The organism is Klenkia marina, assembly GCF_900101025.1.
Classification (GTDB): Bacteria; Actinomycetota; Actinomycetes; order Mycobacteriales; family Geodermatophilaceae; genus Klenkia; species Klenkia marina.
Genome location: NZ_FMUH01000003.1, coordinates 455388 through 570730 on the forward strand (window position 1 = coordinate 455388; position 115343 = coordinate 570730).

The 115343-nt window shown below is 75.1% G+C and carries 113 protein-coding genes and 1 riboswitch (2 of these 114 cut by a window edge); of the genes, 79 read left to right on the forward strand and 34 right to left on the reverse strand.

The features are described from left to right. The 5 genes in view from BLP29_RS11845 to BLP29_RS11865 are tightly spaced (at most 44 nt apart) and all read left to right on the forward strand, a layout consistent with a single transcriptional unit that may run on beyond the window. On the forward strand, positions 1–300 hold the 3' end of the coding sequence (locus tag BLP29_RS11845) for an MBL fold metallo-hydrolase (protein ID WP_092804434.1). 402 nt of this gene lie to the left of the window's left edge; only the last 300 of its 702 coding nucleotides appear in the window; its start codon lies off the left edge, out of view; the stop codon is at positions 298–300. Beyond that, positions 297–1556 (forward strand): histidine--tRNA ligase, encoded by a 1260-nt coding sequence (gene hisS / locus BLP29_RS11850; protein WP_092804437.1) that lies wholly within the window; start codon positions 297–299, stop codon positions 1554–1556. The genes BLP29_RS11845 and hisS overlap by 4 nt, the downstream gene beginning before the upstream one ends. Positions 1557–1558: 2 nt before the next feature. Continuing rightward, positions 1559–2542 (forward strand): aldo/keto reductase, encoded by a 984-nt coding sequence (locus BLP29_RS11855; RefSeq protein ID WP_092804440.1) that lies wholly within the window; start codon positions 1559–1561, stop codon positions 2540–2542. Positions 2543–2586: 44 nt separating this feature from the next. Next, complete coding sequence (gene aspS, locus BLP29_RS11860) at positions 2587–4335, forward strand: aspartate--tRNA ligase (protein WP_092804443.1); 1749 nt, start codon at positions 2587–2589, stop codon at positions 4333–4335. A gap of 38 nt (positions 4336–4373) precedes the next feature. Continuing rightward, positions 4374–5459, forward strand: coding sequence for a pyridoxal-phosphate-dependent aminotransferase family protein (locus BLP29_RS11865; RefSeq protein ID WP_092804447.1), 1086 nt, complete (start codon positions 4374–4376; stop codon positions 5457–5459). Between the two features lie 130 nt (positions 5460–5589). Here BLP29_RS11865 and BLP29_RS11870 read toward each other — a convergent pair whose 3' ends face one another. Next, positions 5590–6465 carry an aldo/keto reductase gene (locus tag BLP29_RS11870; protein ID WP_165839366.1) on the reverse strand — a complete coding sequence of 292 codons (876 nt, stop codon included), beginning with the start codon at positions 6463–6465 and terminating at the stop codon, positions 5590–5592. A gap of 65 nt (positions 6466–6530) precedes the next feature. On the opposite strand from BLP29_RS11870, the gene BLP29_RS11875 reads away from it, so the two are divergent. From BLP29_RS11875 to nusB, 15 genes are all read left to right on the forward strand, one after another. Beyond that, the gene (locus tag BLP29_RS11875) at positions 6531–7865 is read left to right on the forward strand and encodes a replication-associated recombination protein A (protein WP_207798444.1); all 1335 of its coding nucleotides are present in this window, start codon (positions 6531–6533) and stop codon (positions 7863–7865) included. 93 nt (positions 7866–7958) lie between these two features. Beyond that, a complete protein-coding gene (locus tag BLP29_RS11880; RefSeq protein ID WP_092804450.1) occupies positions 7959–8384 on the forward strand; it encodes a DUF948 domain-containing protein in 426 nt (141 codons plus the stop codon). Beyond that, the gene (locus BLP29_RS11885) at positions 8384–8689 is read left to right on the forward strand and encodes a hypothetical protein (protein ID WP_092804453.1); all 306 of its coding nucleotides are present in this window, start codon (positions 8384–8386) and stop codon (positions 8687–8689) included. Before BLP29_RS11880 ends, BLP29_RS11885 begins: the two co-directional genes overlap by 1 nt. A 65-nt stretch (positions 8690–8754) precedes the next feature. Beyond that, positions 8755–11424 carry an alanine--tRNA ligase gene (gene alaS, locus BLP29_RS11890; RefSeq protein ID WP_092804456.1) on the forward strand — a complete coding sequence of 890 codons (2670 nt, stop codon included), beginning with the start codon at positions 8755–8757 and terminating at the stop codon, positions 11422–11424. Next, complete coding sequence (ruvX, locus tag BLP29_RS11895; protein ID WP_092804459.1) at positions 11421–11882, forward strand: Holliday junction resolvase RuvX; 462 nt, start codon at positions 11421–11423, stop codon at positions 11880–11882. Before alaS ends, ruvX begins: the two co-directional genes overlap by 4 nt. Positions 11883–11886: 4 nt before the next feature. Continuing rightward, entirely contained in the window at positions 11887–13629 is a 1743-nt protein-coding gene (gene mltG, locus BLP29_RS11900) for an endolytic transglycosylase MltG (RefSeq protein WP_207798445.1), read from the forward strand. Beyond that, a complete protein-coding gene (locus BLP29_RS11905) occupies positions 13622–14431 on the forward strand; it encodes a shikimate dehydrogenase (protein ID WP_092804462.1) in 810 nt (269 codons plus the stop codon). The genes mltG and BLP29_RS11905 overlap by 8 nt, the downstream gene beginning before the upstream one ends. A gap of 2 nt (positions 14432–14433) precedes the next feature. Continuing rightward, positions 14434–15117 carry a prepilin peptidase gene (locus BLP29_RS11910; RefSeq protein ID WP_243469892.1) on the forward strand — a complete coding sequence of 228 codons (684 nt, stop codon included), beginning with the start codon at positions 14434–14436 and terminating at the stop codon, positions 15115–15117. Positions 15118–15153: 36 nt separating this feature from the next. Beyond that, positions 15154–16335, forward strand: a complete 1182-nt coding sequence (gene aroC / locus BLP29_RS11915) for a chorismate synthase (RefSeq protein ID WP_092804465.1) — start codon at positions 15154–15156, stop codon at positions 16333–16335. Further along, positions 16332–16874, forward strand: coding sequence for a shikimate kinase (locus BLP29_RS11920; protein ID WP_092804468.1), 543 nt, complete (start codon positions 16332–16334; stop codon positions 16872–16874). The genes aroC and BLP29_RS11920 overlap by 4 nt, the downstream gene beginning before the upstream one ends. Then, positions 16871–17941, forward strand: a complete 1071-nt coding sequence (gene aroB, locus BLP29_RS11925) for a 3-dehydroquinate synthase (protein ID WP_092804471.1) — start codon at positions 16871–16873, stop codon at positions 17939–17941. The genes BLP29_RS11920 and aroB overlap by 4 nt, the downstream gene beginning before the upstream one ends. Next, on the forward strand, positions 17938–18372 hold the full coding sequence (gene aroQ / locus BLP29_RS11930; protein ID WP_207798446.1) for a type II 3-dehydroquinate dehydratase: 435 nt from the start codon (positions 17938–17940) through the stop codon (positions 18370–18372). Before aroB ends, aroQ begins: the two co-directional genes overlap by 4 nt. Beyond that, entirely contained in the window at positions 18369–19454 is a 1086-nt protein-coding gene (locus tag BLP29_RS11935; protein WP_243469893.1) for a M24 family metallopeptidase, read from the forward strand. Before aroQ ends, BLP29_RS11935 begins: the two co-directional genes overlap by 4 nt. Next, positions 19455–20015, forward strand: a complete 561-nt coding sequence (gene efp, locus BLP29_RS11940) for an elongation factor P (RefSeq protein WP_092804477.1) — start codon at positions 19455–19457, stop codon at positions 20013–20015. Between the two features lie 3 nt (positions 20016–20018). Next, a complete protein-coding gene (gene nusB, locus BLP29_RS11945) occupies positions 20019–20426 on the forward strand; it encodes a transcription antitermination factor NusB (protein ID WP_092804480.1) in 408 nt (135 codons plus the stop codon). Positions 20427–20485: 59 nt separating this feature from the next. On the opposite strand, the gene bldD is transcribed toward nusB, so the two are convergent. After that, a complete protein-coding gene (bldD, locus tag BLP29_RS11950) occupies positions 20486–21025 on the reverse strand; it encodes a transcriptional regulator BldD (protein WP_092804483.1) in 540 nt (179 codons plus the stop codon). 208 nt (positions 21026–21233) lie between these two features. On the opposite strand from bldD, the gene pyrR reads away from it, so the two are divergent. From pyrR to BLP29_RS12020, 14 genes are all read left to right on the forward strand, one after another. After that, positions 21234–21791 carry a bifunctional pyr operon transcriptional regulator/uracil phosphoribosyltransferase PyrR gene (pyrR, locus tag BLP29_RS11955; protein WP_092804486.1) on the forward strand — a complete coding sequence of 186 codons (558 nt, stop codon included), beginning with the start codon at positions 21234–21236 and terminating at the stop codon, positions 21789–21791. After that, positions 21784–22716, forward strand: a complete 933-nt coding sequence (locus tag BLP29_RS11960; RefSeq protein ID WP_092804489.1) for an aspartate carbamoyltransferase catalytic subunit — start codon at positions 21784–21786, stop codon at positions 22714–22716. Before pyrR ends, BLP29_RS11960 begins: the two co-directional genes overlap by 8 nt. After that, positions 22713–23999 (forward strand): dihydroorotase, encoded by a 1287-nt coding sequence (locus tag BLP29_RS11965; protein ID WP_092804492.1) that lies wholly within the window; start codon positions 22713–22715, stop codon positions 23997–23999. Before BLP29_RS11960 ends, BLP29_RS11965 begins: the two co-directional genes overlap by 4 nt. Further along, positions 23996–25108 carry a glutamine-hydrolyzing carbamoyl-phosphate synthase small subunit gene (carA, locus tag BLP29_RS11970; protein ID WP_092804495.1) on the forward strand — a complete coding sequence of 371 codons (1113 nt, stop codon included), beginning with the start codon at positions 23996–23998 and terminating at the stop codon, positions 25106–25108. The genes BLP29_RS11965 and carA overlap by 4 nt, the downstream gene beginning before the upstream one ends. Further along, on the forward strand, positions 25095–28400 hold the full coding sequence (gene carB, locus BLP29_RS11975) for a carbamoyl-phosphate synthase large subunit (protein ID WP_092804498.1): 3306 nt from the start codon (positions 25095–25097) through the stop codon (positions 28398–28400). The genes carA and carB overlap by 14 nt, the downstream gene beginning before the upstream one ends. Continuing rightward, positions 28397–29380: a dihydroorotate dehydrogenase electron transfer subunit gene (locus BLP29_RS11980; RefSeq protein ID WP_243469894.1), complete on the forward strand. Its 984-nt coding sequence runs from the start codon at positions 28397–28399 to the stop codon at positions 29378–29380. The genes carB and BLP29_RS11980 overlap by 4 nt, the downstream gene beginning before the upstream one ends. A gap of 2 nt (positions 29381–29382) precedes the next feature. Continuing rightward, positions 29383–30360 carry a dihydroorotate dehydrogenase gene (locus BLP29_RS11985; protein ID WP_207798468.1) on the forward strand — a complete coding sequence of 326 codons (978 nt, stop codon included), beginning with the start codon at positions 29383–29385 and terminating at the stop codon, positions 30358–30360. Then, positions 30357–31271, forward strand: a complete 915-nt coding sequence (gene pyrF / locus BLP29_RS11990) for an orotidine-5'-phosphate decarboxylase (RefSeq protein ID WP_092804501.1) — start codon at positions 30357–30359, stop codon at positions 31269–31271. The genes BLP29_RS11985 and pyrF overlap by 4 nt, the downstream gene beginning before the upstream one ends. Positions 31272–31485: 214 nt before the next feature. Continuing rightward, entirely contained in the window at positions 31486–31812 is a 327-nt protein-coding gene (gene mihF, locus BLP29_RS11995; RefSeq protein WP_207798447.1) for an integration host factor, actinobacterial type, read from the forward strand. 46 nt (positions 31813–31858) lie between these two features. Beyond that, positions 31859–32428 (forward strand): guanylate kinase, encoded by a 570-nt coding sequence (gene gmk, locus BLP29_RS12000; RefSeq protein ID WP_243469895.1) that lies wholly within the window; start codon positions 31859–31861, stop codon positions 32426–32428. Between the two features lie 46 nt (positions 32429–32474). Beyond that, entirely contained in the window at positions 32475–32738 is a 264-nt protein-coding gene (rpoZ, locus tag BLP29_RS12005; RefSeq protein ID WP_014741310.1) for a DNA-directed RNA polymerase subunit omega, read from the forward strand. 68 nt (positions 32739–32806) lie between these two features. Continuing rightward, a complete protein-coding gene (coaBC, locus tag BLP29_RS12010; protein WP_092804507.1) occupies positions 32807–34021 on the forward strand; it encodes a bifunctional phosphopantothenoylcysteine decarboxylase/phosphopantothenate--cysteine ligase CoaBC in 1215 nt (404 codons plus the stop codon). Positions 34022–34121: 100 nt separating this feature from the next. After that, complete coding sequence (metK, locus tag BLP29_RS12015) at positions 34122–35327, forward strand: methionine adenosyltransferase (protein ID WP_092804510.1); 1206 nt, start codon at positions 34122–34124, stop codon at positions 35325–35327. A 31-nt stretch (positions 35328–35358) separates the two neighbouring features. Next, entirely contained in the window at positions 35359–37311 is a 1953-nt protein-coding gene (locus BLP29_RS12020) for a primosomal protein N' (RefSeq protein ID WP_092804513.1), read from the forward strand. Between the two features lie 5 nt (positions 37312–37316). On the opposite strand, the gene BLP29_RS12025 is transcribed toward BLP29_RS12020, so the two are convergent. Then, the gene (locus BLP29_RS12025; RefSeq protein ID WP_133379140.1) at positions 37317–37793 is read right to left on the reverse strand and encodes a hypothetical protein; all 477 of its coding nucleotides are present in this window, start codon (positions 37791–37793) and stop codon (positions 37317–37319) included. A gap of 118 nt (positions 37794–37911) precedes the next feature. On the opposite strand from BLP29_RS12025, the gene BLP29_RS12030 reads away from it, so the two are divergent. The 4 genes from BLP29_RS12030 (at position 37912) to BLP29_RS12045 (ending at position 41652) form a co-directional block, all read left to right on the forward strand. After that, on the forward strand, positions 37912–38613 hold the full coding sequence (locus BLP29_RS12030; protein WP_092804519.1) for an aspartate/glutamate racemase family protein: 702 nt from the start codon (positions 37912–37914) through the stop codon (positions 38611–38613). A 62-nt stretch (positions 38614–38675) separates the two neighbouring features. Then, positions 38676–39233: a peptide deformylase gene (gene def / locus BLP29_RS12035; protein WP_092804522.1), complete on the forward strand. Its 558-nt coding sequence runs from the start codon at positions 38676–38678 to the stop codon at positions 39231–39233. 2 nt (positions 39234–39235) lie between these two features. Next, the gene (gene fmt / locus BLP29_RS12040; RefSeq protein ID WP_279385449.1) at positions 39236–40159 is read left to right on the forward strand and encodes a methionyl-tRNA formyltransferase; all 924 of its coding nucleotides are present in this window, start codon (positions 39236–39238) and stop codon (positions 40157–40159) included. Between the two features lie 128 nt (positions 40160–40287). After that, positions 40288–41652, forward strand: coding sequence for an RsmB/NOP family class I SAM-dependent RNA methyltransferase (locus tag BLP29_RS12045; RefSeq protein WP_207798448.1), 1365 nt, complete (start codon positions 40288–40290; stop codon positions 41650–41652). Between the two features lie 74 nt (positions 41653–41726). Here the strand turns inward: BLP29_RS12045 and BLP29_RS12050 are convergent, their stop codons facing one another. Together BLP29_RS12050 and BLP29_RS12055 are read right to left on the reverse strand one after the other, a co-directional pair. Further along, positions 41727–42359 (reverse strand): hypothetical protein, encoded by a 633-nt coding sequence (locus BLP29_RS12050; protein WP_092804531.1) that lies wholly within the window; start codon positions 42357–42359, stop codon positions 41727–41729. 82 nt (positions 42360–42441) lie between these two features. Next, a complete protein-coding gene (locus BLP29_RS12055) occupies positions 42442–45099 on the reverse strand; it encodes an EAL domain-containing protein (RefSeq protein WP_092804534.1) in 2658 nt (885 codons plus the stop codon). 104 nt (positions 45100–45203) lie between these two features. Between BLP29_RS12055 and BLP29_RS12060 the strand changes: the two genes are divergently transcribed. The 10 genes from BLP29_RS12060 to BLP29_RS12105 are packed head-to-tail and all read left to right on the forward strand — an operon-like array spanning position 45204 to position 54548. After that, positions 45204–46901 (forward strand): alpha/beta hydrolase, encoded by a 1698-nt coding sequence (locus tag BLP29_RS12060; protein WP_243469896.1) that lies wholly within the window; start codon positions 45204–45206, stop codon positions 46899–46901. Between the two features lie 26 nt (positions 46902–46927). Further along, on the forward strand, positions 46928–48865 hold the full coding sequence (gene acs / locus BLP29_RS12065; protein ID WP_207798449.1) for an acetate--CoA ligase: 1938 nt from the start codon (positions 46928–46930) through the stop codon (positions 48863–48865). Between the two features lie 26 nt (positions 48866–48891). Beyond that, the gene (gene rpe / locus BLP29_RS12070; protein ID WP_243469897.1) at positions 48892–49566 is read left to right on the forward strand and encodes a ribulose-phosphate 3-epimerase; all 675 of its coding nucleotides are present in this window, start codon (positions 48892–48894) and stop codon (positions 49564–49566) included. Beyond that, positions 49563–50678, forward strand: coding sequence for a bifunctional diaminohydroxyphosphoribosylaminopyrimidine deaminase/5-amino-6-(5-phosphoribosylamino)uracil reductase RibD (ribD, locus tag BLP29_RS12075; protein WP_243469898.1), 1116 nt, complete (start codon positions 49563–49565; stop codon positions 50676–50678). Before rpe ends, ribD begins: the two co-directional genes overlap by 4 nt. Further along, positions 50678–51286, forward strand: a complete 609-nt coding sequence (locus BLP29_RS12080; protein WP_092804543.1) for a riboflavin synthase — start codon at positions 50678–50680, stop codon at positions 51284–51286. Before ribD ends, BLP29_RS12080 begins: the two co-directional genes overlap by 1 nt. Beyond that, on the forward strand, positions 51283–52569 hold the full coding sequence (locus tag BLP29_RS12085; RefSeq protein ID WP_243469899.1) for a bifunctional 3,4-dihydroxy-2-butanone-4-phosphate synthase/GTP cyclohydrolase II: 1287 nt from the start codon (positions 51283–51285) through the stop codon (positions 52567–52569). Before BLP29_RS12080 ends, BLP29_RS12085 begins: the two co-directional genes overlap by 4 nt. Before the next feature lie 25 nt (positions 52570–52594). Beyond that, positions 52595–53104, forward strand: coding sequence for a 6,7-dimethyl-8-ribityllumazine synthase (ribH, locus tag BLP29_RS12090; RefSeq protein ID WP_092804546.1), 510 nt, complete (start codon positions 52595–52597; stop codon positions 53102–53104). Beyond that, positions 53101–53367: a phosphoribosyl-ATP diphosphatase gene (locus BLP29_RS12095; protein WP_092804549.1), complete on the forward strand. Its 267-nt coding sequence runs from the start codon at positions 53101–53103 to the stop codon at positions 53365–53367. Before ribH ends, BLP29_RS12095 begins: the two co-directional genes overlap by 4 nt. Then, positions 53364–54245, forward strand: coding sequence for an ATP phosphoribosyltransferase (gene hisG, locus BLP29_RS12100; RefSeq protein WP_243469900.1), 882 nt, complete (start codon positions 53364–53366; stop codon positions 54243–54245). Before BLP29_RS12095 ends, hisG begins: the two co-directional genes overlap by 4 nt. Before the next feature lie 15 nt (positions 54246–54260). Further along, positions 54261–54548: a hypothetical protein gene (locus BLP29_RS12105; RefSeq protein WP_092804555.1), complete on the forward strand. Its 288-nt coding sequence runs from the start codon at positions 54261–54263 to the stop codon at positions 54546–54548. Between the two features lie 91 nt (positions 54549–54639). Here the strand turns inward: BLP29_RS12105 and BLP29_RS12110 are convergent, their stop codons facing one another. Next, the gene (locus BLP29_RS12110) at positions 54640–55869 is read right to left on the reverse strand and encodes an MFS transporter (protein WP_243469901.1); all 1230 of its coding nucleotides are present in this window, start codon (positions 55867–55869) and stop codon (positions 54640–54642) included. A 124-nt stretch (positions 55870–55993) separates the two neighbouring features. Continuing rightward, positions 55994–56914: a LysR family transcriptional regulator gene (locus tag BLP29_RS12115; protein ID WP_092804925.1), complete on the reverse strand. Its 921-nt coding sequence runs from the start codon at positions 56912–56914 to the stop codon at positions 55994–55996. 105 nt (positions 56915–57019) lie between these two features. Between BLP29_RS12115 and BLP29_RS12120 the strand changes: the two genes are divergently transcribed. Genes BLP29_RS12120 through BLP29_RS12140 form a run of 5 tightly spaced genes read left to right on the forward strand, consistent with a single transcriptional unit; the run spans position 57020 to position 62234 of the window. Next, positions 57020–57997: a cyclase family protein gene (locus BLP29_RS12120; protein ID WP_243469902.1), complete on the forward strand. Its 978-nt coding sequence runs from the start codon at positions 57020–57022 to the stop codon at positions 57995–57997. A 12-nt stretch (positions 57998–58009) separates the two neighbouring features. Then, positions 58010–59140, forward strand: a complete 1131-nt coding sequence (locus BLP29_RS12125; protein WP_092804564.1) for an FAD-dependent monooxygenase — start codon at positions 58010–58012, stop codon at positions 59138–59140. Positions 59141–59152: 12 nt separating this feature from the next. After that, positions 59153–60091: a VOC family protein gene (locus BLP29_RS12130; protein WP_092804567.1), complete on the forward strand. Its 939-nt coding sequence runs from the start codon at positions 59153–59155 to the stop codon at positions 60089–60091. Continuing rightward, positions 60091–61053 (forward strand): fumarylacetoacetate hydrolase family protein, encoded by a 963-nt coding sequence (locus tag BLP29_RS12135; RefSeq protein ID WP_092804570.1) that lies wholly within the window; start codon positions 60091–60093, stop codon positions 61051–61053. The genes BLP29_RS12130 and BLP29_RS12135 overlap by 1 nt, the downstream gene beginning before the upstream one ends. An 11-nt stretch (positions 61054–61064) precedes the next feature. Further along, positions 61065–62234, forward strand: coding sequence for an alpha/beta hydrolase family protein (locus BLP29_RS12140; protein WP_092804573.1), 1170 nt, complete (start codon positions 61065–61067; stop codon positions 62232–62234). A gap of 33 nt (positions 62235–62267) precedes the next feature. Here the strand turns inward: BLP29_RS12140 and BLP29_RS12145 are convergent, their stop codons facing one another. Further along, positions 62268–63248 (reverse strand): oxamate carbamoyltransferase subunit AllH family protein, encoded by a 981-nt coding sequence (locus tag BLP29_RS12145; RefSeq protein ID WP_092804576.1) that lies wholly within the window; start codon positions 63246–63248, stop codon positions 62268–62270. A gap of 208 nt (positions 63249–63456) precedes the next feature. On the opposite strand from BLP29_RS12145, the gene BLP29_RS12150 reads away from it, so the two are divergent. Further along, the gene (locus BLP29_RS12150) at positions 63457–65343 is read left to right on the forward strand and encodes a helix-turn-helix domain-containing protein (protein WP_243469903.1); all 1887 of its coding nucleotides are present in this window, start codon (positions 63457–63459) and stop codon (positions 65341–65343) included. A 17-nt stretch (positions 65344–65360) separates the two neighbouring features. On the opposite strand, the gene BLP29_RS12155 is transcribed toward BLP29_RS12150, so the two are convergent. From BLP29_RS12155 to BLP29_RS12170, 4 genes are all read right to left on the reverse strand, one after another. Beyond that, positions 65361–66110, reverse strand: a complete 750-nt coding sequence (locus BLP29_RS12155) for a CbtA family protein (RefSeq protein WP_092804582.1) — start codon at positions 66108–66110, stop codon at positions 65361–65363. Further along, entirely contained in the window at positions 66110–66310 is a 201-nt protein-coding gene (locus tag BLP29_RS12160) for a CbtB-domain containing protein (protein WP_092804585.1), read from the reverse strand. Before BLP29_RS12160 ends, BLP29_RS12155 begins: the two co-directional genes overlap by 1 nt. 21 nt (positions 66311–66331) lie before the next feature. Further along, positions 66332–66446: riboswitch (cobalamin riboswitch) on the reverse strand. Between the two features lie 62 nt (positions 66447–66508). After that, a complete protein-coding gene (locus BLP29_RS12165) occupies positions 66509–67192 on the reverse strand; it encodes a (2Fe-2S)-binding protein (protein ID WP_133379142.1) in 684 nt (227 codons plus the stop codon). Between the two features lie 35 nt (positions 67193–67227). After that, the gene (locus BLP29_RS12170; protein WP_243469904.1) at positions 67228–68067 is read right to left on the reverse strand and encodes a DUF998 domain-containing protein; all 840 of its coding nucleotides are present in this window, start codon (positions 68065–68067) and stop codon (positions 67228–67230) included. Positions 68068–68105: 38 nt separating this feature from the next. Here BLP29_RS12170 and BLP29_RS12175 point away from each other — a divergent pair, with 38 nt between their 5' ends. Further along, positions 68106–68501 carry a GntR family transcriptional regulator gene (locus BLP29_RS12175; RefSeq protein ID WP_092804592.1) on the forward strand — a complete coding sequence of 132 codons (396 nt, stop codon included), beginning with the start codon at positions 68106–68108 and terminating at the stop codon, positions 68499–68501. A 7-nt stretch (positions 68502–68508) separates the two neighbouring features. Beyond that, positions 68509–68841, forward strand: a complete 333-nt coding sequence (locus BLP29_RS12180; protein ID WP_092804595.1) for a YnfA family protein — start codon at positions 68509–68511, stop codon at positions 68839–68841. Here BLP29_RS12180 and BLP29_RS12185 read toward each other — a convergent pair. Then, entirely contained in the window at positions 68816–69229 is a 414-nt protein-coding gene (locus BLP29_RS12185; RefSeq protein ID WP_092804598.1) for a hypothetical protein, read from the reverse strand. The two genes, BLP29_RS12180 and BLP29_RS12185, sit on opposite strands and share 26 nt — an antisense overlap. Next, on the reverse strand, positions 69223–70176 hold the full coding sequence (locus tag BLP29_RS12190) for a WcbI family polysaccharide biosynthesis putative acetyltransferase (protein WP_092804601.1): 954 nt from the start codon (positions 70174–70176) through the stop codon (positions 69223–69225). The genes BLP29_RS12185 and BLP29_RS12190 overlap by 7 nt, the downstream gene beginning before the upstream one ends. A 93-nt stretch (positions 70177–70269) precedes the next feature. Here BLP29_RS12190 and BLP29_RS12195 point away from each other — a divergent pair, with 93 nt between their 5' ends. Further along, entirely contained in the window at positions 70270–71496 is a 1227-nt protein-coding gene (locus BLP29_RS12195; protein WP_243469905.1) for an MFS transporter, read from the forward strand. Between the two features lie 3 nt (positions 71497–71499). On the opposite strand, the gene BLP29_RS21035 is transcribed toward BLP29_RS12195, so the two are convergent. Genes BLP29_RS21035 through BLP29_RS12215 form a run of 5 tightly spaced genes read right to left on the reverse strand, consistent with a single transcriptional unit; the run spans position 71500 to position 77416 of the window. Next, entirely contained in the window at positions 71500–71670 is a 171-nt protein-coding gene (locus BLP29_RS21035) for a hypothetical protein (RefSeq protein WP_165839367.1), read from the reverse strand. Continuing rightward, positions 71670–73517, reverse strand: coding sequence for a 4-alpha-glucanotransferase (malQ, locus tag BLP29_RS12200; RefSeq protein WP_092804604.1), 1848 nt, complete (start codon positions 73515–73517; stop codon positions 71670–71672). Before malQ ends, BLP29_RS21035 begins: the two co-directional genes overlap by 1 nt. Positions 73518–73560: 43 nt before the next feature. After that, positions 73561–74385, reverse strand: a complete 825-nt coding sequence (locus BLP29_RS12205; protein ID WP_243469906.1) for an HpcH/HpaI aldolase/citrate lyase family protein — start codon at positions 74383–74385, stop codon at positions 73561–73563. A 48-nt stretch (positions 74386–74433) separates the two neighbouring features. Next, complete coding sequence (gene hrpB / locus BLP29_RS12210) at positions 74434–76878, reverse strand: ATP-dependent helicase HrpB (RefSeq protein WP_207798450.1); 2445 nt, start codon at positions 76876–76878, stop codon at positions 74434–74436. Between the two features lie 25 nt (positions 76879–76903). Next, positions 76904–77416 carry a hypothetical protein gene (locus tag BLP29_RS12215; protein WP_092804609.1) on the reverse strand — a complete coding sequence of 171 codons (513 nt, stop codon included), beginning with the start codon at positions 77414–77416 and terminating at the stop codon, positions 76904–76906. Between the two features lie 22 nt (positions 77417–77438). Between BLP29_RS12215 and BLP29_RS12220 the strand changes: the two genes are divergently transcribed. Genes BLP29_RS12220 through BLP29_RS12230 form a run of 3 tightly spaced genes read left to right on the forward strand, consistent with a single transcriptional unit; the run spans position 77439 to position 80772 of the window. Then, the gene (locus BLP29_RS12220) at positions 77439–78488 is read left to right on the forward strand and encodes a TIGR03885 family FMN-dependent LLM class oxidoreductase (RefSeq protein ID WP_092804612.1); all 1050 of its coding nucleotides are present in this window, start codon (positions 77439–77441) and stop codon (positions 78486–78488) included. Continuing rightward, positions 78485–80155, forward strand: coding sequence for an alpha-amylase family protein (locus tag BLP29_RS12225; RefSeq protein WP_092804615.1), 1671 nt, complete (start codon positions 78485–78487; stop codon positions 80153–80155). The genes BLP29_RS12220 and BLP29_RS12225 overlap by 4 nt, the downstream gene beginning before the upstream one ends. Positions 80156–80187: 32 nt before the next feature. Continuing rightward, complete coding sequence (locus tag BLP29_RS12230; protein ID WP_092804618.1) at positions 80188–80772, forward strand: helix-turn-helix domain-containing protein; 585 nt, start codon at positions 80188–80190, stop codon at positions 80770–80772. Positions 80773–80954: 182 nt separating this feature from the next. Here the strand turns inward: BLP29_RS12230 and BLP29_RS21275 are convergent, their stop codons facing one another. The 5 genes from BLP29_RS21275 to mmuM all read right to left on the reverse strand — a co-directional run bounded on the left by BLP29_RS21275 (position 80955) and on the right by mmuM (position 88402). Continuing rightward, positions 80955–83036, reverse strand: coding sequence for an HNH endonuclease signature motif containing protein (locus tag BLP29_RS21275; RefSeq protein ID WP_243469921.1), 2082 nt, complete (start codon positions 83034–83036; stop codon positions 80955–80957). 331 nt (positions 83037–83367) lie between these two features. Beyond that, positions 83368–84126, reverse strand: coding sequence for a sulfite exporter TauE/SafE family protein (locus BLP29_RS12240; protein ID WP_092804623.1), 759 nt, complete (start codon positions 84124–84126; stop codon positions 83368–83370). Further along, positions 84123–84905, reverse strand: coding sequence for a sulfite exporter TauE/SafE family protein (locus BLP29_RS12245; protein ID WP_092804627.1), 783 nt, complete (start codon positions 84903–84905; stop codon positions 84123–84125). The genes BLP29_RS12240 and BLP29_RS12245 overlap by 4 nt, the downstream gene beginning before the upstream one ends. Positions 84906–84992: 87 nt before the next feature. After that, positions 84993–87497, reverse strand: a complete 2505-nt coding sequence (locus BLP29_RS12250) for a DEAD/DEAH box helicase (protein WP_092804630.1) — start codon at positions 87495–87497, stop codon at positions 84993–84995. Then, on the reverse strand, positions 87494–88402 hold the full coding sequence (gene mmuM / locus BLP29_RS12255; protein ID WP_092804633.1) for a homocysteine S-methyltransferase: 909 nt from the start codon (positions 88400–88402) through the stop codon (positions 87494–87496). The genes BLP29_RS12250 and mmuM overlap by 4 nt, the downstream gene beginning before the upstream one ends. A 63-nt stretch (positions 88403–88465) precedes the next feature. Here mmuM and arfB point away from each other — a divergent pair, with 63 nt between their 5' ends. Next, positions 88466–88903, forward strand: a complete 438-nt coding sequence (gene arfB, locus BLP29_RS12260; RefSeq protein WP_092804636.1) for an alternative ribosome rescue aminoacyl-tRNA hydrolase ArfB — start codon at positions 88466–88468, stop codon at positions 88901–88903. On the opposite strand, the gene BLP29_RS12265 is transcribed toward arfB, so the two are convergent. After that, on the reverse strand, positions 88875–89429 hold the full coding sequence (locus tag BLP29_RS12265; protein WP_243469907.1) for a beta-class carbonic anhydrase: 555 nt from the start codon (positions 89427–89429) through the stop codon (positions 88875–88877). The genes arfB and BLP29_RS12265 overlap by 29 nt on opposite strands. 178 nt (positions 89430–89607) lie before the next feature. Here BLP29_RS12265 and BLP29_RS12270 point away from each other — a divergent pair, with 178 nt between their 5' ends. The 3 genes from BLP29_RS12270 to BLP29_RS12280 are packed head-to-tail and all read left to right on the forward strand — an operon-like array spanning position 89608 to position 94978. After that, positions 89608–92157 carry a molybdopterin oxidoreductase family protein gene (locus BLP29_RS12270; RefSeq protein WP_092804639.1) on the forward strand — a complete coding sequence of 850 codons (2550 nt, stop codon included), beginning with the start codon at positions 89608–89610 and terminating at the stop codon, positions 92155–92157. Then, positions 92154–94673, forward strand: coding sequence for a nitrite reductase large subunit NirB (nirB, locus tag BLP29_RS12275; RefSeq protein ID WP_092804642.1), 2520 nt, complete (start codon positions 92154–92156; stop codon positions 94671–94673). Before BLP29_RS12270 ends, nirB begins: the two co-directional genes overlap by 4 nt. Further along, on the forward strand, positions 94670–94978 hold the full coding sequence (locus tag BLP29_RS12280) for a Rieske (2Fe-2S) protein (protein WP_092804645.1): 309 nt from the start codon (positions 94670–94672) through the stop codon (positions 94976–94978). Before nirB ends, BLP29_RS12280 begins: the two co-directional genes overlap by 4 nt. Positions 94979–95001: 23 nt before the next feature. On the opposite strand, the gene BLP29_RS21045 is transcribed toward BLP29_RS12280, so the two are convergent. Beyond that, positions 95002–95775 carry a hypothetical protein gene (locus BLP29_RS21045; RefSeq protein ID WP_243469908.1) on the reverse strand — a complete coding sequence of 258 codons (774 nt, stop codon included), beginning with the start codon at positions 95773–95775 and terminating at the stop codon, positions 95002–95004. Between the two features lie 135 nt (positions 95776–95910). Here BLP29_RS21045 and BLP29_RS12290 point away from each other — a divergent pair, with 135 nt between their 5' ends. Beyond that, positions 95911–97305, forward strand: coding sequence for an MFS transporter (locus tag BLP29_RS12290; protein WP_092804648.1), 1395 nt, complete (start codon positions 95911–95913; stop codon positions 97303–97305). A 1-nt stretch (position 97306) separates the two neighbouring features. On the opposite strand, the gene BLP29_RS12295 is transcribed toward BLP29_RS12290, so the two are convergent. Further along, a complete protein-coding gene (locus BLP29_RS12295; RefSeq protein WP_092804651.1) occupies positions 97307–98425 on the reverse strand; it encodes a uroporphyrinogen-III synthase in 1119 nt (372 codons plus the stop codon). A 36-nt stretch (positions 98426–98461) separates the two neighbouring features. Next, positions 98462–99343, reverse strand: a complete 882-nt coding sequence (locus tag BLP29_RS12300) for a polysaccharide deacetylase family protein (RefSeq protein ID WP_092804654.1) — start codon at positions 99341–99343, stop codon at positions 98462–98464. A gap of 123 nt (positions 99344–99466) precedes the next feature. On the opposite strand from BLP29_RS12300, the gene BLP29_RS12305 reads away from it, so the two are divergent. Further along, positions 99467–100036, forward strand: a complete 570-nt coding sequence (locus tag BLP29_RS12305; RefSeq protein WP_165839368.1) for a TetR/AcrR family transcriptional regulator — start codon at positions 99467–99469, stop codon at positions 100034–100036. 50 nt (positions 100037–100086) lie between these two features. Continuing rightward, positions 100087–100281, forward strand: a complete 195-nt coding sequence (locus tag BLP29_RS12310) for a hypothetical protein (protein ID WP_092804661.1) — start codon at positions 100087–100089, stop codon at positions 100279–100281. On the opposite strand, the gene BLP29_RS12315 is transcribed toward BLP29_RS12310, so the two are convergent. Both BLP29_RS12315 and BLP29_RS12320 read right to left on the reverse strand, forming a co-directional pair. Next, positions 100282–100869 carry a uridine kinase family protein gene (locus BLP29_RS12315; protein ID WP_207798452.1) on the reverse strand — a complete coding sequence of 196 codons (588 nt, stop codon included), beginning with the start codon at positions 100867–100869 and terminating at the stop codon, positions 100282–100284. It abuts the gene before it with no gap. A gap of 10 nt (positions 100870–100879) precedes the next feature. Then, complete coding sequence (locus tag BLP29_RS12320; RefSeq protein ID WP_207798453.1) at positions 100880–101935, reverse strand: MBL fold metallo-hydrolase; 1056 nt, start codon at positions 101933–101935, stop codon at positions 100880–100882. 33 nt (positions 101936–101968) lie between these two features. Here BLP29_RS12320 and BLP29_RS12325 point away from each other — a divergent pair, with 33 nt between their 5' ends. From BLP29_RS12325 to BLP29_RS12370, 10 genes are all read left to right on the forward strand, one after another. Then, complete coding sequence (locus BLP29_RS12325) at positions 101969–102418, forward strand: PH domain-containing protein (protein WP_243469909.1); 450 nt, start codon at positions 101969–101971, stop codon at positions 102416–102418. 249 nt (positions 102419–102667) lie between these two features. Further along, entirely contained in the window at positions 102668–103300 is a 633-nt protein-coding gene (gene infC, locus BLP29_RS12330) for a translation initiation factor IF-3 (RefSeq protein ID WP_243469922.1), read from the forward strand. Between the two features lie 45 nt (positions 103301–103345). Further along, entirely contained in the window at positions 103346–103540 is a 195-nt protein-coding gene (rpmI, locus tag BLP29_RS12335) for a 50S ribosomal protein L35 (protein WP_091249756.1), read from the forward strand. A gap of 38 nt (positions 103541–103578) precedes the next feature. Beyond that, on the forward strand, positions 103579–103968 hold the full coding sequence (gene rplT, locus BLP29_RS12340) for a 50S ribosomal protein L20 (RefSeq protein ID WP_055757838.1): 390 nt from the start codon (positions 103579–103581) through the stop codon (positions 103966–103968). A 69-nt stretch (positions 103969–104037) separates the two neighbouring features. After that, the gene (locus BLP29_RS12345; protein WP_092804668.1) at positions 104038–104826 is read left to right on the forward strand and encodes a TrmH family RNA methyltransferase; all 789 of its coding nucleotides are present in this window, start codon (positions 104038–104040) and stop codon (positions 104824–104826) included. A gap of 99 nt (positions 104827–104925) precedes the next feature. Next, positions 104926–105669, forward strand: a complete 744-nt coding sequence (locus BLP29_RS12350) for an ATP-binding cassette domain-containing protein (RefSeq protein WP_207798454.1) — start codon at positions 104926–104928, stop codon at positions 105667–105669. Continuing rightward, positions 105666–106427, forward strand: coding sequence for an ABC transporter ATP-binding protein (locus BLP29_RS12355; protein ID WP_092804675.1), 762 nt, complete (start codon positions 105666–105668; stop codon positions 106425–106427). The genes BLP29_RS12350 and BLP29_RS12355 overlap by 4 nt, the downstream gene beginning before the upstream one ends. Continuing rightward, positions 106424–107716, forward strand: coding sequence for an MFS transporter (locus BLP29_RS12360; protein ID WP_207798455.1), 1293 nt, complete (start codon positions 106424–106426; stop codon positions 107714–107716). Before BLP29_RS12355 ends, BLP29_RS12360 begins: the two co-directional genes overlap by 4 nt. Continuing rightward, the gene (locus tag BLP29_RS12365; protein WP_092804678.1) at positions 107713–109194 is read left to right on the forward strand and encodes an ABC transporter substrate-binding protein; all 1482 of its coding nucleotides are present in this window, start codon (positions 107713–107715) and stop codon (positions 109192–109194) included. Before BLP29_RS12360 ends, BLP29_RS12365 begins: the two co-directional genes overlap by 4 nt. Next, positions 109191–110942 (forward strand): ABC transporter permease subunit, encoded by a 1752-nt coding sequence (locus BLP29_RS12370; RefSeq protein ID WP_207798456.1) that lies wholly within the window; start codon positions 109191–109193, stop codon positions 110940–110942. The genes BLP29_RS12365 and BLP29_RS12370 overlap by 4 nt, the downstream gene beginning before the upstream one ends. A gap of 12 nt (positions 110943–110954) precedes the next feature. On the opposite strand, the gene BLP29_RS12375 is transcribed toward BLP29_RS12370, so the two are convergent. Genes BLP29_RS12375 through BLP29_RS12390 form a run of 4 tightly spaced genes read right to left on the reverse strand, consistent with a single transcriptional unit; the run spans position 110955 to position 113865 of the window. Next, entirely contained in the window at positions 110955–112142 is a 1188-nt protein-coding gene (locus BLP29_RS12375; RefSeq protein WP_092804681.1) for an MFS transporter, read from the reverse strand. Further along, positions 112139–112696, reverse strand: a complete 558-nt coding sequence (locus BLP29_RS12380) for a TetR/AcrR family transcriptional regulator (RefSeq protein WP_092804684.1) — start codon at positions 112694–112696, stop codon at positions 112139–112141. The genes BLP29_RS12375 and BLP29_RS12380 overlap by 4 nt, the downstream gene beginning before the upstream one ends. Beyond that, positions 112693–113262: a sugar O-acetyltransferase gene (locus BLP29_RS12385; protein WP_092804687.1), complete on the reverse strand. Its 570-nt coding sequence runs from the start codon at positions 113260–113262 to the stop codon at positions 112693–112695. Before BLP29_RS12385 ends, BLP29_RS12380 begins: the two co-directional genes overlap by 4 nt. 45 nt (positions 113263–113307) lie before the next feature. Next, entirely contained in the window at positions 113308–113865 is a 558-nt protein-coding gene (locus tag BLP29_RS12390; RefSeq protein WP_243469910.1) for a DUF3105 domain-containing protein, read from the reverse strand. 48 nt (positions 113866–113913) lie between these two features. Between BLP29_RS12390 and BLP29_RS12395 the strand changes: the two genes are divergently transcribed. Beyond that, entirely contained in the window at positions 113914–114552 is a 639-nt protein-coding gene (locus BLP29_RS12395; protein WP_092804690.1) for a TetR/AcrR family transcriptional regulator, read from the forward strand. Positions 114553–114580: 28 nt separating this feature from the next. After that, positions 114581–115343, forward strand: the 5' portion of a protein-coding gene (gene pheS, locus BLP29_RS12400) for a phenylalanine--tRNA ligase subunit alpha (protein ID WP_092804693.1). The gene runs 305 nt beyond the window's last position; 763 of the gene's 1068 nt are visible here — the first part of the coding sequence; it begins with the start codon at positions 114581–114583; its stop codon lies beyond the right edge, outside the window.

Consider the following 115343-nt stretch of genomic DNA (forward strand, 5'->3'; position numbering starts at 1 on the left):
CCCGGGCACACCCAGGGCTCGGTCATGTTCTCCCTCGACCTCGACGACGCGCCCGGTCTGCTGGCCGGCGACGTGCTGTTCGCCGGCTCGGTGGGCCGGGTCGACCTGCCCGGCGGGTCCTGGGACTCCATGCTCGGCTCGCTGCGCGACGTCGTCCTGCCCCTGGACGACGCCACCGTCGTGCTGCCCGGGCACGGCCCGGCCACCACCGTCGGCCGGGAGCGAGCCACGAACCCCTACCTGGCCGAGGCAGCTGCGGCGCACCCCGGCACGGCGCCGACCCGGGGTCGCGGGCTGTGAGCGACATCCAGCGGGCACCCAAGGGCACCTTCGACCGGCTGCCCCCCGAGTCCGCCGCCTACCTGGCCGCCCGCGACACCCTCGTGGCCCCGCTGCTCACGGCCGGCTACGGCTACGTCGAGACCCCGGTCTTCGAGGAGACCGCGGTCTTCTCCCGGGGCGTGGGGGAGTCCACCGACGTCGTGTCGAAGGAGATGTACACGTTCGCCGACCGCGGCGGCCGCTCCCTCACCCTCCGGCCGGAGTTCACCGCGGGCGTCATGCGCGCCTTCATCGAGCACCGGCTGTACGCCGGGGCGCTCCCGGCCAAGCTGTGGACCGTCGGCTCCGCGTTCCGCTACGAGCGGCCCCAGGCCGGGCGCTACCGGCACTTCACCCAGGTCAGCGTCGAGGCCCTCGGGGTCGACGACCCGGCCCTGGACGCCGAGCTCGTGGCGCTGGCCGACGCCGGCTTCCGGGGCCTGGGCCTCGCCGACTACGACCTCCAGCTGACCTCGCTCGGCGACGCCACGTGCCGGCCGCAGTACCGCGAGCTGCTCACCTCGTTCCTGGCCGGCCTGGACCTCGACGAGGAGACCCGCCGCCGCGCCGGGATCAACCCGCTGCGGGTGCTCGACGACAAGCGACCCGAGGTGCAGGCCCAGCTGGTCGACGCCCCCCTGCTGGTCGACCACCTCTCCGACAGCACGAAGGCGCACTACGACGCCGTCCGCCAGCACCTCTCCGACCTCGGTGTCACCTGGGTCGAGGCACCGCGGCTGGTGCGCGGCCTCGACTACTACACGAAGACGACCTTCGAGTTCGTGCACCGCGGGCTGGGCGCCCAGGCCAGCATCGGGGGCGGCGGTCGCTACGACGGCCTGTCCGCCGCGCTGGGCGGGCCCGACGTGTCGGGCATCGGCTACGCCGTCGGCGTCGACCGCACGATCCTGGCCGCCCAGGCCGAAGGCCTCGACATCGCCGTCACCTCGGGCATCGACGTCTTCGTCGTGCACCTCGGGGAGGAGGCCAAGCGGTTCGCCGTCGGCCTCGTCGGGCAGCTGCGGGCCGCCGGGGTCGCCGCGGACACCGTCTACGGCGGCCGCGGGCTCAAGGGCGCCATGAAGGCCGCCGACCGGTCCGGGGCCGCCCGCGTGGTCGTCGTGGGCGACCGCGACCTCGCCGAGGGCGTCGCCCAGGTGAAGACGATGGCCACCGGCGAGCAGGTCGCCGTCCCCCTGACCGAGCTGGCCGACTCGTTGCGTGCGAGCGTGTGAGCATGGAACAGCGACCTCTCGGCCGTACCGGCGCATCCGTCTCCGTCGTCGGGCTGGGCACCTGGCAGCTCGGCGCCGACTGGGGCGACGTGGACGACACCACCGCCCGGCAGGTGCTCGACACCGCGCTCGACGCGGGCGTCACGCTGCTGGACACCGCCGACGTCTACGGCGACGGCCGCTCCGAGCAGCGCATCGCCGCCGCCCTCGCCGACCGGGGCGGCGACCGCCCCTTCGTGGCCACCAAGGCCGGCCGCCGGGCCGACCCGTTCGTCGCCGAGACCTACACGCCCGACAACCTCCGGGCCTGGGTCGACCGCTCGCGCCGCAACCTCGCGGTGGACACCCTCGACCTGGTGCAGCTGCACTGCCCGCCCCCGGCCGTGTACTCCGACCAGCGGGTGTACGACACCCTCGACGGGTTCGTCGCCGACGGCTCGATCGCCGCCTACGGCGTCTCGGTGGAGACGGTGCAGGAGGGGCTGACCGCGCTCGAGCACGAGGGCGTGCAGTCCATCCAGGTGATCCTCAACGTCTTCCGCCGCAAGCCACTGGAGGAGCTGCTGCCCGCCGCGGCCGCCGCGCAGGTGGGCATCCTGGCCCGCGTGCCGCTGGCCTCGGGCCTGCTCACCGGCCGGTTCGGCGAGGACACCACCTTCGCCGCCACCGACCACCGCAACTTCAACCGCAACGGCGAGGCCTTCGACGTCGGCGAGACGTTCGCCGGCGTGCCCTACGAGGTCGGCGTGGCCGCTGCCCGCGAGTTCGTCGAGCTCTGCGGTGACCGCACACCCGCCCAGGTCGCCCTGCGCTGGGTCGTGCAGCAGGCCGGCGTCACCTCCGTGATCCCCGGTGCGAGCAGCGTGCGCCAGGCCCGGGGCAACGCCGACGCCGCCGACCTGCCGCCGCTCACCGACGGCGAGCTCGCCGACCTCGAGCGGCTCTACGACGAGCGCATCCGCACCCACGTCCACTCCCGCTGGTAGTCCCTGCCCCGCCCAGCCACCCCGCCCTCTCGAAAGGCAGCACCGTGCTCCGCACCCACGACGCCGGCACCCTCCGGGCCGCCGACGCCGGCACCACCGTCACCCTCGCCGGCTGGATCGCCCGCCGCCGTGACCACGGCGGGGTGGTCTTCCTCGACATCCGCGACGGGTCGGGCTACGCCCAGGTCGTCGTCCGCGAGGAGGAGGCGCACGCGCTGCGCAACGAGTTCTGCGTCCTCGTCACCGGCGACGTGCAGCGGCGTCCCGAGGGCAACGAGAACCCCGAGCTGCCCTCGGGCGAGATCGAGGTCGTCGCCTCGACGCTCGAGGTGCTCTCGACCTCGGCGCCGCTGCCCTTCCCGATCGAGACCGCGCAGGCCGCCGGGGACGACGTCCGGTACGCCCACCGTTACCTCGACCTGCGCCGTCAGGGGCCGGCCACGGTCATGAAGCTGCGCAGCGAGGTCAACCGGGTGGCCCGCGGGGTCATGGCCGGCCTCGGGTTCACCGAGGTCGAGACGCCCTCGCTGACCCGTTCCACCCCCGAGGGGGCGCGTGACTTCGTCGTCCCCGTCCGGTTGCAGCCCGGCTCCTGGTACGCCCTGCCGCAGTCCCCGCAGCTGTTCAAGCAGCTGCTGATGATCGGCGGGCTCGAGCGCTACTACCAGATCGCGCGCTGCTTCCGCGACGAGGACTTCCGCGCCGACCGCCAGCCCGAGTTCACCCAGCTGGACTTCGAGATGAGCTTCGTCGACCGCGACGACGTCCTCGACGTCGCCTCGGCCGTGGTCACCGAGCTGTGGCGCGAGCTGGCCGACCACGAGGTCGGCGAGATCCCGCGGATGACCTACCGCGAGGCCATGGACCGCTTCGGGTCCGACAAGCCCGACACCCGCTTCGGCGTCGAGCTCACCGAGCTGACGTCGTTCTTCGCCGACACCCCGTTCCGCGTCTTCCAGTCGCCGTACGTCGGTGCCGTCGTGATGCCCGGGGGTGGGTCGCAGCCGCGGCGCACCTTCGACGCCTGGCAGGACTGGGCCCGCTCGCGCGGGGCCAAGGGCCTGGCCTACGTCACGGTCGCCGAGGACGGCACGCTCGGGGGGCCGGTCACCAAGAACATCTCCGACACCGAGCGCGAGGGCCTGGTCGCCGCGGTCGGCGCGCAGCCCGGGGATTGCATCTTCTTCGCCGCCGGGCCCCGCCGTCCGGCCCAGGAGCTGCTGGGCGCCGCCCGCAACGAGATCGCCAAGCGCCTCGAGCTGGTGCCCGAGGGCTCGTGGTCGTTCCTGTTCGTCGTCGACTTCCCGATGTTCGAGGAGACCGAGGACGGCGGCTGGACCTTCATGCACCACCCGTTCACCTCGCCCACCCCCGAGTGGCGCGAGCGGTTCGCCGAGGACAAGGGTGCGGCGCTGTCCGACGCCTACGACCTGGTGATCAACGGCAACGAGTGCATGTCCGGCTCGGTCCGCATCCACGACGCCGCGCTGCAGGAGCGGGTGTTCGAGACCCTCGGCATGTCCCGCGAGGAGGCCCGCGAGCGGTTCGGCTTCTTCCTCGAGGCCTTCGCCTACGGCCCGCCGCCGCACGCCGGTGCGGCGCTGGGCTGGGACCGCCTGACGGCTCTGCTGGCCGGGGTCGACTCGATCCGCGAGGTCATCGCCTTCCCGAAGACCGGCGCCGGCTACGACCCGCTGACCGGTGCCCCGACGCCGATCAGCGACGCCCAGCGCAAGGAGGCCGGCATCGACGCCGACCGCGCCCCGGCGAAGGCTGCCGCGCAGGAGTCCTGACCGGCCGGCCGTGGTCCGGGCTGGGTAACGTGCGCCACATGCTGCGCGCTCGCACCCTGCTCGGACCCGGCCCCTGCAACCCCTACCCGGAGGCCACGGTCGCCCTCGGGCAGCCGCTGCTGGGTCACCTCGACCCGATGTTCCTCGAGGTGCTCGACGAGACCTCCGACCGCCTGCGCACGGTCTTCGGCACCGGGAACCGCCGCACCCTGCCGCTGTCGGCCACGGGCTCGGCCGGCATGGAGGCCGCGTTCGTCAACACCCTCGGCCCCGGCGACGTGGCGGTCGTGGCGGTCAACGGGCTGTTCGGCCAGCGCATGGTCGACGTCGCCTCGCGCACCGGCGCCGAGGTGGTGGCCGTCGAGCACGAGTGGGGGCAGCCGGTCGACGCCGACCGCGTGCTCTCGGCGCACCCTGCGCCCAAGGTCATCGCGGCGGTGCACGCCGAGACCTCGACCGGCGTCGAGTCCGACATGGCCGCGCTCGGCGCCGGCAAGGGCGACGCGCTGCTGGTCGCCGACTGCGTGACGTCGCTGGGCGGCATCCCGGTGGCTCTCGACGAGTGGGGCGTGGACATCGCCTACTCGGGCTCGCAGAAGTGCCTGGGCGTCGCTCCCGGGCTCGCCCCGTTCACCATCTCCGACCGGGCCTGGGAGCGGCGCATCGAGAAGCCGCAGTCCTGGTACCTCGACCTGGGCATGCTCGGTGGCTACGCGGGCGAGGCCGCGGGCTCCGGTGGGCGCACGTACCACCACACCGCCCCGACGGGCATGGTCGTCTCGCTGCACGCCGGCCTGGGCCGGGTGCTGGAGGAGGGGTTGCCCGCCGTCCACGCCCGGCACGCCGCCGCCGGTGGCGCGCTGCAGGCCGGTCTGGTCGAGCGCGGGATGCGTCTGTTCGCCGCCGAGGGCCACCGGCTGCCCGAGCTCACCACGGTCTGGGTGCCCGAGGGCGTCGACTCGGCCGCGGTGCGCAAGCGTCTGCTCGACGAGTTCTCGATCGAGATCGGCGGCGGGGTCGGCCAGTACGCCGCGACCGTCTGGCGCATCGGGATGATGGGCCACAACGCCCGACCCGACACGGTGGCCACGGTGCTCGCCGCGCTGGACGCCGTCCTCGCCTGAGGGGCCCCGGCTTCCCTCGCCCGGGCCCAGTCGCCCCGGCCCACTGTGCAGTTGCGGTCGCCGACACCCGTCGGCGCGCTGAGGCAGGCAACCGCAACTGCACGCTCGCGCCCCGGACGGGGCGGGAGGGTCAGGGGGTCGTGTTCAGCCTCGCGAGCTGTTCGTCGCTCAGCCGGACGTGGGTGGCGGCGGCGGAGTCGATGATCGAGCGCGGCTTGCTGGCACCCGGGATCGGGATGACGACGTCGGCCTGGGCCAGGTGCCAGGCCAGTGTGACCTGGTAGACCGACACGTCCAGTTCCTCGGCCACGGCGGCGAACTCGGCCGCCGTCTCGGCCAGCGACCCCGCACCGCCCATGCCGCCGAAGGGGCTCCACGGGAACCAGGCGATGCCGTGCGCGGCGCAGTGCGCGAGCTCGTCGGCCGAGGAGCGGAAGCCGGGGGAGAACTCGTTCTGCACGCTGACGAACGCGTCGCCGCAGATCGCCCGGGCCTCGTCGATCTGCGCGACGGTCGCGTTGGAGACGCCCACCATGCGCACCTTCCCCGCGTCGTACAGGTCCTTCAGCGCGCCCATCGACTCCGCCCACGGGGTCTGCGGGTCGGGCCGGTGGAACTGGTAGAGCCCGATGGCGTCGACCCCCAGGGCCTGCAGCGAGGCGTCGCAGGCGCGTCGCAGGTACGCAGGGCTGCCGTCGAGGCCCCACTCCTTCCCTTCGCGGGTGTGCCCGCCCTTGGTGGCGATGAGCACGTCGTCCGAGCCGCCCCACGACCGGACGGCGGCGGCGACCGTGCGCTCGTTGTGGCCCATCTCGGTGGCGTCGAGGCAGTAGGCGTCGGCGGTGTCGACGAGCCGGACGCCGGCGTCGAGCGCAGCGTGCACCACGGCCTCGGCCGCCTCGGGGGAGGGGCGCTGCGGGGTGATGGACAGGGGCATGGCGCCCAGGCCGATGGCCGAGGTGGTCACGCGGCCGACGACGTCGTTGCCGATGGTGCGGTGCTGCACAGGAGGTCCTCTCGACGGGTTCGGGTCTGCCGGGACTGTCTGCCCCCGGCGGTAGCGTCGCAAGCGTGAGCACCCTGTTCGACCCGGACCCCGACGAGCGCGCCGCCGCGGTCGACCCGGGCGCGCCGCTGGCCGTGCGCATGCGGCCGCGCGGGCTGGACGAGGTGGTCGGCCAGAAGCACCTGCTCGGCCCCCGCGCACCGCTCCGGCGGCTGGTCGAGGCCGACGAGCCCATGTCGCTGGTGCTCTACGGCCCGCCCGGCACCGGCAAGACCACGCTGGCGCACGTCATCTCGCTGGCCACCAAGCGCAAGTTCGTGCAGCTCTCGGCCCTCGACGCGGGGGTCAAGGAGGTGCGGGCGGTCATCGCGGCGGCCAAGAACGAGCTGGTGCACGGCAACCGGCGCACCGTGCTGTTCATCGACGAGGTGCACCGCTTCTCCAAGACCCAGCAGGACTCCCTGCTGTCCGCGGTGGAGGACCGCATCGTCAGCCTCATCGCGGCCACCACCGAGAACCCGTTCTTCTCCGTGGTGAGCCCGCTGCTGTCCCGCTCGCTGGTGCTCGCGCTGCAGTCGCTCTCCGACGACGACGTCCGCGAGGTGCTGCACCGGGCGATCGCCTCCGACCGCGGTCTCGACGGCGCCGTCGCGCTGGCCGCCGACGCCGAGGAGCACCTGCTGCGGGTGGCCGGCGGCGACGCGCGCAAGGCCCTGACGGCGCTGGAGTCCGGTGCCGGCGCCGCGCGGGCCGCGGGGGTCGACGTCCTCGACCTGGCCACGCTCGAGACCGCCGTCGCCCAGGCGGCGGTCCGCTACGACCGCGCCGGCGACCAGCACTACGACGTCGCCAGTGCGCTCATCAAGTCCATCCGGGGCTCGGACGTCGACGCGGCCATGCACTACCTGGCCCGCATGGTCGAGGCGGGGGAGGACCCCCGGTTCATCGCCCGCCGGCTGGTCATCAGCGCCAGCGAGGACATCGGCATGGCCGACCCCACCGCGCTGCAGGTCGCCGTGGCCGCGGCCGACGCGGTCGCCTTCATCGGCATGCCCGAGGGCCACTTCGCCCTCGCCCAGGCCGTCGCCCACCTGGCCACGGCGCCGAAGTCCAACGCGCTCACGGTGGCCATCTCCGAGTCGGTGGCCGACGTCCGTGCCGGGTTGGCCGGGCCGGTGCCGCCGGGCCTGCGCGACGCGCACTACGCCGGGGCGAAGAAGCTCGGGCACGGCGCCACCTACGCCTACCCGCACGACCACCCCGACGGCGTGCTGGCCCAGCAGTACCCGCCCGACGCCCTGGTCGGTCGCGACTACTACCGGCCCACCGGCCGCGGTGCCGAGGCCGCGATCGGTGCCCGACTGGCCAAGCTCCGGGCGATCGTGCGGCGGCGCCGTTGAGCCTCGGACCCCGCGGATAGGGTGACCCCGACCTGGAGACAGCCGGGGCCGCCGTTCCACCAGTCGAAGTTCCACGAGCAGGGGAGTCACCACGTGTCCGCAGGAGAGATCGCCGGCCTCATCGCCGCCGGCGCACTGGTGCTGTTGGTGGTGCTGCTGGCCGTACCGCTGGTCAAGCTCGGCCGCACGCTCGACGAGACCACGCTCACCATCCGCCAGGTCCGCGAGCAGAGCCAGCCGATCCTGAGCCAGGCCTCCACCACGGTCACCCACGTCAACGCCAACCTCGAGCGCGTCGACGACATCACCGGCAACGCCGCGAACGTCTCCAGCAACGTCGCCGCGCTCACCAGCGTCTTCGCCGCCACCCTGGGCAGCCCGCTCATCAAGGCCGCGGCGTTCAGCTACGGCGTGCGCAGCGCGGTCGGCAAGAAGCGCGAGGGCCAGGCCCTGGCATCCGCCCAGCGCGACCAGAAGGCCGAGCGCCGCGCGCGCCGGGCCGCCCGGCGGGCCGGCTGATGCGCCGCGTGTTCTGGCTGGCGATGGGCGTCACCATCGGGGTCCTCGTCGTCCGCAAGATGTCCGCTGCCGCCGAGCGGCTCACCCCGCAGTCGGTGGCCGGCCAGCTGGCCGACGGCCTGCGCGACCTCGGCGACGCGATCGCCGACTTCGGCGCCGACGTCCGCGCCGCCGCCGCCTCCCGCGAGGACGAGCTGCGCGCCGGCACGGGTCTCGACGCCCCGCTGCCCACCCGCGACGAGGCCACTGCCGGCGGCCAGGCCGCCCTGCAGGCCCGCCGCGGTGCGCACGCCGCCGACTCCTGACCTGCACCACCCCGAGCAGTCACCACCCCGGGCGCCCCACCGGGCCCGATCGAGAACGAGCTGAGATGCAGACCGCCGAGATCCGTCGCCGTTTCCTGGAGCACTTCGAGAAGCGCGGGCACACCGTGGTGCCCAGCGCCTCGCTGGTCTCGCCCGACCCGTCGCTGCTGTTCACCGTGGCCGGCATGGTGCCGTTCATCCCGTACCTGACCGGTCGCGAGCCCGCGCCCTACCCGCGGGCCACCAGCGTGCAGAAGTGCGTGCGCACCCTCGACATCGAGGAGGTCGGCAAGACCACGCGGCACGGCACGTTCTTCCAGATGAACGGCAACTTCTCCTTCGGCGACTACTTCAAGGAGGGCGCCATCGAGGCGGCGTGGTCGCTGATCACCACGCCCGTCGACGAGGGCGGCCTGGGCATCCCGACCGAGAAGATCTGGGTGACGGTCTACCTCGACGACGACGAGGCGGCCGAGGCGTGGGCCCGCATCTCGGGCCTGCCCGAGGAGCGCATCCAGCGGCTGGGCAAGGACAGCAACTACTGGTCCACCGGCGCCGCCGGACCGGCCGGGCCGTGCTCGGAGATCTTCTACGACCGCGGGCCCGAGTACGGCCCCGACGGCGGCCCGCTGGTCGACGAGGCCGGCGACCGGTTCCTGGAGTTCTGGAACCTCGTCTTCATGCAGTACGAGCGCGGCGACGGCGAGGGCAAGGAGTTCCCGATCCTCGGCGAGCTGCCGAAGAAGAACATCGACACCGGCATGGGCATGGAGCGCGTCGCGTTCCTGCTCCAGGGCGTCGACAACATGTACGAGATCGACGAGGTGGCGCCGGTCCTGCACCGGGCCGCCGAGCTCGCCGGCATCCGCTACGGCGCCGACCACGACGCCGACGTGCGGCTGCGGGTGGTGGCCGACCACGTCCGCTCGGCGCTGATGATCATCGGCGACGGCGTCACCCCGGGCAACGAGGGCCGCGGCTACATCCTGCGGCGGCTGCTGCGCCGCGCGGTGCGCTCCATGCGCCTGCTGGGCGTCGACGGCGCCGTGCTGCCCACGCTGCTGCCGGTCAGCCGCGACGCGATGAGCCCCAGCTACCCCGACCTGGCCACCGACTTCGAGCGCATCTCCTCGGTCGCCTACGCCGAGGAGGAGGCGTTCGCCCGCACCCTCACCGCCGGCACCGCGCTGCTGGACACCGCGGTCACCCAGCTCAAGCAGGCCGGCACCCCGCAGCTGCCCGGCGCGCAGGCCTTCCAGCTGCACGACACCTACGGCTTCCCGATCGACCTGACGCTGGAGATGGCGGCCGAGCAGGGCGTCAGCGTCGACGAGGCCGGGTTCCGCGCGCTCATGACCGAGCAGCGCGACCGCGCCCGGGCCGACGCCCGCGCCAAGCGCAGCGGCGGCGTCGACGTCAGCCGGTTCTCCGAGCTGCTCGCCCAGCACGGCCCCACCGACTGGCGGGCCTACGAGACGCTGCGCACCGAGTCCCGCGTGCTGGGCGTCGTCGGCGACGCCGAGGTCGCCGGCCCCGGCGAGCTGACCCGCGTCGTCCTCGACGCCACGCCCTTCTACGCCGAGTCCGGCGGCCAGGTCGCCGACGCCGGCCACCTGGTCTGGGACGGCGGCCGCGCCGAGGTCGTCGACGTCCAGCGGCCGGTCAAGGGCCTGGTGTCCCACCAGGTGCGCATCCTCGAGGGCGAGCTGCGCGAGGGCGCCGAGCTCGCCGCCGAGGTCGACCTCGAGTGGCGCCGCTCGGCCTGCCAGGCGCACTCGGGCACCCACGTGGTGCACGCCGCACTGCGCCGGGTGCTCGGCCCGCAGGCGCTGCAGGCCGGTTCCTACAACCGGCCGGGCTACCTGCGGCTGGACTTCGCCTGGCAGGGCGCGCTGACCACCCAGCAGCGCGCCGACATCGAGGACGTCGCCAACGCCGCGGTCCGCGAGGACCAGGCCGTCCGCGCGCTGTGGATGACCTTGCCCGAGGCCCGCGAGTTCGGGGCCCTGGCGCTGTTCGGCGAGACGTACGGCGAGCAGGTGCGCGTCGTGGAGATCGGCGGCGAGTGGTCCCGCGAGCTCTGCGGTGGCACCCACGTGCGCGGCAGCGCCCAGATCGGCACCCTGGCCCTCACCGGCGAGAGCTCGGTCGGTTCCGGTTCGCGCCGCGTCGAGGCCGTCGTCGGTCTCGAGGGCTTCCGCTACCTCGCCCGCGAGCGCGACCTGGTGCGACAGCTGTCCGACCTGCTCAAGACGCCGCAGGACGGTCTGGTCGAGCGGGTCAGCGGCATGCTGTCCCGCCAGCGCGACGCCGAGCGCGAGCTGGCCGAGCTGCGCGGCGCCCAGACGCTGGCGGCAGCCGGCGACCTGGCGGCGTCGGCCCGCGCGGTCGGCGACGTGCAGCTGGTCACCGGGGCACCGGGCGGGCTGTCCGGCGGGGACCTGCGCACGCTCGCCCTCGACGTCCGGGGCCGGTTGGGCACCGAGCAGCCCGTCGCCGTCGTCCTCGCCTCGGCCGCCGACGGCAAGGTCGCGCTGCTCGCGGCGCTGAACCCGGCCGCCCAGGAGCGCGGGCTCAGCGCGAACGACCTGCTGCGTGCCGCGGCCGGGCCGGTGGCCGGGCGCGGGGGCGGCAAGGCCGACGTCGCCCAGGGCGGTGGCACCGACCCGGCCGGCATCCCCGCCGCGCTCGCCGCCGTGGAGCAGGCCCTGACCGGGGCGGTCGGCGCCGCGTGACGTCGCCGCAGGCGCCGGCCTGGGTCCCGGGCCGACGCCTGGGGATCGACGTCGGCACGGTGCGGGTGGGCGTGGCGATGTCCGACCCGACCGGGTTCCTGGCCTCGCCGCTGGAGACGCTGCGTCGTGCCAAGGACGAGTCCGATCTCGACCGGTTGGCCGCTCTCGTCGTGGAACACGAGGTGGTGGAGGTGGTGGTGGGGGACCCGAGGCACCTGTCGGGTGCGTCCGGGGCTTCCGCCGCCGATGCAGGCGCCTACGCTGGTTCACTGGCCACGCGGATCGGGGACGTCCCGGTGCGCCTCGTCGACGAAAGGCTGTCCACCGTGACCGCAGCCAGTCACCTCCGGGCCCGCGGGATCGACGCCCGCCGGCAGCGCGCGGTGATCGACCAGGCAGCGGCCGTGGTCATCCTGCAGAGCCATCTGGACCGCGGGCGTGCCGCGGGCGGCCGGTGAGCGCATGAGCGACGACGACCGCGACACCGGCCGCCGGCGGCGCCGCCACGACGGCGAGGGTCGGGCCGCCTCGGACTTCCTCGCCGAGTGGCACACCGGCGAGTTCCCCGCGATCCAGGACGAGCCCACCGGCCCGCTCACCGGGGGGCGCCGGGCCCGCCGCATCGCCGCCGAGCAGGAGGCCGCCCGCGGGCGTGCCGTCCCCCCGCCGGCGCCCGCGACCGACGCGACCGTCCGCACCCCCCTGGTCCCCGGCGCCCAGCCGCGCGGCCGCACGCCCCAGGTCCCGGGCACGCCGCCGCGGCCCCCGCGTCCTCCGGTGTCCGCGCTGTCCGGTCTGGTGCTCGGCACCACGGGCGAGACCCCGGCCCAGCGGGCCACGCCGGCGTGGGACACCGAGTCCACCGACGAGCACCCCCGCTACGCCGGGGACCCCCAGCACGACGCGCCCCACGACCCCGAGCACGACGGGCACCACGACGACGTCGAGCAGGTCGACGACCGCCTCGACCGCTACCCGGCCAGCGACGAGCTGCCCGCGCAGCGCCGGGCCGCCGGCGCGCGAGCGGCCTCCGGTGACCACCCGGCCTCCGGGGAGCACCCGGTCTGGGACCAGACCGGTGGGCTCGAGGTCATCGGCGCCGACGTCGAGGAGGAGCGGGGGCGTCGTGGCCGCCGCCGTGGTGGGTCCGGCGAGCGACCCCGCCGGCGCAAGCGCCGGCCGGTCACCGTCGTCCTCTCGCTGCTGGTCCTGGCCGGTCTCGTGGTCGGCATCGTGCTCGGTGGGCAGTGGCTGATCGACAAGGTCAACCCCACCGCTGCCGACTACACCGGCTCCGGCAGCGGTGAGGTGCAGGTGCGGGTGGAGGACGGCGACTCCCTGACCGCGATCGCCAACACCCTCGTGGGCAACGACGTCATCGCCTCCACCGGGCCGTTCGTCGACGCGGCGTCGGCGAACCCCGCCGCTGCCGGCATCCAGCCCGGCGTCTACTCGATGTCCCTGCAGATGAGCGGACAGGCCGCGCTGGACCGGCTGCTGGACCCCGCGTCCCGGCTCTTCGCCCGGGTGACCCTGCCCGAGGGCCTGCGGGTCGAGGCCGCCCTGCAGCGCATCGCCGACAACTCCGAGATCCCGCTCGCCGACCTGCAGGCCGCGGCGGCCGACCCGGCGCAGCTGGGCCTGCCCGCCTGGGCCAACGGCCAGCTCGAGGGTCACCTGTTCCCGGCCACCTACGACGTCCAGCCCGGCGAGACCGCCGCCCAGGTGCTGAGCGCGATGGTCGCCCGGGCCGAGCAGACCTTGGACTCGCTCCAGATCCCCGAGGCCGACCGGCTGCGGGTGCTCACCGAGGCGAGCCTGGTGCAGGCCGAGGCGGCCACCACCGAGGACATGGCCAAGGTCGCCACCGTCATCGACAACCGGGTCGCGATCGGCCAACCGCTGCAGTTCGACACCACGGTCAACTACGCCACCGGCAAGAGCGGCATCACCACCACCAGCGACGACCGGCAGATCGACTCGCCGTACAACACCTACCGGTACGCAGGGCTGCCGCCGGGGGCCATCGACAGCCCGGGCGAGGAGGCGCTGCAGGCGGTCCTGAACCCGACGCCGGGCGACTGGCTGTACTTCGTGGTGGTCAACCCCGACACCGGCGACACCCGCTTCGCCGCGACGCTCGAGGAGCACAACGCCAACGTGGCGCTGTTCCAGCAGTGGCTGCGCGAGAACCCGAGTGACTAACCGGGCCGCCGTCCTGGGGCGACCCGTCACGCACTCGCTGTCGCCGGTGCTGCACCGGGCCGCCTACGCCGCGCTGGGTCTGCACGACTGGACCTACGAGGCCCTCGACCTCGGCGCCGAGGACCTGCCGGTGCTGCTCGCCGGGCTGGACGACGAGTGGCGCGGCTTCTCGGTGACCATGCCGTGCAAGCAGGCCGCGGCGGCGTTCGCCACCGAGTCCGACCCGCTGCCCCGGCTGCTGGGGGCGGCGAACACCCTGGTGCGGGTGCCGGGCGGGTGGCGGGCGGAGAACACCGACGTCACCGGGGTCGGCCTGGCCCTGCAGGTGGCCGGCGTGCAGCAGGTGGGGCACGCGGCGATCCTCGGGGCGGGGGGCACGGCGAGCGCCGCAGCCGTCGCGCTGGCCAGCCTCGGCGCCCAGACCGTCGACGTCGTGGTGCGCGAGCCGAGCCGCGCGGCCGGGGTGCTCGCCGTCCTCGACGCCCTCGAGGTGACCGCGCGGGTGGCCCGCTTCGAGACCACCCCCGAGGTGTCCGCCCCCGTGGTGGTGAGCACCGTCCCCGTCGACGGCCAGACCACGGTCGCCGGGTTGCACTGGTCGGCCGGGCAGACCGTGCTCGACGTCCTCTACGACGGCTGGCCGACCCCGCTGGCTGCCGCCGTCGCCGCCGTGGGCGGCACGCCCGTGCACGGGGCAGAGGTGCTGTTCTGGCAGGCCACCGTGCAGGTCGAGCTGATGACCGGGCACCCCGCGCCGATCGAGGCGATGCGCACCGCCCTGGACGCTGCCCTCGCCCGCTGACCGTGCTGCCGCTGGCTGCGCTGCCCACCGCTGTGCTCCCGCTGGCCGCGGGTCTGCTGGGCGCAGCGCTCGGCCCGTGGCTGGCACGGGCCACCGTGCGGTTGGCCACCCGCGACCGGACCGCCGGCGCGGGCCGGGTGCGCACGCTGGTCACGACCGTCCTGACGGCCGCACTGCTGGCCGGGGGCGCGGCACTGGTCGGCCCGCGACCGGCGCTCGGGGGCGTGCTGTGGCTGGCCGCCGCGGGCGTCGTGCTGGCCGGCGTCGACCTCGCCACCCACCGGCTGCCCGACGTGGTGACCCTGCCCGCCCTCGCGGTGCTGGTCGCCGCGACGGCGGTCGACGCGCTGGTCACCGGCGACGGGGCGCGGGCGCTGCACGGCGTGCTGCTCGGGGCGGCCGCCTTCGGGGTGGCCGCGGCCCTCCGGCTGGCCGCCCCGGCCGGGCTCGGGTTCGGCGACGTCAAGCTGCTGGCCCCGCTCGGCGTGCTGCTGGGCTGGGTGGGCGGCGGCACCCTGGTCGTCGTCGGGGTGTTCCTGGGGTTGGTCGTCGGCGCGGTGGCCAGCCTCGTCCTGCTGGCCACCGGGCGGGCCGGGTGGCGGTCGGCGGTGCCGTTCGGACCGCCTCTGCTGGCGGGTGCGGCCCTGGCCTGCGCGCTGGCCCCGGGCCTGACCGGACCGCTCTGAGCAGACCTGTCGGACCCGGCTGGCACACTCAGGCCCATGTTGCGCTGGCTGACTGCCGGTGAGTCGCACGGTCCGCAGCTCACCGCCATCCTCGAAGGTCTCCCCGCCGGCGTGGAGGTGCAGACCACCGACATCGACGCCCAGCTCGCCCGCCGTCGCCTCGGGCACGGTCGTGGTGCCCGCATGGCGTTCGAGCAGGACGTCGTCACCCTGACCGGTGGCGTGCGGCACGGCCGCACCCAGGGCGGGCCCATCGCGGTCCAGGTGGGCAACACCGAGTGGCCCAAGTGGACGACGGTCATGGCCAGCGACCCGGTCGACCCCGAGCTGATCGCGAACCGGGCCCGCAACGCGCCGCTCACGCGTCCGCGCCCCGGCCACGCCGACCTCGCGGGCATGCAGAAGTACGGGTTCGACGACGCCCGGCCGGTGCTCGAGCGCGCCAGTGCCCGCGAGACGGCGGCCCGGGTGGCCCTGGGCGCCATCGCCGGGCAGTTCCTGCACCAGGTGCTCGGTGTGCGCGTGGTCAGCCACGTCGTCGGCATCGGGGCGGTGACGGCCCCCGACGGCCTGGTCCCCGGGCCCGACGACAACGACGCCCTCGACGCCGACCCGGTGCGCTGCGCCGACCCGGCCACCAGCGAGCGCATGCAGGCCGAGATCGACGACGCCCATGACTCCGGCGACACCCTGGGCGGGGTCATCGAGGTGGTCGTGCACGGCCTCCCGCCGGGCCTGGGCAGCCACGTGCACTGGGACCGGCGGCTGGACAGCCGGCTGGCCGGTGCGCTCATGGGCGTGCAGTCGGTGAAGGCGGTCGAGGTCGGCGACGGCCTCGAGACCGCCCGCCGGCGCGGCTCCGTCGCCCACGACGAGATCGACGTCACCGGCCCCGGCACCGTCGCCCGGCGCACCGACCGCGCCGGCGGCATCGAGGGCGGCATGACCAACGGCGAGGTGCTGCGCGTGCGGGCGGCCATGAAGCCGATCAGCACCGTGCCCCGTGCGCTGGCCACGCTCGACACCACCACCGGCGAGGCCGCCGTGGCCATCCACCAGCGCAGCGACGCCTGCGCGGTGCCCCGCGGGTCGGTCGTGATGGAGGCGATGGTGGCCCTCGTGCTGGCCGACGCGGTGCTGGAGAAGTTCGGCGGCGACTCGGTGCCCGAGACCCGCCGCAACGTCGCGGGCTACCTCGACGGGCTGGTCTGGCGGTGAGCTCGGCCGGCCTGCCGGTGGTGCTCGTCGGGCCGCCGGCGTCGGGGAAGACGACCGTCGGCAGGCAGCTGTCCGCCGCGCTGGGGCTGCCGTTCCGGGACACCGACCACGACGTCGAGGCCGAGACCGGCACCTCGGTCGCCGACCTGTTCGTGACCCGCGGCGAGCCGCACTTCCGGGCCCTCGAGGAGCGGGCCGTCGCCCGCGCCCTGGCCGAGCACGAGGGCGTGCTCGCCCTCGGTGGCGGGGCCCCCACGAGCGCGGCCACGCGGGCGCTGCTCGTCGCGCACGGCCGGGCCGGCGGCACGGTCGTCTGGCTCGACGTCGACCTGGCCAGCGCCGCGAAGCGGGTGGGGCTCTCCCGCGACCGGCCGATCCTGGGCGTGAACCCGCGGCAGATGCTGCGGCAGATGCTCGACACCCGCGCACCCCTGTACCGCGAGGTCGCCACGCTGCACCTGACCACCGATGACCGCTCCGTCGACGAGGTCGTCGCCGCGGTTGTCGCGGCCCGCCCGGCCGTGGGCAGCACGTCGTGACCGCACGCATCACGGTCGCCGGTGACCGGCCCTACGAGGTCGTCATCGGTGCGGGTGTGCGCGCCGAGCTGGCGCTGCTGCCGGGCACCGCCCTGGCGGGCGCCACCCGGGCCGCGGTCGTGCACACCGCCTCGGTCGCCGCGCTGGCCGGTGAGGCGGTCGCCGCGCTGCAGACCGCGGGCCTGGCCGCCGAGGCCCTCGTCGTCCCCGACGGGGAGGCCGGCAAGACCGCCGAGGTCGCCGCCGGGCTGTGGGCCGAGCTGGGCCGGCTGGGCCACACCCGCACCGACGCGGTCGTGGGCGTCGGCGGGGGAGCGGTCACCGACCTCGCCGGTTTCGTCGCGGCGACGTGGCTGCGGGGGGTGCGCGTGGTGCACGTGCCCACCAGCCTGCTGGGCATGGTCGACGCCGCGGTCGGGGGCAAGACCGGGATCAACACCGCGGCCGGCAAGAACCTGGTCGGCGCGTTCCACCCGCCCGCCGCCGTGCTCGTCGACACCGAGGTCCTCGACGGGCTGCCGCCCGCGGACTTCCGCGCCGGGCTGGCCGAGGTGGTCAAGTGCGGGTTCATCGCCGACGGCGCGATCCTCGACCTCCTCGCCGCCGACCCCACCGGCCGCTCGGCGACGCCCGAGCTCATCGGCCGTGCCGTCCAGGTCAAGGCCGACGCCGTCGGCGAGGACCTCCACGACACCGGCCGTCGCGAGTTCCTGAACTACGGGCACACGCTGGGCCACGCCATCGAGAAGGCCGAGGACTTCGGCTGGCGGCACGGCGACGCCGTCGCGGTCGGCCTGGTGTTCGCCGCCGAACTGGGGGTGGCCGCCGGTCGGCTGTCCCGCGCGGAGGCCGACCGGCACCGCGAGCTGCTGGTCGCCATGGGGCTGCCCGTGCGCTACGCCGGCGACTTCGCCACCCTGCGGTCGGCGATGGCCGTGGACAAGAAGGCCCGCGGCTCGTCGCTGCGGTTCGTCGTCCTCGACGGCCTGGGCTCGCCCGGCATCCTGACCGACCCCGACGAGGCCTGGCTGCGTGCTGCCTGGGCCGCTGTGGAGGAGACCTCGTGAGCATCCTCGTGCTGAACGGCGCCAACCTGGGCCGGTTGGGCACCCGTGAACCGGCCACCTACGGCACCACCACCTACGCCGACCTGGTCGCCCGCATCGAGGCCGTCGCCGCCGAGCTCGGTCAGCAGGTCTCGGTCCGGCAGACCGACAGCGAGGCCGAGCTGCTGGGCTGGGTGCACGAGGCCGCCGACACCGGGGCCGCCGTGGTGGTCAACCCGGCGGGCTGGACGCACACCTCGGTGGTGCTGCGCGACGCGCTGGCCCAGGTCGACGGGCCGGTGGTCGAGGTGCACATCAGCAACGTGCACACCCGCGAGGCCTTCCGTCACCACTCCTTCGTCTCGGCGGTGGCCACCGGGGTCGTCGCCGGGCTGGGCGTCTTCGGGTACGAGGCCGCGCTGCGCTTCCTCGCCGACCAGGGGGTCCGGTGACGTCCCGCATGGACCACGCCGGCCGGCGCGAGCGCCTGCGTGCGGTGGCCGCCGAGCGCGGGCTCGACGCCGTGCTGGTCACCGACCTGCTCAACGTGCGCTACCTGACCGGGTTCACCGGCTCGAACGGGGCCTTCCTGCTGCGCACCGACGGCACCGACCTCTTCGGCACCGACGGCCGCTACACCACCCAGGCCGGCACGCAGGTGCCCGACGTCGAGCTGGTCGTCGACCGCTCCACCGTGGCGGCGCTGGCCGGGGCCGCGGCCGGCGTCGGTCGGCTGGGCTACGAGTCGCACGTGGTGACGGTCGACGGGCTGCGGGCGCTCGAGCAGGCGGCCGAGGGCGTCGAGCTGGTCAGCGTCCGGCGGGCGGTCGAGGCGCTGCGCGCGGTCAAGGACCCCGACGAGGTCGAGGCACTGCGCCGGGCCTGCACGGTGGCCGACCAGGCCCTGGCCGAGCTGGCCGCCGAGGGTGCGCTGCGCCCCGGGCGCACCGAGCTCGCCGTCGGCCGTGAGCTCGACGCCCGCATGCTGGCGCTGGGCGCCGAGGCCCCGTCGTTCGAGACGATCGTGGCCGCCGGGGCGAACTCCGCCATCCCGCACCACCGGCCCGACGGCACCGAGCTGCGCGGCGGCGACTTCCTCAAGCTCGACTTCGGCGCGACCGTCGACGGCTACCACTCCGACATGACCCGCACCGTCGTCCTGGGCCACCCCGCCGCCTGGCAGACCGAGGTCTACGCGCTGGTCCGGGAGTCCCAGGCCGCCGGCCGGGCGGCCCTGGCGGTGGGTGCCGACGTGACCGCGGTCGACGCCGCCTCGCGCGACGTCATCGCCGCCGCCGGGCACGCCGAGCACTTCACGCACGGCCTCGGGCACGGGGTGGGGCTGGAGATCCACGAGGCTCCGGGAATCTCCGCCCTGGGCGCAGGTACCCTGGCCGCTGGCATGGCCGTCACCGTGGAACCCGGGGTCTACCTCCCGGGGCACGGCGGTGTCCGGATCGAGGACACGTTGATCGTGACCGATGGCGAGCCCGAGTTGTTGACCCTCACGAGCAAGGAACTGCTGGTCCTCTAGATGGCTACCACCAACGACCTCAAGAACGGCATCGTCCTCAAGCTGGACGGTCAGCTGTGGACCGTCACCGACTTCCAGCACGTGAAGCCGGGCAAGGGCGGCGCCTTCGTGCGCACGACCCTGAAGAACGTGCTCAGCGGCAAGGTGGTCGACAAGACCTTCAACGCCGGGCTCAAGGTCGAGACGGCCACCGTGGACAAGCGGAACATGACATACCTGTACAAGGACGGCGCCGACTTCGTCTTCATGGACGGCGACACCTTCGACCAGATCCCCGTGTCCGAGGCGACCGTGGGCGACGCGGCGAACTACCTGCTGGAGAACACCGAGGCCATGGTCGCGGTGCACGACGGCGTGCCGCTGTTCATCGAGCTGCCGGTCTCCATGGAGCTCGTGGTGGCCCACACCGACCCGGGCCTGCAGGGCGACCGCTCCACCGGTGGCACCAAGCCCGCGACGCTGGAGACCGGCGCCGAGATCCAGGTGCCGCTGTTCATCACCACCGGCGAGAAGCTCAAGGTCGACACCCGCGACGGTCGGTACCTGGGCCGGGTCAGCTGACCCGTGGCCGCCCGATCCAAGGCGCGCAAGCGTGCGGTCGACGTCCTCTACGAGGCCGACCTGCGCGGCGGCGACGTGCTGCCGTTGCTGCGCGAGCGCATCGCCGACGGCCACCCGCCGATCGGTGAGCACACGGTGCGGCTGGTCGAGGGAGCGGTCGAGCACTCCGCCGACATCGACCGGCTGATCTCCGAGCACGCGCAGGGCTGGACGCTCGACCGGTTGCCCGACGTCGACCGCGCGATCCTGCGCATGGCGGTGTTCGAGCTGCTGTGGGTCGACGACGTCCCCGACGCGGTGGTCATCGACGAGGCCGTCGAGCTGGCCAAGACGTTGTCCACCGACGACTCGGCGTCCTACGTCAACGGCGTGCTGTCCGGCATCCTCAAGGCCCAGATCCCCACCGTCTGAGGCTCGAACGCGAACGGCCCACTCCGATCACCGGAGTGAGCCGTTCGCGTTCACAGCTCTTACCGCGGGGTGCGGCGGCGGTCGCCCCAGCCGGCGTCGTCGTCGACGTCGGCGTAGATGCTGCCGTCGGCGCCGGGGGAGAGCACCCCCCACTCGATGAGCCGGGTGGTGAGCTCGTCGGGGCTCATGTCGTAGATGATCGCCAGGGACTTGAGGTCCTCGGTGCGGATCGAGAGCACCTTGCCGTTGTAGTCGTGGCGCTGCGCCTGGATGGTGGAGGCGTAGCGGGCCAGCGGCCCGGCCTCGTCGGCGGGCAGCGAGCCCAGCGACTCGAGGTTGAGCACGATCTTGGTGGACTTGGTGATGGCCGAGCTCGGGCGGGGGTCGGGCAGCAGCTCGGCGACCGGCACGCCGTAGAAGACGGCCAGCTCGGACAGGCGCTGCACGGTCACCGCGCGGTCGCCGCGCTCGTAGGACCCGACGACGACGGCCTTCCAGCGGCCGTGCGACTTGTCCTCCACCCCCTGCAGCGAGAGACCCTGCTGGTTGCGGATCGCCCGCAGGCGGGCGCCCAGCGCGCGGGAGTAGTCGGTGCTCATCGTGTCTGCTCACTCAGGGTCGTCGGATGGGGCGGCTTCTGGTCACGCAGAGTACGCGGTGCTGGTGGGCCGCAGCATGTCGAGCACCCCGGTCGGGTGAGATCGGCACGGTGCAGGTCACACCGGGCCGTGCGCTAGCGTCTGCGCCGGAACGAACCACTTCCTTTAACGACCCGTCCCGTGAGGCGGGGAAGGAGGCTTGATCGTCATGCCGGAACCACAGCGGTTGCTGACCGCCGACGACGTCACCCGCGTCGTCGACCGCATGGCCCACCAGCTCATCGAGCGGGCCGCGAGCTCCACCACCGAGGGCGACGGCCTGTCCGACCTCGTGCTCGTCGGCATCCCCACCCGCGGCGCCCCGCTGGCCCGCCGGCTGGCCGCCCGCATCGAGGCCTTCACCGGCACCCCGGTCGACGTCGGCACCGTGGACATCACCCTCTACCGCGACGACCTGCGCACCCGCGGCGTCCGCGCGCTGGAGGAGACCCGGCTGCCCGACTCCGGGGTCGACGGCCGCCTGGTGGTACTGGTCGACGACGTCCTCTTCTCCGGCCGCTCGGTGCGGGCCGCCCTCGACGGCCTGCGCGACGTCGGCCGCCCCCGCGCCGTCCAGCTCGCCGTCCTGGTCGACCGCGGCCACCGCGAGCTGCCGATCAAGGCCGACTTCGTCGGCAAGAACGTGCCCACCGCCCGCACGCAGCAGGTGAAGGTGCGGCTGGCCGAGGTCGACGGCGAGGACGGGGTGACCATCACCGATGCCTGACGCCCTGAGGCACAAGCACCTGCTCGAGGCCGCCGACCTCGACCTCGACGACGCCACCCTGGTGCTGGACACCGCCGCGCAGATCGAGTCCGCGCTGGCCGGCCGCGAGGTCAAGAAGCTGCCCACCCTGCGTGGGCGCACGGTGGTCAACCTCTTCTTCGAGGACTCCACCCGCACCCGGATCAGCTTCGAGCTGGCCGCCAAGCGGTTGAGCGCCGACGTCATCAACTTCTCCGCCAAGGGGTCCAGCGTCTCGAAGGGCGAGAGCCTCAAGGACACCGCGCTGACCCTGGAGGCCATGGGCGCCGACGGCATCGTCGTCCGGCACTCGGCGTCGGGGGCGCCGCACCGGCTGGCCACCTGGGTGGCCGGCAGCGTGGTCAACGCCGGCGACGGCACCCACGAGCACCCCACCCAGGCGCTGCTGGACGCCTTCACGATCCGCAAGCGGTTGGGCCGGCTCGAGGGCGTGCGGGTGGTGATCACCGGCGACGTGCTGCACAGCCGGGTGGCCCGCTCGAACGTGCGGTTGCTGCACACCCTGGGCGCCGAGGTCACCCTGGTCGCCCCGCCCACCCTGCTCCCGGTGGGCATCGGGTCGTGGCCGGTCACGGTGTCCTACGACCTCGACGCCGTGCTGCCCACCGCCGACGTGGTGATGATGCTGCGCGTGCAGGCCGAGCGCATGAACGCCTCGTTCTTCCCCTCGGCCCGGGAGTACAGCCGCCGCTACGGCCTGGACGCCGACCGCATGGCCCGGCTGGCCGACGACGCGATCGTCATGCACCCGGGTCCGATGGTCCGCGGCATGGAGATCGCCGCCGACGTCGCCGACTCGGCCCGCTCCACCATCGTCGAGCAGGTCGGCAACGGCGTCAGCGTGCGCATGGCCGTCCTGTACCTGCTGCTCGGAGGCAACGCATGACCACCCTGCTCATCCGGGGCGCCCGCCCCTACGGCGAGGACGCCGTCGACGTCCTGGTGAAGGACGGCGTGGTCGCCGCGATCGGCACCGACCTGTCCAGCACCGCCGAGACGATCGACGCGACCGGGCTGGTGCTGCTGCCCGGCCTGGTCGACCTGCACACCCACCTGCGGGAACCCGGCCGCGAGGACACCGAGACGGTGCTCACCGGGTCGCGGGCCGCGGCGCTGGGCGGCTACACGGCCGTCCACGCCATGGCCAACACCGACCCGGTGGCCGACACCGCCGGCGTCGTCGAGCAGGTGTGGCGGCTGGGCCGCGACGCCGGGCTGGTCGACGTCGTCCCGGTCGGTGCGGTGACCGTCGGTCTGGCCGGCGAGCGGTTGGCCGAGCTCGGCGCGATGGCCGACAGCGCCGCCCGGGTGCGGGTGTTCTCCGACGACGGGAAGTGCGTCGCCGACCCCGCGCTCATGCGCCGGGCGCTGGAGTACACCAAGGCCCTCGACGGGGTGGTCGCCCAGCACGCCGAGGAGCCCCGGCTGACCGTCGGTGCCCAGATGCACGAGGGCGACCGCTCGGCCCGGCTGGGTCTGACCGGTTGGCCCGCGGTCGCCGAGGAGGCGATCATCGCCCGCGACGTGCTGCTGGCCGAGCACGTCGGCGCCCGGCTGCACGTATGCCACGTGTCCACCGCCGGGTCGGTGGAGCTCATCCGGTGGGCGAAGTCGCGCGGGGTGCAGGTCACCGCCGAGGTGACCCCGCACCACCTGCTGCTCACCGACGCGTGCGCCGAGGGCTACGACGCCACGTTCAAGGTGAACCCGCCGCTGCGCACCGCCGAGGACGTCGCGGCCCTGCGGGCCGGGCTGGCCGACGGCACGATCGACGCCGTCGCCACCGACCACGCCCCGCACGCCGCGGAGGACAAGGAGGTCGAGTGGGCGCAGGCCCGCCCCGGCATGCTCGGCCTCGAGCAGGCGCTGTCGGTGGTCGTCGGGACGATGGTCGAGACCGGCCTGCTCACCTGGCGGGAGGTCGCCGACCGCATGTCGGTCCGCCCGGCCGCCATCGGCCGGCTCGCCGGCCACGGCCGCCCGGTCGCGGTGGGGGAGCCGGCGAACCTCGTGCTCGTCGACCCCGGGGCCCGATCGGTCGTCGACCCGGCGGCGCTGGCCAGCAAGAGCCGCAACAGCCCCTACGCCGGCCGTGAGCTGCCGGCGCGTGTCGTGCACACGTTGCTGCGCGGAGAACTGTCGGTGCGCGACGGGAAGGTCCAGGAATGAGTGAGGCGCTGCTCGTGCTCGAGGACGGCCGCACGTTCCGCGGCGAGTCCTACGGGGCCACCGGGACGACGGTCGGCGAGGCCGTCTTCTCCACCGGCATGACCGGTTACCAGGAGACGTTGACCGACCCCAGCTACCACCGCCAGGTGGTGGTGATGACCGCGCCGCACATCGGCAACACCGGGGTCAACGACGAGGACGACGAGTCCCGCCGCATCTGGGTCGCCGGCTTCGTGGTGCGCGACCCCGCCCGGCGTCCGGCGAACTGGCGGTCCACCGGCACCCTCGACGACGAGCTGGTCGAGCACGGGGTGGTGGGCATCAGCGGCATCGACACCCGGGCGCTGACCCGGCACCTGCGCGACCGGGGCGCCATGCGGGTGGGCATCTCCACCGAGCTCGACGCCGACGCCCTGCTGGCCCGGGTGCAGGCCGCGCCGTCGATGGCCGGGGCCGACCTCGCACCCGAGGTCACCACCGAGCAGGCCTACACCGTCTCGGCGGTGGGCGAGACCAGGTACCGCATCTCGGCCCTCGACCTGGGCATCAAGGCGGCCACGCCGCGGCACCTGGCCGAGCTGGGGGTCGAGACCCGGGTGCTCCCGGCCACCGCCACGGCGGCCGAGCTGCTCGAGGCCGGGCCCGACGGGGTGTTCCTGTCCAACGGCCCGGGCGACCCGGCCGCCTCGGACTACGCCGTCGAGGCCGTCCAGGGCGTGCTCGACGCCCGCCGGCCGCTGTTCGGCATCTGCTTCGGCAACCAGATCCTGGGCCGGGCGCTGGGCCTGGGCACCTACAAGCTGCCCTTCGGCCACCGTGGGCTCAACCAGCCGGTGCTCGACCGCGTCACCGACTCGGTGCGCGTCACCAGCCAGAACCACGGCTTCGCCGTCGACGCCCCGCTCGACCGGGCCACCGACACCCCCTACGGGCGGGTCGAGGTCAGCCACGTCGGGCTCAACGACCAGGTCGTCGAGGGGCTGCGCTGCCTCGACGTCCCTGCGTTCAGCGTGCAGTTCCACCCCGAGGCCGCCGCCGGCCCGCACGACGCCGCCCCGCTCTTCCAGCGCTTCGTCGACCTCATGGAGGACTCCCGTGCCGAAGCGTGACGACATCTCCCACGTGATGGTGATCGGCTCCGGGCCGATCGTCATCGGGCAGGCCTGCGAGTTCGACTACTCGGGCACCCAGGCGTGCCGGGTGCTCAAGGCCGAGGGCCTGCGGGTCAGCCTGGTCAACAGCAACCCGGCCACGATCATGACCGACCCCGAGGTCGCCGACGCCACGTACGTGGAACCGCTCACCCCCGAGTTCGTCGAGCGGGTGATCGCCGCCGAGCGGCCCGACGCGCTGCTGGCCACCCTGGGCGGGCAGACCGCGCTGAACCTGGGCCTGGCGCTGCAGGCCAACGGGGTGCTGGAGAAGTACGGCGTCCGGCTCATCGGCGCCGACGCCGACGCGATCAACCGCGGCGAGGACCGGCAGCTGTTCAAGGACATCGTGCGCTCGATCGGCGCCGACGCCCCGCGCTCCACGGTCTGCGGCTCGGTCGAGGAGGCCCTGGCCACCGCCGACGAGGTCGGCTACCCGGTGGTCATCCGGCCCAGCTTCACCATGGGCGGGCTGGGTTCGGGCTTCGCCACCGACGAGGCGATGCTGCGGCGCATGGCCGGCCACGGCCTGGCCGACTCACCCGTGCACACCGTGCTGATCGAGGAGTCGGTGCTGGGCTGGAAGGAGTACGAGCTCGAGCTCATGCGCGACCGCACCGACAACGTCGTGGTCGTCTGCTCCATCGAGAACATCGACGCCATGGGCGTGCACACCGGCGACTCGGTGACCGTCGCGCCGGCGATGACGCTGACCGACCGCGAGTACCAGAAGATGCGCGACGTCGGCATCGCGGTGCTGCGCGAGGTCGGCGTCGACACCGGCGGGTGCAACATCCAGTTCGCGGTCAACCCGGCCGACGGCCGGCTCGTCGTGATCGAGATGAACCCCCGGGTCTCGCGGTCGTCGGCGCTGGCGTCGAAGGCCACCGGCTTCCCGATCGCCAAGATCGCCGCGAAGCTGGCCATCGGCTACACCCTCGACGAGATCACCAACGACATCACCAAGGTCACCCCGGCGGCGTTCGAGCCGACGCTCGACTACGTGGTCGTGAAGATCCCGCGTTTCGCCTTCGAGAAGTTCCCCGGCGCCGACCCGCGGCTGACCACGACGATGAAGAGCGTCGGCGAGGTCATGAGCATGGGCCGCAACTTCACCGAGGCCCTGGGCAAGGCGATGCGCTCCACCGAGACGTCGCAGGTCGGGTTCTGGACCGGCCCCGCCCAGCCGGAGGAGAGCGCCGAGGAGCTGCTCGAGCGGCTGCGCACGCCGGTCGACGGCCGGCTCTACACCGCCGAGCGGGCGCTGGCCGCCGGTGCGACCGTCGAGCAGGTCGCCGAGGCCAGCGGCTTCGACCCGTGGTTCGTCGACCAGGTGCTGCAGGTGCACGAGATCGGCACCGAGGTGCGCGACGCGCCGTCGCTGACGCCCGAGCTGCTGCGCCGGGCCAAGCGGCACGGCCTCTCCGACCGCCAGGTCGCAGCGCTGCGGCCCGAGCTGGCCGGCGAGGACGGCGTCCGCACGCTGCGCTGGCGGCTGGGCATCCGGCCGGTCTACAAGACCGTCGACACCTGCGCCGCCGAGTTCGCCGCCACCACGCCCTACCACTACTCGACCTACGACGAGGAGACCGAGGTCGCCCCGCGCGAGAAGCCCGCGGTGCTCATCCTCGGGTCGGGGCCCAACCGCATCGGGCAGGGCATCGAGTTCGACTACTCCTGCGTCCACGCGGTGCTGGCCCTGCAGGACGCCGGCTACGAGGCGGTGATGGTCAACTGCAACCCCGAGACCGTCTCCACCGACTACGACACCGCCGACCGGCTGTACTTCGAACCGCTCACCTTCGAGGACGTGCTCGAGGTCGTCGAGGCCGAGCGGGCGGCCGGCCCGGTGGCCGGGGTCATCTGCACCCTGGGCGGGCAGACCCCGCTGGCCCTGGCCCAGCGCCTCAAGGACGCCGGGGTCCCGGTGCTGGGCACCGCGCCCGAGGCCATCGACGCCGCCGAGGACCGCGGCGAGTTCTCCCGCGTGCTCGCCGACACCGGGCTGCCCGCGCCCCAGCACGGCACGGCGGTGCGCTTCGACGAGGCCCGCGGGATCGCGGCGTCGATCGGCTACCCCGTGCTGGTGCGGCCCTCCTACGTGCTCGGCGGGCGCGGCATGGAGATCGTCTACGAGGACGCGACGCTCGAGGCGTACCTGGCCAAGGCCACCGACGTGAGCCCCGACCACCCGGTGCTCATCGACCGCTTCCTCGAGGACGCCGTCGAGATCGACGTCGACGCCCTCTTCGACGGCACCGACCTCTACCTGGGCGGCGTGATGGAGCACATCGAGGAGGCCGGCATCCACTCCGGTGACTCCGCGTGCGCGCTGCCGCCGATCACCCTGGGCGCCACCGACCTCCGGTCCATCCGGTCGGCCACCGAGAAGCTGGCGCGGCGCATCGGGGTGCGCGGGCTGATGAACGTCCAGTACGCGCTCAAGGACGACGTCCTGTACGTGCTGGAGGCCAACCCGCGGGCCAGCCGCACCGTGCCCTTCGTCTCGAAGGCCACCGCGGTGCCGCTGGCGAAGGCCGCTGCCCGCATCGCGGTGGGGGAGACCATCGCCGGCCTGCGCGCCGCCGGCGTGCTGCCGGCCGACGGCGACGGCGCCGACACCCCGGTCGACGCGCCCATCGCGGTCAAGGAGGCGGTGCTGCCGTTCAACCGGTTCCGCAACGCCGAGGGCCAGGGCGTCGACACCGTGCTGAGCCCGGAGATGAAGTCCACCGGCGAGGTCATGGGTCTGGACGCCGAGTTCGGCACCGCCTACGCCAAGTCCCAGGCCGCCGCCTACGGCTCGCTGCCCACCGAGGGCACCGTGTTCGTCTCGCTGGCCAACCGGGACAAGCGCCTGGCCGTCTTCCCGGTCAAGCGGTTGGCCGACCTCGGGTTCACCGTGCTGGCCACCGCCGGCACCGCCCAGGTGCTGCGCCGCAACGGGGTGACCTGCACGGTGGTCGGCAAGTTCTCCGACGGGCCGGGCAACGTCGTGGAGGCCATCCTGGCCGGGGAGGTCGACATGGTGGTCAACACACCGTTCGGGGCCCCGGGGAACTCCGGGCCGCGCCTGGACGGCTACGAGATCCGCGCCGCCGCGGTGACAGCGGGCATCCCGTGCATCACCACCGTGCAGGGCATGGCGGCCGCGGTGCAGGGGGTCGAGGCGCTGCGCCGCGGTGACATCGGCGTGCGCAGCCTGCAGGACCTGCACGCCTCCCTCGCCCTGGCCCGGGCACAGCGGTGAGCCAGGACGACGGCGCGACCCGCATGGTCTCCCTGCCCACGGGTGAGCGCGTGCTGCCCCCTGTGCCGGGCTCGGGCACCGGGTTGCTGGGCCAGCCGGCCCCGCCGGCCGAGCACCCGCCGGTGCAGGGCCTGGCGGTGGTGGTGGGCTCCCGCCCGGTCAGCGCCTACACCGAGCTGACCCTCGAGGCCCCCGACATCGCCGAGGCCGCCCGGCCCGGGCAGTTCGTCGCCTTCGCCGTCGGCGGGCCCACCTCGGCCATGCTGCTGCGCCGGTCGATCGCCATCGCCGGGGTCGGCGGCGGCCGCTTCTCCGTGGTGGTCAGCGCGAAGGCCGCCGGGTCCACCTGGCTGGCCGGCCTGCGCCCCGGCGACGAGGTCGACGTCGTCGGCCCGTTGGGCAGGCCCTTCCCGCTGCCGCCGCCCGGCACCCCGGCGCTGCTGGTCGGCGGGGGCTACGGCGCCGCAGCCCTCGTCGGGCTGGGCGGGCTGCTGCGCTCGCGCGGGCACGAGGTGGCCGCCGTGGTCGGCGCCGGCGACGAGGACCGGTTGTGCTCGGTCGAGGACCTCTCGGCGGTCGCGGCGCCCTTCGTGGTCACCACCGACGACGGCAGCGCCGGGCGGGCGGGCCGGGTCACCGGACCGGTCGCCGAGCTGGTCAGCGGCGCCGGGGTGGTCTACGCCTGCGGCCCGATGCCCATGCTGGCCGCCGTCGCCCAGCTCGCCACCGACCGCGGCGTGCCCTCGTGGGTGGCCGTCGAGGAGTCGATGGCCTGCGGGGTGGGCGTCTGCATGACGTGCGTGCTGCCGGTCGTCGGTGCCGACGGCCGGTCCCGGTTCGCCCGCTCGTGCACCGACGGCCCGGTGTTCGCCGGCGACCGGGTGCGCTTCGCCGACGTCGGCACGCTGCCGCCGGACCTGCTGGGCGCCGACGCGATGACCCTGGCCCACACCCCCGCCGGAGAGGGCGAGACGCCGTGACCATGCTGCCCGAGGTCGAGCTGCCCAGCGTCGACATGCAGGCCTCCCTCGGCGGGGTGCCGATGGTCAGCCCGGTGCTCACCGCGTCGGGCTGCGCGTCCTTCGGCCGCGAGCTCGACCCGTTCTTCGACCTCACCTCCATCGGCGCGGTGGTCACCAAGTCGGTGCAGCTGCGCCCGCGCTCGGGCCGGGCCACCCCGCGCATGGCCGAGACCCCCAGCGGCATGATCAACTCGATCGGGCTGCAGGGGCCGGGGATCGACGGCCTGCTGGCCGACGAGCTGCCCTGGCTGGCCGAGCGCGGCGTCCGGTCGCTGGTGTCGATCGCCGGGGCCCGCACCGAGGACTTCGCCGAGCTGGCCGAGCGGCTGCGCGGCGCGCCCGGGGTGCTGGGCATCGAGGTCAACATCTCCTGCCCCAACGTCGAGAGCCGGGGCGAGGTGTTCGCCTGCAACCCCGACGCCTCCGCCGCGGTGGTCGCCGCCGTCCGGGCCGCCGCCGACCCCGCGCACCCGGTCTACGCCAAGCTCACCCCCGACGTCACCGACATCGTGTCGGTGGCCCGGGCCTGCGCCGACGCCGGCGCGAACGGGCTGTCGATGATCAACACGCTGCTGGGCCTGGTCATCGACCCGGACACGATGCGCCCGGTGCTCGGCGGGGTCACCGGCGGGCTGTCGGGCCCGGCGATCCGCCCGGTGGCGCTCCGGTGCGTCTGGCAGGTGCACGCCGCGCTGCCGAACGTGCCGATCCTGGGCATGGGCGGCATCCGCACCGGTCTGGACGCCCTGCAGTTCATCCTGGCCGGGGCCGGTGCGGTCTCGGTCGGCACCGCGGTGTTCAACGACCCCTCGGCCCCGGCCCGCATCCACGCCGAGCTCGCCGACGCGTTGGGGGAGCGGGGCTTCGGCCGGCTGGCCGACGCCGTGGGCTACGCCCACCGCGCCCCCGACGAGGGCTCGCCCGGGCGGCACCGGTGACGACGGCCGGTGTCCCCGCCGGTCCCGCGCACCCGGCCCGGTTCGGGGCCCGGCTGGCCGCGGCCGTGGCCGCGCGCGGCCCGCTCTGCGTGGGCATCGACCCCCACCGCGAGCTGTTGACCTCATGGGGGCTGGACGACGACGTCGACGGCCTGCGCCGGTTCACCGACGCCGTCGTCGAGGCGCTGGCGGGCACGGTGGCCGTGCTGAAGCCGCAGTCGGCGTTCTACGAGCGGCACGGCTCCCGCGGGCTGCTGGTGCTCGAGGACGCCGTCGCGCGCTGCCGCGACGCCGGCGCCCTGGTGCTGCTGGACGCCAAGCGCGGCGACATCGGCTCGACCATGGCCGGGTACGCCGACGTCCTCACCGCCGGTCACCCGATGCAGGTCGACGCCCTCACGGTCAGCCCCTACCTGGGGCCCGACTCGCTCGCCCCGGCCGTGCGCACCGCCCGCGACCACGGGGCCGGTCTGTTCGTGCTGGCCCGCACCTCCAACCCCGACGCCGCCACCTTCCAGCACGCCCGGCTGGCGGACGGTCGCACCGTCGCCCAGGCCGTGGTCGACCAGGTGGGGCGCTGGAACGCCCCCGACCGGATGCTCGACGACCCCGCACCCGACCCGGGAGCGGATGTCGACCGGCAGGGCCGGTGGAGCGCGGACACCGGCTCCTTCGGCGTCGTGGTGGGTGCCACGCTCGCCGAGCTCGACGTCGACCTCGCCGGCCTGCGCGGACCGGTGCTGGCCCCCGGCCTGGGCGCCCAGGGCGGGACCCCGGCCGACCTGGGGCGCCTGTTCGGCGGGGGTCGAGCCGTGGTGCCGACGGTCTCCCGCGACGTGCTGGCTGCCGGTCCCGATGCTGCAGCCCTGCGGGCGGCGGCCGAGCGCTGGGCTGCTGACCTGGCCCGATGACCGGGCGTGACCTTAGCGGGGCGTAAGGTCCACGAGTCGAAGCACACCGACGGCACTGCGCGGGCACCGGGGTCCGGTGTCCGCTGTCGTACCGGGTGACTAGGTTGACCGCCAGGCTCGAGCAGGCGGGCCACCGTCCGCCCCGCTCGTCCCCCACACACCGAGATCCGCCCCGTCGGCCACCGCCGACGCCACGAGAACGATTGGGTTCCCCGTGCCCCTCCCTCAGCTCACCCCCGAACAGCGCGCCGCCGCCCTCGAGAAGGCCGCTGCCGCCCGCAAGGTCCGTGCCGAGCTCCGCGAGAAGCTCAAGGGCAAGGGCACCACCGTCGGCGACGTCCTCAAGCAGGGCGAGACCGACGAGGTCATCGGCAAGATGCGCGTGTCCGCCGTCCTGGAGTCCCTGCCCGGTGTCGGCAAGGCCCGCGCCGCCAAGATCATGGAGCGGCTCGAGATCTCCCCGACCCGTCGCGTCCGCGGTCTCGGCGCCAACCAGCGCAAGGCGCTGGAGGCCGAGTTCGCCGGCGAGCAGCCCGCCTGACCCGCCGCCGACCACCGTCCCCACCCACGTCCGAGGTCTGCCCGCAGTGACCGTGTCGCCCGCCCGGTTGACGGTGCTGTCCGGCCCCTCGGGCGTGGGGAAGGGCACGGTGGTCGCCGAGGTGCGCCGCCGGCACCCCGAGGTGTGGGTCTCGGTCTCGGTCACCACCCGCCGTCCCCGCCCGGGCGAGGTCGACGGCGAGCACTACCTGTTCGTCGACCACGAGCACTTCGACTGGCTGGTCGCGAACGACGGCCTGCTCGAGTGGGCCGAGTACGCGGGCAACCGCTACGGCACCCCGCGCGGCCCGGTCGAGGAGCAGCTGGCCCAGGGGCTGCCCGCCCTGCTCGAGATCGAGATGCAGGGCGCCCGCCAGGTCCGGGCGAGTGCACCCGACGCCCAGCTGGTGTTCCTGGCGCCCCCGTCGTTCGAGGTGCTGGCCTCCCGCCTGACCGGTCGCGGCTCCGAACCCGCCGACGTCATCGCCCACCGGCTGGACATCGCCCGGGCCGAGATGGCCGCCGTCGGCGACTACGACGTGGTCGTGGTGAACGACGACCTCGCCCGCGCCGCGGACGAGTTGGTACTCTTGCTGACTGCGCCACCCGCAGGCTGACGCCCCGCCCGCAGCGCATCCGATCTACCGAGGAGCTCAACAGCCCGTGTCCGGAGTCGCACCTGCCCCCGAGGGCATCACCAACCCGCCGATCGACGAGCTGCTCGAGCGCACCAGCAGCAAGTACGGCCTGGTCATCTACGCGGCCAAGCGGGCGCGCCAGATCAACGCCTACTACAGCCAGCTCTCCGAGGGCCTGCTCGAGTACGTCGGCCCGCTGGTCGACACCGCCCCCCAGGAGAAGCCGCTCTCGATCGCGCTCCGCGAGATCAACGAGGGCCTGCTGACCCACACGGCGGGCGAGAACTGAACCCCATGTGATGACGACCCCCGGCCCTGGTGGCCGGGGGTTTCGTCGTCCTTGGGCAGGATGGGCGCATGAGCCGGATCGTGCTGGGGGTCGGTGGCGGGGTCGCCGCCTACAAGTCGGCGCTGCTGCTGCGTGCCCTGACCGAGCGCGGGCACGACGTCCGGGTGGTGCCCACCGCCTCGGCGCTGCGGTTCGTCGGCGCGGCGACCTTCGAGGCGTTGAGCGGCAACCCGGTGAGCACCGAGGTGTGGGACGACGTCCCCGAGGTCGCCCACGTGCGCATCGGCCAGACCGCCGACCTGGTGGTCGTGAACCCGGCCACCGCCGACCTGCTGGCCCGCGCCGCCGCCGGGCGGGCCGACGACCTGCTGACCGCCACGCTGCTCGCCACCGGTGCCCCGGTGCTGTTCGTGCCGGCCATGCACACCGAGATGTGGCAGCACCCGGCCACCCAGGACAACGTCGCCACCCTGCGCCGCCGCGGTGCGCTGGTGCTGCCCCCGGCCGTGGGTCGGCTCACCGGCCCCGACTCCGGCCCCGGGCGACTGCCCGAGCCGCACGACGTCGCCGCGCTCGTGGACGTCGTGCTCGGGGGCGGCTCGCTCCAGCAGGACCTCGCCGGCACCCGGGTGCTCATCAGCGCCGGCGGCACCCGCGAGCCGCTGGACCCGGTGCGCTACCTGGGCAACCGGTCCTCCGGCCGGCAGGGCTGGGCCCTGGCCCGCACGGCAGCCGCGCGCGGCGCGGAGGTCACCCTGGTCGCGGCCAACGTCGAGGACGCCGCCCCCTTCGGCTGCACGGTGGTGCCCGTGGGGTCCGCGGCCGAGCTCCACGCCGCGATGACCGCCCGCACCGGGGACGCCGACGTGGTGGTCATGGCCGCTGCTGTCGCGGACTTCCGGCCCACCGAGGTCGCGGCCGACAAGCTCAAGAAGGGCAGCAGCAGCGAGCCCACGGCGGTCGCGCTCACCCGCAACCCCGACGTCCTGGCCGACCTCGTGGCCGCCCGGCGCGCCGGTCAGCTGGTCGTGGGATTCGCCGCCGAGACCGGTGACGCCGACGACGACGTGCTCGGGCACGCCCGGGCCAAGCTGGCCCGCAAGGGCTGCGACCTGCTGGTGGTCAACGACGTCTCGGCTGGTCAGGTCTTCGGCCGACCGGACAACGCCGTCACCGTGCTGGCCGCCGACGGCGCCGTCACCGAGGTCGCGGCGGCCGGCAAGGACACCGTCGCGGCCGCCGTCTGGGACGTCGTGGTCCCACGCCTGGGCAGTCGCCGGTAACCTGGTCCGCCGGGCGTGCGCGAGACGCGCGCCCCGTCGAGGTCGGGCGAGGATCGCCGGCCCGTCCGCACCCCGCAGTCCACACACCTGGGAGTCCCGAGTGGCACGTCGCCTGTTCACGTCCGAGTCGGTCACCGAGGGGCACCCCGACAAGATCGCCGACCAGATCAGCGACGCCATCCTCGACGAGATGCTGACGCAGGACCCGCGCAGCCGGGTCGCCGTCGAGACCATGATCACCACCGGCCAGGTGCACATCGCCGGCGAGGTGACCACGGGCGGCTACGTCGACATCGCCTCGATCGTCCGCGAGACCATCCTGCGCATCGGCTACGACTCCTCGCGCAAGGGCTTCGACGGCGCCTCGTGCGGCGTCAGCGTCTCCCTCGGCGCCCAGTCGCCCGACATCGCCCAGGGCGTCGACGTCGGCTACGAGGCCCGCACCGGTGCCGCCGACCGCGCCGCCGCCGCCGAGGACCTCATCGCCAAGCAGGGCGCCGGCGACCAGGGCCTCATGTTCGGCTACGCCAGCGACGAGACCCCCGAGCTCATGCCGCTGCCGATCGCGCTGGCCCACCGCCTGTCCAAGCGGCTCTCGGCCGTGCGCAAGGACGGCTCCGTGCCCTACCTGCGTCCCGACGGCAAGACCCAGGTCACCGTCGTCTACGAGGACGGCCGTCCGGTCGGCGTCGACACCGTCGTGGTGTCCTCCCAGCACGCCGAGGACATCTCGATCGAGACGCTGCTGACCCCCGACATCGAGGAGCTCGTGGTCCAGCCCGAGCTCGCCGCGCTCGGCCTGCCCACCACCGGGCACCGCCTGCTGGTGAACCCCACCGGCAAGTTCGTGATCGGTGGCCCCATGGGCGACGCCGGCCTCACCGGCCGCAAGATCATCGTCGACACCTACGGCGGCATGGCCCGCCACGGTGGCGGCGCCTTCTCCGGCAAGGACCCGTCGAAGGTCGACCGCTCGGCGGCCTACGCGATGCGCTGGGTGGCCAAGAACGTCGTGGCCGCGGGCCTGGCCCGTCGCTGCGAGGTGCAGGTGGCCTACGCGATCGGCGCCGCGAGCCCGGTCGGCCTCTTCGTCGAGACCTTCGGCACCGGCACGGTGGCCGACGACCAGCTCGAGAAGGCCATCGCGAACGTCTTCGACCTGCGCCCCGGCGCGATCGTGCGCGACCTGGACCTGCTGCGCCCCATCTACGGGCCCACCGCGGCGTACGGCCACTTCGGCCGCACCGACCTCGACCTGCCCTGGGAGAAGACCGACCGCGTCGAGGCCCTCAAGGCCGCGGTGTAGTCCTGTCGTACCCACCGGGCACGATGTCCCGGTGAAGGTCGCCAGGGTCGTCGTCGACGTACCGCTGGCGCACCTGGACCGTCCGTTCGACTACGCCGTCCCCGAGGAGCTCGGGGACGGCGTCGTCGTCGGGTGCCGGGTACGGGTGCGCTTCGCCGGCCGGCTCGTCGACGGCGTCGTCCTCGACGTCGGGACGACGACCGAGCACACCGGGAAGCTCGCCCCGCTGGCCAAGCTCGTGTCCAGCGAGCCCGTGCTCACCCCCGAGGTGGCCGAGCTTGCCCGGGTGGTGGCCGACCGGTACGCCGGCAGCCTCACCGACGTCCTGCGGCTGGCGCTCCCCCCGCGGCGGGGCGCCCCCGAGAAGCGGCCTGCGCTCGACCCACCTGCGCCGCCTCCGCCCCCCGACCCGGCGGGGTTCGCCCGGTACCCGACGGGCCCGGAGTTCCTGGAGGCGCTCGCGCTGGGCCGCACGGTGCGCGCGGTCTGGACCGCACTGCCCGGGGAGGACTGGCCGACCCGGCTGGTCGAGCTGTGCCGGGCTGCGCTGTCGGGTGGGCGCGGGGCGCTCGTGGTCGTCCCCGACGGCAAGGACCTCGACCGGCTGGCCGCGGCCGCCGCCGCGCAGCTGCCGAAGGACGCCGTCGCGGTGCTGCGGGCCGACTCGGCGCCCGATACCCGGTACGGCCGGTTCCTTTCGGTGTCCCGCGGCACGGCGCAGGTGGTGCTGGGCACCCGGGCGGCGATGTTCGCCCCGGTGCGCGACCTGGGCCTGGTGGTCGTCTGGGACGACGGCGACGACCTGCACGCCGAGCCCCGCGCGCCCTACCCGCACACCCGCGACGTGCTCGTGCAGCGCGCCCACCTGGCGGGTTGCTCGGCCGTGGTGGCGGCGACCGCCCGCACCGCCGAGGCCGCGCTGCTGGTCGAGTCGGGCTGGGCGCACGAGCTGGTCGCCGACCGCCCCGTGCTGCGCGCCGCGGCGCCCCGCGTGCAGGCGCTGGGCGCGGACTCCGAACTGGCGCGCGACCCGGCCGCGCGCAGTGCCCGGCTGCCCTCGCTGGCCTTCCGGGTGGCCCGCGAGGCCCTGGCAGCCGGTGCGCCGGTGCTGGTGCAGGTGCCCCGGTCCGGGTACGCGCCCGGTCTGGTCTGCGACCGCTGCCGGGCGCCGGCGCGGTGCGTGCACTGCGCGGGGCCGCTGGGGGTCGCCGCGGCACCGGGGCCCGGTGGTCAGCGGGTGGCCGCCTGCCGCTGGTGCGCCCGGCCCGCGGCGGTCTTCGACTGCCCGCACTGCCACGGCACCAAGCTGCGGGCATCGGTGGTGGGCTCGGCGCGCACCGCCGAGGAGCTCGGCCGGGCCTTCCCGGGGGCCGCGGTGCGGGTGAGCGGTCGGGGGTCGGTGCTGGCCTCGGTCGGCGACGCGCCGGACATCGTGGTGGCCACACCCGGCGCCGAACCGGTGGCCGAGGGCGGCTACGGCGCCGCGCTGCTGCTCGACTCCTGGGCGCTGCTGGGCCGGGCCGACCTCCGGGCGGGGGAGGAGACGCTGCGCCGCTGGCTCAACGCGGCGGCCCTCGTGCGCCCGGCCCCCGCCGGTGGCCAGGTGGTGGTCACCGCCGACGCCGCGCACCCGGTGGTGCAGGCACTGGTGCGCTGGGACCCGGCCGGGCTGGCCGCCCGCGAGCTGGCCGAGCGGCGCGAGCTGGGCTTCCCGCCGGCCACCCGCATGGCGGCGCTGTCGGGCTCGCCGGCGGCGCTGGCCGACTTCCTGGAGCTGCTGCGCCCACCGGCCGGCGCCGAGGTGCTCGGCCCGGTGCCCGAGCCCGCGCGGCCCGGGCACGAGGCCGGTGAGCGGTTCCTGGTGCGCACCGCACGGGCCGACGGCGTGGCGCTGGCCCGTGCCCTTGCCGACGTCCAGGGGGTCCGGTCGGCGCGCAAGGCCCCCGAGCACGTGCGGGTGCAGCTGGACCCCGACCAGCTGTAGGCCGGTCAGCTCTGGCGGTCGACCTCGGCCAGCTCGGCCTCCCAGGCGGCGACGTCGGCGTCCTCGCGGGTCCGTCGCTCGTCGTCGATGATGCGCACCGTCGCCCGGCGCCACCACAGCGGCAGGGTCGTCGCGGTGGCCAGCGCGCCCGCCGCCAGCCCCACCAGCCGGTGCGGCCGGACGACGCCGCGGCGGGCCAGCGCACGGGTCAGCGGGCCGTCGACGGCACTGGCGAGCAGGCCCCAGCCGACCGAGACCAGCCCGGCCGCCATCGACAGCTGCTGCTCGGCCGGGGCGACCGGTCGCGGCGGGCGACCGGCGGCGATGGCCTGCACGGTGGGCAGCTCGTCGGCCGCGGCGTGTGCGAGCACGAGGGCGCCCACGCCGAGGTGGGTGCGCCGCCGGGCGGCGGAGCGGCGGGGGTGGTCGAGGGCCGCCTCGCCCAGGCCCACGACGACGCCGTCGAGGACGCTGCTGACCACTGCGCGGGCACGGTGCCGGGTGCCGTTGTCCATACCGCACCGTACCCACGACGACCCCCCGCGCGGGAGTCCTGGCGGGCCCGGACCGCACGACGCCCGGACGTGGCACGGTGGCGGGGTGCGGACGATCGGGTTGCTGGGCGGCATGAGCTGGGAGAGCAGCGCGCTCTACTACCGGTTGCTGAACGAGGGCGTGCGCGAGCGGTTGGGTGGCCTGCACAGTGCACGGTGCGTGCTCCTGTCGGTGGACTTCGCCGGCATCGAGGAGCTGCAGGTGCGGGGGGAGTGGGACGCAGCCGGCGAGCTGCTGGCCCGCGACGCCGCCGCCGTGCAGGCGGCCGGGGCCGACCTCGTGCTGCTGTGCACCAACACCATGCACCGGGTGGCCCCGGCCCTGGAAGCGGTGCTCGACGTCCCGTTGCTGCACATCGCGGACGTCACCGCCGCGGCGGTGCGGGCCGCCGGGCTCACACGGGTGGGTCTGCTGGGCACGGCGTTCACGATGGAGCAGGCGTTCCTGCGCGACCGGCTGGCCGCCGGGGGGCTCGAAGTGGTGGTCCCCGGTGCCGTCGACCGCGCCGAGGTGCACCGGGTCGTCTACGAGGAGCTCTGCCGCGGGGTGGTCGAGCCGGGGTCGCGGCGCCGCTTCGTCGAGGTCGTCGGTCGCCTCGTCGGTGACGGCGCCCAGGGCGTGGTGCTCGGCTGCACCGAGATCGAGCTGCTGCTCGGTCCCGACGACGTCGACGTCCCGGTGTTCGCGACGACCGCACTGCACGTCGACGCGGCCCTGGACGCCGTCCTCGGTCCGGCCCCCCGGTAGGGCCCGGTCGGGAGCTCGCGAGCGGCCGGGGGACCGGGGGGTCCTTCCCCTAGACTCCACGGGTGAGCGTCACCCCGATCCGGATCATGGGCGACCCCGTGCTGCGCACCCCCGCCGCGCCGGTCGTCGACTTCGACGCCGAACTGCGCCGGCTGGTCACCGACCTGACCGAGACCATGCACGCCGCCGGCGGCGCCGGCCTGGCCGCGCCCCAGATCGGCGTCGGCCTGCGGGTGTTCACCTGGTACGTCGACGGCGAGGTCGGCCACCTGGTCAACCCCGACGTCGTGCCGGTGGGCGAGGAGACCGAGGAGGACGCCGAGGGCTGCCTGTCGATCCCCGGTTTCCGGTTCGACTGCCGCCGGCACCTGTACGTCGCGGCCAGCGGGTGGAACATGCACGGCGAGCCGGTCCGGGTCGAGGGGTCGCACAAGCTGGCCCGCGCCATCCAGCACGAGACCGACCACCTCGACGGCGTCCTGTTCGTCGACCGGCTCGACGCGCAGGCCCGCGAGGCCGCGCTCTCCGTGCTGGCCGACGCCGAGTGGCAGGGCCACCAGGCATGGGTGCCGCAGGGTGAGCCGACGCCGCCCCCCGTCGTGAAGGTGAGCCCGCACTGAAGCTGCTCTTCGCCGGTACGCCGGCGCCCGCCGTCCCGTCGCTGGAGGCCCTGCTGGCCAGCGACCACGAGGTCGTCGCGGTGCTCACCCGGCCCGACGCCCGCGCCGGGCGGGGGCGTCGCGAGGTGCGCTCGCCGGTCGCCGTCCGGGCCGACGAGGCGGGCATCCCCGTGCTGCAGCCGCCGTCGCCGCGCGACCCGGCGTTCCTCGAGCAGTTCGCCGCGCTCGGCGTCGACTGCGCACCCGTCGTGGCCTACGGCGCGCTGGTGCCGCCGGCGGCGCTGGCGGTCCCGCAGCACGGCTGGGTCAACCTACACTTCTCGTTGCTGCCCGCGTGGCGCGGTGCCGCTCCGGTGCAGCACGCGGTGATGGCCGGCGACGAGGTCACGGGCGCGGCGACCTTCCGGCTCGAGCAGGGCCTGGACACCGGCCCGGTGTACGGCGTCGTCACCGAGCCGGTCGGCCCGCGCGACACCGCCGGCGACCTGCTCGACCGGCTCGCGGTCAGCGGCGCCGGCCTGCTGGTGGCCACCCTCGACGGCGTCGCCGACGGCTCGCTGCAGCCCGTGCCGCAGCCCGCCGAGGGCGTCTCGCTGGCCCCGAAGGTCGAGACCGCCGACGCGGCCGTCGACTGGTCGCTGCCGGCCCACGTGGTCGACCGCCGCGTCCGCGGGGTGACCCCGGCCCCCGGGGCCTGGACGACGTGGCGCGGCGACCGCCTGCGGCTGGGGCCGGTCGAGCCGCTGCCCACGTCGCTCGGCCTCGAGCCGGGGCAGCTGTCGGTGGGCCCCAGCGGGGTGCTGGTGGGCACCGGCCGCGGCTCGGTGCGGCTGGGCCAGGTGCAGCCGGCCGGCAAGAAGATGCTCCCCGCGGCCGACTGGGCGCGCGGCGCCCGGCCCGCGGACGGCGAGAGGGTGGGCGCGTGACGCAGGGCCAGGGCCAGGGTGGCCGAGCACAGGGTGGCCCAGGACAGGGTGGCCGCGGGCAGGGTGGCCGACGACCGGCGCCGGCCGGGCGCCGCGGGCCGACCGGGCGACCGGCGGGTCCGCGCACGGTGCAGCACCGGCCCGAGAGCCGCCGGGGCGCCCCGGTCCTCGACGGCGCCCGGTTGACCGCCTACGACGTGCTGCACGGGGTCTCCTCCCGCGACGCCTACGCCAACCTGCTGCTGCCCCAGCTGCTGCGCGAGCGGGCCGCCGACCTGTCGCCCCGCGACGCCGCGTTCGCCACCCAGCTCACGTACGGCACGCTGCGGGCCACCGGCACGCTCGACGCGGTCCTGGCCGGGCTGGTGTCCCGCCCGCTCGGTGAGCTCGAGCCCGAGCTGCTGGACCTGCTGCGGCTGGGCGCCTACCAGGTCATCGACCTGCGGGTGCCGGCGCACGCCGCGGTGGACACCACGGTGGCCCTGGCCCGGGCGATCGTCGGCACGGGTGCGTCCGGCCTGGTCAACGCGGTGCTGCGCAAGGTCGCCGACGGCGGCGACCGGGCGGCGTGGGTGCAGGCGCTGGGCGCCACCGGTGACGAGCGGCTCTCGCTGCTCACCGACCACCCGCAGTGGATCATCGACGCGTGGCGCGGCGCGCTGGGATCCGACGCCGAGCTCGAGGACGCGCTGCTGGCCGACGACGAGGCCCCCGAGGTGCACCTGGTGGCCCGCTCGGTCGACCGGGCCACGCTCATCGCCTCCTCCGACGGCCTGCCCGGCCCCTGGTCGCCGTACGCGGTGCGCCTGGAGGGCGGCGACCCCGGCCTGCTGCCCGAGGTGCGCTCGGGCTCGGCGGGGGTGCAGGACGAGGGGTCTCAGGTCGCCGCGCTCGCGCTGGTGCGCGCCCCGCTGGACGGGCCGGACGCCGCGTGGCTGGACATGTGCGCCGGGCCCGGCGGCAAGGCCGCGCTGCTGGCAGCGGTCCGTCCCGAGGGCGTGCGGCTGACCGCGGCCGACCGCTCGGAGCACCGGGTGGGTCTGGTCGCGTCGGCGCTCCGGGACGCCGAGGACGTCGAGGTGCTGGTGACCGACGGCCGCACGGGTCCGTGGGAGGCCGGGTCGTTCGACCGCGTGCTGCTCGACGCGCCCTGCACCGGGCTGGGCGCGCTGCGCCGGCGGCCCGAGGTGCGCTGGCGGCGCACGCCGGAGGACGTCGCCCCGCTGGCCGAGCTGCAGCGCGAGCTGCTCGACGCGGCGCTGGTCGCCGTCCGGCCCGGGGGCGTGGTGGCCTACGTGACCTGCTCCCCGCACACGGCCGAGACCGTCGACGTGGTGGCCGGGGTGGCCGACCGCGACGACGTCGAGGTGCTGCCGGTGGCCCCGCTGTTCCCCGGGGTCCCCGACGCGGCCCGGGGCGACGGTCTGCAGCTGTGGCCGCACCGGCACGGCACCGACGCGATGTTCGTCGCCCTCCTGCGCCGCCGCTCCTGACGCCGGCGGGATGTCCGCGCGGGGGTGGCCGGACATCCCCCACGGCGGCCGGCCGTTGCCCGGTGCGCGGACCGTCAGCGATGTCCGGCCACCCCCGGCGCTGCGCCGTGCGAGGCCAGCCACCGCCGGGCCGCTCGCCGTCGGCGCAGTCCGCGGACGCCACCGACCCCGGCGAGCACCACCCACACCGCGGCGAAGTACCACGGGACGCCGCGGTCGGGGTCGGCTCGGTGCGCCAGGACGAGCCCCGCGGCCACGACCGCGTAGAACGGTGCGACCCACAGCAGTGAACGGCCCTCCCGCGCCCAGCGGTCGGCCAGGCCCTCCACGCGCGCCCGGCCGCCCGGCGGCGGGGGAGAGCAGGTGCGCAGGGCGACTTCGGCGCGGGCGTCGTCGAGCTCCTCGCCGGTGAACCGGCCGGAGTCCGCACGCCCGCGGTGCAGGTCGGCCACCGACTGCCCGGCGCTCCGCTCAAGCCACCACCACCCGAGCGCGACGCCGCCGCCGAGCAGGACGACCAGGACGACGGCGGACGCGTCGGGTGCACCGTCGTCCCAGCCGGACACCACGAACCAGGCCAGCAGGACGGCGGGGACGAAGGCGAGCCCGGCGCGGCGTCCGCGGCGTCGGCGGCGGGCCAGCCGCAGCACGGACTGCTCGGCGTCGTCGCCGACGCCGCTGCCGTCCACCCGGTCCCTCTCGTCCATCTGCCGCCCTCGTCCACCACCGGTGCCGGTCGGGCCCATGATCACGGACCAGGGGCCTGCTGTCGCGCCGAGGACGGCGTGCTCAGCCGGTGCGGGGTGCCGGCACCAGGCTGGTCTCCAGGCCGAAGACCTCGCCGGCGCCGGCAGCGGTGAGCGGCCGGGCCATGAGGTACCCCTGGGCGTGCTGGCACCCCTCGGCCAGCAGCGCGGCGAGGTCCTCCGGCCGCTCGACGCCCTCGCCCACGACGGTCATCCCCAGCGCGTGCGCGGTGCGGATCATGAGGTTGAGCAGCGAGCGCGAGGCAGGGTCGTCGGAGCCGACGAACGAGCGGTCGATCTTCAGGGTGTCCACGGGCAGGGTGCCCAGCTGGCCGATGCTGGTGTACCCGGTGCCGAAGTCGTCGATGGCCACGGCGACCCCGAGCGACCGGAGGCTGGCCATGTGCTGCACGGCGGTCGGCGAGTCCACCAGCACGGTCTCGGTGACCTCCAGGACCAGCAGCCCCGGGGGCAGCCCGGTGGCCGCCAGGGCCTCGGCCACGTGCTCCACCACCAGCGGGTCGGCCAGGTGCCGGCCCGAGATGTTGACCGCCATGGTGCGGCTCAGCGCGTCGGGGTTCCCGCTGCGCCAGGTCATCAGCTGGCTGCACGCCTCGTGCAGCACCCAGCGGTCCAGCGTGCAGACCAGCTCCGACTCCTCGGCGACCGGCACGAAGTCGTCCGGCGGGAGGGTGCCGAAGCCGGGGCGGTCCCACCGCACCAGTGCCTCGTAGCCGACCAGCGACCCGCCGTCGACGGTCACCACCGGCTGGTACTGCAGCCGCATCTCGCCGCGTTCGATGCCGAGGGCGAGGGCGTCCTCCAGGTCGCGCTTGCGGGCGATGCGCAGCCGCAGCGACTCGTCGAACACCTCCACCCGGCCCCGGCCGCGCTGCTTGGCCAGGTAGGCGGCGGCGTCGGCCTGGGCCAGCAGGGTGTCGGCGTCCAGTTCGCCGTCCTGGTGCATGGCCATGCCCACGCTGGCCCCCACCGAGACGTGCACCTGGGCCCCGGAGGCCGAGCGCACCGTCGCCGGCTGGGCCACCGCCTGCACGAGCCGCTCGGCCATCACGTGCACGACGGTCTCGTCCCCGCCCTCGACGACGGCGACGAACTCGTCCCCGCCCAGCCGGCACACGGTGTCCCCGGCCCGCATCTGGCTCTCCAGCCGCTGGGCGACCGCGCGCAGCAGCTGGTCGCCGGCGGCGTGCCCGTGCCGGTCGTTGACGACCTTGAAGCCGTCGAGGTCGATGAAGAGCATGCCGACCGCCGCACCGGCGCGCTGCCCGCGGGCCAGCGCGGCCCGGGTCAGTCGCAGCGCCTGCGCGCGGTTCGGCAGGTCGGTGAGGGGGTCGTGGGAGGCCTGGTGGGCCAGCTCGGTCTGCAGCCGGTCGTGCTCGCGCACCGACTCCACCAGCTGGACCACCGAGTCGTGGACGACCCGGCCCAGGGGCCCGGGGAGGGCATCGGCCAGGGAGGGGTCGTCGAGCTCGCCGCGCGTCACCGCACCGGCCTGGTCCTGGATGCGGACCAGGCTGTCCACGACCTCGCCCAGCGTCGCGGCCACCAGCCGCACCTCGCGGGGGCCGCTGACCGGGACGTCGACGAGCTCACCCTGGCTCACCTGCACGGCGCGCCGTGCGACCCCGAGCAGCGACCGGGTCACCCGGCGGCTCGTGCGCCAGGCCAGCAGCGCGGCGGCGACGGTGATCGTCACCGCGCCGGCGATCGCGAACGTCCGCTCCTGCAGCGCTGCGGCCCGGTCGGCCTCGGCCGAGGCGGACGCGGCCTCGGCCGCGGCGGTGAGCAGCCGGGACGCCGCCGCGTTGCGCTCGTCGTCGGCGGACAGGAGTGCGCCGAGGGTGACGAAGGAGGGCAGGACCGGGTCGCCGGTGAGGGTGCTGTCCATCAGCCGGGGGCCCGCGCCGCTGTCCAGGGCCGCCCACCGGGCGGCCAGGGCCGGGTCGCCGACCTCGTCCAGGCGGCCGGTGGCCCGGTCGAGCTCGGTGCGGGCGGCGGCCCAGGAGACCGTGGTGGACGCGCCCTCGCCGTCCATCGCGGTGGTCAGGAACGCGACGAGCTCGGTGCTGGCCGCCTTCGCGTAGGCGGCGCCGGCGTCGAGGTCGCGGAGCGCGGTGGTGGTGGCCGGCGTGAGGTCGTCGGTGGTGGCCTGCGCCATGACCTGCTGCCGCGCCCGCACGAGGTCGTCGGTCAGGGCGGTCATCCCGGCGTACAGCGGCGTCAGGGCCGCGCGCGAGGCCTGGGCGTCGATCGCGGTCCGCAGGTCGGCGAGCCGTGCGGCCACGTCGGTGGCGACCCCGGCGGCACCGGGTGCCTCGACCGCCCCGGCGAGGGCCTCGTCGGTGCGCGCCCGGGCGGCGCTCAAGCGGTCCCGGAGCTGGTCGGCGGCCGAGGCGACGAACACGGCGGGCAGCTGCAGGGCCTGGCCCAGGGTGGGGTCGGCGAGCCCGGCGAGCCCGGTGGCCGGCAGGATCTCCTGCTGCACGGCCGCGGCGGCCTGGGTCAGTGCGCTGGCCGCGTGGACGGCGGTCTCGGCGTCGGCCGCGGCGGATGCGGACACCGAGGCCCGGGCCACGACCCATCCGGCGCAGGCCACCAGCCCGAGGAGGGGCAGGGCCAGGGACGCCGCCAGGAAGACCCACAGGGGACGTCCGCCGACGAGGGCTGCACGGCGCTCCACCCTGCCTGCATCGGTCGCAGGGCCCGTCGGTTGACCCACTCCACCGATGGATCACCCCAACGGGTCGACGGGCGCCGCGTGCGGCGGCACCCGACCATGTCCGGGTGACCTCGACCGCCCGGCCCCCGCTGCTGATGCGCCCGGGGTGGCGCACCCTGCGGGTGGACGCCGCCGGGTTGGTGGTCGGCACCGTGTTCGCGGTGCTGGCGATGACGCCCTCGCTGCTCCCGCGCAGCTGGTTCTTCCAGGCCGTCGTCAGCGGCATCTCCGCCGCGATCGGCTACGGGCTGGCCCGCGGCGCCACGTGGCTGCTGCGCCGGTCCGCGCGGTGGCGTCGCGTGGAGGCGTGGGCGGGGGAGCACGTGCCCGGCCGGGTGCGCCGGGTCGGCTGGGTGCTGCTCCTGGTCGCCGTCCCGGTGTCGCTGCTGGTGGCGCTGACGATCGCCTCGGACTGGCAGCGCGAGGTGCGGTCGCTCATCGGCATGCCCGAGGAGACCGCCGCGGGCTGGCTGCGGGCCGCCCCGGCCGTCGTCGTGGTGGCCGCCGTCCTCGTCGCCGTGGCCCGCGGGGTGCGGTGGCTGGCCCGCGGGGTGACCCGCGTGCTGCGCCGGGTGCGGCTGCCGCGCCGCCCCGCCCAGGTGGTCGGCGCACTCGTGGCCGCGGCCCTGGTGGTAGGGGTGGTGGACGGCGTCGTGCTGCGGTGGGCGCTGTCGGCGGCCGACACCAGCTTCAGCGTCTCCAACGAGCAGACCCCCGACGGCGTCGAGCAGCCCGCCCTCGCCGAGCGCTCCGGGTCCCCGGAGTCCCTCGCGCCCTGGGACACCCTCGGCTCCCAGGGGCAGGCATTCGTGGCCGGTGGCCCGTCGCGGGCGCGCATCGCCGAGGCCGCCGGCATCGACGAGGAGGACGTCGTGGTGCCGGTGCGGGTGTACGTCGGGCTGGAGTCCGCCGACGCCCCGGAGGACCGCGCGGCCCTCGCCGTCCGCGAGCTCGAGCGCACCGGCGGCCTGGACCGCGCGGTGCTGACGGTGGTCACCACGACCGGCACCGGGTGGGTGAACAGCGCCGCACCGCAGGGGCTGGAGCTGATGCACGGCGGGGACGTCGCGACCGTGGCGACGCAGTACTCCTACCTGCCCAGCTGGCTGTCCTTCCTGGTCGACCGGTCGCGGGCGGCGGCCGCCGGGCGCACCCTCTTCGACGCCGTGCACGCCCGGGTGCAGCAGCTGCCCGAGGCCGAGCGCCCGCTGCTGCTCGTGTACGGCGAGAGCCTGGGGTCGGCGGGCTCGGAGGCGGCCTTCGACGGGCTGGCCGACATCCGGGCGCGGGCCGACGGCGTCCTGTGGGTCGGCCCGCCGCACAGCAACGAGATGTGGTCGGCGCTGGTCGAGCGGCGCGACCCCGGGACGCCGGAGGTCGAGCCCGTGTACGCAGCGGGCATCGCGGTGCGCTTCGGCTCGGAGGTCGCCGACCTGGCGCAGCCCGACACCCCCTGGCTGGACCCCCGCGTGGTCTACCTGCAGCACCCGACCGACCCCATCGTGTGGTGGTCGCCGGACCTGCTGCTCTCCCGCCCGGACTGGCTGGTCGAGCCCCGGGGGGAGGGGGTGTCCCCGGCGATGAGCTGGTACCCGGTGGTGACGTTCTGGCAGGTCACCGTCGACATGACCAATGCCCAGTCCCCGCCCGACGGGTACGGGCACAACTACGGGGACCTGCTGCTGGACGCCTGGGCGCTCATCGCCCCGCCGCAGGGCTGGACCGCCGCCGACACCGACCGAGCCCGGGCCGTCGTCGGGTGACCCCGCCCACGGGCCAGGATGGTCCGGTGCCCGACGACGACCTGTACCCCCCGCCGCCCGCCTTCGCCGCGCAGGCCAACGTGGGCCCCGGCACCCGCGAGCGTGCGGCTGCCGACCCGCAGGCGTTCTGGGCCGAGCAGGCAGCCCGGCTGCAGTGGGACCGGCCGTGGGACGACGTCCTCGACGACTCCGCCTGGCCCACGGCGCAGTGGTTCACCGGCGGGCGGCTCAACGTCGCCGTCAACTGCCTGGACCGGCACCTGGCCGCCGGGCGCGGGGACGTCGTGGCCCTGCACTGGGAGGGCGAGCCCGGTGACCGGCGCACCGTCACCTACGCGCAGCTGCACGAGCAGGTCTGCCGCCTGGCCCACGGCCTCATCGAGCTGGGCGTGCGGGCCGGTGACCGCGTGGTGCTCTACCTGCCGGTGCTGGTCGAGACGGTCGTGGCCACGATGGCCTGCGCCCGCATCGGCGCGGTGGTGAGCCTGGTGTTCGGCGGCTTCTCCGCCGACGCGCTGCGGTTCCGGGTCGCCGACACCGGCGCGACGGTCGTGGTGGCCAGCGACGGGCAGTTCCGCCGCGGGCAGGCCGTCCCGGTGAAGTCGGTCGTCGACGAGGCGGTCGCCGGCCTGGACCACGTCGAGCACGTGCTGGTGGTCCGCCGCACCGACGAGCAGGACCTGCCCTGGACGGCGGGCCGTGACGTCTGGTGGCACGACCTGCTCGAGCGCCAGCCGGCCCAGCACGAGGCCGCGTCGTTCGACGCCGAGCACCCGCTGTTCATCGTCTACACCTCGGGCACCACGGGCCGGCCGAAGGGCCTGGTGCACACCACCGGCGGGTACCTCACTCACGCCAGCTGGACGCACTGGGCGCTGTTCGACGCCAAGCCCGACGACGTCTACTGGTGCCAGGCCGACCTGGCCTGGGTCACCGCGCACACCTACGTGCTCTACGGCCCGCTGTCCAACGGCGCCACCCAGGTCGTCTACGAGGGCAGCCCGCTGACCCCGCACGCCGGCCGGCACTTCGAGGTCGTCGAGCGGTACGGGGTGACCGTGTACTACACCGCCCCCACGCTCGTGCGCACGTTCATGAAGCACGGGCCCCAGCTGCCGGCCGGGTACGACCTCAGCTCGTTGCGGCTGCTGGGCTCGGTCGGCGAGGCGATCAACCCCGAGGCGTGGCGCTGGTTGCACGAGCACGTCGGCGGGGGCCGCTGCCCGGTGGTCGACACCTGGTGGCAGTCCGAGACCGGGGCCGCGGTCGTCGCCCCGCTGCCGGGGGTCACGCCGCTCAAGCCGGGCTCGGCCACCCTGCCGGTGCCCGGCTGCGCGGTCGCCGTCGTCGACGACGCCGGGGCCGAGACCGCGCCCGGCGTCGAGGGCAACCTGGTGATCACCGCCCCGTGGCCGGGCATGGCCCGCACCGTCTGGGGCGACCACGAGAGGTTCGTCCGCTCGTACTGGGCGCCCTACGCCGAGCAGGGCTGGTACCTCGCCGGGGACTCGGCCTCCCGCGACGCCGACGGCTACGTGTGGATCGGCGGGCGCATCGACGACGTCCTCAACGTCTCGGGGCACCGGTTGAGCAGCATCGAGCTGGAGTCGGCGCTGGTCTCGCACCCGCGGGTGGCCGAGGCCGCCGTGGTGGGCGCGCCCGACGACGTCACCGGCCAGCGGATCGTCGCCTTCGTCATCACCCGGGACGCACCCGGCGCCGACGACGCCGGGCTGGCCGAGCAGCTGCGGGCGCACGTGGCCACCCGGGTGGGGGCCGTGGCCAAGCCCCGCGAGGTGGTCGTGGTGAGCGACCTGCCCAAGACCCGGTCGGGCAAGATCATGCGTCGCCTGGTCGCCGACCTCACCGCCGGCCGCGGCGGCGGGGACATCACCTCGCTGACCGACCCGACGGCGCTGGCCGCGGTGGAGCGGGCCTGGACGGCGCACCGGGCGGGGGCATGACCCACGCCCGCACCTACGATCACCCGGTGCCGCGCCACCCGATGATCGCCCCCAGCCTGCTGTCCGCCGACTTCGCCCGGCTGGCCGAGGAGACCGCGCGGATCGCCGACGCCGACTGGGTGCACGTCGACGTCATGGACGCGCACTTCGTGCCGAACCTGACCCTCGGCGAGCCGGTGGTGAAGGCGATCCAGGCGGTGAGCCCGGTGCCGCTGGACTGCCACCTGATGATCACCGACCCCGAGCGGTGGGCCCCGGCCTACGCCGAGCTGGGCGCGCACAACGTCACCGTGCACGCCGAGGCCTGCACGGGCGACCCCCGCGACCTGGCGAAGGACCTCCGGGCCGCCGGGGCGAAGGCCGGTCTGGCCCTCAAGCCCGGCACCCCGCTGGAGGACTACCTCGAGGTGCTGCGCGACTTCGACACCCTGCTGGTCATGAGCGTCGAGCCCGGCTTCGGCGGCCAGTCCTTCATGCCCGAGGTGCTGGGCAAGGTCCGCGAGGCCCGCCGGCTGGTCGACACCGGGCACCTCGACCTGCTGGTCGAGATCGACGGCGGCATCAACGCCGACACCATCGAGGCCGCGGCCGAGGCCGGGGTGGACATGTTCGTGGCCGGCTCGGCCGTCTACGGCGCCGCCGACCCGGGTGCCGCGATCGCCGGGCTGCGCGCGCAGGCCGCCCGCGCGATCGCGCCGTGACCGACCCGGTCACCGCCGAGCAGGCCGCCGCCGGCACCCGGTCCGCCGGCGCGGCCACCCCGGCCGAGCACCGGGCCATGGCCCGGGCGCGCGCACTGGGCTGGTCGGCGCTGGGCAGCACCAGCCCCAACCCCGCGGTCGGCGCGGTCGTGCTCGACGCCGCGGGCGCCGTGGTCGGCGAGGGCGCGACCCGGCCCCCCGGTGGACCGCACGCCGAGGTGGTCGCGCTGCAGCAGGCCGGCGCGCGGGCCCGCGGGGGCACCGCCGTCGTCACCCTCGAGCCGTGCAACCACACCGGGCGCACCGGGCCGTGCACCGAGGCGCTGCTGGCCGCCGGCGTCGCCCGCGTGGTGGTCGCCGTCCCCGAGCCCACCGGGCTGGCCGGCGGCGGCGCCGAGCGGCTGCGCGCCGCCGGGGTCGACGTCGTCGTCGGGGTCGAGCGGGCCGACGCCGAGGACGGCGCGCTGGCCCCCTGGCTGCTGGGGTTGCACGAGCAGCGCCCGCAGGTGGTGTGGAAGGTCGCGGCCACCCTCGACGGCCGGGTGGCCGCCGCCGACGGCACCAGCCGCTGGATCACCGGCCCGGTCGCCCGCGCCGCCGTCCACCGTCTGCGCGCCACCTGCGACGCCGTCCTCGTGGGGTCGGGCACCGTGCTGGCCGACGACCCCCAGCTCACCGTCCGCGACGACGCCGGCGCCGACCTGCCGCACCAGCCGCTGCGGGTGGTGCTCGACCGGCGCGGCCGGGTGCCCGCCGGTGCCCGGGTGCGCGACGCCGCGGCGCCCACCCACCTGAGCGCCGCCGCCGACCCGGCCGCCCTGCTCGCCGAGCTGTGGGACCGCGACGTGCGGCGGGTGCTGCTGGAGGGCGGCCCCACGCTGGCGGCGGCCTTCCTGGCCGCCGGCCTCGTCGACGAGGTGGTGCTGCACCTGGCCCCCCAGCTGCTGGGCGCCGGCCCCGCGCTCGTGGGGGGACTGGGAATCACCACGATGGCCGACGCGCTGCAGCTGCAGACCCTGGACGTCACCCCCCTCGGGAGGGACGTGCAGGTCCGCTACCGGCCCACCCGGCACACTGGTGGCGCACCGCGACCCGAGGAGACGACCAACTGATGTTCACCGGCATCGTGGAGGAGGTCGGCACCCTCGTCGTCCGCGACGACCAGGGCGACTCCGCCCGCCTGCGCGTCCGCGGCGCACGGACGCTCGAGGGCGTGGCCCTCGGCGACTCGATCGCGGTCAACGGGGTGTGCCTGACCGTCACCGGCATCGACGGGGAGGTCTGGAGCACCGACGTGATGGCCGAGACCCTGCGCCGCAGCAGCCTCGGGGCCCTGGTCGACGGCGACCCGGTGAACCTCGAGCGCGCCGTCACCGCCGGCACCCGGCTGGGCGGCCACATCGTCCAGGGCCACGTCGACGGCGTCGGCACCGTCGCCTCGACCACCCCGAGCGAGCACTGGACCGTCGTCCGGGTCGCGCTGCCCGAGGGCATCGCCCGCTACGTCGTCGAGAAGGGCTCGATCACCGTCGACGGCGTCTCGCTGACCGTCAGCGCCTGCTCCGCGGCCACCGACCCCGAGCCTTGGCTCGAGGTCTCGCTCATCCCCACCACCCTGCGCGAGACCACCCTGGGCACCCGGGCCGTGGGCGACCGGGTCAACCTGGAGGTCGACGTCATCGCCAAGTACGTGGAACGACTGATGGGAGCACGCTCGTGACCGGCCGGCTGGACCCGATCGAGGACGCGATCGCGGCGATCAAGGCCGGCAAGCCGGTCGTGGTCGTCGACGACGAGGACCGCGAGAACGAGGGCGACCTCATCTTCGCCGCCGAGCTCGCCACCCCCGAGCTGGTCGCCTTCATGGTCCGCTACACCTCGGGCTACATCTGCGTGGCCGTGACCGAGGAGGACGCCGACCGGCTCGACCTGCCCCCGATGTTCCGGGTCAACCAGGACCGCCGCGGCACCGCCTACACCGTCACCGTCGACGCCCGCGAGGGCATCAGCACCGGCATCTCGGCCACCGACCGGGCGCACACCATCCGGCTGCTGGCCGCCGAGGACACCTCCAGCGCCGACCTCTCCCGGCCCGGGCACGTCGTCCCGCTGCGGGCGCGCGACGGCGGGGTGCTGCGCCGGCCCGGGCACACCGAGGCCGCCGTCGACCTGGCCGTGCTGGCCGGGCTGCGCCCCTCGGGCGTGCTCTGCGAGGTCGTCAGCGAGAAGGACCCCATCGGCATGGCCCGCAGCGACGAGCTGCGCGTGTTCGCCGACGAGCACGACCTGGTGCTGTGCTCCATCGCCGACCTCATCGCCTACCGCAAGCGGTTCGACAAGCTGGTCGAGCGGGTCGCCGAGGCCAAGGTCCCGCTGCCCCCGGGCCTGTTCACCGCCGTGGGCTACTCGAGCTCCTACGACGACCGCGAGCACGTGGCGTTCGTCTACGGCGACGTCGGCGACGGCGAGGACGTGCTGGTGCGGGTGCACTCCGAGTGCCTCACCGGTGACGTGTTCGGTTCGCTGCGCTGCGACTGCGGGCCCCAGCTGCAGGCCGCGCTGGCCGCGGTGGCCCAGGAGGGCCGGGGCATCGTGCTCTACGTCCGCGGGCACGAGGGCCGCGGCATCGGCCTGCTGCACAAGCTGCAGGCCTACCAGCTGCAGGACGCCGGCGTGGACACCGTCGACGCCAACCTCGACCTCGGGCTGCCCGCCGACGCCCGCGACTACGGCACCGGCGCGCAGATCCTGGTCGACCTCGGCGTGCACTCGATGCGGCTGCTGACCAACAACCCGGCCAAGCGGGCGGGCCTGGAGGGCTACGGTCTGCGCATCACCGGCCGGGTGGGGCTGCCCAGCCACGTCACGCCGGAGAACATCGGCTACCTGCGCACCAAGCGCGACCGCATGGGCCACATCCTCGACATCGTGGACCCCGGCGAGGACATCCCGGTGCCGGTCGGCACGACCACGCCGATCCGGGTACCCGAGCAGGACCAGTGACCACACCACAGCAGGGGAGACGAGCATGAGCGGCAGCGGGGCACCGGGCGCGCAGACGGTCGACGCGTCGGGGGTGCGGCTGGGCATCGTGGCGGCGCGCTGGCACCACGTCATCTGCGACTCCCTGCTCGAGCGGGCCCTGGCCTGCGCGGCCGAGATGGGCGTCGTCGACCCCACCGTGGTGCGGGTGAGCGGGGCGCTGGAGCTGCCGGTCGTGGCCCAGGCGCTGGCCGCCGACCACGACGCGGTGGTCGCCCTCGGCGTCGTCATCCGGGGCGGGACGCCGCACTTCGAGTACGTCTGCGACGCCTTCACCGCCGGGCTCACCCGGGTGTCCCTGGACACCGGTGTGCCGATCGGCAACGGCGTCCTGACCACCGAGGGCGAGGGCCAGGCCCGCGACCGGGCCGGCCTGGAGGACTCCGCGGAGGACAAGGGCTGGGAGGCCACCGTCGCCGCCCTGGACACCGCGGTCACCCTGCGCGGCCTGCGCACCCCGAAGCGGGACACCGGCTTCGGGATCGGCAGCTCGTGAGCACCTCGTTCGACGAGCTGTTCGCCCAGCTGCAGGCCAAGGTCGCCGCGGGGGACCCGGCGTCGGGCACCGTCGCCGCGGTGCAGGCCGGGGTGCACACGATCGGCAAGAAGCTGGTGGAGGAGGCGGCCGAGAGCTGGATGGCCGCCGAGCACGAAGGTCCCGAGCGCGCCGCCGAGGAGCTCAGCCAGCTCCTCTACTGGACCCAGGCCATGATGATCGCCAAGGGCCTGACCCTCGAGGACGTGTACACCCACCTATGACCAGGAGCCACCCCGTGCTGCGCGTCGCCGTCCCCAACAAGGGCGTCCTGTCCGAGCCCGCGGCCGAGATGCTGTCCGAGAGCGGCTACCGCCAGCGCCGCAGCACCAAGGACCTCGCGGTCTACGACCCCGACTCCGACACCGAGTTCTTCTACCTGCGCCCCCGGGACATCGCCGTGTACGTCGCGGCCGGCACGCTGGACGTCGGCATCACCGGCCGGGACATGCTGCAGGAGACCACCCCGCCGGACACCGAGTCGCCGGCCGAGGAGGTCATGCCGCTGGGCTTCGGCCGGTCCTCCTTCCGGTTCGCCAGCCCCACCGGCTCGGGCATCGAGGCCGTCGCCGACCTCGCCGGCACCCGCATCGCCACGGCCTACCCGGTGCTGCTGGAGAAGTTCCTCGCTGAGTCGGGCATCGACGCCGCCGTGGTGAAGCTCGACGGCGCGGTCGAGACCGCCTGCCGGCTGGGCGTGGCCGACGCGGTGTGCGACGTGGTCGAGACCGGCACCACGCTGCGCCAGGCCGGCCTGCACGTCATCGGCGACCCCGTGCTGACCAGCGAGGCCATCCTGGTGCGCCGGGCCGGTGCCGAGGAGAACCCGGCCGTCGCCCAGCTGCAGCGCCGGCTGCGCGGGGTGCTGGTCGCCCGGCAGTACGTGATGCTCGACTACGACTGCCCCGACCAGCTGCTCGAGCAGGCCACCGCGATCACGCCAGGCCTCGAGGGCCCGACGGTGAGCCGGTTGCAGACCCCGGGCTGGTCGGCCGTGCGCGCCATGGTGCGCCAGTCGGAGACCAACCGGCTCATGGACGAGCTCTGGGACCTCGGTGCCCGCGCCATCCTGGTGACCTCGATCCACGCCTGCCGCATCTGACCCCGCGGAGCACCCGTGCAGATCGACGCGAACCAGCAGCCGGCCGTCGTCACCGACGTCGACGACCTGCGCCGGCTCGAGGTGCTCGCGCCGGCGGACCTGCCCGACGCCGACCTGGCCGCCCGGCTGGGCCAGCTCGGCCGGCTCGACGGCGACCACGTCCGGCTGTCCGTGGCGCACCTGCGGCAGGCGGGTCCCGCCGACGCCGGGTGGGCGCAGGGGTTCGACGGGATGATCGCCTACGCAGGGTCGAAGGGCTGGGTCGAGGGCGACGCGGTGCGCGCCCACGTCGTCCGCACCTGACGCAGCCGGCCCCGGTGTCGGGGAACCCGGGGTGCTCTGGGGTGTCCAGGGCCTGCGCCCCCCGACGTCGGGGGGCGCAGGAGCTGCGGCGTCAGGCGGGGCGCAGCGCCTTCACGACGACGGCCACCACGATCGACAGGCCACCGACCACGGCGACCGCGACCGCGATGCCCGACAGCGCGCCCGAGAGCGCGATGACCAGCAGCGGGCACAGGAACTCACCCAGGAACAGCGCCGCGGTCCAGCGGCCGGTGCCGCGGCCGCGCTCGGCCAGCGAGAGGTTCGAGACCACCCAGGTGAGCAGGCTGGGCAGCATGATGCCGGTGCCCGCGCTGGCGACCACCGCGCCGACGACGGCGACCGGGACGGCGGGCGCCAGGCCCATCACGACCAGCCCGACGCCGGCCAGGCCGAAGGCCAGCGGCAGCAGGAAGGCCGGGCCGCGTCGCACGATGCGCGGGAAGGACGCCGCCCCGGCCGCGGTGGCCAGCGACGCCAGCGCCGCGATGCCGCCGATGGCCGCGGTCTCGGTGACGCCCAGGCCGTCGAGGACGTAGGAGAGCTCGACGATCGGGGTGTAGAACACGACGCCGCCCACCAGGCTGACCGCCAGCGGGACCAGCATGCGGCGCCACGGCAGCGGCGGCAACGCGCCGGCCACCCGGGCGGGCACGGTCGGCGTCCAGACCAGGACGGCGGCCAGCACGGCCAGCGGCAGGCCGACCAGGTACAGCCAGAACGGGGTGCGCCAGTCGTTGCTGCCCAGCGCGCCGCCCAGGCCGAAGAAGACGGTGGCGGCCAGCGTGGTGACGATGGTCTGCAGGCCGAACAGCTTGGCGCGGCGGGAGCCGGCGGAGTAGTCGGCGGTGAGCGTGGTGCAGCAGGTCATGATCGCGGCCTCGGTGATGCCGACCCCGATGCGGGTGGCCAGCACGGCGGGCAGCGAGTCCAGCAGCACCGGCGCGGTGCCGAGCAGCGCGTAGACGGCCAGGGCGCCGACCAGCAGCCGCTTGCGGCCGACGGCGTCGACGATGCGACCGGCGATCGGGGCCAGCAGCGCGATCATCAGCGCCGGGGCCGTGAGCACCAGCGGGGCGAGCGCGTCGACCCCCGGGGTGCCGGCGAAGGCCCGCTGCAGCGTGGGGAGCACGGGGGAGAGCAGCACCGCGCCGAGGATCGGCATGCAGCTGGCGGCCATGAGGACCGCGATGGCCGCGCGGCCGGCGGGTCGCCCGGTGACCGGGTGCAGGGCGCCGACGTCGGCGGCGTCGAGGCCGGTGGCGGCCGCGCCGGGGACGGGGCCGTCGAGGGTCTGGGACACGGGCGTTCTCCTGTGCTCGGCGACGGACATCGGTGACCGTCGTCACTGAGCTGGGAGTGTGGGGATCCGGGACGTCTGCGGTCCAATAGATCCCGCAGGCCCGTGCATCAGTGCGGTGGATGCCTCACCCGACGGGCGTGGTCGCCTGCCGGGCGGCGCGCACCACGAGGTCGCGCAGGAAGACGTGGTCGGGGTCGCGCTCGTAGACCGGGTGCCACCACATCGCCTCCACCAGCCCGCCGACGTCTAGCGGGCAGGACAGCGTGCGCACCCCGCTGTCCAGCGGCAGCAGGTCGACCAGCCGCCGCTGCAGCAACGAGATCCGGCGCGAGCCGGCGACGAGGCCGGGCACGGTCAGGAAGTTCTCGGTGACCACCTGCACCCGGGGCTCGATGCCGCGCTGGCGCAGCACCCGCGCGGCGGGGGTGGAGGCGTTCGGCCCGTGGTACACCGACACCCAGGGCAGGGTGCGCAGCTGGTCGACGGTCACCGCGTCGTCGACCTCGGGGTGGTCGGCGGAGAGGACGACCACCCACTCGTCGGCGTAGAGCTCGGCGTGCGGCAGGTCGGCCAGGAAGCCCATCGGCAGCAGCATCAGGTCGACGGCGAGCAGGGCCTGGTCGGCCCGGTCGACCAGCTCGGGGGTGTGCGGGGCCAGCCGCAGCCGGGCGTGCGGGGCGACCTCGTCGAGCAGGGCGGCCAGGGTGTCGCCGAGCACCGTGACCCCGTAGTCCGACAGCAGGAGGCTGAACTCCCGCGTGGACTCCGCGGGGTCGAAGGTCGGCTGGGCGGTGAAGACCCGGTGCACCGACTCCAGCGCCAGGCGGGCCTGCAGCTGGAGCTGGCCGGCCAGCGGGGTCAGCCGGTACTCGTTGCCGACCCGGGCGAGCAGCTCGTCGCCGAAGTGCCGGCGAAGCCGGGCCAGCGACGCCGACAGTGCGGGCTGCGAGAGGCCGAGCTGGCGGGCCGCCTTCGTGACGCTGCGCTGACCCAGCAGCGCATCGAGGGACACGAGCAGGTTGAGGTCGAGGTTGGCCACGTGCACGCCGCGCATCATCCACCGCGGTGATGCCGGTCATCAAGGATCGGCGCTTCCCTGATGACCCCGCAGGGCCGAGAGTGGGCCGCGTCACCGACGACAGGAGCCCCCGTGTTCGACCCGCAGGATCCCGAAGCCACCATCGCCGCCGCGGCGGGACGGGTCTCCAACTGGGGCCGTTGGGGTGCCGACGACGTGCTCGGCACCCTGAACCTGCTGACCCCGGACAAGCGCGTGCAGGCCGCGGCGCTGGTGCGCACCGGCGCCAGCTTCGACCTCACCCAGCACTTCAACACGAACGGCCCGCAGAAGGGCTGGCTGCGCCGGGTCAACCCGGTGCACGCGATGCTCGGCACGGGGCTGGACGCCGAGGCCGGCATCCCCGCCTTCCCGCACGGCATCGGCGGCGCCGACGACATGATCACCATGCCGCTGCAGGCATCCACCCAGTGGGACGGCCTGGGCCACATCTTCGACCACGGCACGGCCTACAACGGCCGCCGGTCCGGCGCGGTCGTGACCAGCGAGGGCGACAACACCACCGGCATCGAGACCACCGCCGGACGCTTCGTCGGCCGCGGCGTCCTGCTGGACGTCGCGCGTCACCTCGGGCAGGACGCCGAGCTGCCCGACGGCTTCGCCATCACCCCCGAGCACCTCGACGCGACCGCGGCCGCCCACGGCGTGCAGGTCACCAGCGGCGACCTGCTGCTCGTGCGCACCGGCCGCCTCGCCCGCGCCCGGCGCGACATCACCGAAGGTCGCGGCTGGGGCGACTACGCCGGCGGGGAGTCCCCGGGCCTGTCGTTCACCAGCCTGGACTGGCTGCGCGAGCGCGACGTCGCCGCCGTCGCCACCGACACCTGGGGGGTCGAGGTGCGCCCGAGCGAGTTCTCGGTGCCCACCTTCCAGCCGTTCCACCAGGTCGCCATCCCGCACCTGGGCCTGTTCCTCGGCGAGATGTGGGACCTCGAGGCGCTGGCCGCCGATTGCGCGGTCGACGGCGTCCACGAGTTCCTGCTCGCCGCCGCGCCCCTGCCCGTCACCGGTGCGGTCGGCGCCCCGGTCGCCCCGATCGCAGTGAAGTAGGAGAGCTCGACGATGAGTGCAGTGCAGAACGTCCTGGTGGTCGGCGGTGGCCTGGCCGGTGCCGGCGTCGCCATCCGGCTGGCCCGCGCCGGCGTGGCCGTCGACCTGGTCGAGGTCAAGCCCGACGTGCACGCCCTCGGCTCGGGCATCACGCTGCAGGGCAACGCCCTGCGGGAGCTCGACGGCCTCGGCGTCTGGGAGTCAGCGCGAGAGCGCGGCTACCCCTTCGACGTCACCGGTTTCCGCGCCCCGGACCCGATGGGCACCGAGCTGTTCGCAGTCCCCGACGCCAGGACCGGCGGTCCGGACTACCCGGCGGCCATGGGCATGACCCGCCCCGACCTCGCCGGGCTGCTGCACGACAAGGCCGCCGAGGTGGGGGTGAAGCTGCGCTACGCCACCACCACGACCGACCTGGTCCAGGACGAGGACGGCGTCGACGTCACGTTCTCCGACGGCTCCTCGGGCCGCTACGACCTGGTGGTCGGCGCCGACGGCGTCCGCTCGTGGACCCGTCGCATGATCGGCATCGAGCTGGAGACCAAGTCCACCGGCATGGGCATCTGGCGGGCGTTCGGGCCCCGGCCGGCCAGCGTCACCCGCACCGACCTGATCTACGGCGGTCCCTGCTACATCGCCGGCTACTGCCCCACGGGCGAGGACTCGATCTACGCCTACGTCGTCGAGGACGCCCAGGACCGCTCGACCCTGACGCCGGAGGAGCAGCTGGCCACCATGCGGCAGCTGTCGGAGGCCTACCACGGGCCGTGGGACGAGATCCGCGAGTCGCTCACCGACCCGTCGCGGGTCAACTACACGTGGTTCGAGACCCACCTGCTGCCCGCGCCCTGGAACCGCGGCCGGGTCGTCGTGATCGGCGACGCCGCGCACACCTGCCCGCCCACCGTGGCCCAGGGCGGCGCGCAGGCGCTGGAGGACGCCGCCGTCCTCGGACAGCTGCTCGTCGAGCGCGACGCGCTCGACGCCGAGCTCTGGGACGCCTTCCACGACCGCCGCGTCGAACGGGCCCGCACCGTCGTCGACGCCTCCAACCAGCTCGCCCAGTGGCAGCTCGACCACGTGCAGGGCGACGTCGCGTCGCTCATGCGCGGGGTCGCCACCGTCGTCAGCCAGCCCGCGTAACAGGAGAAGACAGTGACCGAACGCCTCATCACCCACCTGCGGCACATCGACCTCGCCGTCCCCGACCTCGCGAAGCAGAAGGAGTTCTTCACCGGCACCTGGGGCCTGAAGGAGGAGACCACCGACAGCGGCCTGTCCTTCCTGGCCGCCGAGGGCAGCCCCGAGCAGTACGTGGTGCGGCTGCGCGAGGCCACCGACAAGCGCATCGACCTGATCTCCTTCGGTGCCGCGAACCGGGCCGACGTCGACACCCTGGCCGCGCAGATGGCCACCGCCGGTGTGCAGCTGGTGCACGAGCCCACCGACCTGCAGACCCCCGGTGAGGGCTACGGCTTCCGGTTCTTCGACGTCGAGGGCCGCACCGTCGAGGTCTCCGCCGACGTCGCCGTCCGCGAGCACCGCAGGATCGAGGAGGGCGAGTCGATCCCGGTCCGCCTGTCGCACGTGGTGCTCAACTCCGCCGAGCCGGAGAAGACGGTGGCCTTCTACGAGCAGCACTTCGGCTTCGCGCTGTCGGACACCCTGATGCACCCGCGGATGGGCAACATGATGTATTTCCTGCGCACCAACGCCTGGCACCACAGCATGGCGGTGGCCCGCGGCCCGCACGCCTCGCTGCACCACGCATCGTTCGAGCTGCGCGGCATCGACGAGTACATGCGCGGCACCGGCCGGGCGCTGCGCGCGGGCGTGGAGAAGATCTGGGGCCCGGGCCGGCACATGGCCGGCAACAACACGTTCTCCTACTTCCTCGACCCGCACGGCAACACCGTCGAGTACACGACCGAGCTCGACCTCGTCGACGAGGACACCTGGCACCCCTCGCTCTACGACTTCACGATCCCCGAGGTCAGCGACCAGTGGGGCACCGCGAACGCGATGAACGAGTTCGTCGCCGCGAAGTCGTTCAACGACCCCGACAAGGGTCTCTTCGTCGCCCCTCCCGTCTGATGAGGTTCGCCACCTGGGAGCACCAGGGCGAGGTGTCCGCCGGCGTCGTCTCCGACGCCGGCGTGCACGGCATCCCCGGCACGACCGTGCTCGAGCTCGTGCGCTCGGGCCTGGCCACCGCGCTGGCCGCGGGGGAGCAGGCCCTGGAGGCCCCCGCGCTGCCGCTGGCCGACGTCCGGCTGCTGCCGCCGCTGCAGCCACCGACCGTGCGCGACTTCGTCGCGTTCGAGGAGCACGTCGAGGGCGTCGTGAAGGGCGTCGGCGCCGGGGGCGGTGTGGTGCCCGAGTGGTACCAGGCACCCACCTTCTACTTCACCAACCCCTACGCCGTCGTCGGCGCCCACGACGACGTCGCCGTCCCGCCGGGCTGCCAGCTGCTGGACTTCGAGCTCGAGGTCGCCGTGGTCGTCGGCCGGGACGGCGCCTCGCTGAGCCCGGAGGCCGCCCGCGACCACGTGTTCGGCTACACGGTGCTCAACGACTGGTCGGCCCGCGACCTGCAGGCCCGCGAGATGAAGGTCAGCCTCGGCCCGGCCAAGGGCAAGGACTCCGCGACGACGCTGGGCCCGTGGCTGGTCACCGCCGACGAGCTGGAGCCCTACCGCGACGCCGAGGGCTTCCTGGCCCTGGACATGCGGGTGTGGGTCAACGGCGAGCTGGTGGGCCAGGACCTGCTGTCCAACATGGGCTGGCCCTTCGAGGAGCTCGTCGCCTACGCCAGCCGGGGCACCGTCGTCCGGGCCGGGGACGTGCTCGGCTCGGGCACCTGCGGCAACGGCGGCTGCCTGGGCGAGCTGTGGGGCCGCAACGGGTCCCGCACCCCGCCGCCGCTGCAGCCCGGCGACGTCGTCGAGATGACCGTCGAGGGCATCGGCACCATCGCCAACCGCGTCGTGGCCGGCATCGACCTGCCGCCCGTCGCCCCCGCGCGCACGCGTTCGCGTGCCCGCACCCGCAGCTGAGAGGAACGCACGTGTTCGAGTACTTCCCGGGCAACTACGTCTGGAACCTGGGCGTCGTCGCGACGCTGAACTCCGGCGGCCTGATCGACGAGGTCGACCGCGCCTGCCGGCCGATCAAGGACGCCGCGCAGCAGGGTGAGGACGCCGGCACCCAGGACTTCCTGCGGGCCTGGACGGCGCTGACCGACCAGCTGGTCGAGCAGGCCGAGGTGGCGGAGAAGGCGGGCCACACCCGCACCGCCGGGCAGCTCTGGTTCCGGGCGACCAACTACCTGTGCCAGGCCGAGCGGATGCTGGCGCACACCAGCCCCGACCGGGTGCCCACCTACCGCCGGGTCACCGAGATCGCCGAGCGGGCCTTCGCCACCCACAGCCCCCGGGTGTCGCGGGTCGAGATCCCCTACGAGGGCACCACGCTGCCGGCCTACTTCAGCGCCGCCCCGGCCACCGACGACGGCCCCGCACCCGTGGTCGTGCTGGTCAACGGGCTGGACTCCACCAAGGAGCACATGTACTCCTCCAACCACTGGCTGGAGCTCGCCGAGCGGGGGATCTCCTGCCTCATGCTCGACCAGCCCGGCACGGGTGAGTCGCTGCGCCTGCAGGGCATCACCGCGCGCATCGACACCGAGGTGTGGGCCGGCGCGGCGGTGGACTGGCTGGAGACCCGGGCCGACGTCGACACCGCGAGGATCGGCATCGTCGGCTGGTCGCTGGGCGGTTACTTCTCCCCGCGGGCGGCCGCCTTCGAGAAGCGCTTCGCGCTCTGCGTCGCCTGGGGGGCGAATCACGACTGGGGTGCGGTGCAGCGTCGGCGGGCCCTGCGCGAGGGCGAGCGCCCGGTGCCGCACTACTGGTCGCACGTGCTGTGGGTGTGGGGCATCGAGGGCGACGAGCACCACCTCGACGCCTTCCTCGACTTCGCCGACGGCGTGCACCTGAACGGGGTGGTCGAGCAGATCACCGTGCCTTTCCTGGTCGCGCACGGGGCTGACGACCGGCAGATCCCGCTGGAGTACGCCCACCGCTCCTACGAGCAGGCGGTCAACTCCCCGAAGCGCGAGCTGCGGGTGTTCACCCCGGAGGAGGGGGCCACCGAGCACATCGGGCTGGACCACCTGCCGCACGTCAGCGTGTTCGTCGCCGACTGGGTCGCCGACACCTTCGCCGAGCTGGGCTGACCGCTGCTGCGTCGGGTGGGCCACCCGCAGCCGTCACCGGGTGCGGGTGGTCCGCTCGGCGAGGTCGATGGCGGTGCAGAGCCCGAGGGTCATGGCCCGGCCGCTGGTGGACCCGGTGGCCAGCAGGGTGGTGATTGCGCCGTCCAGGTCGCCCTGCCCGACCAGCGCCCGGACGACGGCGGCGAACTCACCGCTCACCTGGCCGAGGGCCGCGTGCTTGAGCAGGGCCCGGGACAGCTCGGTGGTGCGGCCGGCGGCCAGGGCGTGCACGCCGGCGCCGAACCGCTCGGCGGCCGGGTGACCCAGCAGCACGAGACCGGCGACGCAGCCGGCCAGCACGTCGTCGCCGGCCGGGGTGAGCCCGGGGCCCAGGCCGACCAGGCGGGTGGCGGTGCGCAGGGCGGCCTCGAGGTCGGCCCGCCGGACGGCGCCGCGCAGGGCCGCCAGCGGACCGCTGGGCCCGCCGGGCAGCCCGGCGAGGGTGAAGCCGCTGTGCGGGGCGTCGCCGTACAGGGCGGTGCGCAGCGTGCGCACGCCCTCGGGGAGCAGGCTCGGGGTCACCCCGGGGAGCCGTGGCCGCGGGTCCCACCAGGCGGCCGCGGAGACCGACAGGTCACCCACGCAGACCCGGCCGCCGCCCACGGTGGCCGGTGCCCCCGAGGGTGCGTTGACCAGGGGGCGGCCGTTGGCCCGGCGGGACAGCACGAGACCCAGCGGCAGGCGGGCGGCGTCGGCGGTGAGCACCCCGACCACCTCGACGCCCTGCGTCGTGGGCACGGTGAGGTAGACCGCCGCCGGGACCGACAGCAGCACGGTGGCCGGGCGGGCCGGTCCGCGCAGCAGCTCGGCGACGCCGGTGCTGGCGGCGGCGGGCACCGAGGGGCCCGGGGCAGCCGGCGGGCGGACGCTGCGGTGGGCGGCGCGTGCCGCGTCCCGGGGGAGCGGGATGGTGGGCACCCCCAGCCGGGCGTGGCCGTGCTCGACGGCGGTGTGCGGCGGTCCTGCGGTGCGCATCGGTCCTCCCCTGGATCCACTCCCGAACCTAGGCGGCGCGTCGACGGGCTCCGTATGGCGGATCTAGCCAAGAATGTGCAGCACCGACCGGGCAGCTCTGACATGATCGGGGCGGAACGGCGGGGAAGAGATCGACATGGGGGACAAGAACGTGACTGAGCGCGATTCCTCGGTGACAGGAACTGCGGACGGTGCTCGCACCACTCCGTTGCGTCAGGCTCCGGCCCGGTCCGAGCCCGCCCTCTCCCGGGTCGCCCCGACCGAGCGCACGGCGCTGGAGGACAGCATGGGGCTGTCGGTCACCCAGCTGCTCGCGCTCACCGACGGCACCCTCGTCGCGGGGTCCGCCGGCGCCGGGCGGGTCGTCCGGCAGGTGGTCGTCGACGACCCCGCCGACCCGCTGGCCGGCGCGGGGCCCGACGTCCTCGTCGTGCTCGGTGCCCGGCTCCCGCCGGCCGACCCGGCGCAGTGCCGGGCGCTCATCGAGCGGCTCACCGCGCTGGGCACGGCGGCGCTGGCCTACCGCGACGCCGACGGCCCGCCCGCGGTGCCCGCCGAGGTGCGCTACGAGGCCGACCGGCGCGGGTTCCCGGTCGTGGCGCTGCCGCGCACCTCCCGGCTCGACCTCGTGGTCGCCGAGGTGTTCGGCGCCATCGTCGCCAAGCAGTCCCAGGCGCTGAGCCTGGCCGACCGCATGCACAACCAGTTCATCGACGTCGCGCTCACCGGCGGCGGGCTGGCCGAGGTCACGGCGCAGGCGGCCACCTTCCTCGACGGCGCCGCCGTGCTGGGGCTGGGCCCCGACCGCGAGATCGCGACCAGCGCCGGGCCGCCCGACGACGTCGCCGAGGTGCGCGACTGGCTCTGGCTGCTCGACGCCGCCGCCGACGACGCCTGGAGCGACCTGCCCACCGCCCGCCGGTTGTCGGAGAACCGCGCCGACCAGGCCATCGTCACCCCGGCCGACGTGCTCGCCGACGCCGACCTGTCCCCGGCCGACGGCATCCTGCTCGTCCCCGGCCACCACGAGCTGCCCGGTGGGGTCGGCGAGTACGCGGTCGCGCCGATCATGGCCGGCGACCAGCGGCACGGCTGGCTGGTGGCGGTCAACCGCCGCGGCCCGATGCTGGTGGGCGCCGGCGCCGTCCTCGAGCGCGGGGCGGTGATCGCGGCCCTCTCGGAGATCCGCCACCAGGCCGTGCACTCGGTCGAGCTGCGCTTCCAGGGCGACATGGTGCGCCGGCTGGTCAGCGGTGCCGTCGGGCACACCGAGCGCGCGCTGGCCTACACCCGGTCGTTCGGGTGGCGGCTCGACGGGCCCGTGGTCGTCCTGGTCACCGCCACCGAGACCGTCGCCGACGCCGTCCTGGACCCCACGCGCGCCCTCGACGTCCTCGACCGGCTGGCCGACGGCTGGCGGGCCGCGATCGACGGCGAGGTGGCCGGGGCCGCCGTCGCCGGGTTGTCCACCGAGATCGTCACCGTGCTGCCGCTGGACGGCCGCACGCCCGAGGAGCTCACCTCGCTGGTCGCCGCGGTCACCGGCCGGGTCAACGCCCGCCTGCGCCGGGTGGGCCGGGTGCTGGCCACCGGCATCGGCCGGCCGGCCCAGGTGCTGTCCGGGCTGGGGGAGGCCCACCAGCAGGCGCAGCGGGCACTGCAGGTGGGGCAGGAGATCCACGGCGAGGCGACCGTCACCCACTTCGACCAGCTCGGCGTCTTCCGGCTGCTGTCGCTGATCCCCGACAGCTCCGAGCTGCGCTCCTACGTCGACGAGGTGCTGGGCTCGCTGGCCGACGCCGCCGACCCCGACTCCGCCGACCTGCGCGACACCCTGCGCGTGCTGCTGGAGACCAACCTCAACGTGGCCGAGTCCGCGCGCCGGCTGCACTTCCACTACAACACGATGCGCTACCGCATCGGCAAGCTCGAGCGCATGCTCGGGCCCTTCACGTCCGACCCCACGCTGCGGCTGAACCTGCTGCTCGCCCTGCACGCCGCCCGCATGCGCGGCCTGGACCAGGCGCACCGGCCGCCGGTCGAGGCCCACGGCCTGCCGTTCACCGACGACGGCCTGGAGGCCCTGTCCCGCTGAGGGACAGGGCCCCCGGGTCAGCCGCGGCGGGCCAGCCGGTCGACCAGGTACCCGGCGGTGAGGCCGAGCGTGGTCCACAGCACCGCGAGCTGGCCGAGCGAGGCCAGCCGGAAGTCCCACACCACCGCGGCCGGCACGTCGGCGCCGATCGCGTCGGGGTTGTCCGGCACCAGGAGCACGGTGGCCGCCACCAGGGCGACCGTGGCCAGCACCCCCGCCGCCGCGACGGCGGAGGGGTGCAGACCGCGGGCCCGCAGCGTGCCGACCATCGCCGACACCAGCAACGCGGTCACCACGCCCGCCCCCAGCACCGCGATGTAGATGGCGGTGCGGGTGCCCACCGTGCCGGGGTCGCCGACCGCGGGCGGGTTGGCCGGCATCTTCACCGCCGGCAGCAGCGCGAACACGCCGAACCCGATCGCGGCCAGTACCGCGGCTCGGCCCGCGTCGGTGCGGCCGGGCAGGCGGTGCCGCACGGCGGCGTAGACGGCAGCGACCACGACGGAGAACACGACCGCCGCGAAGACGGTGCCGAGGAACCCGCCGACCAGCTGGGTGGAGCGGCTGACCAGTTCCTCGTGGCCGTGGTCGTGGCCGCTCCCGCGTGCCTCCTCCAACGCCAGCGCGGGCGCGATGGCCCGCTCGGTGACGACCAGGGCCCACAGGCCCGACGCGGCCCCCGCCACGACACCGGCGAGGGCGAAGCGCCCCAGCAGCGGGGCGAAGCGCGGTGCGGTCTCCGCGCGGTCCTCGACGGCGGTGGCCATCAGTGGCACGGCATGCCCAGCGAGTGCCGGGCGTCGTGGAAGAACTCGTGGGCGAGGTCCCCGGCCGAGGCCAGCACGGCCCCGTCGTCCTGGGCGACCAGGTACAGGGCGAACAGCGCCAGCAGGGCGAGCGCCCAGGCCCAAGCGGGGACGGCGATCGCGGGTGCGGTGCGGGTGCGGGTGTGCTGCGCAGAGGTCATCGGGTGTCCTTCCGTCCATGCCTCGTGGGGTGGGCCGCGGCCGGTGTCCGGCTCCCGGCACGCATCGCCGGTCACGGTGGCGAGGACCGCACCGGACTCCCACCGGCTTCCCTGCACCGCAGCTGTGCGCAAGCTACGGCCGCCGGCCCCGGTCCACCAACGTCGAAGGTGCGCAGCTGCGCAGGCAGAGTGCGCAGGTCAGCGCGCCAGCGGGGGCACCAGCACGCAGTCGGCGCAGGGCCGGGCGCCGGGCAGGCGGTGCAGCAGGCAGCACGAGCGCCGGGCGAAGCCGCCGTCGGGCCGCCACCCGCCGGTGCCGGACAGCGGCCCGCGGGCCAGCAGCGCGTCGAGCACGGCCCGGGCGTGCGGTGCGAGGTCCGGGCGTGCCCCGCCGACGACCACGGCGGTGCCGTTGAGCGCCGACACCACGTTGCCGGTGAGCACCCGGCGGGAGACCGACCGGGTGGCCACGGCCTCGCTCCACGGCCCCACGAGCGGACCCAGCCAGTGCTCGACGAGGGCGGCGGCGACGTCCTCGGGCGTGCCGACCGCCACCCCGTGCACGCCGGACCAGGCCATGGGCACCGGGTTGGACCCGGCCGGCTGCAGCACGACGGTGCCCGGCACCGGCAGCACCCCGGTGACCAGCGCGGCGCCGAGGGCGGGGGACAGCACGCGGGCGACCACCCCCAGGTGCACCAGCGACTGCACCTCCCGCGACCCCGCGGCCGGCCCGAGGACGGCGGACACGGCGGCGGCCCGGGTGTCCAGCAGTCGCCGACCGTCGGCGAGGTCCACCGCTCCGGGCCCGGCGTCGGCGTCCACCGCGCAGAAGGGCCCGAGCTGCGCAGCCGCCCGGAGCACGGCGTCGACGGGGGGCACGACCCGAGCCTGCCACCCGCCGCCGGTGGGGGCGATCACCGCTGGCGCGGGGTCCGCCAGGCGGCCTCCTCGTCGAAGGGCTCGTCGTCGTCGTTCGTCGTCCCGGCGGCCTGCTGCTTGTTGGCGTGCGCCTCCAGCGCTTCGTCCCGGGCCCGGGCCCGGTCGAAGGCCTCGGCCTTCTCCAGCTCGCGCCGCTGCCGCTTGGTCAGCGGGGCGTCGGCGCCCTCGGGCAGCTCGACCCGCCAGTCGTCGCCCTGGCGCCACAGCAGGACGGCGGCGACGGCGAGCCCGACGGGCAGCACGTAGGCGCCCAGGCGTTCCATGCCGCCGTAGCCCAGGAACTGGGTGACACCGGTGCCGAAGAAGATGGTGCCGATGACGCCGACCAGACCGAGCAGGGCGAGCAGGGTGCCCACCGCCTCCGAGCGGGGCCGCACGCCGTAGGCCAGGGCGATCAACCCGAGGCCGCTGCCGAGCAGGTACAGGACGGCGCCGACGGTGTGGGTGGCACCGCCGCTGTCCTCGGGGAAGACCCCGACCAGCACCACACCGACGCCGGCGGCCGACAGCAGGACCAGCGCGAGCCGGCCGCCCAGCCCGATGAGCGCCGGGTACAGCAGGGCCGCGCCCAGGGCGATCAGCACGCCCTGGGTGACGAAGGAGGCGTTCATGGGCCCGGCGGCGGGGGACAGGGCGGTGCCCAGGTCGCTGATCGCCTGGTCCACCCGGCTGTAGCCGCCGAACCGGGCCACCGCGACCGCCTCGACCACGAAGAACTGCAGCGTCAGCACCCACGCCAGCGCGCCCAGCAGGTACCGGGTGCGGCTCAGGGTGGTGCCGGGGGTGGCATCGGGGTCGGTCGTCGCATCGCTCACGGGGAACCATGGTCCCAGCCCGGGGGAGACTGGCGCGCATGAGTGCTGATGCCGGATCGGACCTGGCCCGGCGGGTCGTGGTGGAGCCGGGCAACGGCACCCCGCCCTACGAGCAGCTGCGCGCCCAGCTGGCCGAGCTCGTGCACACCGGCGAGCTGGTCGAGGGCGACCGGTTGCCGACCGTGCGCGGGTTCGCCGAGCAGCTCGGGGTCGCCCCGGGCACGGTGGCCCGGGCCTACACCGAGCTGGAGACCGACGGTCTGGTCGAGGGCCGTGGCCGGGCCGGCACGGTGGTGACCGGCGGGTCGGGCGACCCCGCCCGGGCCCGTCTGCGCGCTGCGGCCAACCGGCTGGTCACCGCTGCCCGCGAGGACGGCCTGGACGACGACACCGTGCTGGCCGTGGTGCACGCCGCCCTCACGGACACGCGGTGAACGCCCGGTGAGCGCCCGATCGGTCGCGCTGTTCGTGCTCGCGGCGCTGCTGGAGATCGGGGGTGCCTGGCTGGTGTGGCAGGGGGTGCGCGAGCACCGCGGTTGGCTGTGGGCCGGCGCCGGGGTGGTCGCGCTGGGCCTCTACGGGTTCGCGGCCGCGCTGCAGCCCTCGGCGGAGTTCGGCCGGGTGCTGGCGGCCTACGGCGGGGTGTTCATCGTCGGGTCGCTGGTGTGGGGCGCGGTGGCCGACGGCTTCCGGCCCGACCGCTGGGACGTCGCCGGGGCGGTGGTCTGCCTGGTCGGCGTCGCGCTGATCATGTACGCCCCGCGCTCGGGATGAGCGCCTGCACCGCCGCCCACTGCGCGGGGGAGAGCCACGAGGGGTTGCTGCCGGCCGGCATGCGCAGCACCTCGGCGTCCCGGGCGACCGGGTCGGACAGCAGCGCACCGCGCGGCACCGGGTCGGCCAGCCGGGTCCACCGGACGACGACGTCGGCCCCGCCCGGGTCGGTGTCCACCACCGTGCCGACCGCGTGCACCCCCGGCGCCACCCGTCCGCTGCACCACAGCAGCACCGGGTCCCCGGGCGTCACCAGGTCCACCCGGTAGGTCCGCCGCACGCACCGGGTGGTCTCGACCTCCGTGCGCGGCTGCCAGTCGGGGTCGACCTCACCGGGCAGCACGGCCGACTTCAGCACCCAGCAGGCGACGTCGTCCCGGGTCAGCACCGCAGGGCCGAGAGGCGGTCGGCGTACCGGTCCACCGCACGACGGGCGACGTCCGGGCGGTCGGCGTAGAGCGCGAGCTGCGGCCCGGCGACCTCGGCCCACGGCACCTCGCGCCCGGCGAGCACCCACCGGTCGCGTGCGGCGGCCGGGTCCAGCCCCAGCGCGTCGAGCACGGCGGCGTCGAGGGGGGCCTTGGCGTTGCCCAGCATCTGGTGCCCGGGCACCGCGGGTTCCCCGGCCCACCCGAGCGTGGCCAGCACACCGGTGCCCACCTCGCGCAGCGTGGCGTTGGCGGGGTGGTTGACCGTCCACATGGCCTCGGCGCCCCCGGCGACCACAGCGTCGGTGGTGTCGACGTCCAGGGCGGCGTTGCGCCGGCGCAGCTCGGCCTGCGACCGGGCGGCGAGGTCCCGCACGGCGTCGGGGTCGGGTCGGGTCGCCTCGACCGCCGCGACCGCCCGGTCGACGTCCCACCCCTGGACGGCGGCGTGCAGCAGCCGGAGGTCGTGGTAGTCGGTGAGCGGGGCGTCCACGCGGGCGCCGTCGGCGTCGTGGGCGTGCACCTGCCAGGGGAACAGGCCCTCGTAGTAGGTGGTGGGCACCCGTACCACGCGGGCGTCGGAGGGCAGCAGCGCGACCAGCTGCTCGCTGCCGCAGCCGGGCACCCGGTACTCGTCCTTGACCGGCTGGGTGACCAGGACCCCGGCCAGGCCCACCAGCTCGTGCAGCCGGCCCACCTCGGCCTCGTCCATCTCGAACACCGGGGGGAGCCGCACGAACTCGACGCCGTGCTCGGCGCCGGCCGGGGCGACCATGCGGCGGATCGACTCGGCCTGGCAGTTGCCCCACACGAACCCGACCGTGCCGGGCTCGACGGCGGCCGGGTCCAGCTCGTGCCAGCGCCGCAGGTGCTCGGGTACCGGGGTCTCCACCTGCGCGTCGGTCATGGGTCCAGCCTGGGACCTCGCCGCGGCGGCGGCAGGGTGAGATGGGCGACCCCGGCTGGCCAGCGGACCCGGCGCTGCCGCAGGGTGGGACCCGTGTCCGCCGTCGCCGCCCTCCCCGTCGGCCACCGGGCGGGCGAGCCGGGTCTGCGCCGGGTGTCGCTGGCGATCTTCCTGTCCGGCGTCGCGGTCTTCGCGATGCTCTACGAGCCGCAGGCCCTGCTGCCCGAGCTCACCCGGGCCTTCGAGGTCACCCCGGCCGGCTCGACGCTGGCGATCTCGGTGTCGACGGTCTCCCTGGCCGTGGGGCTGCTGGTGCTGGGTCCGCTGTCCGACCGGCGGGGCCGCACCGGGATCCTGCAGCTGAGCCTGGCCGCGTCGGCGCTGCTCGCGGTGGGCATCGCGCTGGCCCCCACCTGGCCCGTGCTGCTGGTGCTGCGCGCCCTGCAGGGCTTCGCGCTGGCCGGGCTGTCGGCCGTGGCCGTGGCCTACCTGCGCGAGGAGCTGCACCCCTCGGTGACCTCCCGGGCGATCGGGCTGTTCATCGCGGGCAACGCGATCGGGGGGCTCACCGGCCGGGTCCTGGGCGGTTTCCTCACCGACCTCGGCGGGTGGCGCGTGGCCCTGGGCGGGGTGGCCGTGCTGGGCGTCGCGTGTGCGGTCGCCGTCCGGGTGCTGCTGCCGGCGCCCCGCCGCTTCGTGCCGGTGGACCGCTCGGGGTCGCTGCTGCGCTCGCTGGGCAGCGCGTTCACCGACCCGGCGCTGCTGGCCCTGTACGCCTTCGCGGCTTTCTTGATGGCCGCCAACGTGGCGGTCTACAACGCCGGCACCTTCCGGCTGGAGTCGCCGCCCTACGACCTGACGCCGTCGCTGGCCTCGCTGGTGTTCCTCTCCTACCTGCTGGGCTCGGCCAGCTCGCCCACGGCGGGCTGGCTGGCCGACCGGTTCAGCCGACGGCTGGTCGTGCCGCTGGCCGTCGTGGTCACCGGGGCCGGCATCGCGCTGACCCTGCTGGGGCCGCTGTGGTGCTTCGTGCTGGGGCTGTGCGTGTTCACCGTCGGGTTCTTCGCCGCGCACTCGGTGGCCAGCGGCTGGGTGGCGGCCCGGGCGGCGCTCGGTGGTCGCCCGGTCGGCCAGGCCGCCTCGCTCTACTCGTTCTGGTACTACGTCGGCTCGTCGGTGGGCGGCACGCTGGCGGGGCAGGCCTGGCAGGGCGCCGGGTGGCCGGCGGTCGCCGCATTGTCCGGCGGGCTGTGCGTCGCCGCCTTGCTGCTCACCGTGGTGCTCGGGCGGACCAGGTCGTTGGACCCGGCCCGCCGCTGAGCATCAGGCGTCGTCGGAGTCGACCAGCTCGCGCTCGTGCTGGGTGCGGGCCTCGAGGTTCTCCTGCGAGGGGTGCGGGTCCTTGGCGTGCTCGTGGTGGTCGGCCGAGACGTTCTCGGTGGGCACCATGACGTCGTCGACGGTGGGGGTGGTCTCGTCCTGGGGGCTGGTCATCATCCACCGGTGACCCGGCGTGGCGGGCCCGAAACGTCCCCGCCGAGCGCCTTCGCCGTGGCCCGGACGCCGGGGTGCCCCGCCAGCTGGTCGACCGGCACCGGCAGCGGCAGCCGCCAGTTGGGCCGCTCCATCGCACCGGGCACGTTGGGTCGCCGCTCCACCCCGAGGGCGTCGTCGAGCGTCGCCGACAGCAGCAGGCAGGGGGCGGTCGCCAGCAGCGCGTGCGCCCGCTCGACGGCCTTGGCCACGCCCATGCGCTTCGTGGGTCCGGCGGGGTGGTCGGTGAGGTGGGCCAGCAGCTGCTGGCGGTCGCGCTCCAGCTGGTCGGCCTCGCCGGTGCCCAGCTCGACCTGCTCGGCGACGTCGGACCCGGTCCACAGCCCCGCCACGGTCGGCAGGTCGTGGGTGGTGATCGCGCCCATGGCGGCGGCCGGCCAGTCGGCGGGGGCGTCGTCCTCGAACCACAGCAGGCGGTAGGAGAGCACGCCGTGCTCGGCCATGGCCTCGCGGACGCCGTCCTCGACCGTGCCGAGGTCCTCGCCGACGACGACGGCCTGCGCGCGGTGGCTCTCCAGCGCGACGATGCCGAGCAGGTCCTCGGCCGGGTAGCGCACGTAGGCGCCCTGCACGGGGTCGCCGCCGGGCACCCACCACAGCCGGAACAGCCCCATCACGTGGTCGATGCGCAGGCCGCCGGCGCCGGCCATCGTCGCCCGGATCGACTCGACGAAGGGTGCGTAGTCCGCCGCCCGCAGCCGCCACGGCACCAGCGGCGGGGAGCCCCAGTCCTGGCCCTTGGCGTTGAACGCGTCGGGCGGTGCGCCCACGCTGACGCCCTCGGCGAGCACGTCCTGCCAGGCCCACGCGTCGGCGCCGCCGCCGGAGACGCCGATGGGGAGGTCCTGGATCACCGTGAGGTCGCCGGTGGCGGCGGCCAGCTGGCCGTCGAGCAACCACTGCAGCCAGGCGTGGAAGGCCACCTGCGGCTCGTGGTCGGTCGACCACGCCCGGACGGCGTCCGAGCGCGGGTCGCGCAGGTCGGCCGGCCAGTCGGGCCAGTTCGCCCCGTGCTCGTCGGCGATCGCGGCCCAGTTGGCCCAGTCCTGCAGCTGCTGGCCCTGGTGCCACCACCAGTCGCGGAAGCCCTCCGGGGAGGGGTCGGCGTCGAAGGTGCGCTGCAGCACGGCCCGCTTGAACGCCCAGATCGGGTCGCGGTCGACCAGCTCGGCCCCGTTGAGCTCGGCGGCGCGGGCCCGGTCGTCGTCGGTGAGCTGCACGCCGGGGACGTCGTCCAGGCGCAGGTAGACCGGGTTGCGGAAGCGGCGGGTGGCCGGCAGGTAGGGGCTGTCCTCCTGCTCGGGGCCGGGCCCCACGGCGTGCAGCGGGTTGACCAGCACGAAGCCGGCGCCCTGCGACTCGGCCAGCTCGCGGACGGTGCGCAGGTCGGCGAGGTCGCCGATGCCGGCCGACCCGGTGCCGCGGGCGGCGTAGAGCTGTACGGCCCAGCCCCAGCTGCGCTGCTCGGGCAGGAAGCAGCGGCCCGGGTGCACCACGAGCAGCCGGTCCCGGCCGTCCGGCGTGCGGAGGCGGTGGTAGCCCAGCGGCATGTCCTCGGGCAGCTCGCCGTCGACGTCGACGCTGGTGCCGTCCTCGCAGACCACCAGTGCGCGGTCGACCTCCAGCACGTCGCCGGGGACGGCCACGATCGGGGCGGTGTCCTCGAGGTCGGCCGGCGGCTCGCCGATGACCTCGCGCAGCCGCTCGATGGTCGCCCGGTCGACGGTGTGCTCGGTGTCGAGCGCGTCGAGCCAGCTGTCGTCGATCCCCCAGCGGTCTGTGCTCACCGCCCCATCCTCGGGGCTCGCGGGGCGGTGAGCACCCCGGGCGTCAGGCGGGCTGCACGCCGAACGCCGTCGCCAGGTTCATGATCTTGCGGGCCCGGCCGAGACGGGGCAGGTCGCTGCCGTCGCGGATGACCTGGCCGCGGGCGTCGAAGTCGGCCAGGAAGTCGGTGGCCCAGGCGACGTCGGACGGCGTGGGCGAGATGACCTCGTTGATCACCGGCAGCTGGTCGGTGTCCAGGCAGAGCTTGCCGGTGAGGCCCAGGGAGACGGTGACCTCGGTGGCCTCGCGCAGCACGCCGTGGCTGGAGCCGACCGTCGGTCCGTCGATCGGGCCGGGCAGGCCACCGACGCGGCTGCCCACGACCAGGCGCGAGCGCGGGTAGGCCATGGCGAGGTCGTCGGCGGCGGTGCCGGTGTCGCGGCGGTAGTCACCCGACCCGAAGGCCAACCGGAAGGCCCCGCGGGCCTTGGCGATGTGCACGGCCTCCTCGATGCCCAGCGCGGACTCGACCAGCGCGAGCACCCGGGTGGCACCGCCGAGGCGGTCGTAGGTCTCGGTGACGTGCTCGGCGGCCTCGGTCTTGGCCAGCATCACGCCGGCCAGGCCCGGGAGGCCGGCCAGCGCGGCGACGTCGTCGGCCCAGAACGGGGTGGAGTGGTCGTTGATCCGCACCCAGGCCTGGCGGTCGCGCTGCGTCGACAGGTAGTCGACCACCGAGGCGCGGGCGTCGGGCTTGGCCTTGGGGTCGACGGCGTCCTCGATGTCGAGGATCACCTGGTCGGCCCGCGACGCCAGCTTCTCGTCGAACTCGGCGTGTCCCCGGGCGCCGTTGACCAGCAGCCAGGAGCGGGAGATGTCGGCTTCCACGTGTCGTCTCTGCACGGCCGGTCATCATCCTCGGCGCCGCGGTGTGACTCATCCCCGGGGCTTCGCCCGGCGAGTCGGCACCGCGGCGGCCGGGTCCTCGGGCCACGGGTGGCGGGGGTAGCGGCCGCGCAGCTCGCTGCGGACGGCGGGGTAGCCGGTGGTCCAGAACCCGGCCAGGTCGCCGGTCGTGGCGACCACGCGGCGGGCGGGGGAGAGCAGCTCGAGCCGCAGCGGCCGCCCGGCGACCACCGGGGTGTCCGCCCAGCCGAAGGCCTCCTGCACCCGCATGGACGCCGTGGGGCTCTCGGGGTTCGTGTAGTCCACCCGGTGCCCGGTGCCGCCGGGCACGGTGACCTTCTCCGGGACGACGTCGTCCAGCGTCCCGGCGACCTGCCACGGCACCAGCGCCCGCAACGCGGCCACCACGTCCAGCCGTCGCAGGTCGGCGCGGCTGCGGGCCGCCTGCACCTGGGGGGTGGCGCCCAGCGCGGCGCGCAGGGCCTGGTCGTCGACGGCCGGCCAGGGCTCGCCCAGCCCGGCGGCTGCTGCGGCCAGGCGCTGCCGCAGCGAGGTGGCGGCCGGCGTCCAGCGCAGCAGGTCCAGGCCCTCGGTGCGCAGGCCCTCGGCGACGGCGGCGGCGACCAGCGCGGGGTCGGGGTCGGGCAGCGGCCGCTCGGTGAGCACGATCGCGCCCAGCCGCTCGACGCGGGCTGCTCGCACGTCGCCGTCGCGCCACACGACCTCGGGGCCGTCGGTGTGGTCGCCGACCTCCAGGGCGGTGACCTGGTCCACGGCGACCGCGAGCCGGACGCGGGCGTCCCGCCGTCCCGGCGCCCGGTCGGCCGCGGCGACCGCGATCCACTCGGCACCCGCCAGCGCCGTCCCCGGGGGCAGCTCGGCGCCGGTGCCGGCGGCCAGCAGGTAGGTGCGCTCGGTGCGCGGCCGGCGCCGGGCCAGCCACTCGGGGTGGGCCAGCGCGGTGACCAGACCGGCAGCGGTGTCGTCGGGGATGCCGGTCCGACGGGCGTCGGGCACGGCGCGCTCGAGTCGGGCCACCTCGTCGCGCCATGCACCCGAGTCCCGACCACCCCGGGCCTCCCGCAGGGCGGCCGCCAGGTCGTCCGAGCGCGGGCTGCTGTCGGCCGACAGCAGGGCCACCACCTCAGCGGCCCGGCGGCGGCCGACCAGCGGGGCGCCGTCGAGCAGGGCGCGGGCCAGCCGCGGGTGGGCGCCGACACCGGTCAGCCGGCGTCCGCGCCCGGTGACCCGGCCGGCGTCGTCGACGGCGCCGAGGGTGCGCAGCGTCTGGTCGGCGACGGTCATCGCGGCGGTCGGCGGTGGGTCCAGCAGCGCCAGGCCGGCCCCGCCGGGGGCGCCCCAGGTGGCCAGCTCGAGGGCGACCTGGGTGAGGTCGGCGGTGGCCATCTCCGGTTCGGGGGCGGCGGGTCGGCGGGCGTGCTCGGTCGCCGACCACAGCCGGTAGACCCGGCCGGGGCCCTCGCGCCCGGCCCGACCGGCCCGCTGGGTCGCCGCGGCCTGCGACGCCGGCACGGTGACCAGGGCGCCCAGCCCGCGGGACAGGTCGACCCGCGGGGTGCGGGCCAGGCCGGCGTCGACGACCACCCGGACGCCGGGCACCGTCAGGCTGGACTCGGCGACGTCGGTGGCCAGCACCACCCGGCGCCGTGGCCCGGCGGTCAGCGCGGCGTCCTGCTCGGCGGTGGGCAGCCGGCCGTGCAGCGGGCGCACGTCGACGTCCAGCCCACCCAGACGGCGCTGCACCCCGCCGATCTCGGCGGCGCCGGGCAGGAACACCAGCACGTCGTGCTCGGTCTCGGCCAGGGCCCGGCGCACGGTGTCGGCCACCGCGTCGAGCAGCCGGGGGTCCACCCGGGTGCCCAGCGGGGGCTGCACCGGCGGCGACGGCGGGCACCACACGGTCTCGACGTCGAACAGCGCGCCGGTCGCCTCGACCACGGGCGCGCCGCCCAGCAGCGCGGCCAGCCGCTCGGCCTGGGCGGTCGCCGACATGGCCAGCAGCCGCAGCTCGGGCCGCAACGCCGCCCGGACGTCGAGGGTGAACGCGAGCGCGAGGTCGGTGTCGGTGTGCCGCTCGTGCACCTCGTCGAGGACGACGACGTCGACCCCGGGCAGCTCGGGGTCGGCCTGCAGCCGGCGCAGCAGCAGGCCGGTGGTGACCACCTCGACGCGGGTGGCGGCCGACCGGCGGGAGTCGCCGCGCACGCTGTAGCCGACCCGCTGCCCGACGTCCTCGCCGAGCAGCGAGGCCATCCGCCGGGCGGCAGCGCGGGCGGCCACCCGCCGCGGCTCGGCGACCAGCACCCGGGCCTCCCCGGCGAGGGCCAGCGGCACCAGCGTCGTCTTGCCGGTGCCCGGGGGCGCCACCAGCACGGCACTGCCGTGCGCGTCCAGTGCGGCCGTGAGCTCGGGCAGCACCGCCCGCACCGGCAGGTCGACGTCGCGGGGCAGCACCCGGCCAGTCTGCCCGTCGGCGGGATCAGGACCCGCCGGCCATGCCCTCGGCGAGCGCGCCGAGCACGCTGCCCCGGCCCGGCCCCAGCACGTGCGCGAACAGCGCGCAGGCGAGCTCGTCGTCGGGGGACAGGACGGCGCGCAGCTCGACCGCCGGGCCGCGGATCTCCCGGTGCGCGGTGGCGATCCAGACGCCGTCGCCCAGCACCCGGGCCCGCCTCGAGGTGCGGTGCTCGAACTCGTAGCGGGCCCCACCCAGCGGCAGCGACCCGCGGGTGCGGGCCCGCCGCGTGCCCCACCGGCGCAGGCCGTTGCGCAGGGTGGTGGTCGACCCGTCGGGCAGCTGCACCTCCACCACCTGCCGGGCGCGGGGATGCACCCGCATCCGGCCGAGGCCGTGCACCCGGGCCCGCTCGGCGCCGGAGCCGTCCAGCAGCGAGAGGTAGGACCTGTCCGGTGGCTTGGTCACCCGCCAGTCGCGGGCGGACAGGAAGGGCTGCACGTCGGTGATCATCCCCGGCCGGGTCGCCGCGGGCACCCACAGCCGCTACACATCTCGGGTGACCGTCATCGGCTTCCACGCCAGCCACGAGCAGATCCCGCCCTCGGAGCTGCTCACCGCCGTCCAGCACGCCGAGCAGGTCGGGTTCACCGCCGCGATGTGCTCGGACCACCTCGAGCCGTGGTCGGTGCGCCAGGGCCAGTCCGGGTTCGCCTGGTCGTGGCTGGGGGCCGCGCTGGCGACGACGTCGCTGCCCTTCGGCGCGGTCAACGCGCCCGGCCAGCGGTACCACCCGGTGATCATCGCGCAGGCGATCGCGACGCTGGCGCAGATGAACCCGGGTCGGTTCTGGGTCGCGCTGGGCTCGGGCGAGTTGATGAACGAGCACATCACCGGCCAGCAGTGGCCGCGCAAGGAGCTGCGCGACGCCCGGCTGCGCGAGTGCGTGGACGTCATCCGGGCGCTGCTGGCCGGCGAGGAGGTCACCCACGACGGCCTGGTCACCGTGGACCGGGCGCGGGTCTGGTCGCTGCCCGAGCAGCAGCCCGCGCTCGTCTGCCCGGCCGTCACCGCGGCCACCGCCCGCCGGGGGGCCGACTGGGCCGACGGCCTGATCACCATCAACCAGCCGCACGACCGGCTGCGCGAGGTGCTGGCGGCCTACCGCGACGCCGGCGGGCACGGCCCGGCCACGGTGCAGGTGCACCTGTCGTGGGCGCCGACGGACGAGGAGGCGCTGGAGATCGCGTACGACCAGTGGCGGTCGAACCTGCTGCCGCCGCCCACGTGCTGGGAGCTCGAGGGCGCGGAGAGCTTCGACCAGGTCGGCGAGCTGGTGACCCGCGAGCAGGTGCGCGAGGCCGTGCAGGTGTCCGCCGACCTCGGGCAGCACGCCGCGTGGATCGCCGAGTACGCCGAGCTCGGGTTCGACCAGGTCGTGCTGCACCACGTCGGGCAGACGCAGACGGCGTTCCTGGACGCGTTCGGGTCGCACGTGCTGCCGCAGCTCGACGTCACCCGGCCGGGGCCCGCGGTGGCCATCGACCCGCCGGGGCCCGAGGGTGTGCGCCGTCCCGAGCAGGAGCCGCAGCCGGCCGTGCTGGCATGAGGGTCACCGACACCGCCGACCTCTGGTGGAAGAACGCGGTGCTGTACTGCCTGGACGTCGAGACCTTCATGGACTGGGACGACGACGGCACCGGCGACTTCCCCGGCCTCGTGCAGCGGCTGGACCACCTCGTGGACCTCGGCGTCACGTGCCTGTGGCTGATGCCCTTCTACCCGACCGCCGAGCGCGACGACGGCTACGACATCACCGACTTCTACGGCGTCGACCCGCGGCTGGGCACCCACGGCGACCTCGTGGAGCTGGTCCGCACCGCGCACGACCGGGGGCTGCGGGTGATCGCCGACCTGGTGGTCAACCACACCTCCGACCAGCACCCCTGGTTCAAGGAGTCCCGGCGCTCCAAGGACAGCCCGAAGCGGGACTGGTACGTGTGGCGGGCCGACGCGCCGCCGGACACCAGCGACCAGGTGGTGTTCCCCGACCAGGAGGACTCGATCTGGGAGCTCGACGAGCGCACCGGCGAGTACTACCTGCACCAGTTCTACAAGACCCAGCCCGACTTGAACGTCACGAACCCGCTGGTCCGGGACGAGATCGCCAAGATCGTCGGGTTCTGGACGCAGCTGGGGCTCGACGGGTTCCGGATGGACGCCGTCCCGTTCCTGCTGGACACCGGCGGCGCCGAGGCCGACCGGCTGCCCGACCCGCACGCGTGGATGCGCGACGTGCGGGCGTTCCTGGACCGGCGGACCCACGGCGGGATCCTGCTGGGCGAGGTGAACCTGCCGTTCGAGCAGCAGCTGGAGTTCTTCGGCGGCGCCGACGGCGACGAGCTGACGATGCAGTTCGACTTCATCGGCATGCAGGCCACCTACCTCTCGCTGGCCCGCGCCGACGCCGGCCCGCTGACCCGGGCGCTGCGGGGCCGGCCGGCGACGTCACCGGACTCGCAGTGGGCCACGTTCGTGCGCAACCACGACGAGCTGACGCTGGACAAGCTGACCGACGACGAGCGGCACGAGGTGTTCGCCGCCTTCGGCCCCGACCCGGCGATGCAGATCTACGACCGCGGCCTGATCCGCCGGCTGCCGCCGATGCTGGACGGCGACCCGCGGCGCATCCGCATGGTCTACAGCCTGCTGTTCTCCCTGCCCGGCACCCCGACGATCTTCTACGGCGAGGAGATCGGCATGGGGGAGGAGCTGGCGGTCGGCAGCCGACTGGCCGTGCGCACGCCGATGCAGTGGACGTCGGGGACCAACGGCGGCTTCTCCCGCGCGAAGGCCGCCAAGCTGCCCGGCCCGGTGGTGACCGGCGGGTACGCGCCGGAGTTCGTCAACGTGGCCGACCAGCGCAAGGACCCGGACTCGCTGCTGGCGTTCTTCCGGCGGCTGATCGCGCGGCGCAAGGAGTGCCCGGAGCTGGGGTGGGGCTCGTTCGAGGTGCTGGACCAGCCGCACGCCGCCGTCCTGGCGCACCTGTGCTCGTGGGACGACGGTGCGCTGGTCGCGCTGCACAACCTGGGTGCCGAGCCGGCGGTGGTGCCGGTGGCGCTGGACGGGTGCGGGGCCGAGCACCTGCTGGCCGACCTGCTGGTGGAGGGGACGACGGCGCTCGACGAGCGGGGTCGGGCCGAGCTGGCCCTCGAGGGCTACGGGTACCGCTGGCTGCGGGTGGTGGCGCCGGGGACGCGGAGGCTGCTGTGACGCAGGGTGGGGCGGGGAGTCGAGATGTCGACATGTCGACCGACGCGACGGTGCTGGCCGGGGTGGGTCCGCGGCTGCGGGCGCTGCGCCAGAAGCGGGACCTGACGCTGACCTCGTTGTCGGCCACGACGGGGATCTCGGTGAGCACGCTGTCGCGGCTGGAGTCCGGGGGGCGCAAGCCCACCCTGGAGCTGCTGCTGCCGATCGCGCGGGCGCACGGCGTACCGCTCGACGAGCTGGTGGGTGCACCGGCGGTGGGGGACCCGCGGGTGCGGGCGGATCCGGTGCAGATGCACGGCATGACGATGTGGCCGCTGTCGACGCAGCCGGGTGGCCTGCAGGCCTACAAGTTGCTGATCCCGCCGGGGTCGCCGCGCACCGAGCCCGACCAGAAGACGCACGAGGGCTACGACTGGCTGTACGTGCTGAGCGGTCGGCTGCGGCTGGTGCTCGCCGAGCACGACCTGGTGCTGGGCCGCGGGGAGGCGGCGGAGTTCGACACCCGCACTCCGCACTGGTTCGGCAGCGCGGACGACCGGCCGGTGGAGATGCTGGCGCTGTTCAGCAAGCAGGGCGAGCGCATGCACCTGCGCGCCCGCCCGAAGGGCGCCACCTGACCCGGCGCCACCCGTGCCAGGCCCCTGCGGTGCACCCTCGCGCCCCGACGTCGCCCGCACCGCAGGTGCTGCCCGGATGCATCGAGTCCGGAGCCGTCGAGGGTGGTGCTCCCCGGTCGGACGCCCGGTGCGGCAGCTGCAGACGACGGCTGAACAGGTGTGCGCTGCTGCCCTGACGGATGTCAGAAGGGTGGCTGATCCGCGTCAGGGGCTGTCGAGCTCCCGGTGCCGCCTGCACAACCGACCGTGCCACCGTCCGCGTCGCCGAAGTCGTCACTGGTGGGCCAGAGGGGCAGGCCTGCTGCGGCGCGGGTGAGGGCGGCGTCGAGGTCGGCGTCGATCTGGGCGGCGAGGCGGGCCCGCTCGTCGGTGGCTGCGCGTCGAGCGGCTCGCTGTTGGGGGGTGGGGGTGCGGTAGCGCTTGGGGGTCGGGCCGAGGACGTCGACGAGCGCATCGACCTGGGGCTGCGTAGATCCGGCCACGCTCACCCCGGCCACGCTCGCCCCGGCCACGCCTGCTCCCGCCACGCCTGCTCCGGTCACGCCTGCTCCGGTCACGCCTGCTTCGGCGAGGTGGGCTGGCCGGGTGGTGCGGGTGGGGCTGCCTGGTGGGGTGACGTGGAGGGTGCCGTCGGGGTCCATCTGGAAGGTCCAGCCGGGGGCGTGGGTCTTGAGGCGGTGGTGGCGGCGGCACAGGCAGATCAGGTTGGTGACGCAGGTGGGTCCACCCGCGTGGGGGCGTCGGTGGTCGTGGGGGATGACGTGGTCGAGGTCGACGTAGTGCGCGGGGCGGTGGCAGCCGGGGAAGCGGCAGTGCCGGTCGCGGGCCTTGACGAAGCGGACCTGCTCGGCGGAGGGGGTGTAGCGGTCCACGGCTGGTGGTGGGCCGAGGCCGGTGCCGCGGCGCAGAGCCGCACGGGCCTCGGCGGGAGTGGTGAGGGCGCAGAGGCGGCCGGTGGAGTCGACGACCTCGAACCACACGTGTCCGCCCTCGACGCGGCCGTGTGGACCGGTGGGGATCAGAGCGGCGTAGCGAGCCAGCAGTTCGGCGACTGCCGCGGGTGGGACGGGCAGCCCGCCGATGGCGCCGACCCTGGAGCCACGACGCGTGCTGCGGCCGTCCCCGTCGTCGGACCAGACCACCCGACCTTCGCCGCCGTCGTCGCTCGGGTCGGCGGCGCCGGTCGGCGCATCGGTGTCCATCCCGTGCTGGTCACAGGCGGAGGCCGTGGCCTGGTTGGTGAGCTCGGTGTCGTCGGTGCGTTCGGTGGCCGCCGGGGTCGAGGTGTTCTGGAGGGGGCCGCCGTCGTCGAGATCGGTGAGGTCGACGCGTAGGTGGAGGTTCCAGCGGGCGGCGGCGACGTCGTCGGGCAGCGCCTGCCACGGGCGCGTGACCAGCTGGTGGTGAGCCACGACCCGGAGGACACCGATGGGTCGGCGGTCGCCGTTCTTGCGCATGGTGGCGGCCATGGCGTCGACGACGGTCTGCATCTGCGCGGCCTGGTCGGCGTCGAGGTGGTCGGATCGGAAGGTGGCCAGGCCGTCGCCGGTGCCTGTGGTGGTGGTGTTCTGCTTGGTCCTGCGCTGCTCGGCGCGGCGGTCGGCCTCGGCGGGATCGGCGGCGACGAGGGCGCCGGCGACGCGGTCGGCCAGAGGGGTGGGGCCGGCGCCTTCACCGATCCAGGCCAGGCCTCGGCGGGCGATCGCGTCGACGACGTGGTCGGGGAGCCCGCCGCCGGCGGACTGCTTGCGGTGGGCGAGAGCGTCGACGAGGACGGTGGCGCGGCGGACGTCGATGCGCCCCTCGGCCAGTGCGGCCCAGACCTGGGGGAGTTGCTCGACGAGAGCGCGTTGTTTGCCGACCAGGGTGGTCGCCGTGCTGGTGCTGATGCCCAGCACGCAGGCCACCTCGTCGGTCACCCAGTCGTCGGCCCGGCCATCAGGGTCATCGGGCCGGCCGCCGGGCAGCGGCGACTGGGCGGGTTGGAGGGCGGCCAGGCGGCTGATGGCGGCGGCTTGCAGGGCGTGGAGTTCTGCCTGGGCCTCCGCGACGTCGCGCAGGACGGCGTGGATGTCGGCCCGGTCGGCGTGGACGACGAGCAGCTCGGACAGGCGGGTGGGTCGGTGCACCAGGTCGTCGGGGAGGCCGGCGGCGATCTGGGCTGCCCGTTCGGCCTCCAGCACGGCGGCCTTGGCGGCGGCGGAGGCGTAGACCTCGACCTGGCTGATGCCGATGGTGAGGCCGAACCGGCTGCCGACCACCATGCCGTCCACCGCCACCATCCTCTCCGATCAGTCGAACACGTGTACGAAGAATAGCCCACGCGGACGGTTCGGTCGAGATGGATGCACAGGTCAGGACGCCGTCCACAGCGGTCGTGAGCTGCGGCGAGTTCTGTCGGAGGGTGGGGGCAGGATGTACGGCCAGCCGCCCGCCGGAGGCCTGGTGAGGGAGGGGTCCGGTCGCCGTCCAAGTGGGCGTCATCGGGAGGACGTCGACCGCAGTTCGGCCTCGCGGAACCGCTCGACCAGGCTCAGCCGGAGTCGGCACGGCGGGGGCTGACCGGCAGGGGAGGAGCGCCCCGGCCGGGTCCCCTCAGCCGAAGGCGTCGAAGCCGAGCTTGACGGCCAGGCCGATGCCCAGCACCGCGATCACCCGGCGCAGCCACGTGCCGTCGACCCGGCGCACCACCCGGGGCCCCAGCCGGCCGCCGACGAAGAACCCGATCGCCAAGGGCAGCATCTCCGCCCACGCGACATCGGCGAACAGCGCGTACCCCACCGCGGCGACCAGGTTGGCGACCAGCAGCAGCACGTTCTTCGCCGCGTTGCCCCGCGGCACGGTGGTGCCGGTGGCCAGCAGGAACATCGCGAGCATGAGCACGCCGGCTGCGGCCCCGAAGTAGCCGCCGTAGATGGCGATCACGTACACGCCCACGCCCAGCCACGCCTGCGACCGGCGCCCGCGGCGGCCCTCGGCGGCGAGCTCGCGCGGTGGCCGCTGCACCAGGATCGCCACCGACGCCCCGGCGATGAGGAACGGCACGATGCGCTCGAACCCGCCCGCCGGGGTCACGAGCAGCAGCACGGTCCCGGTCACCCCGCCGAGCAGGGCGGCGACCGCGAGGGGCAGCAGCCGGCGTCCCTGGCCGACCAGCTCGGGCCGGGACGCGCTCACCGACCCGACCCCGTTGAACACCAGCGCGACGGTGTTCGTGACGTTCGCCGTGACCGGTGGCAGCCCGGCAGCCAGCAGCGCCGGGTAGCTCACCAGCGACGCGAGCCCGGCGATGGACCCGGTCAGCCCGCCGCCGACCCCGGCGACCAGCAGCAGCACCCACTCCACCCAGCTCACGTCAGCAGCACCACGATCGCCACCAGCCCGACCGCGACGATGAGCGTGCGCAGCAGCCACGAGGGCAGGCGCCGTCCGTACCGCCCACCGAGGAACCCGCCCACCAGCGACCCGGCGGCGACCAGCCCGGCCGCCCGCCAGTCGATCCGGTCGGCCGCGACCACCACGTAGGTGAGCGCCGCGACTGCGTTCACCCCCAGCGTCAGCACGTTCTTGAGCGCGTTCAGCTGCTGCAGCGAGTGGGGGAGGAGCAGGCCGAACAGGCCGATCTGCAGCACGCCCTGGCTCGCGGCGAAGTAGCCGCCGTACGTGCCCGTGGCGTACGCGCAGCCGGCCAGGGCCAGGGTGCGGCCGAGCGGGACCCGGTCGGTCGGCGACGGGCCCGCGCCGGTGCGCCGCGACGCCAACCGACGCTGCAGCAGCGGCTGGGTCGCCACGAGGACGATCGCCAACCCGACCAGCACGGGGACGACGGTCTCGAACGCCGCCGCCGGCAGGTGCAGCAGCAGGAAGGCCCCGGTCAGCGCCCCGAGCACCGACGCCGGGAACAGCGAGAGCAGCAGCCGGCGCTGGCCGGTCAGCTCCCGCCGGTACCCCAGTGCGCCGGTCAGGTTGCCCGGCACGAGCCCCATCGAGTTCGACACCGTGGCGGTCACCGGTGGCAGCCCCACGGCCAGCAGCACCGGGAACGTCACCAGCGTCCCGGACCCGACGACGGCGTTGATCGACCCCGCCGCGAGCCCGGCCAGCGCCACCGCCACCATCTCGAACCAGCTCACGACGTCATCGCCCGCGACGATGCCACAGCCGGCCCGGGTCGCCCGACGGGGTCCGCCGTCCCCGACGGGGTCCGGGCCCGTCGCGGTTCAGGAGTCCTTGCGGCCGGCGTCCACCACGCGCAGCACCGGGGCGCCCTGGTCGTCGGAGGCCTCGAGGTCGACCTCGACGTCGATGCCCCAGTCGTGGTCGCCGTCCGGGTCGTCGATGATCTGCCGCACCTCCCAGAAGCCCGGGCGCGAGGAACGGTCGACGACGAACAGCGCCGGACCGCGGGCGTCGGCGCCGGTGAGCACCTCGGCGTGCTCCGCGAAGTAGGCCTGCACGACCTCGCCCCAGCGGTCGGCGTCCCAGCCCGAGCCGGCGTCCAGCTCGCCGAGGTCGTACCAGCGGCGGCGGGCCCAGAACTGCACCCGCTGCCACACCGCGTTGCGCACCATCGCGGTGAAGGCGCGCACGTTGCCGGTGAGCGGGCGCGGCCGGGCCGGGACGGCGGGGACGTCGACGGCGTCCGAGGGGTTGGTGAGCTCCTCCCACTCGTCCAGCAGCGACGAGTCGACCTGCCGCACGACCTCGCCCAGCCACTCCACGACGTCGGTGACCTCCTCGGTGCGGGCCTCGGCCGGGACGCCGGACCGCAGTGCCCGGTAGGCGTCGGTCAGGTACCGCAGCACCGCGCCCTCGGAGCGGGTGAGCCCGTAGGCGTTCACCAGCTCGCGGAAGGTGTAGGCGTTCTCCCACATGTCGCGGACGACGCTCTTCGGCGAGGGCTCCACGGCCGCCGCCCACGGGTTGCCGCGCACGAACGTCTCGTGCGCCGCCTCCAGCAGCTCGGCCAGCGGCTTGGGGTAGGTGACCTCCTCGAGCAGCTCCATGCGCTCGTCGTACTCGATGCCCTCGGCCTTCATCTCGGCCACCGCGATGCCCCGGGCCTTGTTCAGCTGGGCGCCGAGGATCTGCCGCGGGTCGTCGAGCGTGGACTCGATGACGCTGACGACGTCGACCACGAAGGTCTCGGACTCCGGGTCGAGCAGGTCGATGACGGCGAGGGCGAACGTGGACAGCTGCTGGTTGAGCGCGAACCCGGCCGGCAGGTCGCCAGTGAGCCGGTAGGTGGGACGGCCGTCCAGGACCACCCGCTCGACCACCTCGGCCGCGATCAGCGTGCGACCGATGCCGATCGCGTCGCGGATGAGCTTCAGCTGCCGCTTGCGGGGCTCGTGGTTGTCGGTGAGCAGCTTCGCCAGCGCCGCGACCGGGTCGCCCGGGCGGGCCAGCACGTTGAGCAGCATGCCGGTGGTCACCTGGAAGTGCGACGTCAGCGCCTCGGGCTCGGCGGTCTCCAGGCGCTGGGCGGTGGCCTCGCTCCACGGCACCATGCCCTCGGGCACCTTCTTGCGCACCAGCTTGCGCCGCTTCTTCGGGTCGTCGGCCACCTTCGCGAACTGCTTGAGGTTCTCCACCTCGTGGTCGGGCGCCTGCACGACGACGTACCCGGCGGTGTCGTAGCCGGCCCGCCCTGCCCGACCGGCGATCTGGTGGAACTCGCGCGCGGAGAGCAGCCGCATGCGGGTGCCGTCGTACTTCGACAGCGCGGAGAACACCACCGTGCGGATCGGCACGTTGATGCCCACGCCCAGGGTGTCGGTGCCGCAGATGACCTTGAGCAACCCGGCCTGGGCCAGCTGCTCGACCAGCCGCCGGTACTTGGGCAGCATGCCGGCGTGGTGCACGCCGATGCCGTGCCGCACCAGCCGCGAGAGCGTCGTCCCGAAGGCGCTGGAGAACCGGAACCCGCCGATCAGGTCGGCGATCTTCGCCTTCTCCTCCTTGGTGCACACGTTCACGCTCATCAGCGCCTGCGCACGCTCGAGCGCGGCGGCCTGGGTGAAGTGGACGACGTAGACCGGCGCCTGCCGGGTGTCCAGCAGCTCCTGGATGGTCTCGTGCGCCGGGGTGGTGGCGTAGGAGAAGTGCAGCGGCACGGGTCGCTCGGCGCCGGCGACCAGCGCGGTGGGCCGACCGGTGCGGCGGGTGAGGTCCTCGCGCAGCGCGGTGGTGTCGCCCAGCGTCGCCGACATGAGCAGGAACTGCGCGTTCGGCAGCTCGAGGATCGGCACCTGCCAGGCCCAGCCGCGGTCGGGGTCGCCGTAGAAGTGGAACTCGTCCATGACGACGAGCCCGATGTCGGCCTCGGCGCCCTCGCGCAGCGCGATGTTGGCCAGGATCTCCGCGGTGCAGGCGATGATCGGGGCGTCGGCGTTGACCGCGGCGTCGCCGGTGAGCATGCCGACGTTCTCCGCGCCGAACACCCCGCACAGGGCGAAGAACTTCTCGCTGACCAGGGCCTTGATCGGGGCGGTGTAGAAGCTCACCCGGTCCTGGGCCAGGGCGGCGTACTGCGCGCCGGTGGCCACCAGCGACTTGCCCGAGCCGGTGGGGGTCGCGAGCACCACGTTGGCGCCGCTGACCAGCTCGATCAGCGCCTCCTCCTGGTGCGGGTACAGCGTGGTGCCGGCGGTCTGCGCCCAGGCGGCGAACTCGGCGAACAGGGTGTCGGCGTCGGCGCCGTCGGGCGGGGAGAGAACAGTCATGAGGTGGACCAGGATCCCCCACGCACGGTGCCGGCGATCGCGGCGACGTCCGCGGGGCGCACCCGGCAGCACCCACCGACCAGCCGGGCACCGGCCGACAACCACTCCGACACGTCGCCGACCCCGGCATCCCCGGTCCAGGCACGCGCGTCGGCGTCCCAGCGCTCGCCGCTGTTGGGGTAGACGACCACGGGCTTGCCGCTGGCCACCCGGGCCCACACCACCGCCGGGACGACGGACGCCGGGTCGGTGCAGTTGACGCCCACCGCCACCACCTGGTCGACGCCCCGGACCATGCCCAGGACGTCGGACAGCGGCTCGCCGCGGCGGGTGCGGGCCACGCCGTCCGAGCCGGTCACCGCCGAGAGCGAGAACCAGGCGGGGACGTCGAGCGCGGTGACCTCGGCCAGCAGTGCCTCGACCTCGGCGGCGCCGGGCAGCGTCTCGCACGCCAGCACGTCGACCCCGGCCTCGGCCAGCACCTGCAGCCGCGGCCGGTGGAACTCCCGCAGCTCCGGCAGCGTCACCGAGGACAGGTAGTCGCCGGTGTACTCCGACCCGTCGGCCAGGTACGCCCCGTACGGGCCCACCGACCCGGCCACCCACGAGGACGGCGCGCCCTCCCGGGCGAGGGCCACCGACCGGGCGATGAGCCCGGGGGCGTCGTCGAACCCGGCCGCGGCGAACCCGGGGACCGTGGCCTGGTAGCTCGCCGTGGTCGCGACCTGGGCCCCGGCGGCCTCGAACGCGGCGTGCGCGTCGCGGATCGCCGCCGGGTCGTCGCGGAGCAGCCGGGCCGACCACAGCGCGCTGGTCACGTCGTGACCGCGGGACTCCAGCTCGGTGGACAACCCACCGTCCAGGACGACGGGGCCGGTGGTGAGCGCTTCGGCGAGGGTGGGCACGGACGCCGATCATCCTCCGGTCCGCCGATCAACCGGCTTGCCGGCCCCGGGACACTGGCACCCGTGCCCACCGACGACCCCAGCGGCGACCTCACGGTCACCCCGCGGCTGGTCGTGCCCGCAGGGATGCTCGGCTGGCGGTTCAGCCGGTCGTCGGGCCCGGGCGGGCAGGGCGTGAACACCGCCGACAGCCGGGTCGAGCTGTCGGTGCGGGTGCTGGAGCTCCCTGGCCTGACCGAGCACCAGCAGGCCCGCCTCGCCGACCGGCTGGGCGCGCGGCTGGTCGACGGCGTCCTCACCATCGCCGCGTCGGAGAACCGGCAGCAGCTGCGCAACCGCGAGGCCGCCCGCGCCCGCATGGCGATGGCCATCGGTCAGGCCCTGGCACCCCCGGCGCCACCCCGCAGGAAGACCAAGCCGACCCGGGGGTCCAAGGAGCGGCGGATCACCGCCAAGAAGCAGCGCGGTCAGCTCAAGAAGCAGCGAGGCGCACTGGACTGAGCGTGCGTGCACGCCGGTCGCCCGAGCGGCCGGGCACGTCGACCTCGCGCAGCTCGTGGGTGGCCACGTCGTGCACGAACCCGCGAACCGCCTCCGGGTACAGCAGGAACGCCGACCGGCGCACGCGGCGCACCGACTGGGCGACGTCCTCGTCGAGGTCGGTGAAGGTCTCGATCGCGAAGGACGGGGAGACCCCGCTGTCGGCCTGCAGCTCGGCGCGGAACCCGTCGTCGGTGATGGTCTGCATGCCGCAGTCGGTGTGGTGCACGAGCACGACCTCGCGGGTGCCCAGCTTGCGCTGGGAGATGGCCAGCGACCGGACGACGTCGTCGGTGACCACCCCACCGGCGTTGCGCAGCACGTGCGCCTCGCCCGGTGCCAGACCCAGCACGTCGAACAGGTCCAGCCGCGAATCCATGCAGGTCACGATCGCGACCTGCAGCCGCGGTCGGAGGGACAGGTCCGACGGCGCCTGCGCGGTCGACCAGGTTCGGTTGCGCTCGACGAGGACGTCGGTGGCGGTCACGGTGTCTCCCGGGGTCAGAGGGTCTCCCCGGTGTGGTCGGCACCGGGGGCGTCGGCATCCATGACCCCGAGGGGGGGAGAACGCCGCACAACCGGCAGGACGCCGCCGTGCGGTCGACGGAACGCGACCTTGACGTCGGCGCAGCCGACCCGACACGGGACCACTCCAGGCTGCGTCCGTGCCCACCGCCGTCCCGTCCCGCACCCGGACGACGCAGACCCACTGCCCGTACTGCGCCCTGCAGTGCGGCATCGCGCTGACCGCCGGCGACCGCCCGGCCACCCTCGTGCCGGCCGACTTCCCGACCAACCGCGGCGGCCTGTGCTCCAAGGGCTGGTCGGCCACCGAGCTGCTCGACCACCCCGAGCGGCTGACCCGGCCCCTCGTGCGGAGCACCCCCGGCGACCGGACGTCGGCGTTCGTGGAGACCTCGTGGGAGGCGGCGATGGACGTCGTCGTCGCCGGCATCCGGCGCACCCAGACCGCGCACGGGCGCGACGCCGTCGGCTGCTTCGGCGGGGGCGGGCTGACCAACGAGCAGGCCTACCAGTTCGGGAAGTTCGCCCGGGTCGCGCTGCGGACCTCGCAGATCGACTACAACGGCCGGTTCTGCATGTCCTCGGCGGCCGGCGCCGCCAACCGCGCGTTCGGCCTGGACCGCGGGCTGCCGTTCCCGCTTGCCGACGTCGGCGCGGCCGACGTCCTGCTGCTGGTGGGCAGCAACCCGGCCGACACGATGCCGCCGGCGATGCAGTACCTGGACGCCTCCCGGGAGAAGGGCGGCAGGCTGTTCGTCGTCGACCCCCGCCGGACGGCGACCGCCCGTGCCGCCGAGCTGCACCTGCAGGCGCTCCCCGGCACCGACCTGGCCCTGGCCAACGGCCTGCTGCACATCGCGGTCGCCGAGGGCCTGGTCGACGAGCAGTACGTCGCAGCCCGCACCACCGGCTGGGACGCCGTCCGCACGTCGGTCCAGGCGTACTGGCCCGACCGGGTCGAGCGGCTCACCGGGGTCCCCGTGGCCGCCATGCGTCGCGTCGTCCTGGCGCTGGCGGGAGCCGAGAACGCGATCGTGCTGACCGCGCGCGGGGCCGAGCAGCACCGCAACGGCACCGACACCGCCCAGGCGTGGATCAACCTGGCGCTCGCCCTGGGGCTCGTCGGCCGCCCGGGCAGCGGCTGGGGCACCGTGACCGGGCAGGGCAACGGCCAGGGCGGCCGCGAGCACGGGCAGAAGGCCGACCAGCTGCCCGGCTACCGCATGCTGTCCGACCCCTCGGCCCGGGCGCACGTCGCCGCCGTCTGGGGGGTCGACCCCGACACGTTGCCGCAGCCCGGCCGCAGCGCCTTCGAGCTGCTCGACGCCCTGGGCCGGGAGGTGCACGCGCTGCTGGTGCTGGCCTCCAACGTGGCGGTGTCGGCCCCCGACGCCCGCCGCGTGATCCACCGGTTGCGCGACCTGGAGTTCCTCGTGGTCAGCGACTTCTTCCTGTCCGAGACCGCCGAGCTGGCCGACGTGGTGCTGCCCAGCGCGATGTGGGCGGAGGAGGACGGCACCATGACCAACCTCGAGGGCCGGGTCATCCGCCGCCGGAAGACCCTCGACCCGCCCGGCGAGGCCCGCGACGACCTCGCACTGCTGGCCGACCTCGCCGAGCGGCTCGGTGCCGGGGCGCACTTCAGCGCCGACCCCGAGACCGTCTTCGCCGAGCTCGGCCGGGCCAGCGCGGGCGGGAAGGCCGACTACGCCGGCATCACCTGGGGCCGGGTGGACGCCGAGCAGGGCGTCTTCTGGCCCTGCCCCACGCCCGAGCACCCCGGCACCCCGCGGCTGTTCCTCGACCGCTTCCCGACCCCCGACGGCCGCGCCCGGTTCGTCGCCGTCGAGCACGTCGGCGCGCACGAGCCCCCGGACGCCGAGCACCCCTACGTGCTCACCACCGGACGCGTCATGGCCCAGTACCAGTCGGGCACCCAGAGCCGCCGGTCGCGCAGCCTGCAGATGGTCGCCCCGGCCCCGCGCGCCGAGCTGCACCCCGACCTCGCCGCCCGGCACGGCATCGCCCACGACGACGTCGTCGAGCTGACCACCCGCCGCGGGAAGGCCCGCTTCACCGCCACGGTCACCGAGGCGATCCGTCCCGACGTCGTCTTCGCGCCCTTCCACTGGGGCGGCGGGTCCAGCGCCAACGCGCTCACCGATGCCGCCCTCGACCCGATCAGCCGCATGCCGGCCTTCAAGACCTGCGCGGTCGCCGTCGCCCGCGTCGGCGGTCCCGTCGAGCAGGTGCCCGCCCCGACCTCCCAACCGGTGCCGCTCGTCCTCGAGACCGCACCCCGCACCCCGTTGACCCCGACCCGGAGGAGAACCGCAGCCGTGACGAGCACCCCGAGGTTTCTGCAGGGCGTCTTCGCCCTCACCGGCGAGGGCCTGACCAAGCCCGGCCCGGTCGACCCCGCGTTGACCTACACCGTGCCGGCCGGGGCCAGCGCCCAGGCGCTGTACTTCCGCGGCGGCAACTCGACGTCCGAGCTGGTCTACGTGCTGCTGGTGCGGGACGGCGAGCCGGTGCGCTGGTTCCCGATCGGCGCGAAGGGCGACGTCCACGTGCCCCTGCGGGTGGTCGAGGACATCCCCGGCGGCACCGTGATCACCCTGCACGCCGCCGCGCCCGAGGGCGTCACCGGCGAGCTCGTCGTCGACCTGGGTCTGGTGGAGGTCCGATGACGGCGATCCTGGGGGCCGGCACGCGCGCCGTCGCCGAGCTGGAGCCGGCCGACACCCGTGCGCGGATCGTCGTGGTGGGCAACGGCATGGCCGGGGCGCGCCTGGTGGAGGAGGTGCTCGAGCGGGACGGCGGCCGCGACTTCCGGATCATCGTGTTCGGCGACGAACCGCACGGAAACTACAACCGGATCATGCTGTCGCCGGTGCTGGCCGGCGAGGCCGACGAGGCCGACATCGTGCTCAACAGCCACGACTGGTACGCCGAGCGCGGCGTCGAGCTACGTGCCGGGGTGCGGGTCGAGCGCATCGACACCGTCGCCAAGGTGGTGCACGCCGCGGACGGGACGGCCACGCCCTACGACCACGTCGTGCTGGCCACCGGCAGCCACTCCTTCATCCCGCCGATGACCGGGGTGCGCACGGCGTCGGGCGACCTGCTGCCCGGCGTCGTGGGGTTCCGGACCATCGACGAGACCCGCGAGATGCTGGCCGCGGCCCGCACCCACCGCAAGGCCGTCGTCATGGGCGGTGGGCTGCTCGGTCTGGAGGCCGCCCGCGCGCTGCAGGCGCAGGGCATGGCCGTCGAGCTGGTGCACGCCATGGGCTGGTTGATGAACGCCCAGCTGGACGCCGAGGCCGGCGCGGTGGTGCGGCGCAGCGTCGAGGAGCTGGGCATCACCGTGCACACCGACGCGATGGCCACCGAGGTGCTGGGCACCCACCGGGTCACCGGGGTGGTGCTCAAGGACGGACGCACCCTGGACTGCGACCTCCTCGTGGTGGCCGCCGGGGTGCGGCCGCACACCGACGTCGCCGTCCGGTCCGGGATCGAGGTCGAACGGGCGGTCCTGGTCGACGACCGCATGGCCACCGACGTCCCCGACGTCTACGCGATCGGCGAGTGCGCGCAGCACCGCGGCACGGTCTACGGCCTGGTCGCCCCCGCCTGGGAGCACGCCACCGTGCTGGCCGACCTGCTCACCGGTGCGAACCCGGGGGCGGCCTACACCGGCAGCCGGACGGCGACGAAGCTCAAGGTCGCCGGGGTCGACGTCGCCGTGATGGGCGTGAGCACCCCCGAGCGGGACACCGACGAGTTCCTGGTGATCAGCGAGCCCAAGCGCGGCGTGCACCTCTCGGTGGTCGTGCGCGACGACCGGCTCGTCGGCGCCACGCTGGTCGGCGACACCCGCAAGGTCGCCTTCCTGACCCAGGCCTTCGACCGGGGCACCCCGCTGCCGGCCGAGCGGATCAAGCTGCTGGTCGACCTCTCCGACGGCGAAGCCGAGGTCGGCGTGGCCGAGCTGCCCGGGGACTCGCAGGTCTGCAACTGCAACGGCGTCACCAAGGACCGCATCTGCGGCGCCGTGGCCGAGGGCTGCACCTCGCTGCCGAAGGTCATGGACGCCACCCGCGCCGGCAAGGGCTGCGGCTCGTGCAAGGGCCTGGTGCAGCGGATCGTCGAGTGGGCCGCCGACGGCGCGCTGACCGAGGAGGAGTCGGCGTCCTGGTACGTGCCGGGCGTGCCGATGCCCAAGCCCGAGCTGATCGCGGCGATCAAGGAGCACGACCTGCGCAGCGTCTCGGCCGTCTTCGCCACCCTCGCCCGGGGCGGTCAGGAGGACGCGAAGTCGAAGATGGGGCTGGCCAGCCTGCTCAAGATGATCTGGGGCGCCGACTACGTCACCGAGCCCGACGCCACGTTCGTCAACGACCGCGTGCACGCCAACATCCAGCGCGACGGCACGTTCTCCGTCGTCCCGCAGATGAAGGGCGGGGTCACCACCCCCGACCAGCTGCGCAGGATCGCCGACGTCGCGGAGAAGTACGACGTGCCGATGGTCAAGGTGACCGGCGGCCAGCGCATCGACCTGCTCGGCATCCGCAAGGAGGACCTGCCGAAGGTGTGGGCCGACCTCGGCATGCCCTCGGGGTACGCCTACGGCAAGTCGATGCGCACGGTGAAGACCTGCGTGGGCAGCGACTTCTGCCGCTTCGGCCTCGACGACTCCACCCAGCTGGGCATCGACCTGGAGACCCGCTTCCAGGGCGTGGAGAGCCCGGCCAAGATCAAGATGGCCGTGGTCGGCTGCCCGCGGAACTGCGCCGAGGCCTACGTGAAGGACGTCGGCGTGGTGGCCACCGGCAAGGGCCGCTGGGAGGTCTACGTCGGCGGTGCGGCCGGTGCCTCGGTGCGCAAGGGTGACCTGCTGGCCACCGTCTCGACCCCGGCCGAGGTGCTGGAGCTGACCGGTCGCTTCCTGCAGCTGTACCGGGAGAACGGCAACTGGCTCGAGCGCACCTACGACTTCGTGCCGCGCTTCGGGGTGGACCGGCTCAAGGCCGTGCTGCTCGAGGACAGCGAGGGCCTGTGCGCGGCGCTCGACGAGGGCATCCAGCGCTCGGTCGACGCCTACACCGACCCCTGGGCGCGCGACCTCGCCGAGCCGGCGTCCCCGGGCCAGTTCCGCACCTCGCTGCCGCTGACCGTGCTGCCGCGGGTGCCGGTCCGATGACCACGCTGACCGCCCACGTGGTCGGCCGGGCCGACGAGGTGCCGGTGGGGGAGGGGCGGGCGTTCACGGCCGGGGGGACGCCGGTGGCGGTCTTCCGGCTGCGCGACGGCTCGCTGCGCGCGGTGGCCGCGGTCTGCCCGCACGCCGGCGGCCCGATCGCCGACGGGCAGAGCGACGCGACGGTGGTGGTGTGCCCGCTGCACCTCAACGCCTGGCGCTGGGACGGCACCCCGACCACCGACGCCGCGCCGCTGCCCGTCTACCCGGTGCGCGAGGAGGCCGGCACCCTCGTCGTCGAGGTCTGAGCGTCGGGACGGGAGGCCGCGGGTCAGGTCAGGGCGGCGAGGGCGGTGTCGACGTCCTCGGGGCGGACGAAGTCCAGGGCCAGCAGGCGGTGCAGCAGCACTCCCCGGCGGGTCAGCCGCAGGTCGGCCGGCCGCAGCCGGGGCTGGGCGGAACCCCCGGGCCGGGGGACGGCGACCGGCGGGTCGAGCAGCCCGGCCATCTGCAGCCCGGTGAGGTCCTCCAGCGCACCCCACGTGGTCCAGGCCCGCGGGTCCACCGGCACCGGGGTGAGCGGGAGCGGCGACCGGTCGCGCCGTCCGACCGCGGCCAGCAGCGCGAGCTGGCGCCACGTGAGGTCGCGGGCCACGAGCAGGGCCCGCTCGGCCAGCGCGACGTCGACGTCGGGGGAGACCACCACCTCGGCCAGCAGGCACCCCAGGTGACGCACGCGGCGGTCGTCGGTCGCGGCGCGGGCGGCCAGCAGCACGGCCTCGCCCAGCTCCCGCGCGGAGACCCGGCCGCCGGCGCGCTCGGTGAAGAAGCCGTCCGAGCGCACGGTGCGGTCGCGGCGCGAGAGCGTGATGCCGTGCTCGACGGCGAACGCCAGCGCCGCGCCGGCCCGGGCGGCCTCGCGGCGGGGCAGGGGCGCGGCGGCCAGGTCGTCGGCCAGCTCGCGCAGGCACGCCCCGAACCGGTCGTCGAGCTGGAGCGCGGCGTCGGTGGGGGAGTACACGACGGTCGCGGCCGCCGAGGTCATCGACCCGGCGATCCCGAACCCGGACTCGATGAGCACGCGGCCGGGCTCGGAGGTGGTCACGGACGCGATCATCCCGGGCGCGACCCGTGCCCGCAGCATTCCTCACCACGTGGGGTCAGCTCCGGTGCGGGGAACGGAACACAGCTCGCCCGCACGGGCAACGGCCAGGTCATGCGGCCGCGCCAGGGTCACCGCATGGCCCTGGCGACCGACACCGCACCCACCACACCGACCCGACGCGGGGGGAGGTGGATCGACGACTGGCGGCCCGAGGACCCCGAGTTCTGGGCGACGACCGGCAAGCCGATCGCCCGGCGCAACCTGTGGTTCTCCGTCTTCTCCGAGCACATCGGCTTCTCGATCTGGAGCCTGTGGTCGGTGATGGTGCTGTTCCTCGGCCCGGCCTACGTCGCGGCCGGCACCTTCACCGGCGAGCCCGCCGAGGTGGCTGCCCAGAAGTTCCTGCTGACCGCGCTGCCCACCGCGCTCGGCGCGTTCGTGCGGCTGCCCTACACCTTCGCCGTCGCCACGTTCGGCGGCCGCAACTGGACCATCGTGTCGGCGTCCCTCCTGCTCGTCCCCACGGTCGCCACCGCGTTCGTGCTCGAGCCCGGGGTCAGCTACACCACGCTGCTCGTGGTCGCCTGCCTGGCCGGGGTCGGCGGCGGCAACTTCGCCAGCTCGATGGCCAACATCAACGCCTTCTACCCCGAGCGGGAGAAGGGCTGGGCGCTCGGTCTGAACGCCGGCGGCGGCAACCTCGGCGTCCCGGTCATCCAGCTGGTCGGCCTGCTCGTGCTGGCCACCGTCGGGGCCGACCACCCGCGCATCGTGCTGCTGGTCTACGTGCCCTTCATCGTCGCGGCCGCGGTCGGCGCCGCCCTGCTCATGGACAACCTGTCCACCACCCGCAACCAGCCCCGGGCGCTGCGCGACGCCACCGGCGAGAAGCACACCTGGGTGATGTCGTTCCTCTACATCGGCACCTTCGGCTCGTTCATCGGCTTCAGCTTCGCCTTCGGCCAGGTGCTCACCAACCAGTTCAGCGGCTCGTTCGCCACCCCGCTGGCCGCCGCCTCGCTGACCTGGCTGGGCCCCCTGCTGGGTTCGTTGATCCGCCCGGTCGGCGGCAAGCTGGCCGACCGCTTCGGCGGCGCCCGGATCACCGCGTGGGTCTTCGTGGCCATGGCCCTGGGTGCGGCGGTGGTCTTCGCCGCCAGCCAGGTCGGCTCGTTGCCCCTGTTCGTCGTCGGGTTCGTGCTGCTGTTCGTGCTCAGCGGCCTGGGCAACGGCTCGACGTACAAGATGATCCCGGCGATCTTCCGGGTGCAGGCGATGGACGCCGTCGCCGCGGGTGAGGACGCCCGCACCGCCGACCGCCGGGCGCTGCGCATGTCCGGCGCGCTCATCGGCATCGCCGGCGCGGTCGGGGCCTTCGGCGGGGTGCTGGTGAACCTGGCCTTCCGGCAGTCGTTCCTGACCACCGGCGCCGGTGACGCCGCCTACCTGGTGTTCATCGCGTTCTACGTGGTCTGCGTCGCCGTCACCTGGGCGGTCTACCTCCGCCCCGGCACCCGGTTCCGCGTGTAGCTCAGACCGCCAGGCGGTAGCCGCGCTTGACGACGGTCTCCACGACCGGTGCGCCGAGCGCGGCCCGCAGGCGGGTCACGGCCATCTCGACCGCGTGCGCGTCGGTGCCGCCGGACAGCGCGGCCAGCAGGTCGGGCCGGGACACCACCGTGCCGGGACGGCGGGCCAGCGTGCGCAGCACGGCCATGGGCGCCGGGGCCAGCTCGACCAGCCGACCGTCCAGGACGGCGGCGTGCCCGCGCACCTGCAGGTCGTGCCCCCCGCACTTGAGGACGGGGTCGCGCTCGGGCAACCGGGCCACCACCTCGCGGGCCAGCGCCCCGAGCCGGGCCCGCTCGGGCTGCACGGCCTCGACACCGGCGGCCGTCAGCGGGCCGGCGGTCACCGCGCCGACGGCCACGGCCAGCACGCAGTCGGCGAAGGCGGCGAGCACGGCCGACAGCACGCCCTCCTCCTCGGCCACCTGCAGCGTCGACGCCGCGGCCGGGGCCGACGTGAACGTCACCGCGTCGACGGCGCGGGCGGCGACGGCGTGCACCAGCCGGCGCAGGGGCGCGGTGTCCTCGGGCAGCACCCACCGGTAGACCGGCACCTTCACCACGTCGGCGCCGGCCTGCTCGAGCCCGGTGACCAGGTCGGGCAGCGGGTCGCCGTGCAGCTGGACGGCGATGCGCCGACCGGTCAGGGGGCCCTCGGCACCCGACAGCAGGTGCTCGAGCACCTCGGCGGAGCTCTCCGAGGCCGGTGACCACGCGTCGACCAGGCCGCCGCCACGAATGGCTCCCCGCGCCTTGGGCCCGCGGGCCAGCACCCGGGCGCCGGCGAGGTGGTCGACCAGGGGCAGGTCCCAGGCCTCGGCGGCCCCCAGCCACCCGCGGAACCCGACGCCCGTGGTGGCGACGACGAGGTCGACCGGGGCGCGCAGCACCTCCTTCGTCGCCGAGACCAGCTCGGCGTCGTCGGCCAGCGGCACGATGCGGATGGCCGGCGCGCTCACCACCCGCGCACCCCGCCGGTCCAGCAGCGCGCACAGCTCCTCGGAGCGGCGGGCCGCGGTCACCGCGACGGTGTACCCGGCCAGCGGCGGCGGGCCCTCGGTGGTCTCCTCCGGCTCGGTCACACCCCCATCGTGTCGCGCCCGTGTGACGGACGTGTGTCAGCCCAGTTCCCGTGCGGCGTGCTCGGCGATGGCCCCGGCCGTGGTCAGCCAGACCTCGTCCCGGCGGGCGGCGACGTGGGCCAGCGCGGTCCGCAGCGGCCGCAGCCGGTGCGGGACGCCGACCACGTAGGGGTGGACGGCGATGCCCATCACCAGCGGTGCGCTGCGCGACTGCTCGAGCAGCTCGTCGAACGTGGCCACCACCATGTCGGCGAACTCCTGGCCCGACGCCCGTCGCGAGACCACGGCCGGGATGTCGTTGAGCTCCTGCGGGTAGGGCACCGACAGGATGCGGCCGCCGTCCCGGGTGGCCAGCCAGGTCGGCTGGTCGTCGTGCGCCCAGTCGAGCAGGTACGTGTACCCGGCCTCGGCCAGCAGGTCCGGGGTCACGTGGCTCTCCGAGATCCATGGGCCCAGCCACCCCGCCGGACGACGCCCGCCCCGCTCGACCAGCACGCGCGTGGCCTCGGCGATGAGCGCCCGCTCGTCGACCTCCGAGAGGTCGGCCTGCCGCTCGGCGTTGGTGCGGCCGTGCCCGACGAGCTCGTCGCCGCGGGCGAGGAAGGCCTCCACCAGGCCGGGGCAGTCGGTGAGCACCCGGCTGTTGGCCAGCACCGAGCAGGGCAGGCCGAGGGCGTCGAAGGTCTCCAGCAGCCGCCAGGCCCCGACGCGGTTGCCCCACTCGCGCCAGGCGTGGTTGAGCACGTCGGGGCCACCGCCGCCCGGCGCGAGCTCGGCGCCGCGCCCCTCGCCGAAGTCGAAGACCTCGAGGTTGAGCCCGACGTAGACGGCCAGCCGGGCACCGCCGGGCCAGTCGTAGGTCGGGCGGTCGGGCAGGGCGGACCAGGGGTACCGGCCGTGCCGGGCGGGGGTGTCCACGCCGCCCCCATGCCCCGCCGGGGCGGGTGGGACACCGGGGACGGATGGGACCGACCGTGCTCGTGGGGCGCCCGACTGCCGATGAGTGGTGCACCTCACCCTCCGCGGACCCCAGGACCGGCCATGTCGCTTCCGCTCACCACCCCGAGCCCCCTCCCCGCCCGCACGGCCGACCCCGTCCTCGAGGCCGCGGTGCAGCTGCTGGCCGAGCGGGGGTGGCACGGGCTGACCCTGGCCGACGTGGCCGACCGTGCCGGGGCCGAGGAGGCCGAGCTGCGCACCGCCTGGACGTCGCTGTCCGGTCTCGTGGGCGCCGCCGTCGCCGCCGTCCCGGTGCTGGTCGACCGGGGCGGCACCGGCAGCACGGCCGGGGACCTGCTGCGCATCGTGGAGCACTGGGGCCGTCCGCTGGGGCGCGGCGAGCTGGCCGTGGCCGCCGTCGCCGAGGCCGCCGGCCGTGATCCGCTGCTGCGCGCCGGGGTCGAGGTCGCCGTCACCGACGCCGTCCAGGAGGTCGTGTGCGCGGTCTCCGCACGCGCCCGCCGGCGCGGTGAGCACATCGGGGCGGCCCGCCAGCAGTGGGTGACCGCCGTCCTCGGCGGCGTGGTGTGGGACCGGATCACCGGCCGCGGGCGCCCGGTGCCGGCCGCCCGCCGGGCCGAGCTGGTGGACTCGATCCTCGCCTGCGCCTGAACGACCCGGTCCGCACTGCGCGGTGGCGCCCGCACCGCCACCCTGGGCGCATGCGGATCCAGCGCCCGGTCACCGTCCTGCTCGCCGCCACCGCGATCGCCCTCACCGGCGGCTCGCTGACCGCCTGCGGTGACTCCGTCGGCGACTCGGTGCAGGACCGCCAGGACGACCAGCAGGACGACGACCAGGACGACCGGGACGACCAGCAGGACGACCAGGACGACGACCAGGACGACGACGACTGATCAGAGCGGCACGAACACCCCCGGCGCGGCCGGCTGCGCCGGGGCGCCGTCCACCCGCAGGTCGGCCCTCGCGCGGGTGTCCTCCGCGGCGAAGACGGCGGCCTCCTCGGCGGCCCACGCCGGCTGGAAGACAGTCATCGCGGCGCCGTCGCGGTCCGCCCACCGCTGCGCGCACGTGGCCGGCGGCGCCTGGACCCACACGAGCAGTCCCCGGACGTCGTCCAGGGCCCGGGCGCCCGACCCGCAGCCCTCGACCAGCAGCACCTCGCCGGCCGGCACCGTCGTCGGCACCCGGAAGGCCCCGACGGCCCAGTCGTAGGCGGCGAAGCGGGCGTCGTGGCCGGCCGCCACCGGGTCGAGCACCTGCGTGCGCAGCCGCTGGACCACCCCGGCCAGCGTCCAGCCGTCGTAGAGGTCGTCCAGGTGCACGACCGGGGCCGGGTGCGCAGCGCTGCCCAGCGCCGCGGCGAGGGCGGCGGCGAACGTGGTCTTGCCCGAACCGGCAGGTCCGTCGACGGCCACCAGCCGGGTGCGACCCAGCCGGGGCGGGGTGGCCCGCACCCGTGCGGCCAGGTCGGTGAACCTCACGGGACCGGGCTCACGCGGCGGTGAAGCGGGGCACCGGGCCCGCGGTGCCGACCACTGCGCCCCGGCTGGCCAGCAGGCGCAGGTGGGCGTCGGTCTCGGTGACCGCGAAGACCCGCATGCCGCGCTCGTACTCCGACCACGGGCGCGACCACGTGAGGTGGGCGGCGAGGTCCCACGGGGTGCTGCCCGGGTGCGTGCGCACCGCGTCGAGCAGCTCGCCCAGCCGGGCCTCGTGGTGCGCCCGCAGCTCGGCGGTGCGCGCGGCCAGCCCGGTGAACCGCCACTCGTGGGCGGGCAGCACCTCGGTGGGCTCGGGCCGCTCGCCGACCGAGGCCAGGGCGCCCAGGTAGTCGCGCAACGGGTCGGGCGGGCCCTGCGGGTTGGTCGAGATGTTCGGGCTGATCCGGGGGAGCACGTGGTCGCCGGACAGGAACACCCCGGTGCGCTCCTCGTCGAAGCACAGGTGGCCCGGGGTGTGGCCGGGGGTGTGCACCGCCCGCAGCGACCAGCCGGGGAAGTCGGCGACCTCGCCGTCGAGCAGCGCGCGGTCGGGCACCGCCATGCGGTGGAACCGCTCCCAGCGGTCGGGCGCACCCACGTCGGAGACCGCGGTCCCCCGGTCGGCGCCCAACCCGACCAGGAACGCGACCTGGGCGTCGACCGCGGCCACGGCGTCCCGGCCGGAGAAGGCCCGGACGGCGTCGCCGTCGGCCGGGTGCATGGCGATCCACGCGCCGCTGGCGTCGCGCACGCGCCCGGCGAGGCCGAGGTGGTCGTAGTGCAGGTGGGTCACCAGCACGCCGCGGACGTCGGCCACGTCGGCGCCGATGGAGGTGAGCCCGTCGGTGAGCGCCGTCCAGCCCTCCTCGTGCTCCCAGCCGCAGTCGACCAGCCCCAGCCCGCCGCCGTCGAGGGCGAAGGCGTGCGCGGACACGTAGCGCAGCGGGTTGTGCGGGATGGGCACCGGGATCGACCAGAGGCCGGGCCGCACCTCCTCGACCGGCGGCAGCTCCCGGGCCTGCCAGGCGGCGTGCTGGGCCGTACCGGTGATCTGGCTGCTGGTCACCGCCCGCACTCTGCCAGTGGGACACTGGCGGGCGTGACCACACCCGCCATCACGACGGTGTCCGCCACCCCCCGCCGCCAGCGCATCATGTGCGGTCTCATGGCGGCGGTCATCTTCGGGGTGATGCTCGTGGTGTCGATCCTGCTCAAGACGCACACCACCGGGGTCATCGCCTTCCGCACGTCCGACCAGGTGGCCACCACCGGGCTGGGCCTGGCGATGGCCGGCGCCACGCTGTTCCTCTCCCGCGCCCGGGTCGACGCCGACGCCGCCGGCGTGCGGGTGCGCAACATCGTGGGCACCCACACCCTGCCGTGGGAGCACGTGCGGGCCGTCCGGTTCGACGACGGCTCGCCGTGGGCCTCGTTGCTGCTGGTCGACGACGACGAGCTGTCGGTGCTGGCCGTGCAGGCCGCCGACGGCGAGCGCGCAGTGCGCGCGGTGGAGGGCATGCGCACCCTGCTGGCCGCCAGCCGCGCCTGAGGGGTAGTCTGTTCGGTGCCTCCCCCCGCTACATGAGGCGCACCACCCCGACGACCCCGCCCCGGGTCGTCGACCAAGAGGAGCCCGCTCCCACCTGACGTCGACCCAGACGCCCAGGTCACCTGAAGTGCGGGGCCGGTCCTGCCGGCTCCAGGCCCTCCCCGTTCGCGGGTCGAGGGCCCTTCTTCGGGTCGGGACGCTGACTCCTCATTCGTAGAACGAAGAGGAGAGGCCATCACCGAGCCCCGCATCAACGACCGCATCCGGGTCCCCGAGGTCCGCCTCGTCGGCCCCGAGGGCGAGCAGGTCGGCATCGTGTCCATCGGCGAGGCGCTGCGCCTGGCCCAGGACTCCGAGCTGGACCTCGTCGAGGTCGCCCCCATGGCCCGGCCGCCCGTCGTGAAGCTCATGGACTACGGGAAGTTCAAGTACGAGGCCGCGCAGAAGGAGCGCGAGGCCCGTCGCAACCAGACGCAGACCGTCATCAAGGAGATGCGTCTGCGGCTGAAGATCGACCCGCACGACTACGAGACCAAGAAGGGCCACGTCGTCCGCTTCCTCAAGGGTGGCGACAAGGTCAAGATCACCGTGATGTTCCGCGGTCGCGAGCAGTCCCGCCCCGAGATGGGCTACCGGCTGCTGCAGCGCCTGGCCGGCGACGTCTCGGACCTCGGCGTCGTGGAGTCCAACCCCAAGCAGGACGGCCGCAACATGGTCATGGTCATCGCGCCGCACCGCAACCAGGCGGCGCAGCAGGCCAAGACCGTCGAGGCGAAGAAGGCCAAGGCCGACGAGACCGCCGAGGTCCAGGAGCGACCGCTGGCCCCGCAGGCCCCGCCGAAGCCCGCACCCAGGGACCCGGTCGAGGCCGACCAGGCCTGAGCCGGCCTGGCCCGAAGACCCAGACACCGAAGAAGGACCGAGGACATGCCGAAGAACAAGACCCACAAGGGCACGGCCAAGCGCATCCGCGTCACCGGCTCGGGCAAGCTCGTCCGCGAGCACACGAACAACCAGCACAAGTTCGAGGTGAAGTCCTCCTCGCGCAAGCGCCGGGTGAAGGGGACCGAGGTGCTGTCGCCCGCCGACGCGCCCCGCATGAAGAAGCTGCTCGGTCTCTGACCGCCCCCACCCCCTTACCGAACTAGAGGAGTACTCACGTGGCACGCGTGAAGCGGGCGGTCAACGCCCAGAAGAAGCGCCGGACGACCCTCGAGGCCGCCAGCGGCTACCGCGGTCAGCGTTCGCGCCTGTACCGCAAGGCCAAGGAGCAGCTGCTCCACTCGGCGACCTACGCCTACCGCGACCGCAAGGTGCGCAAGGGTGACTTCCGCAAGCTGTGGATCACCCGCATCAACGCCGCGGCCCGGCAGAACGACATGACCTACAACCGGTTCATGCAGGGCCTGAAGCTGGCCGGCATCGAGCTCGACCGCAAGGTCCTGGCCGAGCTGGCCGTCAACGAGCCGGCCGCCTTCGCCGCGCTCGTGGAGACCGCGCGCGCCGCGGTCGCCGCCGCCCCGAACCAGACCGGCGTCGCAGCCGCGTAGTTCGACCGCCACGACGCCGTCGCCCCCGCACAGGGGGCGGCGGCGTCGTCGCATGTCCGGGAGGACCAGATGACCGAACCGCTGACCGAGCGCAACGGCCGCGTCGCCGCGGCCCGCAAGCTCACCCGCCGGGCCGGGCGGGACGCCGCCGGGGCCTTCCTCGCCGAGGGCCGGCAGGCGGTCGTCGAGGCGCTCGAGGCGGGGGCGGCCGCCGAGGTCTTCGTGACGCCCACGGCCGCCGAGGTCCACCGTGACCTCCTCGCCGGTGCCGGCGTGCCTGTGCGGTTGATCACCGACAAGGCCGCCGCGGGGCTGAGCGAGACGGCCACCCCGCAGGGTCTGGTGGCCGTCTGCCCGCTGCGCGACGTCCCGGCCGAGGCGCTGGTCCAGGACCCACCGCAGCTCGCGGTCGCGCTGGCCGAGCTCAACGACCCGGGCAACGCCGGCACCGTGCTGCGCACCGCCGACGCCTGCGGCGCCGGTGCCGTGGTCTTCGGCGCCGGGTCCGCTGACCCCTTCCAGGGCAAGACTGTCCGCTCCTCGGCCGGCAGCCTCTTCCACGTCGACGTCGTCCGCAGTGCCGCGCTGGATGTCCTGGTCCCGGCCGTGCAGGCGGCCGGGGTGCGGGTGCTCGCCGCCGCCGGCGACGGGGAGGTCGGCCTCGACCGGGCCGGTGCCGACGGGCTGCTCACCGGTCCGGTGCTGTGGCTGTTCGGCAACGAGGCCCGCGGACTGGACGACGCCCTCGCCGGCCTGGCCGACCACCGGGTGCGGGTGCCCATGCGCGGCCGGGCCGAGTCGCTCAACCTGGCCGTGGCCGCCGGCATCTGCCTCTACGCCACCCAGCTCGCCCAGTAGCCGCACCCGCGTGGCTGCGCGCATGCGCAGTCACTGATGCGAGCTGTTCGCAGTTAGGGTCGGGGCATCCCCCGTCCGAGAGGCTGCCGAGTGCTGCGCGTGCACGACCTGTCCGTCGACTCCACCGGCCGACGTCTGCTGGACCAGGTGTCCTTCGAGCTCGCCGCGGGGGAGCAGGTCGGCGTCGTGGGGTCCTCCGGCGCCGGCAAGTCCCAGCTCGTGGCCGCGCTGCTCGGGCTCACCGCCCCCGGCCTCGTGGTCAGCGGCAGCGTGCAGGTCGAGGGCACCGAGGTGGTGGGGGCGGGGCCGGCCGTCTGGCACCCGCTGCGCGGACGGGCGACCGCCCTCGTCGCGCAGGACCCGGCCACCGCGCTGGACCCGCTGACCCGGGTCGGCCGTCAGGTCGCCCTGCCGCTGCGAGCGCGCGGGGTCGGCCGTCGCGAGGCCGCCCGGCGCGCGGACGCACTGCTCGCCGAGGTCGGTCTGCCCGGCACGGCCCGGCGCTTCCCCAGCCAGCTGTCCGGCGGCCAGCGGCAGCGGGTGGCGCTGGCCCTCGCCCTCGTCGGCGCCCCCCGCCTGCTGGTGGCCGACGAGCCCACCTCGGCGCTGGACCCCACGGTCCAGGCCGGTGTGCTGGACCTGGTCGACCGGGTCACCGGCCCCGGCCTCGCAGCGCTGCTGCTGGTCACCCACGACCTCGCGGTCGCCGCCCGGCTGTGCACCCGGCTGCTGGTGCTCGACGCGGGCCGGCTGGTGCTCGACGGCCCGGTCGCCGACGTGCTGGGCGACCCCCTCGTGGCCGACGTGGTGGCCGCGTCCCGCGCCCTGGCGGTGACCCGGTGAGCGCGCTGCTCGAGGCCACGGGCCTGACCCGCCGGTACGGCCACGTGACCGCGCTCGACGACGTGTCGGTGCACCTGGCGGCCGGCGAGCGGGTCGCCGTGGTGGGGGAGTCGGGGTCGGGGAAGTCGACCCTGGCCCGGTTGCTGCTCGCCCTGGACACCCCCGACGCCGGGACCGTGGCCCTCGACGGACGCCCCGTGCGACCGGGGTCGGCGCGCTCGACGCGCTGGTTCCGCCGGCGGGTGCAGACCGTGCCGCAGGACCCGGGCCGCTCCTTCAACCCGCGCATGCGGGTGGGCGACGCCGTCGCCGAGCCGCTGGCCTGCCTGCGGGTGCACGGCGACCACTCGGCCCGGGTGGCCGAGCTGCTGGTCGCCGTGGGTCTGGAGCCCGACGCCGCCCGGCGCTGGCCGCACGAGTTCTCCGGCGGTCAGCGCCAGCGGCTGGCCATCGCGCGTGCCCTGGCCCCCCGCCCCGACGTCCTGGTCGCCGACGAGCCGGTCAGCGCGCTCGACGTCGTCGTGCGGCTGCAGGTGGTCGAGCTGCTGGCGCAGCTGTCGGCGGCCGAGGGCCTGGCGCTGCTGGTGGTCTCGCACGACCTCGGTGTCGTCCAGCACCTGTGCGACCGGGTGCTCGTCCTCGACGCCGGTCGCGTGGTCGAGCAGGGCCCGGTCGGCGAGGTGTTCGGCGCGCCCGCCCACCCGGTCACCGCCCGGCTGCTCGACGCCGTCCCGACGCTGGCGGCGGTGGTGTCGTGAGCTGGGCGCCCTGGACCCTGGTCCGCCGGATGCCGGCCGTGCCGCGGCTGCTGCTGGCCTCGCAGCTGGCCTTCAACATCGGCTTCTACCTCGTCGTCCCGTTCCTCGCCGTCCACCTCTCGCAGAACCTGGCGCTGGCCGGCGGTGTCATCGGGCTGGTGCTCGGGGTGCGCACCTTCAGCCAGCAGGGCCTGTTCTTCCTCGGCGGCGGGCTCACCGACCGGTTCGGGGTCAAGCCGGTCGTGGTGGTCGGCTGCACCATCCGCATCGCCGGCTTCGGCGTGCTCGCCGTGGTGGACAGCCTGCCCGGCGTGCTGCTCGGCGTGGTGCTCGTGGGGTTCGCCGCCGCGCTGTTCTCCCCGGCCGTGGAGTCGGCGCTGGCCGACCAGGGCCGCCAGCTCGAGGAGGCCGGGGTGGCCACCCGCGCCGAGGTGTTCGGCCTGGACGCCATCGCCTCCAAGCTGGGCTCGGTCACCGGTCCGGTGCTCGGCGCCGTCCTGCTCGGGGTGCCGTTCTGGGTCACCTGCACCATCGCCGCCGGGGTGTTCGTCGTCGTCCTCGTCGCGCACGTGCTGCTGCTGCCGCGCGACCTGCGCAACGGCACGGGCAGCGACACCGGTGAGGTCGAGCCGGTCACCGCCGGCTGGGGGCAGGTGCTGCGCAACCGCCGGTTCCTGGCCTTCACCGCCTGCTACTGCACCTACCTGCTCTCCTACAACCAGCTCTACCTCGCGCTGCCCGTCGAGCTCGACCGCGCAACCGGCTCGCAGGGCGCGCTGGGCTGGATGTTCGTCGCCGCCGCGGTCAGCGTGCTGCTGTTCCAGCTGCCGATCACCACCCGCGCCCGCCGCGCCGGCCCCACCCGGGCGCTGCCGCTGGGGTTCGCGCTGATGAGCTGTTCCTTCCTGGTCGTCGCCGTCCTCGCGCCGGTCGACCCGATGCCCGGGGTCTGGGGGCTGGCGCCCGCCGTCGGGTTCGCCCTGCTGCTGTACCTGGGGCAGATGGTCGCCGTCCCGGTCGCCCAGGACCTCGTGCCGCGGCTGGCCGGCGAGCGCCGGCTGGGCGCCCACTTCGGGGTGCTGGCCTCCGCCGGCGGCCTCGCCGTCCTGGTCGGCAGCACCGGCGTCGGCGCCCTGCTCGACCTCGCCGCCGTGCCGCAGCCCGCGGCCGCCGTCCCCTGGCTCGTCCTCGCCGCCCTGCCCGCCGCCTCCGCGGTGGGCCTGTGGGCGCTCACCCGTCGCATCGCCGTCCCGTCCACCCGAGCCCCCGAGACCGTAGGAGCCCCGTGAACCGCCGTGCCGCCCTGCTCGCCGTCCCCGTCCTGTTCACCGGCGGGTGCTTCGCCGGTGGTGGCGGAGCCGACGAGGCCGGGTCCGACCGCCTGCGCGTCGCGCTGGGCTTCCCGCCGGTGGCCGCGCTGTCGCCGTGGACCGACGACGCCCTGCTGCTCACCCGCATGGGCGCGGCCGAGACGCTGGTGACCTTCGACGACTCCGGGGCCGCCGAGCCGCAGCTGGCCGAGTCGTGGCAGTTCACCGACGACCGCACGGCGCTGCTCGAGCTGCGCGACGACGTCGTCTTCCACGACGGCACCCCCATGGACGCCGAGGCCGTGGCCGGTTCCCTGAACGCCGCCGCGGGCGCCGACCCGGCGCTGCGCGTGCTCCGCGACGTCGGGCTGGTCGCCACCGCGGTCGACGAGGACACCGTGCAGCTGCAGGCCGCGCAGGCCGACCCGCTGCTGGTGCAGCGGCTGGGCGCCCCGTCGCTGGTGATCCTGTCCCCGGAGGCCTACGCCGACCCCACCGCGCCCGACCCGGTGGGCCACGGCACCGGGCCCTTCGAGATCACCGCCGTGCAGGGGGCGCAGTCGGCCACCCTGGACGCCGCGGCCGACCACTGGGCCGGCGACCCGGCCGCCGCCGGCGTCGACGTGCGGTTCGTCGACGACGCCGATGCCCGGACGTCGTCCCTGCGCGCCGGTGAGCTCGACGTGGCGCAGGGCGTGCCGATCGCCCAGCTGACCACCCTGACCGACGACCAGCGGGTGGTCACCACGTCGCTGCCGCGGCTGACGTCGCTGCAGCTCAACACCGCCGGCGGGGTCTTCGCCGACCCCGCCGTCCGAGCCGCCGCGGTGGCCGCCGTCGACGTCGACCCGGTGGTGGACGGTGTGTTCGAGGGCCAGGCCGACCCTGCCCCCGGGCTGCTCACCGACGACACCCTGGGCTCCGCGGTGCGCACCACGCCGACCCTGCCCGCAGCCGGGGACCCGGCCGGGGCCAGCATCCGGCTGGCCACCTACGACGACCGGCCCGAGCTGCCCGAGGCCGCCGCGGTGATCGCCGAGCAGCTGCGCGCGGCCGGGTTCACCGTCGAGGTGGTCGTGCAGACCTACGCCACGATCGAGCCCGACCTCCTCGCCGGGTCCTTCGACGCCTTCCTGGGCAGCCGGCTCACCCTGCTCGACACCGGCGACCCGGTCGGCTACCTCGCCACCGACTACGCCTGCGACGGCGGCTACAACCTCGCCCGGTTGTGCGACCCGGCCGTCGACGCGGCCGTGGCCGCCGCCGCTGCGCTCACCGACCCGCGCGAGCGCCGGCAGGCGGCCGCCGACGTCGAGGCGCAGGTGCTGTCGGCGGCCGCGGTCGTCCCGGTCCTGTTCGAGCAGAGCCGCACCGGTGTGGGCGCCGGCGTGCAGGGCGTGGGCGACGACCCCTTCGAGCGGCAGGTCGTCACCGTGGCCATCAGCCCGGGTCGGTGACGGTCGCGGTCCTCCCGGCCCGGCGCGCCCAGGTCCTGCGCCGCGTGCCGCGGGTGGCCGGCGTCCTGGGCGCGCTGGCGGGCACCGCGCTGCTGGTCGGTGCGCTGCCCTGGCTGTCGGGGGCCGACCCGGCCCGCTCGGTGCTGCGGGCCCGCGACGTCGAGGGCACCCCCGACGCGGCGGCCCTGGAGGCGGTGCGCACCCAGCTGGACCTGCCGGCGAACCCGGTGGCCGGCACGCTCGGGTTCCTCGGCCGGCTCCTCACCGGCGACCTGGGCACGTCGTGGGTCTCGCGCACGCCGGTCGCCGACTCCGTGCTGCCGGCCCTCGGCGTCTCGCTCACCGTCGCCGGCACCGCCAGCGTGGTCGCGCTGCTGCTGGCCGGGCTGCTCACCGTCCCCGCCCTGCTGCGCGCCGCGGACGGCCGGCTCCGCGGGGGCGGGCTCGGGGCAGCCGTGGGCGGGGCGCTGGCCGCGTTGCCGGAGTTCGTGCTGGCCGTGCTGCTGGTCGCCGTGCTGGCGGTCGGCTGGGGGCTGCTGCCCACCAGCGGGTTCACCGGGCCCGAGAACCTGGTGCTGCCCGTGCTCGCGCTCGGGCTCCCCGCTGCCGGGGTGCTGACCCGGCTGCTCGCCGGCGCGGTGGCCGCGACGGCGGGGGAGTCCTGGGTCCGCACGTGGCGCGCGGCGGGGGTGCGGCGCTCGGCGGTGGCGACGGCACTGGGCCGGCGTGCGGTCACCGTCGTCGTCCCGCAGGTGCTGCTGCTGCTCGTCGGCACGCTCGGGGCGGCGGCGGTGGTCGAGGCCGCCTTCGACATCCCGGGCCTGGGGGGCATCGCGCTCGGGGCCGCGCTCAGCCAGGACGTCCCGGTGGTGCAGGCCGCCGTCGTGCTGCTGGTGACGATCGGGCTGGTGGTCGGCGGTGGCGGGGTGCTGGCGCACCGGCTCCTGCTGGGTCCGGCGCTGGCAGCCAGCGGGTTCACCCCCGAGGCCACCGCGGCCGGACGTCGTCCGCAGCGTGCCGCGGCAGCCGTCGCCGCCGTCCTGCTGGTCGCGGTCGTGGCCGGGGTGCTGCGGGACCCGGCAGCCCAGGACGTCGCCCTGCGACTGGCCTCGCCGTCGTGGGCGCACCCCTTCGGCAACGACCCCCTGGGGCGCGACGTGCTGGCCCGGTTCGGGCACGGCGCGCTGCTGTCGGTCGGGCTGGCGGTGCTGCTGGCCGCGCTGGCGCTGGTGATCGGGCTGGCCGTGGGTCTGCTCGGGCGGGGGGACCGCTCGGGCCCGGCCGACGTGCTCAACGCGCTGCCCGCCGTCGTCGTGGGCATCGTGGTCGCCGCGGTCACCGGACCCGGGCTGGCGGCCGCCTGCGTGGCGGTCACGCTGGTGGGCTGGATCCCGTTGGCCGTGCACACCCGCACGCTGGCCGCCGAGGCGCGGGCGTCGGGCTTCCACGTCGCCGCGGTCGCCGGCGGGGCCGGCCGCTGGCACGTGCTGCGCCGGCACCTGCTGCCGGTCGTCGGACCGGCGGTGGTGCGGCACGCGCTGGTGCGCATCCCGCACGCCTCGCTCGCCCTGGCCGGGCTGTCGTTCCTCGGACTGGGCGCGGGCGCCGAGTCGCCCGAGTGGGGCCGGGCGCTGGCCGAGACCACCGGCTACCTCGAACGCGCACCCTGGGTGGTCGGCGCCCCCGCGCTGGGCCTGGTGCTGCTCGGCGTGGTCGCAGCGCTGGCCGACCCCGCCCCCGAGCGCTGATGCCCCCGGTGATCAGGTGACGCGGGTGCGCAGGGACCGGCCGAGCACGAGCACGAGCACCCCGGCCAGGACGACGAAGCCCAGCCCGACCCGCAGGCCCACCGCATCCGCGACCAGGCCGATCAGCGGCGGGGAGACCAGGAAGCCCAGGCGCAGCAGCAGGTTGACCGCGGTGAGCCCGACCCCCGTGGGCAGCCCGGGCACCTGGTCGGCCGCGGCGTAGACGGCCGGCACCAGCGTGGCCACGCCGACCCCGGCCAGGGCGTAGCCCACCAGGGTGGTGGGCAGCGACGGCGCCGCGAGCATGAGCGCGAACCCGGCGGCGATGACCGCGCCGCCCACCCGGGCCACGCGGCGCTGGCCGAACCGGTCGACGACGCGGTCCCCGGTGAGCCGGCCGGCGGTCATCGCGACCTGGAACACGACGAACCCCAGCCCGGCGGCCACCACACCCGCGCCCAGGTCGTCGCGCAGCCAGATGGCGCTCCACGAGGCGGCGGAGTCCTCGACGAAGGCGCCCGCCGCGGCCAGCACCCCGAGGACGGCGAGCGTCAGCACCGCGGTGCGGCGTCCTCGGCGGGGAGCGTGCGGGGTGGCCCCGTCGGCCGGGACGGCGTCGGCGTCGTCCCGGCCGGGCAGCATCCAGGCCCGTACGAGCAGGGCCACCGCGCCGAACACCACCGCGGACACGGCCAGGTGCAGCTCGCGCGGTACGCCGAGCCCGGCGACCAGGGAACCGAGCAGACCGCCGGCGACCGCGCCGAGGCTCCAGAGCCCGTGCAGGGCGTTGAGGATCGACCGGCCGTACCCGCGCTGGACCCGCAGGCCGTGCGCGTTCTGGGCCACGTCGACGACGGTGTCCAGCGCCCCGACGAGGAAGAGGGCGGCGGCCAGCACGGCCCAGTTCGGGGCCCCGGCGGCCACGGCGACCCCCACCCCCAGCCCGGTCAGGCCGAGCGAGGCCACCGGCCCCGAGCCGAGCCGGTTGATGAGCACCGCGGCCGCCGGGCCCATGAGCAGCGCGCCCAGCGGGGCGGCGGCCAGGGCGGCGCCCAGCGCGGCGTTGGTCAGCCCCAGGTCGTCGCGCAGCTCGGGCAGCCGGGGGACGAGGTTGGCGTAGAAGACCGCGTTGAGCGCGAAGCAGGTGGCGACGGCGATGCGCGCGCGACGCAGCTCACGGGTGGGTGCCGGGGCGGTCACGGCTGCACGTCGAGGACGCGGGCGAGCACGGTGCGGGTCTCCTCGCGGGTGGGTGGTGCGGTGGTCAGGGTGGCGTGCATGGTCAGGCCCTCCATGACGCCGTCGAGCGCACGGGCCAGCTCGGGTTCCAGCACGCGCTGCAGGGTGTCGCGGCTGCTGCGCATCCAGGCCTCGGTGATCTGCCGCAGCGCGGGGTCGCGCATCGCGGCCAGGTAGAGCTCGTAGGCGATCGCCCACTCGCGGTTCGAGGCCCCGTGGCCCTGCAGCACGAAGTCGGTGGCGGCGTCGAGCATCGAGGCCCGGTCGGTGACCCCGGCGAAGTGGGCGCGGAACACCTCGGCCATGCGCTCGGCGTGCCGGGTGAAGGCCGCCCGCACCAGGTCGTCGAGGCCGGCGAAGTGGTAGGTCACCGAGCCCAGCGGCACGTCGGCGGCGGTGGCGATGCGCCGGGCGGTGAGGCCGGCCAGCCCGTGCTCGGCGATGACGTCGACGGTGACGTCGACCAGCCGGTCCCGCCGGTCGGGGTCGTGCCGGCGGGGTGGGGTGGCCGTCACGGGGCGATCTCCCGCACGACGCGGGCCGGGTTCCCGACCGCCACCACCCCCGCCGGGAGGTCGCGGGTCACGACGGCCCCGGCGCCGACGACGGTGTCGCGGCCGATCGTGACCCCGGGCAGGACGACGACCCCGCCACCGAGCCAGACGTTGTCCCCGATCGTGATCGGCGCGGAGCCCTCCCACTTGTCCCGGCGCGGGCCGGGCTCCACCGGGTGGGTGGCGGTGAGCAGCTGCACGCCCGGGCCGATCTGCACGTCGTCGCCGATGGTGATGCGGCCGACGTCCAGGCAGACCAGGCCCCAGTTGGCGAAGGTGCGGGCACCCACCGTGGTCTGGTGCCCGTAGTCGCAGCGGAACGGCGGGCGGATCGTGCTGCCGGGCCCGAACGCGCCGAGCAGCTCGCCCATCAGCTCGCGCAGGCGGTCGCCGTCGGTGGGGTCCGTCGTGTTGTAGGCGTGCGCCAGGGACTGGGCGCGGGCGTTCTCCCGGGCCAGCTCGGGGTCGTCGGCGAGGTACTGCTCGCCGGCCAGCATGCGGTCGCGCATGGAGCGCTCGTCGGTCACGACCGGGGACGCTAGCAGACGATGTGTACGTACGTACACAACTGCTCAGGCGGCGTTGCTCGCGTCGCCGGGGGCCAGCGGGCGGTCGAGGAAGTCGGGCATCTCGCAGCTGGCGCCGGGTTCGGGCGCGCCGTCGGGGGCCAGGCGGTACTCGGTCAGGAAGTCCTCGACCGCGTCGGTGTCCAGCTCGTCGAGCGCGAGCTGGACGGCCCAGGCCTGCAGGCTCACGGGGGTCGGTTGACCGGGGTAGGGCGAGAGCATGGTCGCCTGCTGGCCCTCGACCAGCCCGACCAGCGCGGCCAGGTCGTCGGCGTCGACGCGGTCGGGGTCGTAGGTGATCCACACGGCGCCGTGCTCGAGCGAGTGCACCGCGTTCTCCGGCCGGATCGGCGCCGCGTAGACCGAGCCGGTGCAGTCGGCCCACTGGGGGTCGTGCGGCCCACCCACCGGCGGGGTCTGCGCGTAGTCGACCGGCCCCGCGGTGTGCTGGCCACCGGTGTAGGGGGTCTCCACGACCTCGGGGCCACCCCCGCCGCACCCGGCCAGCAGTACGAGGGCGGACAACCCGGGGAGGACGCCGGGCAGGACTCTGCGGGGGAGCACCCCAGCAGTGTGCCCGTCCGCGGGCGCGGCCTGGGAGACTGCTGAGCCGTGGCAACCACCGGTCGTTCCGACGGACGCTCCTCCCGCTGGACCGAGCACCGCCGTGCCCGCCGCGTCGAGTTCGTCACCGCGGCGGTCGAGTCGGTGCGCCGCACCGGGCCCGAGCTGGCCGTCGACGACGTCGCGCGCACCGCCGGGGTGAGCAAGACCGTGCTCTACCGGTACTTCGCCGACAAGGACGAGCTGGTCGACGCCGTCCTGGAGCAGATCAGCACCGAGATCCTGCTGCCCCGCCTGCTGGGCGAGCTGGCCATGGACCGGCCGACCGACCGCGACCGGCTGCGCGCCGTCGTGGCCGCGTTCGTGGCGATCATCGAGGAGGAGCCGGCCCTGTACCGGTTCGCCTACGCCCAGGCCGGCCGGGCCGGGCGGGCCGACCTGGTCGCGCAGACCGAACGCGAGGTCGCCGAGGCCCTGGCCTGGGTCATGGGCGAGCGGCTCGTATCGCTCGGCCGCAGCCCCGAGGGCACCCACACCTGGGCCTACGGCGTCGTGGGCATGGTGCAGCTGGCCGCGCACTGGTGGTCCACCGAGCGCAGCGTCGCCGCCGGCGACCTCGTCGACCAGCTCACCGTGCTGGCCTGGGGCGGCCTGTCGGCGCTGCTGCCACCCGCACCGTCGGAGTGACCCGGGTGGGCAGGCAGAATGGCCTCCCGTGTCCGGCGCCAACGATCCATTCGACCCCAAGCAGGTCGCGGCCCTCTCCCCGGAGGCCCTCGACGCCGCGGTGACCGAGGGCCGCGCGGCCTTCGCCGCCGCCGCCGACCTCGACGCCCTGGCCGCCGTCCGGCCGCTGCACGTCGGTGACCGGGCCCCGCTGTCGCTGGCCCGCCGCGAGCTCGGCGCGCTGCCCCCGGCCGCCCGCAAGGACGCCGGGCAGCGGGTCAACGCCGCCCGGGTCGCCCTCGCCGAGGCCTACGACGCCCGGCTCGCCGTGCTCACCGCCGAGCGCGACGAGCGCGTGCTGGCCGAGGAGCGGGTCGACGTCACCCTCGCCGCCGACCGCCGACCGCGCGGCGCCCGGCACCCGCTGACCACGATCCAGGACCGCATCGCCGACATCTTCGTGGGCATGGGCTACGAGGTCGCCGAGGGCCCCGAGCTGGAGAGCGAGTGGCTGAACTTCGACGCCCTCAACACCGGCCCCGACCACCCTGCCCGGTCGCTGGCCGACACCTTCTTCGTGGCCCCCGAGGGGTCGGGCCTCGTGCTGCGCACGCACACCTCGCCCGTGCAGGCCCGCACGATGCTCGAGCGCACCCCGCCGATCTACGTCGTGGCCCCGGGCCGGGTCTTCCGCACCGACGAGCTCGACGCCACCCACACGCCGGTGTTCCACCAGGTCGAGGGGCTGGCCATCGACCGCGGTCTCACCATGGCGCACCTGCGCGGCACGCTCGAGGCGCTGGCCAAGGCGT

What these genes read in the sequence shown, in the direction of transcription:
- BLP29_RS11855 (WP_092804440.1), top strand. Translation starts at nt 1,559, where the DNA reads ATGGAACAGCGACCTCTCGGCCGTACCGGCGCATCCGTCTCCGTCGTC.
- BLP29_RS11865 (WP_092804447.1), top strand. Translation starts at nt 4,374, where the DNA reads ATGCTGCGCGCTCGCACCCTGCTCGGACCCGGCCCCTGCAACCCCTAC.
- BLP29_RS11885 (WP_092804453.1), top strand. Translation starts at nt 8,384, where the DNA reads ATGCGCCGCGTGTTCTGGCTGGCGATGGGCGTCACCATCGGGGTCCTC.
- alaS (WP_092804456.1), top strand. Translation starts at nt 8,755, where the DNA reads ATGCAGACCGCCGAGATCCGTCGCCGTTTCCTGGAGCACTTCGAGAAG.
- mltG (WP_207798445.1), top strand. Translation starts at nt 11,887, where the DNA reads ATGAGCGACGACGACCGCGACACCGGCCGCCGGCGGCGCCGCCACGAC.
- aroC (WP_092804465.1), top strand. Translation starts at nt 15,154, where the DNA reads ATGTTGCGCTGGCTGACTGCCGGTGAGTCGCACGGTCCGCAGCTCACC.
- efp (WP_092804477.1), top strand. Translation starts at nt 19,455, where the DNA reads ATGGCTACCACCAACGACCTCAAGAACGGCATCGTCCTCAAGCTGGAC.
- bldD (WP_092804483.1), bottom strand. Translation starts at nt 21,025, where the DNA reads ATGAGCACCGACTACTCCCGCGCGCTGGGCGCCCGCCTGCGGGCGATC.
- pyrR (WP_092804486.1), top strand. Translation starts at nt 21,234, where the DNA reads ATGCCGGAACCACAGCGGTTGCTGACCGCCGACGACGTCACCCGCGTC.
- BLP29_RS11960 (WP_092804489.1), top strand. Translation starts at nt 21,784, where the DNA reads ATGCCTGACGCCCTGAGGCACAAGCACCTGCTCGAGGCCGCCGACCTC.
- BLP29_RS11965 (WP_092804492.1), top strand. Translation starts at nt 22,713, where the DNA reads ATGACCACCCTGCTCATCCGGGGCGCCCGCCCCTACGGCGAGGACGCC.
- carA (WP_092804495.1), top strand. Translation starts at nt 23,996, where the DNA reads ATGAGTGAGGCGCTGCTCGTGCTCGAGGACGGCCGCACGTTCCGCGGC.
- BLP29_RS11985 (WP_207798468.1), top strand. Translation starts at nt 29,383, where the DNA reads ATGCTGCCCGAGGTCGAGCTGCCCAGCGTCGACATGCAGGCCTCCCTC.
- coaBC (WP_092804507.1), top strand. Translation starts at nt 32,807, where the DNA reads ATGAGCCGGATCGTGCTGGGGGTCGGTGGCGGGGTCGCCGCCTACAAG.
- BLP29_RS12050 (WP_092804531.1), bottom strand. Translation starts at nt 42,359, where the DNA reads ATGGACGAGAGGGACCGGGTGGACGGCAGCGGCGTCGGCGACGACGCC.
- BLP29_RS12080 (WP_092804543.1), top strand. Translation starts at nt 50,678, where the DNA reads ATGTTCACCGGCATCGTGGAGGAGGTCGGCACCCTCGTCGTCCGCGAC.
- ribH (WP_092804546.1), top strand. Translation starts at nt 52,595, where the DNA reads ATGAGCGGCAGCGGGGCACCGGGCGCGCAGACGGTCGACGCGTCGGGG.
- hisG (WP_243469900.1), top strand. Translation starts at nt 53,364, where the DNA reads ATGACCAGGAGCCACCCCGTGCTGCGCGTCGCCGTCCCCAACAAGGGC.
- BLP29_RS12125 (WP_092804564.1), top strand. Translation starts at nt 58,010, where the DNA reads ATGAGTGCAGTGCAGAACGTCCTGGTGGTCGGCGGTGGCCTGGCCGGT.
- BLP29_RS12135 (WP_092804570.1), top strand. Translation starts at nt 60,091, where the DNA reads ATGAGGTTCGCCACCTGGGAGCACCAGGGCGAGGTGTCCGCCGGCGTC.
- BLP29_RS12145 (WP_092804576.1), bottom strand. Translation starts at nt 63,248, where the DNA reads ATGCGCACCGCAGGACCGCCGCACACCGCCGTCGAGCACGGCCACGCC.
- BLP29_RS12155 (WP_092804582.1), bottom strand. Translation starts at nt 66,110, where the DNA reads ATGGCCACCGCCGTCGAGGACCGCGCGGAGACCGCACCGCGCTTCGCC.
- BLP29_RS12160 (WP_092804585.1), bottom strand. Translation starts at nt 66,310, where the DNA reads ATGACCTCTGCGCAGCACACCCGCACCCGCACCGCACCCGCGATCGCC.
- BLP29_RS12175 (WP_092804592.1), top strand. Translation starts at nt 68,106, where the DNA reads ATGAGTGCTGATGCCGGATCGGACCTGGCCCGGCGGGTCGTGGTGGAG.
- BLP29_RS12190 (WP_092804601.1), bottom strand. Translation starts at nt 70,176, where the DNA reads ATGACCGACGCGCAGGTGGAGACCCCGGTACCCGAGCACCTGCGGCGC.
- BLP29_RS21035 (WP_165839367.1), bottom strand. Translation starts at nt 71,670, where the DNA reads ATGACCAGCCCCCAGGACGAGACCACCCCCACCGTCGACGACGTCATG.
- BLP29_RS12225 (WP_092804615.1), top strand. Translation starts at nt 78,485, where the DNA reads ATGAGGGTCACCGACACCGCCGACCTCTGGTGGAAGAACGCGGTGCTG.
- BLP29_RS12230 (WP_092804618.1), top strand. Translation starts at nt 80,188, where the DNA reads ATGTCGACCGACGCGACGGTGCTGGCCGGGGTGGGTCCGCGGCTGCGG.
- BLP29_RS21275 (WP_243469921.1), bottom strand. Translation starts at nt 83,036, where the DNA reads ATGGTGGTCGGCAGCCGGTTCGGCCTCACCATCGGCATCAGCCAGGTC.
- BLP29_RS12250 (WP_092804630.1), bottom strand. Translation starts at nt 87,497, where the DNA reads ATGACTGTTCTCTCCCCGCCCGACGGCGCCGACGCCGACACCCTGTTC.
- nirB (WP_092804642.1), top strand. Translation starts at nt 92,154, where the DNA reads ATGACGGCGATCCTGGGGGCCGGCACGCGCGCCGTCGCCGAGCTGGAG.
- BLP29_RS12280 (WP_092804645.1), top strand. Translation starts at nt 94,670, where the DNA reads ATGACCACGCTGACCGCCCACGTGGTCGGCCGGGCCGACGAGGTGCCG.
- BLP29_RS12290 (WP_092804648.1), top strand. Translation starts at nt 95,911, where the DNA reads ATGGCCCTGGCGACCGACACCGCACCCACCACACCGACCCGACGCGGG.
- BLP29_RS12305 (WP_165839368.1), top strand. Translation starts at nt 99,467, where the DNA reads ATGTCGCTTCCGCTCACCACCCCGAGCCCCCTCCCCGCCCGCACGGCC.
- BLP29_RS12310 (WP_092804661.1), top strand. Translation starts at nt 100,087, where the DNA reads ATGCGGATCCAGCGCCCGGTCACCGTCCTGCTCGCCGCCACCGCGATC.
- rpmI (WP_091249756.1), top strand. Translation starts at nt 103,346, where the DNA reads ATGCCGAAGAACAAGACCCACAAGGGCACGGCCAAGCGCATCCGCGTC.
- BLP29_RS12345 (WP_092804668.1), top strand. Translation starts at nt 104,038, where the DNA reads ATGACCGAACCGCTGACCGAGCGCAACGGCCGCGTCGCCGCGGCCCGC.